Raw genomic sequence first — 115,343 nt, forward strand, 5'->3', positions numbered from 1 at the left:
TAGTTATTGATTTACGTAAAAAGGCTGGCCAAATACAAAGTGAAAAAGCCTCTATTATAGCCGGAGCTATTTTAATTGTTTTCTTGTTTCTTGGAAAAAGCATTTTAAATCTTATTGGCATCGATGTAAATTCATTTGCTGTGGCTGGTGCATTTATATTATTTTTTATTGCTTTAGAAATGATTTTAGGAATAACCCTTTACAAACAAGAAGAACAGTCTTCTACGACAGCAACCGTTTTCCCGCTTGCATTCCCATTAATTGCTGGACCTGGAAGCTTAACCACCTTGTTATCGCTTCGCGCTGAATTTAGAACAGAAAACATTATTGTAGCTGTAATATTAAATGTTATTATTATTTTTATAGTTTTAAAAACATCGGCAAAAATTGAACGCATTTTAGGTGCAAATGGCATAAATATTATTAGAAAAGTATTTGGTGTTATTTTATTAGCTATTGCCGTTAAACTTTTCACCCACAATATTAAAGCCTTATTTGATATTGTTTAAATATTTAAAATGAAGATTTTTACATACATAATTAGTGTTATTGCTTTAGGGCTTATTATTTTTAATAGCACCAAAATAAATACTGATACCCCTTTTACTGGCGAAAGTATGATAGCATTAATAACAATAATTGCAGGACTTTGTGTTATTTTATTAATGACTATTTTAAGAGTATCCAAACAAATAGAGAAAAAGGTAAAAGAAAAAAGCTAATATGTTCGATGCGGTTATAATTGGCGCTGGCGCTGCTGGCATGTCTTGTGCTTTGGTTTTAGGATCTGGTTTACAAAAACCATTCGCTAAAGGCAAAAAAGTAGCTCTTATTGCCCACCAAAAATCCTCACATTTACAAACAGCATTATTCAATAATGTTTTAGGATTAGCACCTGGCACAACAGGCGAATCTATTTTAGAAAACGGCAAAACGCAACTAAAAACGCTTTATCCCGCTATTGAACAAATTGAAAATGAAAAGGTTTTAGAAGTTAGCAAATCAAATAATCATTTTACTATTACAACCAACAAAAACACCTATACTAGTAAAATAGTAGTTGTAGCTGTTGGTTACACCAATTTGTTTACCATCGAAGGCTTAAATAAATATATTGAAGCTCATCCAAGAGCTGCAACCCAAAAAAATAGAATCTGGTTAAAAAACACCGACCACCTTGTTGAAGAAAATCTTTATGTTGCAGGTACATTAGCAGGATGGCGTAGTCAGTTTGCAATCGCTTCGGGAAGCGGTGCTCATGTTGCCACCGATATTTTAACTTTATGGAATAAAGGAAAACACATTAAAGTACATGATAAAATAGACGAGGCTTAATTTTAAATCAATTCGTGCTTTAAATAATCAAACAAAAAATGGTGAAATTTAAAATTTCACCATTTTTGTTTTTATAGAATCTATATTTTACAAAACCTAAAACGCATAGCGTTGTGGACCGCCACGACGAATTTCTTCACTACAAAAAGCTTCGTATTTTTTAAAGTTTTCTCTAAATGCATTGGTTAATTTAAAGGCCATAGTGTAATAGGCTTGGTCGTCGTTCCAGGTTTGTCTTGGACTTAATACACTTGTTGGAACACCCGGACAAGATCTTGGTTGCGCCACACCAAAAACCGAGTGAATGTGGTAATTATCGTAGTTATACAATCCCAAATCGCCATTTAAAACAGCGTTTATCATGGCCCGCGTATACTTTAATTCCATGCGCTTACCAACACCATAAGGCCCACCAGTCCAACCTGTATTTACCAACCAAACATTAACTCCAGCTTCCACCATTTTTTTGCTTAACATTTCTGCATATTTCGATGGATGTAAAGGCATAAAAGGCGCTCCAAAACAGGCCGAAAACGAGGGCACAGGCTCTACCACACCCGCTTCGGTTCCAGCAACTTTTGCCGTATAGCCCGAAATAAAGTGATATGCCGCTTGGCTTGGTGTTAGCTTAGATATTGGTGGAATTACCCCAAAAGCATCGGCCGTTAAAAAGAAAATATTCTTAGGGTTTTCACCAATAGAAGGTGTTTTTATATTCTCAATATGATAAATGGGATAACTTACCCTTGTATTTTGAGTTATTGATGTATTAGCAAAATCTACTGCACCAGCATCATCAAGAATAACATTTTCAAGAATTGCTCCTTTTTTAATGGCGTTAAAAATTTCAGGCTCTTTTTCTTTCGATAAGTTAATTACTTTAGCGTAACAACCACCTTCAAAATTAAACACCGTATTTTCTTTGGTCCAACCATGCTCGTCGTCGCCAATTAAACTTCTATTTGGGTCGGTAGATAATGTTGTTTTTCCAGTACCAGATAAACCAAAAAATATAGCGGTATCACCATCTTTACCAACATTAGCACTACAATGCATTGGCAAGGTTTCTTTAAAAACTGGGAGAATAAAATTTAAAGCCGAAAAAATACCTTTTTTAATTTCACCTGTATAACCCGTACCACCTATTAAAGCAATTTTTTTAGTAAAATTTAAAATCGCAAAATTATGTTGTCGTGTATGGTCAACTTCTGGAGTTGCCATAAAACCCGGCGCATTAACAATGGTCCATTCTGGTGTAAAACCTTCAAGCTCATCATCCTCTATACGTAAAAACATATTGCTTGCAAACATGTTGCTCCATGGATACTCGTTAATAACACGAATATTTAGTTTATAATTCTCATCGGCGCAAGCGTAACAATCGCGAACAAACAATTCTTTTTCAGAGAGATAATCAACAACTTTATCGTATAATTTATCAAAATGAACACTTTCAAAAGGAATATTAACATTGCCCCACCAAATTTTGTCGTCGGTAATAGCATCTTTTACAATAAAACGATCTTTTGGAGAGCGTCCCGTAAATTCACCAGTATTTACTGCTAAAGCCCCAGAACTAGCTTCCAGCCCATTGTACTTTTTAATGGTTATATCGTGCAATGCATCGGGAGGTAATTGATAATTTACATTGGCATTTTTAATACCATATCCTTCTAACGAAATCGTTTTCGTAATTTGTTTGTAATTCTCCATAATGTAGCTGTAAATTAAATTATAAATACAAAACTAAAATAATTAGTCAATTATTTTAGCTAAATTTTCAGTTTTTATGAGAATTTTTCAAAAAACTAAGCAATAACATGCTCCAAGCCAATATTAAAAATAAACCACCAATAGGCGTTATAAAACCAATGGTTTTAAAATTAAAAACCGACAAACTATTTGTTGCTAAACCGTAAATAGAACCCGAAAAGAAAATAACTCCAAATACAACCAGATAAAAAATAATACGTTTCGTTTTTTCTGAAATAGAATGCGTATGTGCCACAAACAATAAAAAAAGCGCATGATACATTTGGTATTTTACACCCGTTTCAAAGGTTTGAATAGCTTCTGCAGAAATCAGTCGTTTTAGTCCATGAGCGCCAAAAGCACCTAAAACAATACTTATTAAACCTAATAACGACGCTGTAATTAAAATTTTTCTAGTCATTTTTATAAATTATTTTTAACAAAACCTTATTTTTATTGATACATCCGAAATAATAATTTCGAACATAGCGTACACAAAATTACTCAACTAAACCCGAAATGCGAAAGATTTTAATTATAGGTTCTGGGAAATCTACAGCTTATCTGCAAAAATATTTGTTAGATAAATCGGATGCTGAAAATCTATTTATTACTATTGGAGATATAGATTTAAAATCGGCTCAAAAAGCCGTTCAAAATCATAAAAACGCGAAAGCCATAGCATTAAATGTTTTCGATAACCAATCGAGAACCCAAGCTATAAAACATGCCGATATTGTAGTATCCATGCTTCCGGCGCACTATCATATTGAAGTTGCTAAAGATTGTGTTACCTATGCCAAACCCATGGTAACCGCATCGTATGTAAGCCCAGAAATGCAAGCTTTACACCACGCTGCCGTAGAACAAAACATTATTTTACTTAACGAAATTGGTGTCGATCCTGGTATAGACCACATGAGCGCTATGCAAGTTCTAGATCGTATTCGCGATACCGGTGGCAAGGTTATACTTTTCGAATCGTTTACTGGAGGTTTAGTGGCACCCGAAAACGACAACAACTTATGGAACTACAAATTTACTTGGAATCCCAGAAATGTGGTGCTTGCTGGACAAGGTGGCGCTGCCAAATTTTTACAAGAAGGCACTTATAAATACATTCCGTATAACCGCTTATTTAGGCGCACCGAATTTTTAGAAATCGATAATTTTGGGCGATTCGAGGTTTATGCTAATCGCGACTCCTTAAAATATCAAGAAGCTTACGGCTTGCAAAATGTAAAAACACTGTACCGTGGCACCATGCGTCGTGTTGGTTTTAGTCGTGCATGGAACATTTTCGTAACCTTAGGAATGACCGACGATAGTTACACCATCGACAATAGCGAATATATGAGTTATCGCGATTTTACCAACTTATTTTTACCCTACAGCCCAACCGATTCGGTAGAACTTAAACTGCGGCATCAACTAAAAATAGATCAAGACGATATTGTTTGGGATAAATTAGTAGAGCTCGATATTTTTAGCGCAACCAAAAAAGTAGGCCTCAAAAATGCCACACCGGCACAAATACTTCAAAATATACTAACCCAAAGTTGGTCCTTAGCCGAAAATGATAAAGACATGATTGTGATGTATCACAAATTTGGCTACGAAAAAAATAGCAAAAACCACCAAATAGATGCCACCATGGTTGTTTTAGGCGAAGACCAAACCTATACCGCAATGGCGAAAACCGTTGGATTACCAGTTGCCATGGCTACACTTGCCATTTTAAATAAAAAAATTACAGCCACGGGTGTACAAATACCCATTTCTAAAAACATTTACACGCCCATTTTAAGCGAGTTAGCCACATTTGGCATTGTATTTAACGAAAAAGAAGTGCCTTATTTAGGATACAATCCTTTAAATATTTAGCCATTATTAGGCGTTACCCACAAGGGGTCGGGCTTTTCGTTATAATCTTTTTACGAAACAGTTCGAACTCGTTTTGCAAGCCTTCAACTAAAACAAACTTAAAAGCATATTAAATTATTAGGTTTCAAATATTCGTAAAAAGGATTTCCACTGCAATCCCTAACGCAATTTTAGTTTCAAATTAAAACAAAACACTTATATTTATGTTTTAGTTTCAAACCATTATGAAAAAAACAAAAACCATAACCATCGACGGCATCGATAAAAAAATACTACGTGCTTTAATGCAAGATGCCCGAACACCAATTTTAGAAATTGCTCGTAATGTAGGAATATCGGGAGCAGCCATTCACCAACGCCTACGTAAATTAGAAAAATCGCAGTTACTAGCAGGCTCAAAATTTATAATCGATCCTAAAATATTAGGGTTTTCAACCTTGGCTTTTGTTGGTATTTATTTAGACAAAGCTGCCGATAGCGATAGCGTTATTAATGCCTTAAAAAAAATTCCCGAAGTTGTAGAATGCCATTACACAACTGGTAATTACAACTTATTTATTAAAGTGTTAAGTTTAGACAACAACCATTTAATGCATATACTTAACAAAGAAATTCAACCAATAACCGGCGTTTCTAGAACCGAATCGTTAATTTCTTTAGAACAGCAAATTGATAGACAAATAAAGGTTTAAAAACAAAACCCCGAGTATTTTTACTCGGGGTTTTGTTTATTAAAAAATTTCCTGCTCTCGCCGAAATCGTATTATTTCATTTTCATGAGCCAGTTACGTACATCAACATCTTGTTTTATAATGTTACGTAAATCTTCAATTTTAACACGCTCTTGCTCCATAGAATCTCTAAATCGAAGGGTAACTGTGTTATCTTCTAGAGTATCATGGTCTACCGTTATACAAAATGGTGTTCCGTTAGCATCTTGTCTTCTGTAACGACGCCCAACAGCATCTTTTTCGTCGTAAATTACGTTGAAATCCCATTTTAAGTCTTCAACTATTTTACGAGCAACATCTGGCAAGCCATCTTTTTTAACCAATGGTAAAATAGCTGCTTTTACTGGAGCTAAAACACTAGGTAATTTTAAAACGGTTCTGGTTGTACCATTTTCTAGGGCTTCCTCTTCTAACGAATTAGAGAATACTGCTAAAAACATTCGATCTAAACCAATTGAGGTTTCTAATACGTAAGGCACATAACTTTTATTTTCTTCGTGATCGAAATACTGTAATTTTTTACCAGAGAATTTTTCGTGCTGACTTAAATCGAAATCGGTACGCGAGTGTATACCTTCTAATTCTTTAAATCCGAAAGGGAATTTAAATTCAATATCGGCAGCCGCATCGGCGTAGTGTGCTAATTTTTCATGATCGTGAAAACGATAGTTGTCTGCACCCATACCTAAACTTAAATGCCATTTTAAACGCGTTTCTTTCCAGTGTTCGTACCATTCCTTTTGAGTACCTGGTTTAATAAAAAACTGCATTTCCATTTGTTCGAACTCACGCATTCTAAAAATAAATTGTCTAGCAACAATTTCATTTCTAAAGGCTTTACCTGTTTGCGCGATACCAAACGGGATTTTCATACGTCCCGTTTTTTGCACATTTAAAAAGTTAACAAAAATACCTTGAGCGGTTTCTGGGCGCAAGTATAAATCCATCGCACTTTCGGCAGAAGCACCTAACTTAGTACCAAACATAAGATTAAACTGCTTAACGTCGGTCCAGTTTTTACTTCCGGTTAACGGATCTGCAATTTCTAACTCTTCAATTAAAGCTTTAACATCGGCTAAATCTTCATTTTCTAAAGATTTACCCATGCGCGCAAGTATGGTATTAATTTTTTCTTGGTATCCTAAAACACGGCCGTTAGTGCTTAAAAACTCTTCTTTATTAAAAGCATCACCAAAACGTTTTTCGGCTTTTTTAACCTCTTTTTCAATTTTAGTTTCAATTTTAGCACAATAATCTTCAATTAAAACATCGGCACGGTATCTTTTTTTCGAATCTTTATTGTCAATTAACGGGTCGTTAAACGCATCGACATGGCCCGAAGCTTTCCACGTGGTTGGATGCATAAAAATTGCAGCATCGATACCCACAATATTCTCATTCATTTGCACCATGGCTTTCCACCAGTAGTCGCGTATGTTTTTCTTTAATTCTGCACCATTTTGTGCGTAGTCGTAAACGGCGCTTAAACCGTCGTAAATTTCGCTGCTTTGAAACACATAACCGTATTCCTTTGCATGCGATATAACCTTCTTAAATTGATCGTCTTGATTTGCCATTCTGCAAAAATATAAAACCCGAATAAACTATTGCTGTTCTTTATTAAAATTTGATGCAAAATCATTAATTATTATTTATATTAGGAAACGAAAGCCATAATCTTTTTTAAAAATTTGAAAAGTATCGCCAAAGCGCATTAGGGATTGTAGTGAAAATCCTTTTGCCTAAGCAAAAGATTGCAACGAAAAGCCCCACCACGCCAAAGCGGGGTAATGCCCAAAAATTATGATTAGAAACGTTGTAAACCTATTTTTTCCTGAAATTTGTTATGCTTGCCAAAACTTACTTAACGATAACGAAGCTAGTATTTGCACATCGTGTCGGCACGATTTACCGGTTACGAATTTTCATTTTAATAATAGCGATGCTATAAAAAAAGTACTTTATGGTAGAGCAAAAATTGAACATGGCACCGCACTTTTTAGGTTCGAAAAAAAAGGTTTAGTGCAACAACTTATTCATGGATTAAAATACAAAGGTTACGAAAATATTGGTTTTGTTTTAGGCAATTGGTTAGGTGGCGAACTTAAACAAATTAAGGACTACCAAACCATTGATGCTGTAATACCTGTGCCTTTGCATAAAAACAAGCTTAAAAAACGCGGCTATAACCAAGTGGCTAAATTTGGTGAGCAACTTGCCTTAGCTTTAAACGCGCAATATAACGATAAGATTTTATTAAAAATCACGAATAACAAATCGCAAACTACAAAAGAAAGAATTTTACGTTGGAACGAAAACCAACAACTTTTTGCTTTAAACCCTGAAATACAAATTAAAAACAAACACATACTATTAGTAGACGATATAATAACTACAGGCGCTACCTTGGAAGCTTGCATAAATGTAATTACCAAAACCGAAAATGTAAAAATAAGTGTAGCTACCATGGCAATAGCATAATGTTGTTTAACGTTATAACCTTAAAATTATGTAGGTTTGTAAAAATTTATAATTGTTTGATGAATAAAACGCTTCGCGACTTAATTTTAGCTTTTAGTTTTGGTTTAATTTTAGTTAACTGTGCTAATCGTGGCTCGCCAGATGGTGGCCCTAAAGACGAAACACCTCCTGAAATTGTAAAGTCTTCGCCCGAAAATTTTACCACTAATTTTAAAGGTAACGAAATTGAAATTGAATTTGACGAATACATTAAAGTTAAAAACATAGACAAGCAGCTTATTATTTCACCACCAATGAAGTATAAACCAGACATCTTACCACAAGGGGCGGCTAGCAAAAAAATTACCATTAAAATTAAGGATACTTTACCACCAAACACCACCTACGCTTTTAATTTTGGTAATAGTATTGTTGATAATAACGAAGGTAATGCTTACCCGTATTACCGTTTTGTGTTTTCTACTGGAAATTATATTGATTCCTTAAAAGTAAAAGGTAAAATTATTGATGCCTTACAAACAAAGCCAGAATCTTTTGTTAATGTGGCTTTATATGAAGTGGACTCGGCTTATACCGATTCGATTATATACAAAGAAGTACCAAAATACATTACCAATACTTTAGATAGTTTAACCGCTTTTTCTATTGAAAATATTAGAGCTGGGAAGTATTTACTCATGGCTTTAAAAGACAATAATGGCGACAATAAATTTCAGCAAAAAACAGATGCCGTAGCGTTTCATAAAGAATTTATTACCGTACCAACCGATAGTAGTTACACTTTAAAACTTTTTAAAGAAGCCCTGGATTTTAAAGCGATTAGACCGCGTTTATTTGCGGGCGAAAAAATTGCTTTTGGTTACGAAGGAAGCCATAAAAACATGAAAATTAATATGGTTTCTGAAACTCCTGAAGATTTCACTTACCGAATTACCAAAGACGAGTTAGCCGATACACTTTACTACTGGTACAAACCAAGATTAAAAATAGATTCACTTCTTTTTAAAGTAACCAACAAAGACTACGAAAAAGATTTTACTGCTAGGATAAGCGAACAAAAACGCGACTCGTTAACTTTAAAAAATGCACCAACAGGAAGCATTGGTTTAGACGAAGATTTTAAAATATTTGGGAGTATTCCTTTTGTAAATTTAGACGCAACAAAAGTGTCTATGATGGATAAGGATTCGGCAAATGTAGATTTTAAAACCAGTTTTGATAGTTTAACGAATGCATACGCTTTTAGTTTCGATAAAACTTACGAGAATAAATATAGCATCTCTATTTTACCTGAAGCATTTACCGATTTTTTTGATAATAAAAACGATACTTTACAATTCTCGATTAGCACGAAAAAGGAATCGGATTTTGGTTTTGCTCGATTTTCTTTAGTTAACGCTAAATTTCCGCTAATTTTTCAATTAACTGATAATAAAGGGGAAGTAAAATTTGAACGATATGCTGCTACCCAAGGTGAAGTCGAGTTTTTAAGTTTAACACCTGGCAAATATTTAATTCGCGTTATTTACGATACCAATGGTAATAAACAATACGATCCTGGAGTTTTCTTAAAAAAGATACAACCCGAGCAAGTTTATCATTTTAACGAAGTTGAAATTAGAGCCGATTGGGGTATTACAGAATCGCTCACTTTTCCTTAATAACAAAGCCGTCCATATCGTTTAAAAACTGAAATCGCTTTCGGTTTTCGTCAATATGGTTTTTGTTTAGCGTCACTATTTTTACCCCAGATTCGTTGGGTTTAAAAGTGTCTATTGGGTTTCCTAAAACATCGTACACAGCCGAATGACCGCAATAGTTATTATTAAGTGCATCGACACCTACTCGATTTACGCCAATGCAATAACTCATGTTTTCTATGGCACGTGCCTTTAACAGGCTATCCCAAGCTGCTATTCGTGATTGCGGCCAATTAGCAACATATAACAATACGTCGTAATTTTGAGTGTTTCTTGCCCAAACGGGGAAACGTAAATCGTAACAAACTAAGGGATATAATTTCCAGCCTTTGTAATTAACAATAAGCTTTGTATTTCCCGCGGTATATATTTTGTCTTCACCTGCAAAAGTGAAGGTATGGCGTTTATTGTAATAGGATAAATTACCGTTTGGTTCTACAAAAACTAATCGATTATAATAGTTATCATTTTCGGTAATAACAAGGCTTCCAGATATGGCTATATGCTGTTTAGCAGCCAGCTCTTGCAACCACGTTATGGTTTTACCTTGCATGGTTTCGGCTACTTTTTTGGCATGCATGGTGAAACCAGTGGAAAACATTTCGGGAAGTAAAACTACATCGACAGTTTCAGGAAGATTTTCAATGTAGTGCGTAAAGTGAATTCGGTTTTGCTCAGGATTTTCCCAAACTAAATCCGATTGAATTAACGCTATTTCGAGTTTTTCTTGCATAGTACAAATTACTCAAAATAGCGCTAACTAATAATATTTTAAGAAGGAATTATTTTATCTTCTTTTTAGCTTTTGCCGTTTTTTCTTCCAGCGTTTTTATTTTTTTATCCCATTTAACTTCATCAACTGGCGATAATTTTCCTTTTTCTTTAAGCTTTAAGCGCTTATCCTGAGCTTTTTCTAAATTACTTTTAGCCTTATCGAAATTAGATTGGGCTTTTTGTTTTTTAGCTAATTCTTTTTCGGCTTTTTTACGTTTATTTTCAGCAGCTTTTTCCTTTTTCTCTACTTTTTTAGCTTCTTTTTTAGCTTTTTCGGCCTGTTTAGCAACTTCTTCATCTTTTTGAATTTGAATCGCTTTTTTAATATCGGCTTTTCTCTCTAATGTTAATGTTTCAGTAACATCGGCACCATCTTTAAATATTCGCTCTCCTTTTACTTCAAAATTTTGCTTATCTACTTTTACTTTTTGAGCATTTACTGCAAAACTTAAGCCTAAACAAAGGGCTAACATAACATATTTCATAATTAAATTTTATTGTTTCAGTTAAGACACGTAGCTTTTTTAAAAGTTACTCTTTTAACAAAATTTTATATTCCTAAGAGTTTTAAAAGCTTCTGCTTATACGTTCTTCCAATAGGAATTTTTTCTTGATTAATATAAACTAGATTTCCTGAAATTTTATCGACAAATTTACGGTTTATTATAAAGCTTTTATGCACTTGAAAAAACTGATTTTCAGGCAATTTTTCTACCCAGTTTTTAAGCGAATCTACATAAGTTAGTTTTTGGTTTTGAGTAACCACAGTAATATAATTACGATGCGATTCGATATACAAAATAGAGTTTACAGTTATTTTATGAAGCGTTTTATCGACATTTAAAAAAAAGCCTTCCTTATTTAAATCCTCGGTTTCTGTAAGCGGCTGCAATCTGGTTTTGGCTTTATTAACGGCTTTTAAAAACCTGTTAAACGAAAATGGTTTCACCAAATAATCGACAATAGTATCGAGCTCGAAACTGGGTACAGCGTACTCCGGATATGCCGTTGTTATAATAATTTCTGGCGGATTTTTAACCGTTTTTATAAAATCTAAACCAGGCATATCGGGTAAATTAATATCCAGAAAAACCACATCGACAGTGTTGATGTTTAAAAACGCATTGGCTTCAATAGCAGCTTTAAACACGCCTTTTATTTCAACATTGGGTAATTTCTCAATGTAATTTTTTATAATGTTTTGCGCTGGTATTTCGTCTTCAATTATTATACAATTCATTGTAAATTAATTAGCAATGTTACGTTAAAGGTTTCGGTTTTATTTACTAGCAATTCGAAATTGTTTTTATAGAGCAAGTTTAAACGCTTTTGTAAATTATTTAAACCTATTTTTTGTTGAGAAGTACTATTTTTTTGGGTATCGAAATCATTTTTACAAACTAATTTTAACTGGGCTTTTTCTACCGTAATAGTGATACAAATCTCACTATTTAAAACACTATGCTTAAAAGCGTTTTCAACGATAGTTATTAGCAATAAAGGTGCAATACGATGTTGAAACGTATCAATTTGCTTTGTGTATTTTATGGTTTTAACACCTTCGGTTCTTAGTTTTTGAAACTTTATATAATTATCGATAAACTCTATTTCCTTTTCTAAAGCCACCATAGTTTCATTGCTTTCGTACAACACATGTTTTAAATTGTTGGATAGCATTAAAATAAGTTCGGGCGTTTCGGCTGGTTTTTCTAAAGCGTACGAATAAATGGTGTTTAAATTATTAAATAATACATGCGGGTTTATTTGGGTTTTAAGAAACTTTAATTCCATTTCGGCATGTTCTTTTTTAACTTTTTCCACCTCTTGTTGTTCGTCTATAAAACGATACAACATCCAAACAAACGAAAAGAAAATTAAGGGCACTAAAGTTTGCCATAAATAATCGCTTAAACATTTATACAAACTACAACCGCATTGCGCAAAGGCATAACAATATAATTGGGTTGCAAAAAAAGAAATGGCTGCAAACACAAATATGTAAAACGCGTACAACTTCTTTTTTACAAAAAATGGCAGCAATAAAAAATTGTTTAAATAAACAATAACTACTAATAAAACCAAGTATTGTAAAAACGGATTCTCTTTCCAATAAAAATTAGAGAACAAAAACAGCGACACAAACACAAATAGCAACCAAAATAGAAGATGTACTAATATTTGAGAAATATTTTTTTTTACAATAACCATTCATTAAAAATAGGCAGAAATAAAAAAGCATCAAACAATTGTGTACAAACGGTCTCTTTAATTACACCAACGTTTACAATTTACATATTGTACCAACAAAATAACCGTTAAAACTATTATGCTTACCTGCTGTACATTTTAATTGAAACCTTCAATTTAATACGCTAGTTTTGAGAAACATCAATCTTACTTTTACATGATACGAGCAGTTATTTATCTATTTTTAATTTGTGTTCAAATTAATTTTTCTCAAAATCTAAATCAATTAACCATTAACAATGAAGGCAAAGAGGTTTTACTAGGTGAAATTAACAAAACGGGGCTTACACAAAATAGTTTTAGTACCTGGTTTAACAAAAACCATAACGATTATGTAGTTAACAAAGACCTTGTTAAACAACTAAAAGATAGCCTAAACACCTACCACATTAAAGTATTTTTAGGCACTTGGTGCGGCGACAGTAAACGCGAAGTACCTCGATTTTATAAGGTTTTAGAGCACGCCAAATTTCCAGAAAGTCAGTTACAAGTTTTTGCTGTTAACAATACCAAAGACGCCTATAAACAAAGCCCTAACCACGACGAAAAAGGGCTGAACATTCACCGTGTGCCAACTTTTATTTTTTATAAAAACGGTAAAGAAGTTAATAGAATTGTAGAATTTCCTGTTGAAACTTTTGAACGGGACATTTACAATATTTGTGTTTCAAACAAATATCACCCAAATTACGTCGTCGCAAATTATATGCACCATTTAATAAACACAAAAAGTATAGATAGCCTAACCATTGAAACTCCTATTTTAATACCGCGATTAGCCGAATTTTCCAAAGGCAGCAGAGAACTTAACACTTATGGCTATTCCCTTTTACGATCAGGCGAAACAGAAAAAGCTTTATTTGTTTTTAAGTTAAACTCCCAAATATACCCTTATAAATACAATGTTTACGATAGTTTAGGTGAAGCCTATTTCAACACTGAAAATTACTCCGAAGCATTAAAAAATTACTACAAAGTACTAAGTTTAAAACCAGATGATAAAAATGCTAGCGAAATGCTTAAGAAAATAAAATTTAATAAGTTAAACTACCTTCGTTAGGTTTTAATAAAGGTGAAATTTCATCTTGAATTTTTAATTTAATCTCTTGAATTTTGTATAAATTATAAGCACAGTAGTTATTACATTTATTTTTTGAAACTAAAGGACAATTATCACAATTATTAAAATTTTCAAACTTGTTTATAAAATCTAAAGTTTTAAATTTTCGAGTAATTTTGAAATCTTTAGCATTAATATTTAAGCTATTATTTGTGTTCGGTACATTTAATTTTGACTGATGTTTCAGTGATTTAAAAGCTTTATAAGCAAATACTAAACTAACCAAAGCATATATAATAATTAAAACCGAAATAACATAATAAGTTGTCATAATAAGAGGGCATTAGATTAATTTTTTGACAAAAATAACCTAACCACCTTCTATCTTTTTTTATCTTTCGTTAAATGGAAAATATGTGTCGACTAAATTTAATTAACTTTAGATTAGCACGTTATACTATATTCATTTTTTGCAATAAAAAGGAAGCATTCATATTTTGGCAAATACCTTGTTTTAATTTATAATCAAAAAAGAGTTCGTTGTTAACTATTTCGGCATCGAAATAGTAGTTTTTAATTTCTGGAAGCTCATTTTCCAATTCGCATAAACTTAAATCGTGAGTCGCGATAATACCAGTTGCGTTTGATGCTACTAATTTTTCAACAAACTTGCGCGAACCAATGGCCTTATCGGTACTATTTGTTCCTTTTAAAATTTCATCGAGAATAATAAAATACGGCTCTTTTTTTATAGCTTCAACAATGTATTTTAAACGGGTTAATTCTGAAAAGAAATACGAACTATCATCGGTTAACGAATCGCTAGTTCGCATACTTGTAATAAGTTTTACAGGCGCATATTGGCTAGTTTTGGCACAAACCGGCAAACCAACATTCGCCATTACAATATGCAAGGAAACAGTTCGTAAAAAGGTACTTTTACCAGCCATATTTGCACCGGTCACTATAAAAAACTGTTCGTTATTTAATATTAAATCACTATCAACTCGCTTATTTTTATCGAGTAACGGATGCCCTAAACCATTGGCTTTTATAACCGCATTAGACGTAACAATTTCTGGAAACACAAATTCGGCGTGATTAAACACATAGTTTCCTAAACTGTTGTACGCATCAAAAAACGAAACCACTTCGAACCAATCTTCCACTTTTGTAGCATTTGCTTTTATCCATTGCTCGATTCTATAAGCGTTTTTTAAATCGTTTAAAAAGAGACCATTTCCAAAAATGGCACCAATTAAATTATTGCGATTATCGAGCGCATCCAAAGCCTTTGAAAAACTTTTAAACACTTGTGATGCTTTCTGGTTATTCGATTTTATTTTTTGTTGTTTTTCCTGAAGTAATTCAGAATTAAATGCAGCATCTTCAATTAATTTAAGCAAGGTTGCATATTGCCTAAAGGTGTCTCTAACTTTATCGGTATGACTTGCTAAAACACCAATTTTCTTTAAATAAACGCCAGTTATACCTAAACCAAAAACCAACCAATAGCCAATAAAACCCAAACTAGAAACCACACCAAATATGGTTAACCCAAAAATTAATAAAGACAAAACCGTAAACACTAATGGCAGCCATTTTATAAATGTCGTTGTAAAAGGCTTATACTGTTTTAACCAATTAATTATGTTATGAGCAGGTGTTTCAACAGCCACCAAACTAGAGGTTGCACTGTATAATTGACGCCATTCTGGTTGTTCGCTAAGCGCTTTAATAGCTGTTTGTCTTTCAGAAATATTAACAATATTATTCGATTTTAAAGCATTTGCAAGTGCTTCGCCACCTTCGGCAATAGTTGTTCTATTTATAAACTGAAAAAAAGAGCCTCGACCAAACAAATCGATATCTAAACTATAAAAATGGGTTGGGTCTTGAAACTGTAAACCATCATTACGATTATAAAAGTCGCCCGCAGCAATTTTTAGTTCTTCTTCATTAATATTTACCAGACTTTTATTAATGGCTTTTTTGGTTTTTAAGTCGGTGTATTTTGAAAGCAAAAACCCAAATACAGCCAAACCTACAACCGCAATTACAACCGCCACTTGCCAATGTAAACGCATGGCGTAAACACCAAAAGCCGTTAAAGCAAAAACCGAAAGCCGCAACAAACTAAACCAACGTAGTTTACTTGAAATTTGTTTCGTTTTTACAGCATAAACTTCACTATACTTTTTATAATAATCTAATGGATTTTGCATGAAAATAGTTGCTATTTAAAAAAAAGAAAAGCCCTGAAAAACTTCAGAGCTTTAATGTAATTTCTTAATTCATTAATCGCGACCACCAAAAACTTGCATGGCCCAATATAATAATGAAGCCAACGCACCAATAGCAGCAACTAAATAGGTTCTAGCAGCCCACTTTAAGGCATCTTCCGATCCTTTATATTCTTCTGGAGTAACTATATTTTTATTTTTTAACCAAGCCAAAGCGCGGTTACTTGCATCGTATTCAACAGGCAAGGTAATAAAGCTAAATAAGGTTGCAGCTCCCATAAAAACAAGACCTAAAACAGCCACTAAAAACCCAATACTAGATCCCGATGCTGCTCCTAAAACCAAACCACCAATAACAAGCCATTGCGACATTCCCGAAGTTACAGAAACCACAGGTACTAAAGTAGAACGCATTTTTAAAGCACTATACGCTTGTGCATGCTGTACCGCATGGCCACACTCATGTGCCGCCACAGCCGCTGCAGCCGCATTGCGTTGGTTATAAACCGCCTGACTTAAATTTACTGTTTTATTTTTCGGATTGTAGTGGTCGGTTAAACGCCCAGGCGTAGAAATAACCTCAACATCGTAAATGCCATGATCTGCCAACATTTTTTCCGCAATTTCAGCGCCACTCATACCATTACGTAACGGCGTTTTCGAGTATTTATCGAATTTTCGTTTTAAAGTATTGCTTACTAACCAACTTACTAGTGCAATAGCTCCAATTAATATATAATATCCAATCATCTTTTTTATTTTTTATATTGATATAATAAATATAACAAAAATAAAGCCAAATTTTTAGCGTGAAAGTTTGTCAGTTTCTAAACTCGCTATAACTTTTAACATTCCATTTTACTTAACACTGTAATCTCGCAATAAAACCGCTACCAAGTAAAATTTAAAACGCACCAAACACTTTAGCGTTTAGCGTACTTCAACTTAAAATAAACCAACATAAATGCCGAAACCACGGTAATACTATTCGCTGCAATCATCGATGGGCTATCAATACTAATACCGTAAATTAACCACAGCACAATACCCACAAAAAACATGCTTAGCATAGGCATAGATAAACTTGAAACATCCTTTGTTTTCCAAGTTTGATAAACCTGAGGCAAAAACGCTGCCGTAGTTAAAAATGCTGCTACAAAACCTACAATTTCCATAATAAAAATGGTATAAATTATATAATAATTTAGGCGTTACACCTCCTAAGGTCGGCGTCGGGCTTTACGCTATATCTTTTTTGAGAAAAACAAAAAAGGATGCCGCTACAATCCCTAACGCAACACCATAAATCGAACATATATGGTTAACGATTAAACCTAAATTTAACCTACAATATTTACAATTTTTCCTGGTACTACAATTACTTTCTTAGGTGTTCTTCCTGCTAATTGCTCCTGCGTTTTTTCGTGCGCCATTACCGTTTTTTCAATATCATCTTTACTCATATCCATTGGTAATTCAAGCGTAAAACGCATTTTACCATTAAACGAAATGGGGTAATTTTTACTGCTTTCTACCAAATGGCTGGCATCGAACTCTGGGAACGACGCTGTTGAAATACCTTTAAAATCGACTGGTAATTGGCTAACTTCAATCATTTTATTAAACTGAACACAAGCATATAAATGCTCTGAAATATGTGGCGCATACGGCGAAATTAAAACCAATAAAGGCTCTAAAATAGCTTTGCTTGTACATTTTTGCTGGGTTAACTCATTAACAGCAATCATAAATGTAGACACCGAAGTATTAAAAGAAAAATTCTCAATATCTTCCTGTACCTTTTTTATGGTTTTATGTAATGTTTTTAAGTTGTCTTTGGTTGGTTCTGCCTCGGTAACTTTTAGTCCGTTATCGTCTGCATATAACTTCCAAAGTTTCTTTAAGAAATTGTGCACACCTGTAATACCAGCGGTATTCCAAGGTTTGTATTGCTCTAAAGGTCCTAAAAACATTTCGTATAAACGTAAACTATCGGCACCATAATCGGTAACAATATCGTCTGGGTTTACAACATTATATTTTGATTTCGACATTTTTTCGACGTCTCTATATGTTTTAAAAATATTGTTATTCCCTACAATTAATTTAGCTTCACTATATTCTGATCGCCATTTTCTAAACCCATCAACGTTTAACTCATCGGTATATTTAAAATTAACACCGTCCTTTACCACTTCTAACAACTGAATATCAGTATGATATGGATTAATAGTTAAGGTAATATTTTCGTCAAAACCCAATCGAACGAACTCATTCTTCAATGGCTCAATTTCTTTAACTTTGACAAATACCGGAAATTTCTTAAACTGCTGTTTAAAAGCATCTTCCAAGTAATCAAACGAAATAAAAGTGTTAGAAAATGACTTATTAAGATTATTTATTATTTTCTGTCTTTCTTTAAGATCTTCAAGACTAATTTCAATTGTGTTTTCTTTAATTTCAACATCTTCACCATATGTCAAAGCAAAATCTGTTATTTTACAAACAAAAGCACTAGTTCCCAAAATCATACCTTGGTTAATTAGTTTTTTTGCAAACTCATCAACTGGCACAAATCCTTTATCGAATAAAAACTTTTGCCAAAAACGTGCGTATAATAAATGGCCAGTGGCATGCTCGCTTCCGCCAATGTATAAATCGACTTCTTTCCAATAATTTAAAGCTTCTTTACTTGCAAAAGCTTCGGTGTTGCCAGCATCCATATATCGGTTAAAATACCATGAACTTCCTGCCCAACCTGGCATAGTATTAAGCTCTAAAGGAAACACCGTTGTGTTATTTATCTTGCTATTTTCTACAACCGAATTGGTTTCTGTACACCAAGCCCAAACGTTGGCATTTCCTAATGGTGGCTCGCCTGTTTCGGTTGGTAAATATTTTTCAACTTCTGGTAATTGTATTGGTAAATGTTTGGCATCAATCATTTGCGGCATACCATCTACATAATACACCGGGAATGGCTCGCCCCAATAACGCTGACGACTAAAAACAGCATCGCGCAAGCGGTAATTGGTTTTTCCTTTACCATGCTCAATTTGCTCTAGTTCGTAAATGGCGCGTTTTGTTGCTTTTTTATAGTTCATTCCGTTAAGGAAATCGCTATTAGCAATTTTTACATTGTCTTTAGATGCGTAAGCTTCTTCGCTTATATCTACACCATCAAAAATATTTATAATGTCAATATTAAAATGCTTTGCAAAATCGTAATCGCGTTGGTCGCCACAAGGCACTGCCATAACGGCGCCTGTACCGTAACCGGCAAGTACGTAATCGCCAATCCAGATTGGAATAGGCTCTTTGGTAAACGGATGCTCTGCATAAGCCCCAGTAAAAGCGCCCGAAATGGTTTTAACATCTGCCATACGTTCGCGCTCGCTACGTTTTGCAGTAGCTTCAATATAGGCTTCAACCTCAGCTTTTTGTTCTGGTGTTGTAATTTGTAATACTAAATCGTGTTCTGGTGCTAATGTCATGAAACTTACACCAAAAATGGTATCGGGACGCGTGGTGAAGACTTCTATATTAGCATCAAAATCTTTCACATTAAACGTTACCGATGCACCAACCGATTTACCAATCCAGTTGCGTTGACTTTCTTTAAGCGAATCTGTCCAATCAATAGTTTCTAAACCTTGTAATAAACGTTCGGCATAAGCAGAAATACGCATGCTCCATTGGGTCATTTTTTTACGCACCACAGGATGCCCACCACGTTCTGAAACGCCGTTTACAATCTCGTCGTTGGCTAAAACGGTTCCTAAAGCCGGACACCAGTTTACTTCGGTTTCAGCTAAATACGTTAAGCGATATCCTAGTAAAATTTCTTGTTGTTTTTTGCTTGAAAAAGCGTTCCACTCTTCAGCAGAAAAAACAGCTATATCTTCATCGGCAACAGCTTTAACATTGGCGTTACCTTCGTTTTCAAAAACTTTAATTAATTCTGAAATGTCTTCAGCTTTATTAGCATCTACATTATACCATGAATTAAATAATTGTATAAAAATCCACTGTGTCCACTTGTAATATTCTGGATTACTGGTGCGCACTTCTCTACTCCAATCAAAAGAAAACCCGATTTGATCTAGTTGGCGGCGGTATGTTTTTATATTGGCTTCGGTAGTTAATGCTGGGTGTTGACCTGTTTGAATAGCATACTGTTCTGCAGGCAAACCAAACGAGTCGTACCCTTGCGGATGTAAAACATTAAAACCTTGGTGGCGTTTGTAACGTGCATAAATATCGGATGCAATATAACCCAACGGATGCCCAACATGTAAACCTGCACCACTTGGGTAAGGAAACATATCTAACACATAATATTTTGGTTTATCGCTATTGTTTTCAGCTTTAAACGTTTGGTTTTCGGCCCAATATTTTTGCCATTTGGCTTCAATGTCGTTGAAATTGTATTTCATCCTGTTTATTTCTACATTTTTTGAAAGCGCAAATTTACGTTTTAAAACGAAAAAGAGCCAATTAATACGAACACATTTACATTAACCTATTTTTAATGATATAAAACCAATTCCATAAAAATGCAATTTGTAATTTCGTAACCTAAAGTTATTTTTAATTTGACAAACAAAACAACACAAGCGCATTTAGCACTTATTGGCGCCAATGCTATTTACGGCGCCAACTACATTATTGCCAAAGGTATTATGCCCGAAAAAATCACTCCAACCGCTTTTGTTTTTATTCGGTTAGCTGGGTGTACTTTTTTATTTTGGCTCGTTAAATTACTCTTTGTAAAAGAACGTGTAGATAAAAAAGACTTTACTCGGCTATTACTTTGCGGATTGTTTGGTGGTGCATTAAACCAAATGCTCTTTTTTCACGGAATTAATTTAACATCGCCTATCGATGCCTCTATAATACAAACTGCAACACCTGTTTTAGTGTTAATTTTTAGCTTTTTAATACTAAAAGAAAAAATTACAATGAACAAAGTTTTAGGTATTACCATTGCCGGTATTGGTGCGGTTGTATTAATTCTTTACGGTAATAAAGCCCAAGGCACGAGCTCATTTTTGGGTAATTTATTCATTTTTCTTAATGCTTGTAGTTACGGATTATACTTAGTAATTGTACGAACCATAATGCAAAAATATCATGCTGTAACAGTGGCAAGTTGGATATTTTTATTCGGATTTATTTTTGCATTACCATTTAACTATCAAGATTTTATAAACACAAATTTTAGAGCTTTTACTACAAATACCTATTTAACCATTGGTTACGTGGTGCTGTTCACCACCTTTTTCGCTTACCTTTTTAATATTTTTGCTTTAAAACATTTAGCGCCATCAATTACAAGTAGTTATATATATTTACAACCTGTAGTAAGTTTTATTTTGGTAAGTATTTTGGCTTACATTTTTATGCAAAGTGAATATGCTAAAGATATTAATATGATTAAAATTTTTAGTTGTATTCTAGTTGCGGCCGGAGTTTATATTGTGAGTCGTAGTAAAAAAGCGAAATCCAGTAAAACAATTTAACATGGCTATCGTTTATTTTAAAAGCATTATTTTACTGCAATGATGTTATTAAGTTTTATATTTTTACACGATTAATTTGTTCATTTTATGAGTTCACCATTCGAAAAACACCAAAAACGTCGTTTAATTTCATCTTACTTTTCGGTAATATTAAGTATTGCTTTGGTATTATTTTTAGTAGGATTATTAGGCTTATTGGTATTGAATGCTAAAAAAGTATCCGATCATTTTAAAGAACAAGTGGTTGTTACTATTTACTTAAAAGATAACGCCAAAGAAGTTGAGACCAAACAACTTGAAAAAAGTTTGGCTATGGCCGATTATGTAAAAAACACCGAATACGTTTCGAAGGAGCAAGCGGCCGAATTTATGAAAGCCCAAAACGGTGAAGATTTCATGGATTTTGTTGGATATAATCCATTACAAAACTCTATCGATGTACATTTAAAAGCCGATTTTGTAACTACCGAACACTTAGAAAAAATTTCGACCGAAGCGTTAAACAAAAATTTTGTCGACGAAGTAAGCTACGATAACGACTTGGTTCAACTAATGAATAATAACGTTAAAAAAATTAGTTTTTGGGTGCTTTTGGTAAGTGGCATTTTTACTGTTATTGCGGTTTTACTAATAAACAGCTCCATTAGATTATCGGTTTACTCAAAACGATTTACAATAAAAACCATGCAAATGGTAGGTGCAACAAAACAATTTATTCGAAGACCGTTTATTTGGAAAAGCATTCGCTTAGGCATGATTGGAGCACTTTTAGCTTTATTAGGAATGGCTGTAGTTTTATACTATTTAAATCAAACATTTGCAGAACTAAACTTGCTAAGTAATCCAATTTTGGTAGGCCTATTATTTGTATTTATTTTTGCTTTAGGTGTTATTATAACTTGGATAAGCACACATTTTGCTACACAACGTTTTTTAAACTTAAAAACCGACCAACTATACTACTAAATAATAATTGCTTTTATTTGTATAAAATTTAAAAACTATGGGAGAACAAAAACGAAAAGAAAGCGCAAAACCGGCTTTTGTTTTTGGTAAAAAAAACTATAAATTCATGTTTATTGGGTTAGCCATAATTGCTCTAGGGTTTATTTTAATGTCTGGTGGTGGCAGCGACGATCCAAGTGTTTTTAACCCTAACATTTTTAGCTGGAGACGTATACGTTTAGCGCCTATGTTGGTACTTTTAGGTTTTGGAATAGAAGTATATGCTATTTTATTAAACCCAGAAAAGAACTCATGAACATCATCGACGCTATTATTTTAGGAATTATACAAGGACTCACTGAGTTTCTCCCCGTTTCATCTAGCGGACATTTAGAATTAGGTAAAGCTATTTTAGGAGATAATTCTGTTCCTGAAGAAAGTTTACTTTTTACCGTTGTTTTACACTTTGCAACCGCTTTAAGCACCATTGTTATTTTTAGAAAAGATATTTTAGAGTTAATAAAAGGTGCACTAAAATTTCAATGGAACGACGATTTACAATTCATTTTTAAAATTGGAGTTTCTATGATTCCGGCAGTTGTTGTTGGTTTATTTTTTGAAGAACAACTTGAAGCCTTATTTGGCGGCAATATTTTACTTGTTGGATGTATGCTAATTGTAACAGCCTTATTACTCTTTTTAGCAGATAAAGCCAAAGACACAAATAAAAAAGTAACATTCTCTAACGCTTTTATAATTGGTATTTCGCAAGCCATTGCTATGTTACCAGGTATTTCACGTTCGGGCGCCACAATTTCAACTTCGGTGTTGTTAGGAAACGACAAAACCAAAGCAGCACGCTTTTCGTTTTTAATGGTTGTGCCTTTAATTTTTGGAAAAATTGCTAAAGATATTTTAAGTGGTGATATTTCTATGGAAAGTCAAAACTTTACGGCACTTTCTATTGGTTTCGTTGCTGCTTTTGTAGCCGGATTATTTGCTTGTACTTGGATGATTGCTTTAGTGAAAAAAAGTAAATTATCGTACTTCGCTATTTACTGTGTTGTTGTTGGTGTTATAGCTATTGCTGTAGCTTTAATGAGTTAATATGAAAACAGCCGAAGATTACCTTGCAGGACAAGTTTTACTTATAGATAAACCATTAAATTGGACATCATTTCAAGCGGTTAACAAACTACGTTGGGAAATACGGCAAGCTTTCAACATAAAAAAAATAAAAGTGGGTCATGCTGGAACCCTCGATCCTTTAGCTACTGGTTTACTAATTATATGTACTGGTAAAAAAACCAAAGAAATAAATACATTTCAAGCCCAAGTTAAAGAATATACAGGCACCATTGTTTTAGGAAGCACAACGCCGTCCTTCGATTTAGAAACCGAAATAAATGAAACCTTTCCAACAGAGCATATTACAAAAGAATTAATACACGACACTACCAAACAGTTTATTGGAGAAATTGAACAATATCCACCAGTGTTTTCGGCAGTAAAAAAAGATGGTAAACGTTTGTATGAATTTGCTCGAGCAGGCCAAGAAGTAGAAATTAAACCAAGAACCATTCATATTTCCGAATTCGAAATCACTTCCATAAATAACCTTAAGGTTAACTTTAGAGTTGTTTGCAGTAAAGGCACTTACATACGTTCTTTAGCCAACGATTTTGGAAAAGCCTTAAATTCTGGCGGGCATTTATCGGCCTTACGACGAACCAAAATTGGAGATTTTAAAGTAGAAAATGGCGTAAGTATCGAGGGCTTCCTTAATGAGCTAAACCATAAATAAAATCTATTTATCAAAATTTTACGTATATTAGGTTGAACCCGTGTAAAACATTTTTTTAAGATTTGAACCTAACAAATCAACATAAGGCTTTAATAATTACCTTTTTGTGTGCTATTACAGTACTTACTTTAGTCTTTAATATAGGTTTAGAAAAACATGAAATCTTCTTAAATGAAAGTTATTACGAGCTTGAACCAGAAAAAAAACGCATTCCCGAAGAGCAAAAAGTTCAACAATCTCCAGATAAACTTCGTAAAGCACAAACCAATAATGCTTCAAACGAAAACAAAGATAATAGGCATTTTGCGCAAGCCTATAAAACCATAGAACCGCCAAAAGATTATGTTCCTAAACTCAGCGGTCATCAAGATGGACCTAACACAGCAAAACATACAATTAAAGGTAATGATGATGCTAAACTGAAACAAGAGGAGCTTGAAAAGTTTAACAAAGTTAACGAACTACTTAAAAAACAAAAATCAGGAAAGGACAACTCTAAAAGCACCATAAGTTATTCGTTATTAAAAAGGACAAAAGTACATATTCCTATTCCTATTTATTTATGTGAAGAGGACGGTAAAATTATTATAAATATTACTGTAAATGATAAAGGTAATGTAATTGACGCTGACGTAAACACCTCGTCGAATTCTGCCAACCAATGCCTAAAAGAGCGGGCTTTAGAATATGCCAAACAATCAATTTTTAGTGCAGATCCCACCAAAAAATCTCAAATTGGAACAATTACTTTTAATTTTATTGGGAAGTAACTGGTTCTAATTTATTTAAAATTTCTGTAAAATCTTCAATTATATTTTGCCCTTTATTTTTGTTATACCAATGCTGTAAATCTTCCTTAAATTCAGGCGTTAAAGCTCCATATTTAGCTTTGAATCGATTAACTAAATTAGTGGCTTCTGTAGGCCTTGGACCATAAGTATGTAACACTTCTCCAGTCTTAGTGTCGATAAATAAAATTTTTGGAATAGATCTACTTCCATGAGTTAAATAAGCATCCATGAGTTCTAAGTTCTCATCTCGAAGTACCAATTTTAAATCTATGTTATCATTTAATTCTGCAACCTTGTTTATTGCTGGTAATACATGAGCTGCATCACCACACCAGCTCTCTGTAATTGCAAGCAATGTAAGGGGTTTAGTAACACTAGCTATAACACGTTTGTTAATATTAGTAACTTTTACAGTTTTATCCCAACGCTTCATGCGTCGATCATTAAGTTTCGTATAGTTAATTAATGCCTCTGTTTGTTCAGGCCCTGTAGTTTCCCCATTCAAGGCTAAATCTTTAATTAACTCACGGTAAACATAATAACTAACAGCTTTATTTAAACTTTTTTTAATAAACGGTTTCATAATTTCTTCTTATTTAAACAAAAATACCGAAGCAAATTTAGCCCATCAATATTTTAATTAGGATGATATTTGTCATACTTTTACTTTAAACCTTACAACTAAATTATGGAAGGAAAATACAGATGTGGATGGTGTAAAGGTGATGCACTTTACGAAGCCTACCACGACCAAGAATGGGGTGTTCCTGTTTATGATGATGAAACCTTATTTGAATTTTTAGTTTTAGAAACGTTTCAAGCTGGTTTAAGCTGGATTACTATTTTAAGAAAACGTGAAAATTTCAGGATTGCATTCGAGGATTTTAACTACAAAGAGATTGCAAGCTATAACCAAAATAAAATTAATGAGTTATTACAGAACCAAGGTATAATTAGAAATAAATTAAAAATAAAAGCTACAGTTACTAATGCCCAAGCCTTTATAAAAATTCAAGAAGAGTTTGGCACATTTAGTAAATATATTTGGACATTTGTTGATGGGAAACCAATAAACAACCATATAAACAACTACAAAGATGCGCCAGCTAATACCTCTTTAAGCGATGCTTTAAGTAAAGATTTAAAAAAACGTGGCTTTAAATTTGTAGGTTCTACTGTTGTTTACGCCTTTATGCAAGCCATCGGAATGGTTAACGATCACGAAATTAATTGTTTTAGATATCATGAAGTTTAACATTATAATCTTATTATTTTGGTCCTGTATACTTTCAGCTCAATCGAAAAATGAAAAAGAAGAACGTATTACCCTATCTCAATTTCCCAATCTAGCACACCAATCATTATTAAGTACAGAAAAACCATTAAAGAAATTAAAGTTTTTTAAAGAAATTGATGGTAGTCGTAAAAGTTACGAAGCTAAATTTAAGTATAACAAATTGCAGTATAGCGTTGAGTTTGACACCTTAGGTAAACTTGAAGATATTGAAATTATTATAAAACAAAAACACATTCCTGAAGGTGCTTTACAACAGATTACAACTTACTTTAAAACAAATTTTGACAAATATAGCTTTATAAAAATACAAGAACAATACATTAACAAAAAGGATAAAACGGATACAGATTTTATTAATTATATTCTTGAAAATCCGATTGGAAAACACACCCATTTTGAAATTATTGCAGAAATAAAATCTAAGAAAGACCGCTTATTCAAAGAATTTACCTTTAAATTTACCGGCGAATTTGAAAAATCAAGACCGATATCTTCATCGTCGTACGAGCATGCGTTATTTTAAACCTTTATTATTTCTTTTACTTTTCTATTGTTTATCGGTTTCTAGCCAAAACAATTTAACCTTAATGGGCGAATCGTCTATTTCTGTCAATCATAAAGCAACAAAAAACTATAGCGTTAATTTCGCTGCACGTTCACGCTATTTTTTAAATCCGGATAATAGTTTTGGATACAAACAGCAGCAAATAGATTTGTATCATTTTTCAACTTTTAAATTAAACATTAATCACGATTTAAGTTTAGGAATTTATTACCGAAATAGAGATTTATTTAACACAGGAATTGGCGAAGTTAGATTTACCCAACAATTTAACTACAAAAAACAAAAGCACAGTTTTAGATTTGGCCACAGAGTTAGAGCTGAACAGCGCATTTTAGATACAAAAACTATTTTTAGACAACGCTATAGGTTTGCGATTGATTTTCCATTAAATGGTGAAAAACTAGATATTGGTGAACCTTATTTATTCTTTGCTTTAGAAGGGCTTTGGAGTTTTAGTAAGAAAGACACTCCAGAATTTGACGAACGTACTATAACGCAAATTGGATGGCAAATTTCTGAAACTTTAAAACTTCAAACAGGTTTAGAATACAGACTAGAAGCTTTTAATATAATAGCTAAACATAGTTTATATTTACTAACTTCAGCTGTTTTAAAGCTTTAAATTTCTATTGTATTATATCATTATTTTATAGGTTTCAATCCTATTGTCGTATTTCATTTTTAATATTATAATACCTTGATCTAACATTTTAAGCGGAATATAATAATTTATACTTGTTTTAGTTGTTTTGTACAATGTTTGTCCTAATATATTATATACGACCATACCTTTTATGGGTAGATCATTATTATGGCTTAAAACAATTAAATTTTCATCTTTTTTTTTAACCGAAAGCGTTCCGTTTTGGTTTATCCAATATGAGTATTTTAAATCCTCGAATAAATTTTCAGAAGCAACTATCCATGGTGATTTAGCTATTTCCGTTTCCCAATTTTGTTTTATTGAAGCGACTTCTTGTAATCGTGAATCTCCCCAGCCTTCACCAACCCACATCGACTGGCTATCCCAATCTGTATTTATGTAGGCAAGTGCTTTAATGTTATCGTTACCATAAATGCTTGCAAATAGTGGTGCATACCATGAGTTCCAGTGCGACCCCGAATCTCCCTGTTTTAAATCTAATTTTGGCGTAGCTTCGGCAATCATTATTGGTTTGCTATGAGCTTCAGCAAAATCTCGAATAGATTGTCCCATATTACTTCCGTTAAAATGAGAATAACCTAACCAATTTACATAATCATCTCCTGGATACCATAAATCTATATTAGGATGATTACCTCCAGAAGATTGCCAAACGTAAGCTACATTTTTAACCTCCAATTCATCAAAAATATGAACAATGTGTTTCCATGCGGTTTTAAATTCATCGGGATTATAATTATTCCAAGAACCGTCAAATTCGTAACCAATTCTTAAATAGATCGGTCGATTTTTAGATTTTATCCATTGTGCTAACTCTGTAATTTTAGAATCGAGATAACCATCATTTATATACGGTAAAACATCTACTAAATATAAACCAATTACGAGAAACGAATTATTAAAGGTAGTATCGTTAAAATAAGCCTCAGCATGAACATCACCAGCCCCCCAATTACTTAATATTTTTAATCCTTTTAATTCTACCAAATCGGTATAAGTTGTAATTCCTGCTGGAATTTTTAAAAAGGCATCTACATAACCATTTTGATGTGAGGACAACCCTCCTACAGCTCCTAAATCTTGTCCCATTATTAAAAGTTTATCACCATTATTTGGTGCAAACTTAGCGGCTCCATAATGTGCACTTATCTGGGCAAAAGAAGTACTAAAATAAAGACTTAAAATAAAGCTAAAAACTAAATTAGTTTTCATAAAAACGTATTGTTTTTCAATTATAATTAAAAACCTCTTATGTAAAGAATTAACTAAAAGTATTAATTAATATAATTGTAAGCTAATGGTTTAACAAAAATTCGGTTTATTTATTAATTAACTAATTTAAATTGGTACTAATTATGGATGTCAATTAAAAGTATTTTTTCTTTAACCAGAACGATACCTTTACTAGCAATATTAAAGCAGGGACTTCTACTAATGGTCCTATAACCCCGGCAAAGGCCTGCCCCGAATTAAGTCCAAAAACGGCTATTGCAACTGCAATGGCTAACTCAAAATTATTACCTGCAGCTGTAAATGCTACGGCAGCAGTTTTATCGTATTCCGCACCCATAGCTTTTGTAAAGAAAAACCCAACAATAAACATTAATCCAAAATAAATTAAGAGGGGTACAGCAATTATTAAAACATCCATTGGTATCTCAACTATTAATTCGCCTTTAAGAGAAAACATGATAATAATTGTAAATAGTAAAGATATTAAAGTTAGTGGCGAAATGGTTGGTATAAATTTATGTGTATACCAATCTTCTCCTTTAAGCTTCACCAAAATTAATCGACTTAATATTCCTAATAAAAATGGAAGTCCTAAATAAATAGCGACACTTTCTGCAATAGTACCTATGGAAATATCCACAATAGCTCCTTCAAAACCAAAAAGAGGTGGTAATTTGGTAATAAATAACCATGCGTAAAAGCTATAACCAAATACTTGAAAAATACTATTTAACGCTACCAAACCTGCTCCATATTCACTGCTTCCATCTGCTAAATCGTTCCAAACTAAAACCATTGCGATACATCGTGCAAGCCCTATTAAAATAAGACCAACCATATATTCCGGATAATCCTTTAAAAAGGTTATGGCTAAAACAAACATTAGTATAGGACCAACAATCCAATTTAAAATAAGTGAAATGGAAAGTATTTTTGTATTACGGAACACCTTTGGTAACAAAGCATAGTTAACTTTGGCAAGCGGTGGATACATCATTAAAATTAAACCTATAGCAATAGGAATGTTGGTTGTACCTTGATTAAAAGAGTTAATAAAATTTGGAAAGGTTGGAAAGAAATACCCAATTCCCACTCCAATCGCCATGGCTATAAATATCCATAAGGTTAAATTTTTATCTAGAAAACTTAATTTTTTCATACCTGCTTAAAGTTTATTATTTTAATATTGCAATATTACGATGTTAAAATATATTATCAAACTGAAAATTCAAATAAATTTAATTTAAGAATTAAACTATAACATATTAAAAAATGTCTTTCCAGAAACGTGCTTCGCTCCTAAACTTTCTAAATGTTTGGTGTGAACTTGACAATCTATTAGTGCGTAATTTGAATTTTTAATGAAAGTAACGAACCCTACTTTACTCGCATTACTCACTTTTGTAAACATACTTTCACCGTAAAAAATACCATTTTTTATATCGACACCATATAAACCACCAACTAAAACATTGTTTTGCCAAACCTCAATCGATTTTGCATAACCTAGTTCATGTAGTTTAGTATATGCTTCAATCATTCTTTTAGTAATCCATGTTCCATCTTGATTTTTTCTATTCGTTAAAGCGCATTGGGTTATCACCGATTTAAAATCTTTATTTACAGTTACATTAAAATTGCCATTTCGAAGTACTTGCCGCATACTTTTAGAAATTTTAAGTTCCTGCGGATATAAAACAAAACGCGGGTTTGGTGCCCACCACAAAATAGGCTCTACATCATACCATGGAAAAATCCCCATTTTGTACGCCAACAGTAAACGCGGTACAGTTAAATCGCCTCCTATTGCCAATAAACCATCGCTATGAGCTTCGTCTGGATCTGGAAACCAAAGGTCTTCTGTGAGTTGATACATTTTGTAAAAATAAAAAACCTTTCAATAGCTTATTGAAAGGTTAAATGTTATATACGATTCTGAAAATAAATCAGAATACTAATTAAAACGGTAAATCATCGTGATCGTCTTCGTTTAAATCGCCAGCTGGTTCAAACGCATCTGCTGGAGGAACTGGAGGTAAATTTTCGCCACCGGCTTCAGCTTGTACAGCCTCTATTCTCCAACCTTGAATAGAGTTAAAGTATTTTGTTTCGCCTTGCGGGTTTACCCATTCTCTACCACGTAAGTTAATATTTATTTTTACTGGTTGCCCAACTTTGTAGCTGTTTAGTAAATCGGTTTTGTCTTGTACAAATTCAACCATAATATGTTGCGGGTACTGCTCTTCTGTAGTTACCACTATTTCTCTTTTTCTAAACCCATTATTACCAAAAGTTTGGGTTTCGCCAATCACTTTAATTCTTCCTTGAACTTCCATCTAATCAAATTATTTATTACTATTTATTTATCTTATTTTTTTATTTATCCTTTGGCTACAAAGGTCTATTTAATTTTTAAGTTAACAATATTTTCCAAGCACTATCTACATCGCCAAAACTTAAATAATTATGCGCCAACTCATGCTTTTGTATTTGGCTAAAATTTGTTATTTCTGGTTTTTTAACTGCTAAGTTTTTTAAAAAATCGGCTACTTCTTCTGGTGTTGGTAAAGCCTCAACATTTCCCAAAACACCTAAATCGTTACCAGTTAAAACGCTACTGTTTTTTATATCCTCCGGAAAACCATCAACACCAATTCCAAGTGTATTTAAAGGTTTTGCTATTTCAAAAAAACCGGTTTTTGCTCTGCTATAAAAACTTCCTCCGGCTCGTGCAACCAAATCTATTTTATGTTGGTCAATTTTACCGTCTTCATTTAAAACAGCCTCGTCAATATGCAATTTTACGACTTCGCAAATTACTAAATTTCCAGCACCGCCTTCGTTACCTAATTTTACAATATTGGTAACTTTACACTCCATTTGCACCGGTGATTCGGCAACTCTAAACGGCTTAACTAAATCCGATTTTAACATGGTTAAACCGGCCTTTTCAAACTCGTTAACACCTTTAGCATACTCGGTACTGCTTAACGACATTTGCTGAACCAACCCAAAATTAACCACATTAATTACAACTTCTTTTACCGCCTCTACGTTTTCTAACGTGTGTTTTATTGTATTATTCTTAACTCGTCTTGACGGCGAAAAAATTAACACTGGCGGATTAGCGCTAAATACATTAAAAAAACTAAAGGGCGATAAGTTTGCTTGTCCTTCGGCATCAATTGTACTTGCAAAAGCAATAGGTCTTGGTGCCACAGCACTCAACAAATAACCATGTAACTGGCTAGTTGATATGGATTTAGGATCTATGGACAACATCGCAAATTTATTTCAACAAAGGTAACTATTCTAGTCTGCATCTAAAAACCGATTTACTAACAACTTAAACAATAATATTAACAGAATTGCATTATATTACCGAACAAATCCCTTTGTTAATGATTTTAAGCAAGCATAGCAATTTATTTCGTTGGATAATTATTACCGCTTCTTTTACCATTGTTTCTCTTATTTTATGGAAAACATTCGAGTTTTTTCAGCATTTTAAAGAAGAAGAACGTATAAAAATGGAAAATTGGTCGTTTGCACAAACCGACTTATTAAAAACCACAAATTTAGATATCGATCTTGGTAATTTACCTCTTAAAGTAATTACCAGTAATAAAACCACACCCATGATTATGGTTACCGAAGATGGTAACTACGATTTTAATAACATTGATGAAAGCAAGTTAACAGACTCCATTGCCGTACAAAAATTAATTGCAAAATTTCAAGAAGAAAACAACCCCATAAAAGTAAAGTTAGATGGTAGAATTATTAGCACTATTTACTACGGCAACTCACCGCTTTTAAACAAACTAAAGTACTATCCGTTAGCCTTATTTTTAATTATATTTTTGTTTGCCGCGGTAATTTATTTCTTTTATCGAAGCAGTAAAATTGCAACGCAAAACAAACTTTGGTCTGGTATGGCAAAGGAAACAGCGCATCAAATTGGCACACCGCTGTCCTCGTTAATTGGTTGGACCGAAATTTTAAAAACCGAAAACGTTAATCCGGATTACATAGTAGAAATTGAAAAAGATATTGACCGCTTACAAACCATAACCGAACGTTTTAGTAAAATAGGCTCGGTGCCTGTTTTGGAAACCCTCGATATTGTTTCAGAAACTATTCATAGTTTCGATTACTTAAAGGCACGTGCGTCTAAACTGGTTGAATTTGAAATAACAACGCCGAGTTTAGAAATTCCTGTAAATCTCAACAAACAATTATATAGCTGGGTTATCGAAAATTTAGTAAAAAATGCCATTGACGCCATGAAAGGTCGTGGCAAATTAATAATTGAAATTTTACAGTTAGAAAACGATGTAATGGTAAAAGTAACCGATAGCGGAAAAGGTATTGCTAAGAAAGATTTTAATAGAATTTTTGAGCCCGGGTTTACTACTAAAAAACGTGGTTGGGGCTTAGGTTTATCGTTAACTAAGCGAATTATTGAAGATTTTCATAACGGAAAAATAAAGGTTCTACATTCCGAAATTGGCAAAGGCACGACCATTCAAATTAATTTAAAACAAGCAAGTTAAAACAAGGTGAAAATTACAATGCAGCTTTAATAGCATCTGCCACCGCTTGAAATTCTTCTGGAGTTAAACTTTCTTTTTTACCAAACTTAGCATCTTCCATAGCATTTAACGGAATTAAGTGTACATGTGCATGTGGCACCTCTAAACCAATTACAGTTAAGCCAACTCGGTTACATGGAATGGCAATTTCTATAGCTTTAGCAATCTGCCGTGAAAACTGCATTAATCCATTATAAGTGGCTTCATCTAAATCGAATAATTTATCAACCTCTTGTTTTGGTATACACAACGTATGCCCTTTGGCATTGGGGTTTATATCAAGAAAGGCAAAAAACTCATCGGTTTCAGCTATTTTATAACAGGGTATTTCATCATTTATAATTTTTGTGAAAATAGAAGCCATAATTAAGGATTTTTGTAAATATAAAAGATTCCTCATCACATCATTCTCGAAAAGGAATCTTTTTAAAATACACTACATCGAAATATTATCTAGAAATTTCAACAATATCAAATTTCATAACACCGCTTGGTACTTTAATTTCGGCGACATCGCCAACCGATTTACCTAATAATCCTTTACCTATTGGTGAATTTACCGAAATTTTTCCTGAAGCTAAATCTGCTTCACTTTCTGCCACCAAAGTATAATTCATTTCCATACCATTGGTTTGGTTTTTAATTTTCACTTTACTTAGCACTAATACCTTTGAGGTATCTAATTGCGACTCGTCAATAATACGCGCATTAGCCAAAGTTTCTTCTAATTTAGAAATTTTCATTTCTAACATGCCTTGAGCTTCTTTAGCAGCATCGTATTCTGCATTTTCACTTAAATCGCCTTTATCTCTTGCGTCTGCAATTGCTTGTGATGCTTTTGGGCGTTCTATATCTTTAAGCTGGTTAAGCTCGTCTCTTAATTTTTTTAATCCTTCTGGTGTATAGTATGATACTTTACTCATAACTTCATCGTTTTACTTAATAAAAGATGCTGAATTAAATTCAGCATACAAAAAAATCTCGTATAAACGAGATTGTATAACAAAAATACAAAATTTTTAATTCACTCGGTTAATTTTACGTTTATAAAGTACTAAAACAGATTACTTTTGTTGTAATTTTGCCAAAATTTATTTTCTCCTATGAAGTCTCTCTTTGTCCTAATGTTTACCCTATTGTTTTTAGGTTGCAGCAGCAATACCGTAAGAAACGAAAACTGTAATTTTTTGCTTGATATTAACGTGAATATAAACATTAATTTAAGTCTTCCGCAATACAGCACTCTAGGCTTTGTAGGAAACTCTATTTACATTTCTGGAGTTGGAAACAATGGTGTTATTGTTGCTAATACCGGCTCGAGCTTTATGGCTTGGGATGCTAGCGACCCTAATTATGTTCCTGGTTCGTGTTCTGCACTAGTGCCAAATGGCTTGTTTGGAACTAACGATTGTGGTAACGGAAATACTTATAATTTTGTAACAGGTGAAATTAGCGATAATGACGACCCAACTTTAGTTTGCGCTTTAAAAAACTATCGCGTACAGCAAAACGGAAATTCTTTAACTATCTACAATTAAAAAAGCGCAGTCAACTTAAATGTTAACTACGCTTCTAACTTCAAAAATAAATTTCTAAACCTAATTTAGAACTTTAAGGTAACACCCATTAAAAAGTTAATAGTAGCTTGCGGATAATAGCCCTCATAACTCAATGTTGTAGTTTCTCCTGGTACAGACCATGTATCGTCGTAAACTCCAAAATATCCATTAGACACATACTCGTTACTAAAAATATTATTGACTAACCCGGTTAGAATAATAGATTTAAATATTTTATTAGGATTGATAATATAGTTTACATTAAAGTCGCTAATAAAATAAGCATCTAATTTCGACGATTCCCAATCAATATTACCCATATATTGTTCACCAACGTATTTGTTTAATAAAGATAATTGCAAGCTTTTAGTTGGGTAAAAATTAAACGCATTACCAATAACCACGTTTGGTGAAAATGAAATATTAGTGTTTCCTAAGTTTACCAATTCACCATCAATAGACGATGTAAAGTCTACATTTTTATTGGTACTTAAGGCGACGTTTGTTGTGGTGTTAAAAAAATTGGTAAACTTAATAGTGGCATCGACCTCTAAACCTAGGCGGTAACTTTTACCACTGGTTGCTCGAATTGGGCTTCCTACATCGTCTAACTCGCCCGTTAACACCAACTGATTTTGATAAAACATGTAATACAAGTTTGTACTTACTGCAATATTTTCGGTGTTGTGTCTCCAACCTAATTCAATATCGTTTAAAGTTTCGTTTTCTGTTACGCCTGCCTCAAAATCGTCACGATTTGGTTCGCGGTTTGCTCTAGCATAAGACAAGTAATAGTTATTATTTACGTTTGGTTTATAAGTTAAACCCAGTTTAGGATTGAAAAAACTAAAACTAGCATCGGTAACAAACTCTACTCTGTCGGAATTTAAACCATCGGTTTCATAATTTACAAAACGACCTTGTAAGTCTACAAAACCAGTAAGTGTTTCAGCTAACTTAAATGTGGCTTTCGAGAAGATACTAAAATCGCTTTTCTTGGCATCGCCAAAGTAATAATGATCTCTTATTTGTGTGCCATCTGCTAAATCGCTTCCCCAAATAACTTCACCAAAATGATCACCGGAGTAGGTATTGTAAGACCCTCCAGAAATTAACTCTAGGCCAGAGTTTTTATACGTTACGTTGGCATTTATTACGTAAAAATGATTATCTAACCAACGACGGACAATAACATCGGAACCTTCTTCAATTAAATTAGCAAAATCTTCTGCCGATTCTTCTGGTTTATATTGCTCAAAATAACCTTCGCCTTTCGTGTAGTTTAAACCAATATTTGTAGACCAGTTGTTATTTATACGCTCGTTCCAGTGTAATTGGTAATGGTTTTGCCAATAATTATCGGTTTCGTTATCGTAAGTGTACGGATTTTGACGGCGATCTTCAGCTAACTCATCGGCGGTTAAACCATACCAAGCTTGATACGTGTATTCTTTATTCCCAAAAGTTAAAGCTTTTATTAAAGTATTATCATCTTTATAAATACCTTGTAAGAAATATGATTTTAAATCGGTAAACGCGCGATCTACATAACCATCGGAATAAATTTTTGAGAAACGTCCAGAAATTTCGAAATGATCGTTTAATAAGCCAGTGCTTAATTTTACCGTGTGTTTTCTGGTATTATAACTACCGAAACTGTTGGCAATTTCACCTGAAGCTTCTTCGGAAAAAGCATCGGTAAGCAAGTTTAAACTCGCACCAAAAGCACCTGCCCCATTAGTTGATGTACCAACACCACGCTGCAACTGCAAACTCTGCGTTGAAGAAGCAAAATCACCTAAATTTACCCAAAATGTACCTTGACTTTCTGGATCGTTATAAGGAATCCCGTTAATGGTTACGTTTACACGAGTTCCATCCGTACCACGAACACGAATACCACTGTAACCTACACCCGCACCAGCATCGCTAGTAGTTACTACCGAAGGCAAATAGTTTAACAACGTAGGAATATCTTGTCCTAAATTACGCTTTTCTAAATCCGCTTTGCTTACATCGGAGTGTGTAATTGGTGAATCGGCATCAACACGTACGGCTCTTACCAAAACTTCGTCGAGTTTTTGTGTTGTTGTAGAATCTTTTTGGGTTTGATTTTGTTGGGCATTTAAGCCGACTGATAACACTAAAAGCGTTAAAAAAAGAAAAATGTTTTTCATCTCGATTAAATAAAAATTAATCGAATAAAAAGAGGTAATTATTCTTTATTGTTAGTAATAAATGATTTGTTGAACGTAAAAACACTTAGTGGAAATTTAGCTTTAACAATAGCATCATGAAAGATGAACTAATCGCACTCACTAAAAATGTCTACTAGACATTTTTTTAACGTTCGCTTCCCTAAACAGCATTACCTGTTCTAGGTTCATTGGGTATGATCTCAGCCTGAATCTAGTTTACAGTCGCAGTAAAAAGTTAACAGACTACTGAAAACTGCTACTGCTTTCTGAGGACTAGAAATAGCACCCCTTTATGAGAACGGCGCAAAGATAATTACGAAATGTTAAATTTTCATAATTTATTTGCTCTTTTTTTCATTTAAGATGATTTTATTTGAAATCTAACACATTACACATCTGGCTTCTTACGATTGGCTTTTTTTTCGGCATTGCGTTTTTTGTTGTTTAAACGTTTTTTAATAACCGATTTTGGCACTTTGGTTTTAATACGTTTTTTACGAACTACTAATGACGCTTTTATTAATTCTAAAAAACGTTGCGTTATTATGGCTTTGTTTTTATGCTGACTTCTAGTTTCGCCGCATTGCAATATTAAAACACCATCGTTGGTTAGTCTGTTTTTAAGCTTTTCTTCGATGCGTAATTTTTGAAGCTCAGTTAAAGCTTGCGACTCTCGTAAATTAAAGGCCAATTCAATTTTTGAAGACACCTTATTTACATGTTGCCCACCACTACCAGAGCTACGAATAGCTTTAAAAGTGAGTTCTTGTATTAAGGTGTCTTCATTAATTGCCACTATACTTGGTGTACTGGTTTTAGTAAATCGTTTACTGTTTTAACTGGGTTAAAAGTTTCAACAGGAACCTCAACAAAAATAGAGTTCCAATACGCCATACTACCATTCCAAAGCCCTGGTAATTCTAAGGCTTGAATATCGATACCGTTTTGCGTTTTCATAGTAATAAAAGCTGCCTCAGGATCAACGTATTGCATTAAATCGAACTTTTCGCCTTTGTAGTTTTTAACACCACAAACTAAATCGGTTGGATTAAAATGTGTTGCGTTTTGCACAATATCGTTTTGTTGCGAATTTTTCTCATCAATTTGAGCAAATTCCACAACTTGTAACGAGGTATTTCCATCTTTATCTTTAACCCAAAATGGTCCGCCACCTGGCTCACCTTCATTTTTAACCATTCCGCAAACTCTTATTGGTCGGTTTAAGCGATCTTTTAAATAAGTTACTTTTTCAGCTTTAGAAAAATCGTCAAAGTCATCATCTAAAACGACATTAAGTTTACTTTTTATAAACGCAGCAATTTCAAGAAGTTTGGCTTCATCAATAGCTTCACTATCTAAATCGTTTAAATATGCAAAACCTTGTTCTTGCGCTTCTAAAAGAACGGCAGCAAGTACTTTTTTATAGTTTGAAATGTCTTTATTCATTTCTAAAACCACGATATTATCAATGTTTTTAATGAAAATAATATCGCTATCTAATTCATTTAAATTCTCTAATAACGCGCCATGACCTGCTGGTCTGAATAAAATAGAACCGTCTTCTTTTCTAAAAATTTCGTTTTTTGTAGTTAAAGCTAAGGTTTCGGTTGCTTGATTTTGATATGAATAAGTTACATTAAAACTAATCCCTGTTTCTGCTTCTAATGCTGTTTTTACAGCTTCGAATTCAGCCTTAAAGTATTCGTGATGCTTTTCTGAAACGGTAAAATGTAAATTAGCTTTTCCGTTTGAAGACGCATATATTTTAGATTCCATTAAATGTTCCTGAAACGGTGTTTTTGCACCTGCTTCATATTTGTGAAACGGCAATAATCCTTTAGGTAAAAAACTATAATTTAAGCCTTCTTCGCTTAAAACTGTTTCAACAATTTTATAGCTAGCTTCACTTTCGCTTAAGGCATCAAAATTAGGATTTAATGCTTTAGCTTTTGCCATTACGGTCTCGTAAAATGGAAAGCCTTCTAACCCATCAAAAAAAGCTTTAATTAGCTTATCGTTATTAGCTTCGGCGTAAGCTTCAACCGTATCGGTTTCTGGATTAAATTTATTTAAAAACTGAAACAAAAATTTAAACATACGTGTTGCTGCACCAGAAGCTGGAACAAACTTTAAAATATCTAAACTATCTTGTTTTGCATGATAACTTTCAATTAATTTTTGCATGTCGTTGTCGTTGTATTTTTCAATACCATGACCAATAGTAGCAGCCGATATTAAATTAGAATACGACATACCATTCTTAATTCGAGATACTTGAGCTTCAACCTGCTCTAGCGAAATGCCTTTGTTTTTAATTTGATTGAGATCTTTTTCTGTAAACATTAGTTTGTAATTTTTAGAATTTTGTTAATGTGCTTTACTGCTATTTCTAATCGTTCTGTTTTACTACCTTTTAATAATACGTAAGGGCGATTGTATTTAATTAATGCATCTTGGAATGCCTTAAACATTTTCTCTCGACGTTCTGGTTTATCGCGCAAATCGTCACCTTCCCAAGGCGTATCAATATAAGTTAAAAAATATAAATTGTAGGTGTTTTGAAGCGCGTATTTTTCTAAAATAGGGTCGCAACTTCCTACATAATACGCATCAGAATACACTTTAGTTTCCAATAAGTCTGTATCACAAATTAAAACTGAATTGGTTTTTTTAGCCAGTTCGTTTTCAAGTTCCATTTGTCCGTAAGCAATGGGTAACAAATCGTCTGCCTCACAGGTTTTTCGTTCGTTATTCCATTTATTTTGCAAATACTCGCGCGCATATTCGGGTACCCAAATAGAGTTGTAATGTCTGGCTAATTGCCTAGACAAAGTTGTTTTTCCAGTGCTTTCGGGCCCAAATAAAACTACTTTTATGCAGTTTGCGGGTTGTTGTTTAAGTTTTTCTTCCATGCTTTATAGCCATAAACAGCTATTATTGTAAACACTAAATATTGTAAACTGGTTAAAGTAAAGCCTTTGTAAAAATACAAGGGCACCGAAATAACATCGCCAATAATCCAGAATATCCAGTTTTCTAATTTTCGTTTAGCCATTAACCACATGCCAACAAAAAATATAGCTGTAGTTAAAGTATCTATATAAGCCACCCAACTGGTCCATTTATTAAAGGCTGTATAAACTAAATAAACAAAAATCAAAGTTGCGAAAAATATAGTTAAACCTATTTTTTTTTCGTTAAATGTAGTTGTAGAAATTGGAGTAACATGTTCAGCATCAATTTTTTTCGTCCAAATGTACCAACCATAAGCGCTCATTATAAAATAGTAAGCATTAATCATCATATCTCCCAACAAGCCCCATTTAGAAAGCAAGTACACAAAAATTACGGTACTAATCATTCCTGTTGGAAACACTAAAACACTATTTTTTTTAGAGTATAAAACCGATAAAAACCCAAATACAATAGCAATCGCTTCTAAAACTACATCAATGGTTTCATATTCTGCGTATTGTCCAAACAGGTAATCGAAAATACTAAGCATGTGTTTATTTTTTTATTTGATTGAAGAAGGCTTCATCTTCCTCAAAAGCAGTTCCAATTACAACCAAATCTGCTCCTGCAAGATAAGCACTTTCTAATTCATTTTTACTACGAATACCGCCACCAACAATTAAGGGAATGTTAAGATTTGCCTTTACTGTTTTTATAATTTCTTGTGACACTGGATATTTCGCTCCACTACCTGCCTCTAAGTACACCAATTGCATTCCTAAAAGTTCGGCTGCTTTGGCGGTATTTGTAATTTGATTAATTGAATTTTGTGAAATAGGCTGAGTGTTTGTTACCCGTTGTACCGCAGTTTCTTTACCGCTTTCAATTAAAATATATCCGGTGGGAATAACTTCTAAATTGGTGTTTTTTAATTTTGAAACCGCTTCAATATGTTTTCCTATTAAATATTCGGGGTTTCTGCCTGAAATTAAACTTAAAAATAAAAGTCCGTCTGCTTCTTTAGTTATTTGCGTAACATCACCAGGAAATAAAACGACTGGTAATTTTGTGTGTGTTTTAATCTCCTTAACTAAAACTTGAGTTGCGTGAATCTCTACAGTGCTGCCTCCTACAAAAATATGAGTAGCAATTGAAGCGTTTACTTTTGCAATAAAACGAGCGGTGTTTTCAATTAAAAACTTATCAGGATCAATTAAAATTGCAAGTAGTTTGTCTTCTTTAAAAATTGAAGATTTAATGCCGCTTAATATGTTTTTGTTTTCTACCAAAAATTTGTGAATATCTCTTTAAAATAAGCATTACTGTATGGCATAGGCAAAGGTAAATCCTTCAAACTCTAAACACGCTACGTTATAACGGTGTTTTTTATTTTTATAATCTATCCAAGCAATGGTATCGTCTGTATCCGATGAAAAAGGAATAACCAAACAATGCTGTTTAAAACTTAAACCTGGTGTAGCAAACAATTTATATAACGACTCTTTTACGCACCAAATTTTGGTTAAATATTGCACGTAATCGTTAGCCGCTTCATTTAAATAATTAATCTCATAATCCACAAATTTATGCGCAATTACTTTTATTTTTTCACGTTGTTTTTCAATATCTATACCTACAATACCATCACTAATAACTACTGCCGAAAATATAAACGAGTGCGTAATAGAAATTTGTTTACCATCTTTTAAATGTGGCTTTCCGTGCTGGTCGTAAAACAAATCGGCATCGGTGTAACCAAAAGCTTTTAGCAAATGGCGCACGCTTAAAAAACCACGTTGGTGCAATTCGCTTTTCATACCTAAAACACGCTTTAAAGTTTCTGGTTTTAGCTCTAAATCTTGTATTAAAAAATCGTACGATTCGGTAATCTTCCAAATTTTAACGGTAGTTTGTGAATTAGGGCTAATGGTTTTATAAACTGGCATGTAAAATTGTAAAACTTATTGATTATCTTTGCACTGCCTATGGCATTTTTAGCATTTTTTGCAAGCGAATTTAACCAAATTAAGTGCTAAATCCCAAAGGCAAATCAATTAAAAAAATTAGAAAGAAAAAATATGAGTACTAAAACAATTCCGTACGTAGCAAACAAAGTAAAAGATATTACTTTGGCAGAATGGGGCCGAAAAGAAATTGAATTAGCCGAAGCAGAAATGCCAGGTTTAATGAGCTTACGCGAAGAGTACAAAAACGAACAACCTTTAAAAGGTGCGCGTATTGCAGGTTGCTTACACATGACCATACAAACCGCTGTTTTAATTGAAACTTTACAAGCTCTTGGTGCCGAGGTTACTTGGAGTTCTTGTAACATTTTCTCTACCCAAGACCAAGCTGCCGCTGCTATTGCCGCTGCTGGAACTGCCGTTTACGCATGGAAAGATATGACCGAAGAAGAATTCGATTGGTGTATCGAGCAAACCTTATTTTTTGGCGAAGACCGCAAACCACTTAACATGATTCTTGACGATGGAGGCGATTTAACCAATATGGTTTTAGATAAATACCCAGAATTAGCTCCAGGAATTAAAGGATTAAGCGAAGAAACCACTACAGGAGTTCACCGTTTATACGAGCGTGTTAAAAACGGAACATTACCAATGCCTGCTATTAACGTAAACGATTCGGTTACAAAATCTAAATTCGATAACAAATACGGATGTCGCGAAAGTGCTGTAGACGCTATTCGTCGTGCTACCGATGTTATGTTAGCCGGAAAACGCGTAGTAGTTTGTGGTTATGGCGATGTTGGTAAAGGTACTGCTGCTTCTTTTAAAGGCGCTGGAAGTATTGTTACCGTTACAGAAATAGACCCAATTTGTGCTTTACAAGCTGCAATGGATGGATTTGAAGTTAAAAAACTAGAAACCGTTGTAGGTAATGCCGATATTGTAATTACTACAACAGGAAATAAAGATATAGTTCGTGCAGAACACTTTAAAGCCATGAAAGATAAAACCATAGTTTGTAACATTGGGCATTTCGATAACGAAATACAAATGGCTTGGTTAAACGAAAACTACGGAAACACTAAAAACACCATTAAGCCACAAGTAGATAAATATACCATTGATGGTAACGATATAATTGTACTTGCCGAAGGTCGTTTAGTAAACTTAGGTTGTGCTACTGGCCACCCAAGTTTTGTAATGAGTAACTCGTTTACCAACCAAACCCTAGCACAAATCGAGCTTTGGAATTATAGCGACAAATACGAGAACGATGTGTATATGCTACCAAAACACCTAGATGAAAAAGTAGCAAAATTACACCTAGAAAAAATTGGCGTAGAGCTTACCGAACTTAAGCAAGACCAAGCCGAATACATTGGTGTAACTGTAGAAGGTCCATACAAACCAGAACACTACAGATATTAAAAGTATCAAGCTGAATAATGTCACACTGAGCGCAGTCGAAGTGTTTTTCAGTATCTAAAAAAACAAAATCCCAAGCTACATTTAGTTCGGGATTTTTTTTATTCTTTTTTTGGCGTTACCCCCGAAACTTCGGGGTCGGGCTTTCCGCTATATCTTTTTCTCGTGCCTCAAAAAAGGATGTCGCTGCAATCCCTAACGCGGTAAAGCTTCTCGATACAATTTTTCGTGCCTCGAAATTACTCGAAGTGACGTAACTAATAAAAAATATAGTTTCATTACTAAAATACCTTTATTGCAATAATAACTCCTGTAGACCAATTCATTTTGGTAAGATTAAAATCTGCTCTACTTTCCAAATAATCAATTAAAGCATCAACATTTTTTTGGTGTCCTTCAGGCCAATTAGTCTGCGGTAACATGTCATCAATAATATACATGCCACCTACATTTATTAAATCTAGTATTTCATCTATTTCACTATATTTCCCAGGCCATGCATCAGCAAAAACTAAATCAAAAAGCTCTCCTTTATAGTTTTTAATCCATTCCGAACCATCTGTACAGATAAGTTCTAATCGCTTATCGTCTTCAAAATAATATTTAGCAATTTCAATAAGTTTAGAATCGTTATCAACACTTATAAGTTTAGATGCCAAATCCATGCCTTCTAACATCCATGAAAGCGACAAACCAATTCCTGTTCCTAACTCTAAAAAATTAGAATTAGGCTTCGATGTTATCATTGTTTTTAGTAACGTACCAATATAAATATCGGAAGGCATTGAGAAACCAATTTCTTTACATTTATCTTCTAATTCCGAATATCGTTTCGGTACATCTAGGATGTTTAAATCATTCATAAGACTTTATTTAAAGTCTATAAATATATTAATCCTGCTCGAAATACCACCACAAACTGGAATCTATACTCGATTTCATTTTATTAATATCGACTTCATCTTTTAAAAAAATAGTCAAGTTTTCGTTGGCACGGTTACGACCTATACTTTCTCTTATCTCAATGGTTTCAATTTCGTTAAAATGCTCTAAATGATTTTTTATTCTAGCATCTAGCGATTCATCGCCTAAAAAAATCTTGATGGTAGGTTGCGTTGGGGAATTTCTAATTTCAGATCTAAACGGAAGCATAATCTCATCAATTTAAGTTAAACAATCTTGGTTTTAGTTGGTATTTACTAAAGTTACGAATTTATTTAATATCTTTTTCTAAATTAAAATGTAAATGAGCAACAAGCAACTAGACTTAATAAACCAGCAATTAGTAAAAATTGAAAACCATATACCTCAAATTAATTTAATTAAAACCAAAGCATCAAAAGCATCAATTGGCTGGCATTTAGACCACAGTTTAAAAGTTTTTAATGCCGTTTGCACTGCAACAATACAATCTAACCCCAAAGATTATAAATGGGCATTGAATTTCTGGCGTACGCTTTTGTTTAAGTTAAATTATATACCACGAGGCAAAGCCAAAGCGCCAAAATACGTTTTACCACCAGAAAACATAAAAGAAAACGACATTCGTAATCAGTTAAAAACTGCAAAATCAAACTTAAGTGCGTTACAAAATTTACCTAAAACAAGTTTTTTTAAGCATTTTATATTTGGCAAATTAAACAAGAAACAAACGCTGCGTTTTTTACGAATGCACACACATCATCATTTAAAAATTATTGCCAAAATAGAATAAAAGAAAAACCCTTTCTACGAATAGAAAGGGCTCAAAAAATTAATTTCAAAAAAAATTAATCTAAATCTAAAAGCGCTAAATCGTGAAAAAAGAAGTTTTTCTCGTCGTTCATAGACACGAATAAGCCATTAGGAAACTTATTACCTAAAGCCACGGTTGTAACATCGCAACCATCAGTTTCTATAGTTCCTAAATTTATTTCTTTAATAAAAGCATCGGTTTTTAAATCGAATATATTAAACGAGTGCGCTTGTTGGTTCGATACTATTAAAAAACCTTTGTTTTTGTATTTTGCTATGGCAATACCTTCAATATCATCAGTGAAATATTCGCTACCAAAACAACCTAATTCTTCGTTGCCCATACTTGGTTCGGCATAATATTTTCGAACACATTGTCCTTCATCAGAATAATAAACAACACCATTTTCGTTATCTACAGCAATGGCTTCAATTTCTTTTTTACCGCTAAAATTGCCAAACTTTCTAACCAAATTAGCGTGAACGCCTAAACTATCAGTCACCAATTCGTATTGATATAAATAGCCTGTTTTTGGTCCTGCTTTTCTGCCAACAATAGCATAAATAGTTTCTGTTTTTGGCGATTTATACAACGCAATTCCCATAGGTGCGTTGTGTTCCAATTCGGTAGCATCGGTAAACACTTTAAAACCTCCACCATCTAATGGTTTCATGTCTGGCACAGAAAACACACGAATTTGTTGTTTTTCTCTTTCGGTAAACGCAATAATATCTGTTGCTGTAGAATCGTTTAACTTAAAACCGTATTCTAAATCGACATTATTAGGGCGTTGGATGTTTTTTATGCTTTTTTCATGGATAATTTTTCCATCTAAATCAAAGGCATAAATACCTCCATTTGTTTTTTTATCGGTGCCAAAAACTATACTTTTTGAGGCATCGTTTGGGTTTACCCATATTGCCGGATCGTCTGTATCGTTTGGTGTTTTTTCGGTAATAACCGTTGGTTTAATTACCGGCAACTGTTTTTTACATGAAGAAACAATTGCCAGTAAGCTAAACCCAAATAAGAGTTTTTTCATTTTTATTTTTTAAATAAATCGTATTTTAAACCAATTGTAAAACGTTGCCCGTAATACTCACGTTGCATAGTACGACTGCTAACGCCTTGGTAAAAACGTAATGGTTGATTGGTAATATTGTTTAAGCTTGTGTATGCGCTTAAACCGTTACCAAATGCATATGTTGCATTAAAATCTAAGAAAAATTGTTTGTCGTAGTAACGATCTTCAAAAGCATTTCCCCCAATTTCATCGATATAAGAATCTGAGAAGTTACTTGATAAACGCACGCTTAACTTGTTGTTTGCATAACCTAAAGAAGCATTAAACATGTTTGGCGCTGTGTTTGGTAAACCTAAATCGTCGCGCTCATCGCCATCTTCATTTCTAATACCATTAGCATCAGATGTTAAATGCGTATAGTTTAAATATACACTAAAATCTTTAGCAAAACCTGGTAAGAAATCTAGTTTTCTTTGGAAAGCAAATTCGAAACCTAAAACCGAAGCATCGTCGCCGTTTAATGGTTGGTACACTTCGTAACCCGTCGTGTCGTCGCCATAAGTATCATCGGTAGTTTCGGTTTGGTATGTGTAAATAAAATCGTTTATTTTTTTGTAGAAAACACCACCAGATAAAATACCAACAGATTTAAAATAATGTTCTGCCATAACATCAAAGTTCATTGATGTTGTTGGATCTAAATCTGGGTTACCTAATACCACTTCGCTGTCTTCGTTAATAATTTCTGCTCTTGGAATTAAATCGGCATAATTAGGACGCGCCAAAGTGTTTGTCCATGCAAAACGGAAAACAGTGTTGTCGTTTAAATCGTATTTTAAATGTAAACCTGGTAAAATATTAACATAAGAGTTTGTTTCGCTTACTGCTTCAACAATAATTTCTTCGTCGATACCAGCATCTTCATCTTCTTCAATAAATGTTAATCTGTAACCTTCAGAATCTAAGTTTGTACTTTCAATTCTAACACCAGCTAAAACACTTAATTTGCTCGTTAATTGCTGACTTGTCATGATGTAACCTGCAAAAACATTTTCGTTTACATCGAAGTTTCCGCTTTGGTATTCATCAACTAAATCTTCACCTTCAAATTGTGTAGCATCGGTTAAATTTAAAGCTCCAACAAATTCTGGCGTTGCAAAGCTTCCTATTTGGTATTGGCTTCCAGCTAAAAAGTCTGAATCTGTATAATCTCTGGTTGGTAAGGTTCCCAATAAATCGAAGGCTGAATCTTCTGGAGAATATTCGGTAAAATCGTTATCTCTGTTTTTGTTTTTAAAACGTCCGCGAACACCAAACTTTAAAAATCCGTCTTCACTATTAAGCAAGTTTAATGGTAATTTAAAGTTTACAAATACATTCATATCTGTTTCTTCGGTGTATTGGTTTTCTTCTGTTAACTCACCAAACTCAAAGTTGTTATAAGCGGCATCGGTAGCATCAACTGGTGAATATAGTGGAAATTGAGAATCGTTATTGTAGTTAATAGCATATTCGCTTTCGTGAACTAAATAACGTTCGTTTAAACGCTCTTCTGACGCTTTTGCATAAGACGCCATCCAATCTATTTGTAAACTATTAGCCAAGTGATTTCCACCTAAACTAAAGTTAAACATACGTTGGTCTTCTAAACGTGTGTTTTTGTTTCGATTGTTATCTATACCTGCTTTTGTTTCGCGTTTTGCTTCAACAGGAAACATGGTTAAGTTTCCATTACCATCCACAGTAAAATCTCCAGCTTCAATATCTTCACCATCAAGAATTTCGTGCTCTAAAACAAAACGGTTTTCGCGATCGTCTCTCCAGTTATAAATAGATTTAAAATAAATACTGTTATTATCGTTGAATTTGTAATCTAAATTCGCCGAGAAACTTCTACGAATACGTTGCACTAAATATTGTCTAATTTCAAAAACGTTGGTGTATGGATTAACATCAACTTCTTCTAAATTATCTTCGTCGCCGTTGTTGTATTCGAACTCATCTGTCCATTCTGCTTCAAAGTTATCACTTCCAAAATCATTATCGTTGATAGATGCAGAAACCATCCAACCAAATTTTCCGTTATCGCTTCTATCACCTAATAAAAACTGACCGTTTAAAATACGTTTTCCGGTAATTGAATTTACACCAGAACCAGCTGTTGCAGATAAGCGAAAGCCTTGAGGCGAAGTACGTGTAATTAAATTTACAGAACCACCAAGTGCATCGGCATCCATATCTGGCGTTACTGCTTTATTAACTTCAATAGTTTGAATCATGTCCGATGGAATTAAATCCATTTGAACTTCTCTATTATCGCCTTCGGCAGATGGAATTCTACTTCCGTTTAAAGTTACCGAGTTTAACTGCGGCGCTAAACCACGAATAACAATGTTTCTAGCTTCACCTTGATCTACTTTCATTGTAATTCCAGGAATACGTTTTACAGCATCACCAATGTTAGCATCTGGAAATTTACCAATTTGATCTGTAGATACAATATTGGTAATGTTTGTTTTGTTTTTTTGCGTGTTTAATGCTCTAGCTTGCCCGCCAATAGAATAGCTTGTAATTTCAACCGCATCAAGTTCTGTGTTTTCTGATGATAAGTGAATATCTACAGATATTGTTTGTCCTGCAGTTACAGAAACGTTTTCGTTATAATCGGCGTAACCTAAATACTTAATTAATAATGTATAATCGCCTTCAGGAATATCTACCAAAGTAAATGTACCATCGAAATCTGATACTGCTCCTTTTTTTAATTGTTCTATTACTACTGTAGCACCTGGCACAGTAATACCATTATTATCTGTAATTACACCTTGAATGTTTCCGTTTTGTGAAAACATAAAAGAAGTTAATAACAGTGCTAAAAATGATAAAAAATGATTTTTTCTCATGTTGTTGTTTGATTAATTTTAGTTGATGCAAAGCTATATTGACAACATTGCTTTTAGCTAAAATTGATGTTAACAAACGGTAATTTACAAGTGAAATTCACCTATAAATGATAGCAACATTAACACTGCAATAACATTGGATTGATATTTATTTAAAAACCACTAAAGGTTTAAAATATAAGCTTGTAGATCGTCTTTTGATGATAGCGGAAGCTTCTTACGCATTCTATATCGGGCTATACGAACACTATCGGGCGTAATATTTAAAATAGAAGCAATGGCTTTAGACGATAAGTTTAAACGAAGCAACATGCATAAACGCATTTCAGAGGATGTTAACTCTTCGTGAACTTGAGTTTTTAAATTTTTAAAAAAGCTAGGATTTATTTGACTAAAATATGCCATGAGTTCTGTCCACTCATTTTCTTTTGATAAATCAGAATTAATAGTATTTACAATATCTATAAGTTTCGTTTTTACTAACTCTGGGTTTCTGCTTTTTAAATTATTTAGTGTTCTAGAAATATCGGCCAGCAATTTATTTTTGTGCGCTAAGTTTAAACTGTAATTAGTTAAAGCAGAAATTTTAATATCTATTTCTCTTTTTAACCCAGCTTCTTCGGCAGTTTTAATATCTAGATCTGCTTGTAATAATTGCTGCTTGTATGTTAATAGTTTCTGCTCTTGCTTTTTTCGCTTTTTTAAATGCATTACACCAATAAAAAACACTAAAATCACCGCTAAACTTATAATTATAATGGCTAGTTGCCGTGTTTTATTTATTTGATTTTGCTTGTTTAATATAGCTACTTGCGCTTCATTTTCTTTTACATTGTAAAGCACTTCCATAGCGCTTACCAATTGTGTGTTCTGGTTTATAAGCTGCTGTTCGCTAATTAAGTTTTGCCTATTTAGGTATTCGTATGCTTTCTTAAAATCTTGAAGTTCTGCATAGGTTCTAGCTAAATCTTTAAGTGCGCTTTCTTCTTGTTGTTTATTATTTTGTGCTTTGGCTAAGTTTAAAGCTTTTTCTGTTAATTTAAGAGCTTGGTTATATTGCTTTTGTTTTCTGTAAACATCTGCAAGATTATTAATTATATTAATTTTTAAATCTGACGTTTTTGCTGATTCAAAACTATATGCTTTATTAAAATAGTTTCTAGCTAAATCGTACTGCTCTAAATCTTCATAAATGCTTCCTATGTTTTCGTTTGTTAATGCAATTCCCGTGCTATCATTTAAGCTCTCAAATAATTGTAAACTCTCGTTTTGAAAGCCTAAAGCTGCATTATAATTGCTTTGTTTTTCGTAAACACTTCCTAAAATAGCATTTGCTGTAGCTAAACCTGTTTTATAGTTAATTGATTTTGCTATTGAAACACTACTCTCGGAATATTGTGAAGCCTCAGCATATTGTTTTAAGTGTAAATGGATAAACGCAATTTTGTTATTAGCATAAACAAAAAGCGTGTCTTTTTTTAAATGAATCTGTTGTGCGTTGTGGTAATTTTCAATGGCTTCACTGTCTAACCCTAAATTTTTGTAGAAATTAGCTAAATAAATGAAGTTTTTTGCGATGCCTAAGGTATCATTTTCATGTTTTGCTAAATTAAGAGCACCCTTAATTGTATTAATTTTAGAGATAGCATTTTTTGATACTAAATCTTGAGCACTTAAAAGCTTAACGCCAAAAACAACAATCAGTAAAAAATAAAATGTTTTAGTAGAACTCACAATTGGTTAGTGTAAAATTCTCAAAGAAAGAACTCGCACTTTACTCAAATGTAGTTACAATATTAATTTACCATTAATAATGCAAAAAACCCTTCCTGAATAAACAGAAAGGGTTTTTTATAAAAATTTCTTAAGAAAAAGTTTCTTAAGCCTCGAAAGGCTCGATAGAAACGTAAGATTTGTTATCTTTTTTCTTAGTAAACTTTACAACACCATCTACATAGGCGTGTAATGTATGATCTTTTGAAGAATATACGTTTTCACCTGGGTGATGTGTATTTCCTCTTTGTCTTACGATAATGTTACCAGCTTTAGCAGCTTGACCACCAAAAATCTTAACACCTAAGCGTTTCGATTCTGATTCTCTACCGTTCTTAGAACTACCTACTCCTTTTTTATGAGCCATTGTTTTAAGGTTTTATTGTTATACTTAAGTGGTTTGGCAATTAAGCTTTACCACCATCTAATTCGTCTTGCCATTTCTTTAACTCATCCCACTTACCATCTGCAGCTAATTGAGCTTGTGCTGGCCAAGTATCAGTTACGTGGTTACCACGAACACCAGAGATAATTTCAGAAATTTTAGCAGCATCGGTTTTTGCTAATTGAGCGAAAGTTGTAATTCCAGCTTCTGCTAAAGTTTCAGCAATTTTAGGTCCAATACCTTCTACTTTCTTCAAATCATCACCTTTAGATGATTTTTTAGGAGCTGCCTTTTTAGCTTCAGCTTTTGGAGCTGCTGCTTTTGGTTCAGCTTTCTTAGTTTCTTTTTTTGGAGCAGCTTTTTTAGCTCCAGAAGCTACAATGCTTTCAATAACAATTTCAGATAAAGATTGTCTGTGTCCGTTTTTTACACGGTAACCTTTACGTCTTTTCTTTTTGAAAACTATAACTTTATCACCTTTAAGGTGCTTTAAGACTTTTGCTCCTACTTGAGCTCCGTCTATAGCTGGGGCGCCTACAGTTACATTGTCACCATCACCTAAAAGAAGAACATTGTCGAAAGATACTTTCTTACCTTCTTCTGTTTGTAGACGGTTAACATAAACTTTTTGGTCTTTTTCAACTTTAAATTGTTGCCCTGCTATCTCTACAATTGCGTACATAGCGTAACGTTTATATTAATTAATATTATTAAATAAATACGCCTAAACCTTAATTTAAGCGGGTGCAAATATACTGCTAATTAATTAATCTACAAACGTTTTAATGGTTTTCAACTAAATTTTTCGATTTTTTAAACAATTGCATCACGGTAAAGGTCGAAACAAGGGTAGTAGCAAACCCCATAACTGCAACAATAAAGGTTACCATACCAACACTAGTGTTAAATGCATCGCCATGAATATTTTTAAATAATTCGGGTAAAAAACTACTGTTAATTTCCGTACTGTAAACCAAAAAGAAAACGGTAAATATTGCCGTTGCAATAAATCCTGTTATTAATCCTGTTTTAAACCCTTCACCATAGGTAAAAGTAGCATGTTCTTCTAGTTTTTTAAACCTTATAGTTTCGTAAATTCCGCAAGCTGTAATGAAGGCATTAAAAAAACTAAATGCAGGGTTGGTGTGTTTGTCCACCATCGCTAATACCAAAAAATAAGCTATTAAAATGGCACTAGTTACTAACCCAAACCGTAGTGATAGTGATAAATTTTTCATAAAATGTCCTGTTTAGTTCTTTTAAATTTCGTGAAAATTTATCAGATTAAATAATTTTTAACCACTTTTAAACATAATAACAATGCTATTTTCTGTAATTTTGTGACAACCTAATTTAAAATTTCATATAAAATGAAACACATAAAATTTATCCTAATAGTAGTTTTAACAGCCACGTTTTTTACTAGCTGTAAAAACGAAACTAAGCAACCTGAAGTAAAAACAGTTGAAGTTGCTGCATCGGAAAATAAAAAAACATTAGATCCAAACGCCACATATGCAAAAGCTGAATTTACCATTGATGGAATGACCTGCCAAATTGGTTGTGCCGCAACAATACAGAAGAAAATATCGAAAATGGATGGCGTAAAATCGGCTAAGGTGGATTTTGACAAAAAATTAGCTATGGTTGAGTATGACGAAGCTAAGGTAAACCCAGAAAAGTTAACAACCACTGTAACTAGTGTTGCAGACATATATAAGGTTAGTAACATGAAAACAGTTGATGCATTTTCATCTGAAAAAAAATGTGGCGACGATTGTAAAAAAGGGTGCTGCACAAAAACCGAAGGTGAAAAAATGGCCTGCAAAGCAGATTGCAAAATGGCATGTTGCGAGAAAAAAGCATAATTTTATAAAACCTAAACTGCTCCTTTTGAAGCAGTTTTTTTACGCGTAACAATTAGTACTTTTACCAAAATTTAAATTAAAGAAAATCTATGTATTCAGTTTTACAATCAGTTCATTCCTATTGGGCATTTTTAGCATTAATTGTATTAGCTATTGCCTCTATTAACGCAATAATAAAAAGTTTTGGAGATAAAACATACGAACCTAACGATTTTAGAAAAGCGCTGTTTACCTTAATTGTAACGCACATTCAATTATTAATTGGATTAATATTATATTTTGTTTCTCCAAGATTACAACTGTTTTCCGAATTAGGTATGGGTGGCGTTATGAAAGATGCTGTAAACCGTTTATATTTAGTAGAACATCCGTTTGTAAACATTTTGGCTATTGCTTTAATTACTATTGGATACTCTAAACACAAAAAGAAATTAACCTCGCAAGGAAAGTTTAAACTCATCGCTATTTTTTATACGCTTGGCCTTGTTTTATTACTATCCAGAATACCTTGGAGCACTTGGTTAGGTTAAAAAAAGTTAAACCGACTAATTAAGTCGTTTTTTTTATGTTTTCATTTTAACTTCTTTAATTAAAAACACATAAACTGGAAAATGGTCGCTAAAACCATTGGTGAACCCGTTACTCCAGCTTTTAAATGGGTAGCCTTTATATTTACCTGAATTCTGTATAATATATCGCTTATTGTAAATGCCTGCTTTGTAAAATTTAAATGAGCTATAATCTTTCTCGAGTAGTGGTTTAGTTAGTAAAATTTGGTCGAATAAACTCCACGAGTCTCGGTAGGCTGTCGTTCCTAAACCTTTTTTAAAAAACGTTTCAAAAGGATTATAAATGCCTTTCATAGCTATTTTCTCACGATTATTTTTTGTTTTTAAAACCTTTTTAAAACTCGCATTATTTGGGTTATCGTTAAAATCGCCCATAATTAAAACACGTGCATAAGGGTCTATTATTTGAAGCGAATCTACCAAATGCTTGGTTAATTTTGCAGCTGCCATGCGCTTGGCTCTACTTTTAGCTTCACCACCTCTACGCGATGGCCAATGGTTTACTATAACATGTATTTTATCGTCTTCAAGCATACCAGAAACTAACAGTTGATCTCGTGTGTAAATGCGTTTCTGTGTTTTATTGTCGTAAATTTTTAAAACATGTGAGCTTGTATGTGTAGGAGTAAACAAGGCTTTTTGATAAAGCATAGCCACATCAATTCCGCGAGCATCAGGGGAGTTAAAATGAATAATCTCATAATCTCTATCTACAAGAAGCGAATCTGAAATCACATCTTCTATAACCTTTTTATTCTCAACTTCCGATAATCCTATAATTACAGGTGAATTTCGAGTTTCATCTTTTCCAATATCTGCTAAAACCCGAGCCATATTATTAATTTTTTGAAAGTATACAGAACTTCTTTCGGTTTTTAGTTCCATCATCGGGCTGTATTCGTCCAATTTACTAGGGTCGTTAATGGTATCAAATAAATTTTCCAAATTATAAAAAGCTGCGGTATGTATTTTATAATTCTTCTTTTGACCAAAGACTGAAAATGAATGCATCAGTAAAAAACACCATACCAAAACACTGCTATTTTTATATAAAAGTTTCAAATTCATAAAAACTATATTACAAAATTTGAATGAATTTATTTCAATTAATAATCTTTTTTCTTACATTTAAGATAATTATATGCCAACAAAAAAACTAACACTCTTGTTCCTTTTCGGAATTATCTCGTTTACAGCATATTGCCAAAAAACTATGGTTAAAGGTTCTGTACTCGATGGTTTTTCATACCAACCCATTGAAGATGTGACTGCTACAATTAAAAACACATTGCTTTTTCAATTAACAAACAATGAAGGTGTTTTTATAATAAATGAAAATTTGCCGCTAGGTGAACAAACGTTACTCATATCGAAAACGGGTTATTTAAGTAAACGTTTATCAATTGTCATAAACGAAGGAAAAACCGTAGATATCTCTGGCATAACCTTGGAGAAAGACACTTCTCAAACAACCGATTTATTCACCATTTCACTTACCGATGATGAATTAAATGATGATTTTTCTGGAGCCGACAATATTTCTGGCTTACTAGCATCATCTCTCGACATATTTCAACGCACAGCGGCTTTCGAGTTTAGCGCTTCCTTTTTTCGCATTCGCGGATTAGATTCTAACAACAGTTCTGTTTTAATTAACGGTATTGAAATGAACAAAACTTTTAACGGTAGGCCACAGTGGAGTAATTGGGGCGGTATAAATGATGTAATAAGAAACCAAGAATTAAGCGCAGGCTTAACACCTTCAAATTATACTTTTGGTGGTGTTTTAGGAAGCACAAATATTAATATTCGCCCTTCTGAAGCGCGACCAGGAAGCCGATTAACTTACTCATCTTCTAACCGAAGTTACACCAACAGGATTATGGCTACTAATGCTTCTGGTTTACTAAAAAACAATTGGGCTTATACTATTTCTGTTGGTAGGCGATGGGGAAACGAAGGTTATCAAGACGCTACAAACTATAGCGCCAATTCGTTTTTTGCTTCTGTAGAAAAGCAATTCAACACCAAACACAGTTTAAATTTAGCAGCTATTTACACGCCTAACCGAAGAGGAAAATCTTCACCCAACACACAAGAAGTTTACGATTTAAAAGACATTAAATACAACGAATATTGGGGTTGGCAAAATGGCGAAAAGCGAAATTCAAGAATTAAAGAGGTAAACGAACCCATTTTTATTTTAAGTCATTATTGGAAAGTAAATAGCAAAACCACCCTAAACACCAATATTGGTTACCAATTTGGTAAATTAAGTAATAGCCGTTTAGACTATAACGGAACCGATTTAGTTAACAACTTTCCGCAAGGTGGCGGCAGTAACCCAAGCCCAACGTATTACCAAAAGCTACCAAGTTATTTTGAACGTAATTTTCCCGATAATTTAGAGCATGCGTATTTAGCTTTAAACGAATTTCAAGATATCGGACAAATAGATTGGAATGCCCTTTATAATGCTAATATTACAAACACAGCAAATGGCGGGAATGCTATTTACGCCTTATATGAAGACCGAGTTGATGACACGCAAATCAACATAAATTCAATCTTAAACAAAGCGTTAAACGAACATATTACTTTAAACGCTGGTTTAAACTTTAAATCGTTAAAATCTGAAAACTTTGCTAACGCTCTAGATTTATTAGGCGCAAAAACGTATTTAGATGTTGATGCCTACGCGACTACAATTAATGAGGCTCAAAATGATTTACAAAACCCCAATAAACTAGTAAGCGAAGGCGACAAGTTTAAATACCATTATAATATTTCATCAAAGGAAATAGGTGGTTTTGTACAAGCACAATTCAGTTATAACAAAGTAGATTTTTATACTGCTTTACATACCAAAAGCACCAACTACCAAAGAGAAGGCTTATACCAAAATGGTGGTTTTCCAGATAATTCTTTGGGCAACGGCGAAATGCTTAACTTTTTTGGTTTTGGATTAAAAGCCGGTTTAACCTATAAACTTTCTGGCAAACATGTTTTCGATGTCAATACTGGCTATATAACCAAAGCCCCAACCATACAAAACACTTACACAAACTCTCGAGAAAACCGTAATACAGTGCCTAATATTTCGGAAGAACAGATTTCCTCTGTGGATGTGAGTTATATTTTCAGGTCGCCCATTGCAAAAGCTAAACTTACTGGTTACTATACAAATATTAATAATGCCAACGAAATTTCATTCTATTTTGCCGATGGTATTGGTGGCGATAATGCGGTTTTTGTTCAAGAAATTCTTCAAGGCATTAATAAAAAACATTTAGGTTTAGAGTTTGGTGTTGAAGCCCAAGTTACGTCAACCATCAAATTAAAAGGTGTTGCTTCGGCTGGTCAATTCACCTATAACAACAACCCTAATTTATATCTTTCTACAGAACCAGATGAAGATGCCGAAAACGCCGGTTTTATTAACGGATTTAAAGATTTTGGAAAGGCCTATTTAAAAAATTACAGATTAGCTTCTGGCCCACAACAAGCTTTCTCTGCTGGTTTTGAGTATCGCGACCCCAATTATTGGTGGTTTGGCGCATCTGCAAACTTTTTCAATAACATATTTATTGATGTAAGTCCGTTAACCAGAACTTCAAATTTCAACACAGATTTTGATGGCAATGTATTTAACGATTACAATGAAACCATAGCGAGAGAACTTTTAAAACAAGAACAATTTGATGACTATATGGTGGTGAATTTAGTTGGTGGGAAATCATGGAAAATCAACAAGTATTACATTGGCTTATTTGCTAGCATTAACAATGTTTTAAACGAAATTTATAAAACAGGTGGTTTTGAACAAGGTAGAAATGCCAATTACAGAGAACTTAGAGACGATAAAGCACTTGATACGCCTGTTTTTGGATCGAAATATTGGTATGGTCGTGGCACCACCTACTTTTTAAACTTAAATGTTAGCTTTTAGTCAATAATTGACAATAGATAAATGATAAATTCAATGTCAACCTGAATTTGTTTCAGATGAAATGAGATGCTGAAACGAGTTCAGCATGACATCAAAATATATTAAAACAGATGAAAAAAATAATCCCCGCAATACTATTAACTTTTCTGTTTTCCTGTGTGAATAATGAAGATTTTAGTATTCCAGACATTTCTACAGAAGACCCTATAATTCCCGAAAGCAACATCACCACATTTTCGGCTATAAAATCGCTTTACGAACAAGCGGTAAATAACGGAAATTCAACCGCAAAAATTTATAGCGATACCGATTTATATATTGAAGGCTATGTAATTTCAACCGATAAATATGGTAATTTTTTCGAAGAACTCATCATTCAAAATAAAACAGACGACAGCAACCCAGATAACGACCCAAGACTAGGGTTTTCAATTAGTATAAACGCCAGCAACTTAAGTGACACCTACCAAATAGGACAAAAAATTTATGTAAAAATGAATGATTTAACCCTTGGAGAATCTAATGGTATTATAACAATTGGCAAAGGTAATGCTGCTGAAGTAGAACAAATTCAAGCATCAGAATATCAAGATATCATTTTAAGAACTAACGAAATCGCAGATATTTTACCAAAAATAGCAGGTTTTGAAACCTTAACCAGTGCCGATTTAAATACGCTTATTCAATTAGAAAATATGCAACTTAATCGGTATGAAATGGGAAGAACTTTTTCTGCTGAATCGTTCGATGAGTTTGACGGTTTTAGGTTACTAGAAAGCTGTGAAACTGGTGTATCTGTCTTTTTACAAACCAGCACATTTGCCGATTTTAATGCGTTAGTCATACCGCAAGGTCAAGGACATATCACAGGGGTTTTTTCTAGAGATTATGGTGATGATTTTAATGTGCTTATTGTAAATTCTTCTGAAGACATTAATTTTGAAAACACTAATAGATGCGACCCTGCAGAATGGGAATGCGGATTAGCTGAAACTTTAGGCGCTAACAATTTATTATACCAAGATTTTGAAGACCAAAGTAACAACCGCTTTGTTGAAATTGAAGGTTGGACCAACTACATTGAAACCGGAACCGAAGCTTGGGAAGGCTACTCATCAACCTCATCAAACGCCTCTTTGGGGCGTTCTTGCAGATTTCAATGTGCCAGTTCTGGCGATGTTAGCAACATAGGTTGGTTAATTACACCACCTATAAATTTAGATGAACACGATGGCGAAACACTTCGCTTTAAAACTTCAAATAGTTTAGCCGATAGTAGTTTTATGGAAGTGTTATATTCGCAAGATTGGGATGGCAACGAAGCTACAATTACCACTGCAAATTGGGGTGTGTTTGCTCATGCATACATTGTACAAGACACCGATTCTTTTGCGACTTGGTTTAATTCCGGAACCATAGATTTATCCTGTCAAACCGGAACACTATACGTTGCCTTTAAATTTACTGGCGGCGGTATTGATTCGTTTGATGGTATTTATGAGTTAGATGAAATTAGTGTTGATTACGTAGAGTAAAAATTGAGCTAGCAGTTAAGTGGTTTAACTGCTAGCTTTTATATTGGTTGCATTAGGGTTATTTTACCCTTTGTTATTCAGTTGTTTTTCTAATTGCTCAGCTTTTTCTTTATACTTCTGCATGGCTTTTTTTAGCTGACCCACTTTTTTTAAAACTTCTTCATTTTGTAAAGCTTCATAAATCGTATGTCCATCTTTTTCTTTTATTTTTGATTTGCCTCCGCAAGTTGGGCAATTCGCTATTTTGCTCATCTTAATTCGTTTTTAAATGATCAATAACTCCGGTCATAAAAACCGTTTTTAATGTTCTTTCGGGCTTATTTTCGTAACCGATAATAATGGAACTGTGCACTATCATTTTATCAAAATCAAAAACTAGGGTTAAATAATCTTTGATACCAGTTTCATGCCAATTTACTATATAAAGATTGTCGCCAATTTTACGGGAACGATAAGGAATGTCTGAATTTCCTCTTCCTTTTCCAGGACCAACAACCCATTCGTAGTTAGCTTCTCCATTGTTAAATTCCATATGTATAGCTTTACCATCTTGATATTGGAAATTTAATGAATACCCATCTAAATGATGTTCAGCTTCTCCAAATTGAAATTTGTTTGTATCGTTGGTTTTGGTTTGCGAAAATCCTAAGCCGAATGTTATTAGGCTAATTAAAGTGATAAGTTGCAGTTTCATTTTATTGTTTTTAAAAGTTAAATTTACCATTGGTATTTTTTCGGTCAGCTTCTGGTAAAATGGTTTCAATAGTATCCCAATGTTCTGCTATTTTTCCGTTTTCAATTCTGAATAAATCATAGAATGAAGTTGGATTTCCTGCAAATGTTCCTTCGGTTACCGATAGTACAAAATTACCTTCTCCTAAAATGATATGACTCTTTTCAAAAACCATGGTAATGCCTTGTTTTGCCATTGCTTCAACTGCTTTTCCAAATCCTGAAAGTCCATCACCAATCATTGAATTATGCTGAATGTAGTTGTCTCCATCAAAATAATTTGGCAATTTATTGAACTCCCCTTTTATCAAAACCGTGTTTACAAAATCTTTAATTAAGGCTTTATTTTCTTCGGTTTTGTCTAAATCTGTAATGGTTGATGCTCCATCGGTTTGTGTATGTCCGCTTGGATTTACTTTTGACAAATCAGAGAAATTATCCCAATGTTCTACAATTTGTCCGTCATTAAATTTAAAAATATCGAATCCTACTTTTGGTCCAAAAAAGTCATATTCGGTATGTGTAATGGCGTAATCTCCGTCTTGAAAAAAACGCACTACGTTTGCTTTAAAACCACCTTCTGGTGCGTGGTGTAAAACTGCTCCAAAACCTTCCAATCCATCAGCTACAGCAAGATTGTGCTGTTTGTAGTTTGTAGGATTAATGTATGCAATGGTAGATTTGTCGCCCGTTTCTAAACTTGTGATTAATGCTGCTGCTTTTTCTTTGTTTGATAATGCTGTTTTTGTTTCCATTTTTTCTAAATTTTTAATGTTATTATTTGTGTTTTGTGCATTGCTAGCTGTAATTAATAACACAGCTGCAACTGTTGTAATTATTTGTTTCATTTTGTTTGTTTTTAATTATGGTACAAAGATGAAGCAACTACAAGTTGTAGAAAAGATGAAAACGAGTGTTAAAATGGTTAAAGTTGAACCATTAGTCTTTTAATAGTGATTTTAAGAATGATTTTGGGGTTAAACCTGTATTTTTCTTAAAATATTTGGTGAAGTTTGTAGGGTCTTCAAACCCTAATTTATAAGCCAATTCAGAACTATTTATTTTTGAATTGATTAAATTTCTTTTGGCTTGAAGAATTACGAAATCATCAATTACGTTTTTGGCAGTTTTATGCATCAACTCCTTGCAAATGGTATTTAAATGCTTGTAGCTTATAGCCAGTTCTTTGGCATAAAAATTAGCACTTCTGCTTTTTCTAAGGTTCTTCTCAACAAGAGAAACAAACTCCTGATAAACAGCAACTTTTGAAGTATCTGAAATATGAAAAGTGATGTTTTGCTTTAAATTCTCTGCTTTAGAAATGAGGATAGTTAATAGCGAATTGATAATGTTTTTATGATTAAAAGCTGCTGAATTTTTGTATTCCTTTAGCAATAAATTAAAATAAGTTACAAATTCAGAATTTTCAGGAATTTGAAGAATAGGTGAAAACAATTCTGGGTTAAAAAGTCGAAATACAAAGTCGTCAGATAAATTAGAAAAACTATTTACAAAATATTCTTCGGTAAATATGATGCAATAGCCTTTTAGTTCTTCTGAAAACTCAAAAGCATTCACTTGGTCTTTGGTTAGATATACCAAACTATTTTCTTGCACCGGAAACCATTTAAAATCAATAAAATGTCTTCCAGAACCTTGTGTGAAAAAAATTAAGTTGTAAAATTTTAACTGGTGTGGTAATTCAGGATCGTGTTTGTGTTCGGTTTTATCTTTAGCGATTTTTTCAATCGGGACAATTTCAAAACCAAAATTGTCAGTGGTTGCAGGGTTAAATGTTATATGTGGTATATCATTAGCCATAATACCGATTACTTCTTAAAAACCGCATAAACAGGAAAATGATCGCTATAACCACCATTGTATTTTTTACCAACATAAGTTCTAAAAGGCGAACCTTTGTAACGACCACTAAAGGTTTTTAAAAAATCTTCATCAAAAATATTTGCTTTAAAAAATTCAAATTCATTATTCGAGTTTTTAAAGTAATTGGTTGTAAACATAATTTGATCGAACAAATTCCATTTTCTATGATGATATGTTGTACCGCGACTAAAAGAACGTAAAGTTTCCATAGGGTTATAAAGTCCGCAATTATCGACTAAATTTTTAATGCTTTTATTATCGGGTTCATCGTTAAAATCGCCCATAACTATGATTTTAGCATCTTCATTCTCTTGTTTTAACTTGGCTATAATTTCTACCACCTTATTTGATGATACCATGCGTTTAAACTCGGTTTCCTTCTGTCCTTCGCGTCTAGACGACCAATGCGTTACAATAATATGTACTTTTTCTTCATCTAATTTCCCAGAAACTAAAAGGATATCTCTGGTATAATCTGGCGAACCATCGTCACCTCTAAGTAAAACGCTATACGTTTCAGAATGTAAAACTTCAAAACTGGCTTTATCGTAAATTAAGGCAACATCAATACCGCGTTCGTCCGGCGAATCGTAATGCACAAATCCGTAATTATAATTTTCTAGATGTTTATAATTCAGTAAATCTTGAATAACTGTAGCGTTTTCAACTTCAGCCAAACCAACAATAGCAGGGTTTTTACCGGTTTCGCGTTTCCCTATATTAGAAATGGCATAACTTAATTTCCTAAGTTTATTATCGTAGCGCTTTGGGGTCCATCGTTTTACAGAGGTTGGTAAAAAATCGTTATCATGAGTATTTCTATCTTTATGGATATCAAATAAATTTTCAAGGTTATAAAATGCAATAGTTTGCAAATCGTTTCTCACCGGGATATCATCAAAAATGTCGCTCATCAATAAAAATTTAACTTCAAAAATATAAAAATATAAGTGCTAACAATTGATTAACTTTGTTTATATTTTACATATATGATAGAGAAAAAAGATATTACTTTAGAAAAAGCTGTTTTAATTGGAATTATTACTAAAGACCAAGATGAAACTAAACTTAAAGAATATTTAGATGAATTAGAATTCTTAACCTTTACCGCTGGTGGTTATGCCGTAAAACGCTTTACGCAAAAAATGGACATGCCAAACTCGAAAACTTTTATTGGTAGTGGTAAAATGGAAGATGTGCGCCAGTTTATAGAAGACAACGATGTAGGAACCGCTATTTTCGACGACGAATTATCTGCCGCCCAAGAACGAAATATTAGTAAAATTCTTAATGTAAAAGTTCTAGACCGAACTAATTTAATTCTAGATATTTTTGCCCAACGTGCGCAAACGAGTTATGCTCGTACTCAAGTAGAGTTGGCGCAATGCGAATATTTATTGCCACGTTTACGAGGTATGTGGACACACCTTGAGCGCCAAAAAGGTGGTATTGGAATGCGCGGTCCGGGTGAAACCGAAATTGAAACCGACAGACGTATTGTTCGTGATAAAATAGCTTTACTCAAAGCTAAAATAAAAACCATCGATAAGCAAATGGCCGTACAACGTGGAAACCGAGGCAAAATGGTTCGCGTGGCGCTAGTTGGTTACACCAACGTTGGTAAATCTACACTTATGAACGTTATTAGTAAAAGTGAAGTATTTGCCGAAAACAAACTTTTTGCAACGCTCGATACCACGGTTCGTAAAGTGGTAATACAAAATTTACCTTTTTTATTAAGTGATACGGTAGGATTTATTCGTAAACTACCAACCCAACTTGTAGATAGTTTTAAAAGTACTTTAGATGAAGTTCGTGAAGCTGATTTATTGTTACATGTGGTTGATATTTCACACCCTAATTTTGAAGAACACATTGAGTCTGTAAACAAAATTTTAGGCGAAATTGAAAGTAGCGATAAACCAACCATTATGGTTTTTAATAAAATTGATGCTTACCAAGCCGAACCGCTCGATGAGGACGATTTAGAAACCGAACGCACCGAAAAGCATTACAGTCTAGAAGAATGGAAAAGCACCTGGATGAACAAAATTGGAAACAATGCTTTGTTTATTTCTGCGTTAAATAAAAAGAATCTTGACGATTTTAAAAAACGAGTTTACGATGAAGTTAGAGAAATTCACGTAACACGTTTTCCGTACAATCACTTTTTATATCCAGACTACGACGAATTAGATGCAGACGACGCCTAAAAACCACATAACAATACCCTTTAAAACTAAACTAACTACTTTTTTAAAAAAGAAGTGGGTAAAGTTTAGTTTTATAGGTATTGGAGTAATTATTTTATTTTTTATTGGGCTTTACTTTAGCATTTATTTGGGCGCATTTGGTAAACTACCTACCAAAGAAGACCTAAGTTCTATTAAACAAGAAGAAGCTACACAAGTTCTAGATTCTAACAAAAAACTTATAGGCAAATATTACATTTACGATAGGCAACCTCTAGAATTTGAAGATTTTCCAGAACATTTAATCCAAGCTTTAGTTGCCACCGAAGATGCCAGGTTTTACGAACATGACGGTGTAGATAATGTAAGTTTAGGACGCGTGTTTATAAAAAGTATTCTGCTTCGCGATAAATCGGCTGGCGGTGGTAGTACCATAACATTACAATTAGCGAAAAACCTGTTTGGGCGCAAGCATTACCCAATTGTGGGCATAATAGTTAATAAATTTAAGGAAGCTATAATTGCCAAACGTATTGAAGATATTTACTCTAAAAACGATATTTTAACACTGTATTTTAATACCGTTCCGTTTCCTGATAATACGTACGGCATAGAAAGTGCAGCACAAAAGTTTTTCAACAAATCGGCTAAAAAACTAACAAAAAACGAAGCCGCATTGCTGGTTGGCACACTAAAAGCCAATAATTATTACAACCCAAGATTACATGAAGAGCGTTGTAAAGAACGCCGAAATGTTGTGCTTAACCAAATGGTGAAATACAATTATTTACCGCAAGATTCTCTAAACGTTTTAAGTAAACACGATGTAAATTTAAGCTACCATTCTTTTAACCACGACGTTGGTATTGCTCCATATTTTAGAGAACAAGTTAAGCAAGAGCTTACTCAAATTTTAGACTCCATTAATAAAGCTGATGATACCGAATACAACTTATATAAAGATGGATTAAAAGTTTACACCACTTTAAATTCTGATATGCAGCGTTTAGCTGAAGAAGCTATGGCATCGCATTTAACCAAATTACAAACTGCTTTTGAAGCTTCCTATGGAAAAAATTCGCCTTGGAAAAAAAATTCAGCTTTACTTGAAGCCACAATAAAAAAGCATAAAACCTATAAAATTTTAAAAGAAAAAGGTTTATCCCATCAACAAATAATAGATTCTTTATCGGTTAAACGCGATATAGAAGTTTTTAATTGGGAAGGCGACACCATTCAAAACATATCGACTATTGATAGTTTACAGCATTATTTGAAGCTTTTAAATACCGGCATGCTAGCAATTGAACCAAAAACTGGTGCCATTAAAACCTATATTGGCGGCATTGATTATCGGTATTTTAAATACGACCATGTATCGCAAAGCGAAAGGCAAGTTGGCTCTACATTTAAACCTTTTGTTTATACCGCAGCCATTGAAAACGGCATGAAACCATGCACTTATTTTTCACTTTCTGAGGTTACTTATAAAAATTACGATAATTGGACGCCTAGTAATTCTGGTAGCAAAGAAGAAGATCCGTACATAAACTACACCCTAGAAAAAGCCTTAAGCAACTCTATAAACACAATTGCCGTTAAAGTTTTTAACGAAGTTGGTATTCCTAAAGTTATTAATCAAGTTAAAAAATTAGGCATTACTAAAACGCTTCCAGAAGAACCTTCGTTAGCGCTTGGCGTTGCCGAAATTAATTTAAAAGAATTAACCGGAGCTTACGCTAGTTATTTAAACAACGGACACAGTGTTAAACCCTATGCCATAACCAGAATTGAAGATAAACATGGTAATTTAATTGCTGAGTTTAAACCAGAAATTAATAAAAGTGAAGCTTTTAGCGACTACACAAAAGAAGTCATGTTAGAAATAATGAAAGCTACAGTAAACTCTGGAACTGCATCGCGATTACGAAACACTTATGGTTTAACAAACGATATTGCTGGTAAGACAGGAACTACACAAAACAATAAAGATGGTTGGTTTGTTGGCTTAACACCTAATTTGGTTACTGTAACTTGGGTTGGAAACGACAACCATAGCATTGGTTTTAAAAGTACAGGCTTAGGTCAAGGCGCTAATTCGGCCTTACCAATTTTTGCAAAATTCTATCAAAAATTAAATGCAAATACCGAATTTAATTCTATTACTAAAAGTAGATTTAATAAACCAGATTCTAAAGTTATAGAAGATTTAAACTGCGAACCAGAAAAACGAGATGGCTTTTTAAAACGATTATTTGGTAAGAAAAATAAAATTAAGAATTTTAAAGTAGAATAAAAAAAGACTCATCAGGTATTGAAACCTAATGAGTCTAAATTACATACTATCTATATTATAATTAGAATTTATAGCTTAATCCTAAAGTCCAATACGTCTGTAAATCATTATCAACATCATCAAAACCAGTTGCAGTTGCAGGGTCTTGGGCTAAGGCATAGTTTAAAGCCTCTTGTTTATTGCTGCGTAAACCAAAATCGAAACCAACGCCAATCATTTTCCATAAGGTATAGCTAAATGAGTTAGTCCAAGTTAAGTTCGATAAATCACTCGATTTATAACTTTGAAACATCGACAGGTTTGTTTTAAATCCAATAGCACCAAGTTGTCTTGTATAATCTGCTACAATTTTAGCACCCATAGACGACTCAAAAACGGCATCGTTATCGGCAAAAACAAAGTTGTAGTTTAACGGATGCACAACAACAATTAAGTTTGTAATTGGAGTCCAAGTAGCACCAATACCAAGATCTAAATATCCAGGATCGTTAAAATTGTTTAATATCGTTGTCCTATATTCCATTAAAGCTGAGGCTGCTATTTTTTTTGTTAAGTTTCTACCGTATAATGAGGTTATATTAAATACATCGGTAGTTGGCTCAAAACTATCATCTGCATCGGTACCGTTATCTTTATCATCTAACTTTACCCAACTTAAATTTGTATTTAAAGAGTTTCTCCAGAAAAACTTATCTTCAATTAAATTAGCAAAAGCATTAAACGTAAACCCAATATTACCAGAATTATTGTTTGGTTTATCTTGAGCATACCAGTTATTAAAGCTAGAAAGTGATCCTCCAATTGTACCAAAAGCACCTATTTTCCATCCTGGTAAGGCATCTATTTGGGCTTGAATAGCATTAGCTTCGCCTTGAGCTTTATCTGCTATGGCTTGTTTCTCTGCTTTTTGCGCTTGTAACTCTTCTTTAGTTTGTGCGTTTAATGAGACAACTCCTAATAAAAGAAGTGCTAGTAAAAGTGTTTTTTTCATTTTTAATTATTTATTTTTTCTTTTGCAAATATACGGTTATGACCCTGTGTTTAGTTTAGAGTCACTAAATTTTAGGACTTTTTTTTGAAAAGTGGCACCGAAGAACATGCTTCGCCATACATTATAGACTTAGCTACTATTTTTACTTTATTGGCAAGCATTATGTAAGCGTTTTGCGGCACTGGCTTTTTAGAACAACCTTTAATAATTACAGGTTTACCTACACATTCCGAAACATCTAAATCGTTTATAATGTCTTGGTAAATTGAAGTTTCTAAAACTTCTAAATCGCCTACAATTGTTTTTTTTGCGTAAGACTCTAAGTTCAAACTTAACAACATATATGCCCAACCAGGAATTATAGCATCGCTACTACAAGTAAGCGCCACATAATTACCTTGGTATTGCGCCCAATTGTGTTCGCTTACCTGTGTTCTAAAATCTTTTTCTCGAAGCACAAAACCTTCAAAAAGCCAATCTTTTATATCGAAAAGAACACGTTTTCCTTCAGGATAAAAATCCTCTAAATCTAGTGTAACCAGTTTACTATTCGCAACGCGATTTATAATTTCATCTGCCATAATATGCATTATTTTTTGTTATTGATAACCTTCTGCCTGAAGGGAAAAGAGCTCAGAATATAACGTTTTGTTCTGCATTAACTCTTCGTGAGTTCCAATTTCTAAAACTTTACCGTCTTGTAAAACCAAAATTCTATCGGCTTGTCTTACGGTACTAAATCTATGTGAAATAATAATACTTGTTTTACTTTCTGTAAGCCCAATAAATCGCCCAAACACTTCACTTTCGGCTTTCGCATCTAGCGCCGATGTTGGTTCGTCTAAAATAATAACTTCGGCATCTTTCATGTAAGCTCGCGCCAAAGCCACCTTTTGCCATTGCCCGCCAGAAAGCTCTTGCCCATTAGAAAAACGTTTACCTAAACGTTGGTTGTATCCATATTTTAATTCGCTAACAACACCACTCGCCAAACTTAATTCGGCCGCATTTTCAATTTTTAATTGATTTTCTAATTCTGTAATACTTCCAATGGCTATATTTTCTTTTACAGTAAATTCATACTTAAAAAAGTCTTGAAAAATCACTCCAAAAAAAGCTTGATATTCCGATTTTTTGTAACGATTTATATTGATGCCGTCTAATAAAATTTCTCCTGAAGTTGGCTCGTAAAAACGCAACAACAACTTTGTTAATGTTGTTTTTCCAGCTCCGTTTTGGCCAACAAAAGCCATTTTTTCGCCTGCTTTAAGTGTGAAATTAATCCCTTTTAAAATATCTTTTTCAGATTCGGGATAATGAAAATAAACATCTTTAAACTCGAAACCTTGTTTAATCTCTTTTGGCAAAGACAAATCTTCATTAGTTTCTGGTTTCACCGAAATATCTACAAAATCGAAATAATCTTTTAAATAAAGTGCGCTTTCTGCTATGCGTGTAAATTTGGAGAAGAACTCTTGTAAATTCTTCATTAGTCGATTAAACGACCCCGATAAAAAAGTTAATTCACCTAAAGTTATTGCTCCCGAAAGCACACGGTAAATTATAAAAACATAAGCACCATAATAACTTAACGAACCTAATACGTTAAACAGAAAACCTAATGCCGATCGTTTTACGGCTAATTTTTTATTGAGTTCAAAATATTCTTCCGAAAGATTTTTAAAACGATTTACAACAAAGTCGGTTAAATTAAAAAGCTTGATTTCTTTAGCCGTTTTATCGTTAGCTCCAATAAAACGCAGATAATCTAGTTCGCGTCGTTCTGATGTCCAACTTCTAGCCAAAGAATATTGCTGTTGGCTAAAACGAATTTCGTTAATAAACGAAGGAATTATACTTAAAACCAGTAAAATAATTAAATAAGGATCGAAAATTACTAAACCAGCAACTAATGTTGCTATAGAAATGGCGCTTTGTAATTGCCCCAAAACGTTCGACATTAAACCTACACGCCCCGTAGTTTGGGTTCTGGCTCGTTCTAGCTTATCGTAAAACTCGGCGTCTTCTAATAAACTAATATTTATTTGGTTGGTTTTTCGAATAATAGTTACCGAAGTAGCAATATTGTATTGGTCGCCCAATAAACCGTCTGTAAGTGATACGGCTCTACTTATTAAATCGGAAAGAATTACTAGCCCAAACTCTAAACCAACATAGGTCCAAAGCTGGGTATAGTCTGTAACTTCCAAGGAAACTTGGTAAATAATTTCATCAATAATTAATTTACCAACCCATAAAATAATAACAGGTAATAACGCGGCTATTAGCCTGCAAAATGCGGTAAGCAAAAATAGGGTTTTATTAACGTTCCAGATTTCTTTAAAAAAACGTGGAATGTAAAATAAGGCGTTAAAAGATGTTTTTAAATCAACCTGTTTTCTTTTACTATCTTTAAACGACTTTGGCCTGCGATTTACCATGCCTTAAATTTTAAAGCATCCCTAAGCCTAATTTGGCTTCTTCGCTCATAAGCTCTTGAGTCCATGGCGGGTCGAAAGTTATTTCTACCTCGGCATTGTTAACTGCATTTATCGATTTTACTTTCTCTTCAACCTCAAGCGGAAGCGTTTCTGCAACAGGACAGTTTGGCGTTGTTAAGGTCATTAAAATTTTTACATCACGATCTTCATTTACAAATACATCGTAAATTAAGCCTAATTCATAAATATCTACAGGTATTTCTGGATCGAAAATGGTTTTTAAAACGGCTACTATTTTTTCACCTAATTCTTCAGTATTTATTGTTGAATCACTCATTTTTTTGTGTTTAAAAATCTACTATTTAATTAAAAATAATAAAATTGTTATTAAAAAAATCCTGTTTTGGCAGGAATAACAAACTGTTTTTACAGTTGTGTTTGGTATGCAATAGCATACATTTTTAATTGTTTTACCATACTAACCAAACCATTGGCGCGGGTTGGCGACAAGTGTTCTTTAAGTCCAATTTTATCAATAAAATCGGTATTGGCTTCAATAATATCTTTTGGGTGTTGGCTTGAAAACACTCGAATTAAAATAGCAATAATACCTTTGGTTATAATGGCATCGCTATCGGCTGTAAAAACTACTTTATCGGTGTCCATTTCGGCATGAACCCAAACTTTACTTTGGCATCCTTTTATAATATTATCATCGGTTTTATACTGGTCGTCAATTAAGGGTAAATCTTTCCCTAAATCAATCATATATTGGTAACGTTCTTCCCAATCTTCAAACATTGAGAACTCGTCTATTATTTCGTTTTGAATATCTTCTATCGTCACTATTTCAATTGTTTTAATAGTTGAATTTTTTATCAAGTCTTGATAATGAAAAGCTTCGGTTGGCGCTCAACCTAACAACATAAATTTATATACAAAAGTACAATAAGAATTATTGCTATTCAATGTTTTCTGAAAGAGATAAGATTTCTTTAACAAGATTAGCAATTTCTTTAGGCGGATTACCATGATCGAAGGCTGAAGACTCGTAAGTTTTACCGTTTTTAGTAATTGTTAATTGAGCCAGAGCTGCACCATCGAAAGCATACTTTTTACTGGGTGCATTAATTTCTGAAAGCTCATTTAATTGAAGCTGATTTAGCAAAGTCTCTACCTGCTGCCAAGTAGCTTTGTCACACGCTTTTTTTATGGCTGTCCCGCCACGTTTTTGTACGGTTGCAATTTGATTTTCATCTACAATTACTTCTTTAAAAAAACCTCTAGATGATGCTGTGTATGCGATTGTAAGTTTAGCGTCGTTTACTGCCGATAATAATAAATCACTACCACTAAACACAGAAAAACCAGTAGCTGTAAATGTTATCGCATCGGCGTTATTTAATGCTTTTAACAACGCATTTTCGGTAGCTACCAAAGCTGGACGACACATGCGTTTTGTTGATGCCATTTTACCAAATTTTAAGGTCGATTCATTTAAACTAAACGTACCAAAAAAACGATTACAACCCGAAAAACCGAATACTTTTTGCGTTTCTTTATCAAAATTAATTTTTAGATTAAAACTTGAAACATCGTCGCCGTGAAGCCTATTAATAGTATAATCGCCGTGTAATTCAGGATTTATTGAGGCATTTTGGTTTTCATTAATTTGCATCGTTTTTGGGTTTGTAACATCGCCACCGCATTTAAGTAAAACCAGAGCGAAAGCAAGTAATATACTTTTCATAATTTTTTATTATTTATTCTGAAATACTTAATACAAAAAGAAAGCCAAACTTAATTTAGCTCAACATCATTTTTGCTTTTTTAACGCCTTCAACCAAAACATCGATTTCGGCTTTTGTGTTGTAGAATGCAAATGATGCACGCACGGTTCCAGGAATTTTAAAATAATCCATTATGGGTTGAGCGCAGTGGTGACCAGTACGAACGGCAACCCCTAATTTATCGAGAATAGTACCAACATCGTATGGATGAATACCTTCTAAATTAAATGAAATCACCGATGTTTTACGTTCTGAAGTACCGTATATTTTTAAACCTTCTATTTCTAAAAGTTTTTCTGTAGCATATTCTAAAAGTTCATGCTCGTATGAAGCAATGGCATCGAAACCTACGGCATTCATATAATCGATGGCTGTACCAAAGGCTATGCCACCACAAATATTTGGTGTTCCTGCTTCAAACTTATGTGGTAAAGCTGCATAGGTAGTTTTTTCGAACGTGACTTCGGCAATCATTTCTCCTCCACCTTGATATGGTGGCAATTTGTTAAGCCATTCTTCTTTACCATACAATACGCCAACACCTGTTGGGCCACACATTTTGTGGGCTGAAACTACATAAAAATCGACATCTAACGCTTGAACATCTGGTTTAATATGTGGGCTAGATTGTGCGCCATCAACTAAAACAGCTGCCCCAACCTCGTGTGCTTTTTTTATAATATGTTCTATAGGATTTATTGTTCCTAAAGCATTTGAAATATGATTTACAAAAACAAGTTTTGTATTCTGGTTTAATAACGTTTCGAACAACTTAATTTCCAACTCACCATTTTGGTTCATTGGTATTACTTTTAAACTGGCTCCTGTACGCTCGCAAAGCATTTGCCAAGGTACTATATTACTATGATGCTCTAAAGCTGACACTATAATTTCGTCGCCCTTTTTTAAGAGTGCAGAAAACCCGTTGGCTACTAAATTTATACCATGTGTAGTTCCTGAAGTATAAATTATTTCGTGGGCATGCTTAGCGTTAAAATGTGCTTGTATTTTATATCGTGCTTGCTCGTATAAATCGGTTGCTTCTTGGCTTAAAGCATGCACACCACGATGTATATTAGCATTGTAGTTTGAGTAATAATCTACAATTACATCTATAACTTGCTGTGGCGTTTGCGATGTTGCTGCATTATCGAAATACACCAAAGGTTTACCGTTTACTTGTCTGGACAGTATTGGGAAATCTTTTCGTATATTTTCTACTTTAAACATGATGTTGTGTTTAGCCCCGATTGAGGCATTTGTTGAAGCTCGCCCGATAGGGAAGCGACTGCCGAAAGCGAGATTAGCTTCAAAAAAAATTAAATACTAAAAATGCTTTTAAGACTATAAATCGAAACCTAAACTTACTCCTAATTTATCGGCTATAATTTTTGTAATGCGTTGTTTTAATTCTGGTATTTTTACCGAGCTTAATACATCGTTACTAAATGCAAACATTAATAATGCTTTGGCTTCTTTTTTAGGAATACCGCGCGATTGCATGTAAAACATAGCACTTTCGTCTAACTGACCAATAGTACAACCGTGTGAACATTTTACATCGTCTGCAAAAATTTCTAGTTGTGGCTTGGTATTAATAGTAGCTTTATCGCTTACTAAAATGTTATTGTTGGCTTGAAATGCATTTGTTTTTTGCGCTTCTTTTTCTACAACAACTTTACCGTTAAAAACACCTGTTGAGTTTTCGTTAAAAATACCTTTATAGTCTTGATGACTTTCGCAATTTGGCTCGATATGATGCACTAGCGTATTATGGTCTACATGTTGTTTGTTTCCAATAATAGTTACACCTTTTAGTGTAGAATCGATACCCTCTCCATTTTGATAAAAATTAAGGTTGTTACGTGTTAACTTACCTCCAAAAGAGAATGTGTGTACAGATGCTAAACTACTTTGCTTTTGCTTAATAAACGTATTGTCTATTAACGATGCATTGGTGTTATCGTTTTGTATTTTGTAATAATCTACAATAGCACGTTTTGCTGCAAAAATTTCTGTTACGCTATTAGTTAATATCGGATTATTGGTTAAACTTTGGTGACGTTCTATAATTTGAACATGCGAATTCTCGTCTACAACAATTAAATTACGAGGTTGCAACATAATTGCTGCTTCGTTACCTGTTGAGAAGTGTATTATTTGAATTGGTTTTTCTACCAATTTATTTTTTGGAATATGGATGTATGCGCCTTCACTTGAAAATGCCGTGTTTAAAGCTGATAAGCTATCGCTTTCTGCGGCTTTATTAAAATAATTTTCTATAACCAAACGATATTTTGGTTTACATAATGCTGACGACATTAGGCAAACATCGATACCTTCGTGTGTGGTTTGTGATAGGTGCGATGAATATTTACCATCTATAAATACAATTTTATAAGTATCTATATCGTGAATAAAATATTTTTTTACATCGTTATATTCTAAAGCGGTTTCTTGTTTTGGAAAAACGCAATAGTCTTCGCTTAAAACTTTGTTTAAAGAGGTGTATTTCCAGGCTTCATCTTTTTTACTAGGAAAGCCTTTTTCTTGAAATACTTTTATAGCATCGTTTCGTAAATTATTCACATATGATCCCATATCTGAACGGTCTTCGAATACTAAATGCGATGATAGTAATTTGTCTTTTAAATCCATTTTTTTTATTGTTTCAAGTTTCTTGTTTAAGGTTTTAAGTTTATCACTCTTGCCCTAAACATTATCTGAACTTGTTCCCCTTAAAATCTTTTTTATTTAGATAAGATATGAACGCCGATATTCGTTTGCTGAGTTGTTCATATTCATTCACTAAATTTTCTAGTTTTTCTTCTGAAATATATTCAGAATCAAAAACACGATATAATTGCGATCTGGTTTCTCCAGCCGAACCTTTTGCTATAGATAGAAATTGTCTAAATTCTAAATTTCCATCACGCTCAAAACCTTCGGCAATGTTATCCATTACGGAACCAGAAGAACCTTTTATTTGATCTTTAAGTTTAAAGTCATTTTTTAAATCTGAATTTTTAGAAATGGTAATTATTACTTTAGAAAGACGTCTAGCTTCTTTCCATATTTCTAAATCTTCAAAATGCGTTATAGTCGCCATTAACTTTAAACCTTGAACTTTAAACTACAATAATTGGCTAAACCAATTCTTGTTTAATCCAATCGTAACCTTTAGCTTCAAGTTCGTGAGCTAACTCTTTAGTACCTGATTTTACAATTTTACCTTTGTAAAGTACGTGTACGTAATCTGGAACAATATAATCTAACAAACGTTGGTAGTGCGTAATTACAATTACAGAATTGTCTTTACTTTTTAGTTTGTTTACACCATTTGCTACAATACGAAGTGCATCGATATCTAGACCAGAATCGGTTTCATCAAGAATTGCCAATTTTGGATCTAACATAGCCATTTGGAAAATTTCGTTACGTTTTTTCTCACCTCCCGAAAAACCTTCGTTTAAAGAACGTGATAAGAAATTACGATCTATCTCTAATAAATCGGCTTTTTCACGAATTAGTTTTAGCATGTCTTTAGCAGGCATTTCTTCTAAACCTTGTGCTTTACGCGATTCGTTTATAGCTGTTTTTATAAAGTTAGTTACTGAAACTCCAGGAATTTCTACTGGATATTGAAACGATAAAAAGATACCTTTGTGAGCACGCTCTTCAGCATCTAACTCTTCAATAGCTTCTCCATTAAAAGAAATTGATCCTTTCTGTACTTCATAATCTTCTTTTCCAGCAATTACTGAAGCTAACGTACTTTTACCAGAACCATTTGGCCCCATAATAGCGTGAACTTCTCCTGGTTTTACTTCAAGGTTTATGCCTTTTAAAATATCCTTGTCTTCAACACTTGCGTGTAAATCGTTAATTTTTAACATCCTATTGTTCTAATTTTACAACGTTGCTACTTTCCTTTGGTTTAGAAACATTAATTATCTCAACAATTTCAACTTTATTTTCCCAAAGAATTTTATCGTCTTTTTTATTTGTAATTTTTCCTCTAATTATAACATCAACCATATCGGTTGGCTGCCTTTTATATTGTTTTGCCTTTGCATCGAGCTCTAGCATTTTATCGGTAACATAAACTCCATAAATTTCGTTATGTGTTTGCAATACTGCTGCATCTCCAAAATAAACAAATTCCCCTTTTAACAAGGTTAAACCATCGCTTTGCTTTTCTGTAGGCTCACTACTTGTATCGGTAGCTACTGGCACATCTTCTGGTTTAGTTTTTGTGTCGTTTTTACAATTTGTAAAAGCGATGAGCACAAATAATAAATAAATGATTTTTTTCATTTTGAAAACTTAATTCCACAAACACTTCGACTTTACAAAGCGTATATTTAAAATTTATCCTACGCTACCTTCTAAACTTATTTCTAATAATTTTTGTGCTTCTACTGCAAATTCCATTGGTAATTTATTTAACACCTCTTTACTAAACCCGTTTACAATTAATGCAATAGCTTTTTCGGTATCTATACCACGTTGGTTACAGTAAAAAATTTGATCTTCACCAATTTTACTTGTTGTTGCTTCGTGTTCTATTTTAGCTGTTTTATTTTTTACCTCGATGTAAGGGAATGTATGCGCACCACATTCGTTACCCATTAATAAACTATCGCATTGTGAAAAGTTACGTGCGTTTTCTGCTCTAGAATTTACTTGAACTAAACCACGGTAACTATTTTGCGATTTTCCTGCCGAAATACCTTTTGATATAATGGTTGATTTAGTGTTTTTACCTAAATGAATCATTTTTGTACCGGTATCGGCTTGCTGGTAGTTATTTGTAACCGCTATTGAGTAAAACTCACCTACCGAATTATCGCCTTTTAATACACAACTCGGATATTTCCAGGTTACGGCAGAACCAGTTTCAACTTGCGTCCATGAAATTTTTGCGTTTTTCTCACATAAACCACGCTTTGTTACAAAATTGAAAACACCACCTTTACCTTCGGCATTTCCTGGAAACCAGTTTTGAACAGTTGAGTATTTTATCTCAGCATCATCTAAAGCTATTAACTCTACAACAGCCGCGTGCAACTGGTTTTCATCACGACTTGGTGCTGTACAACCTTCCAAGTAACTTACATAACTGCCTTCGTCTGCAATTACTAAAGTTCTTTCGAACTGACCAGTTCCGGCTTGGTTAATACGGAAATATGTAGATAGCTCCATTGGGCACCTTACGCCTTTTGGTATGTAACAAAAACTACCATCGCTAAAAACAGCAGAGTTTAAAGCGGCGTAAAAATTATCTTTTTGAGGCACAACCGTACCAATATATTTTTTTACAAGTTCTGGATGCTCTTTTATAGCTTCAGAAATACTCATGAAAATAATTCCTTTTTCTCCTAAAGTCTTTTTAAAGGTTGTAGCCACAGAAACAGAATCTACCACAACATCCATAGCTACTCCGGCTAATTTTTTCTGCTCGTCTAGAGAAATTCCTAACTTCTCGAAAGTTGCTAATAACTCGGGATCGACCTCATCTATACTATCGTATTTTGGCTTGCTATTTGGTGCAGAATAGTACGAAATAGCTTGAAAATCTGGCTTCTGGTAATTAACATTCGCCCACTCTGGCTCTTCCATGTTTTGCCAAACTCTAAAAGCTTCTAAGCGCCATTCGGTCATCCATTCTGGTTCTTCTTTCTTCTTAGAAATAGCGCGAACAATATCTTCGTTTAACCCAATAGGAAATGTTTCAGATTCTATATCTGTATAAAAACCATATTCGTATTCTTTGGTTTTTAATTCTTCTCTTAAATCATCCTCGGTATATTTCGACATAATGCTTTCTTAATTATTATAATGAAAACGACTCCCCGCAACCACAAGTGCGGTTGGCGTTTGGATTATTAAACACAAATCCAGTTCCGTTTAAACCTCCTGAATATTCTAAAGTTGTACCTATAAGATACAAAAAGCTTTTTTTATCAACAATAATTTTGACACCATTATCTTCAAAAACTTTATCATCGTCATTGCTTTCTTTGTCGAACTTTAAATCGTACGACAACCCAGAACAACCACCGCTTTTTACGCCCACACGCACATAGTCTGTACTTGGGTTAAAGCCGTCATCGTTCATAAGCTCAATAACTTTCTTTTTTGCTGTTTCAGAAACTTTTATCATATTATTTTTTATTGAGTGCAAATATACAATTTAAGACGTGTATTTCAACATAACCTAACATTATATTACTATATAGTTTTATAGCTTTTTCTTATGGATTTACTCTTGCTGAGTTACCATATTCTTAAATTTAGCAGGTTTTAATAGCTGTGGCGTGTTATTTATAGCCAAACCTAGGAAATTTTAACCTATTTAACACGTCATGAGAATGTTACGCTATTCACAAGCATCACCAATACCGTTATTATTTTCATCTTCTTGTAACGGATTTGCTGTAGTTGGACAGTTATCGAAGCTATCATTAATACCATCTTCGTCGGAATCAATAAACTCACCTAGCCCTAAAACCTCCATATTACAAGATTGTATAGCCACAAGAGGAAATCAAACAAGAAATTTAGCAAATAGGTGTTTTGTTCTCATTTGAAATTAGTTTAGTATATTTTAGTTTTAGCATAAATTTACTAAAAAACGAAAATAGCTTCTTATTTTTGCAGCATGATTGAAGATAAAAACCAACAGCGTACCCAATTAAGTGATTTAGGTGAATTCGGATTAATTGACCACCTTACTAAAAACTTTAAAATTAAGCACAGTACCACCATAAAAGGCATTGGTGATGATGCAGCTGTTTTAGATTTTAAAAAGCAAATCGTTGTTACAACCGATTTATTGGTTGAAGGCGTACATTTCGATTTAAGCTATATGCCGTTAAAACATTTAGGATACAAATCTGTAATTGTAAACCTATCGGATGTTTATGCAATGAATGCAAAAGCTACGCAAGTAACAATTTCGATCGCGGTATCAAACCGATTTCCTATAGAAGCACTAGAAGCTATTTATGCCGGCATTGAAACCGCTGCAAAAATTTACAATATCGATGTTATTGGTGGTGACACCACATCATCGAACACAGGTTTATTAATTTCGGTTACCGCTATTGGCGAAGTTGAAGCCGACCAAGTGGTTTATCGTAACGGTGCTAAACCAAACGACTTATTGGTTGTAAGTGGGGATTTAGGCGCCGCCTACATGGGTTTACAGGTTTTAGAACGCGAAAAAGAAGTTTTTAAAGTTAACCCAAACAACCAGCCCGATTTAGAACCTTACACCTACATAGTTGAGCGACAATTAAAACCCGAAGCTCGAAAAGATATAATTAAATTACTAAGTGAGCTTGAAGTTAAACCAACTGCAATGATTGATATTAGCGATGGATTATCTTCTGAAATCATGCATTTGTGTAAACAAAGCAAGGTTGGATGCGATTTATATGAAAATAAAATACCTTTAGATCCTCAAGTTATTTCAACTTGCGAAGAATTTAACATAGACAGCACAACCGTTGCTTTAAACGGTGGTGAAGATTACGAATTACTTTTCACTATTACGCAGCAAGATTTTCCTAAAATAAAAGCCAACCCAAATTTAAGTGTTATTGGTTTTATTAAAGAAGAAAAAGAAGGATTGCATTTAATTACTAGAGCCGACACAAAAATTCCTTTAAAAGCACAAGGCTGGAAAAATTTTAATGACTAAAGCTAATTAGATTTCCTACAATAAGTGGTGGTGTGGTTGTTTCGGTTGTAGTTGGAATATGGCCGTGACGTTTTATAAACATCGATGCTAACACATCATTAATTTCTTTGTATTTTGGTGTTAGCTCAACAAGATAGCCGTTGCTATTTGTGGTTAGTTCTTTACCGCAATTTTTGCAGGTGTATTCTTTTACGTGACAAGTAACATCTCTAGACACTTGGTAATGATGCCCAAAGATTTTACATTGAAGGTTTTTCATTTACTTTCCAAATCTTTTTAATTAGTTAATTAGAGACTTTTAAACTAAGTAAAAAGTTAGAAAAAATTAAACGATTTGATGCCTAATCGACGAAGTGATAGATTTATCCTGTAAACGCTTATTTCGGACTGAATGAATTTTCTCTAAAACCTCATTAATCTCTTTAAATTTAGGTGTTAAGGCAGTTAAATCACCATTGCCGTTGGTGGTTAATTCCTTTTTACAATGACTGCATCGATACTCTTTTACATGTCGTGTAACTTTTTTTGTTACGTGATAGTCATGCCCAAAAATATTACAGTAAATTCGGGGCAATAACGCTGCTTTAAAGGTTGAATTATTTTCCATGATTGTTAGATTTGGTACCTAAACTTAGAGAAAAAAAATTAAAACACGACGAAAAGTTATTTTTTTTCGATGAAATGCATTATTTCAATTAAAAATTCGGTCGAATTTTCGATATGACTCATGTGACCATCTGGAAATGAAACTATTGGTGTATTAGTTCTTTCCGCTTGACGAGCTATAGATTTATATAAAAGTACTGGATCTTTTTTACCAGCAATTATTAAAGTTTTAAAACTACTATTTTTTAAAACACCTTGTCTATCTGCTCTTATTTTCATTCCCTCCAATGCAGCAATAATACCTTGTAGTGGTGTTTTTAAAGCTTCAATAACTGTTTTTTGTATTTGCTCTGCATAAATCGTACGGTTTTTGAGTCTAAATAAATTAGCAATGGCCATTCTTATAAAAAGTTCATGATTTTTCTTTACTGCTTCAATAGCGCGATCTCGATTTTGTTTTCGTTCAATAGAATCTTGCTCCGAGGTTGAATTCATTAAACACAAACCCGATAGCATTTCTGGCCACTTTTCAGCGAAAGCCAAACTCACATATCCCCCCATGGAATGCCCAACTAAATAAGTCTTAAAAATTTTTAAATGATTTAAAACTGCATGAACTGTTTCGGCCATAAGCTCCATTGTATGAACATAACCTAAACAACCGGTTTGCCCATGCCCCAATAAATCTATACAAATTACTCGATGTGTTTTTGTTAATTCTGGAATAAAGGCTTCCCACATGCCGCCATGTTCTAAAAAACCATGTAATAAAACTAAAGTTTCACCCTTTCCATAATCTGTATAAAAAACAGAAGTTTCCTTATAGTTTATAACCATAAAAACTAAGCCTTAACTTTTTTAATAGCGGTAAAAGCTTTGTCTACGTATTCATCTTCCACTAAAATGGTAAACTCATTGGTGGTAGATATAACCTCGTACAACACCACACCTTCCCAAGCTAAACGTTTAAAAAAATGATAATATAAACCAGCTATTTTAGAATTGTCTTTAGGCAAGTTTATACTAATTGCAGTTAAGCCATCTTGAACAGCTAAGAATGTTTCGTTTGATAATTGGTTTTCAATAAAACCTTTTAAACTACTAGAAATAATAATGTTGCTTTCATGAATACCACGTGTAAACGTATAAAACAACTTCGATTCCTGATTTATACGTTCAAGAATTTTAGCGTGATTATCAATTATCGTATCCGAATTTCTAACCGTAAAATCAGTTAAGTTAGAACGTACCGTAATATCTCCTAGATTTTGAATTACCCGTTTCATTTTTATAGAATTTGATAATGCAACGGGCGGGTTATACCTTCTTAAAGCCATCATTATAGCTCCTGGTTTAACCTCTTTTTTTAACATTTGACTTATAGGCTCAGTTAACTCTATTGCCAAAGCACTAAAGTTAATAATGTTTCTTGAAAGCGCTTCTTCTAGATACGGTTGCGATATTAAAATATCTTCTACACAATTGGATACTGTTTTCATGTTAATTATTTAACAATTTGTGTAAAAATAATTTTTTTTTATTAAAAACATAGTAAATTCTAAAACTAGTTATAATTTAGCATCAAATTATTTGAAAATGAAGGTATTGAAATTTGGAGGAACCTCGGTAGGTTCGGTAAAAAACATGAGCAATGTTAAAAGCATAATTAACGATGGTAATAAAAAGGTTGTAGTATTATCTGCTATGTCTGGCACAACCAACGCTTTAGTTGGAATTGCTCAACAAATAAAAGAAAAGAACCCTCATGACGCATTAGAGAACATTAATGCACTTCATGAAAAATATACAGAAACTATTAACCAGTTATTACAGGAAAAAACGTTAAACTATAATGTAAAAAGTTATGTTAACGATGTATTCAACTTTTTAATAGAATGTACTTATAAGTTACACACACCAGCACTTGAAAACAAAATTTTAGCGCAGGGCGAATTGCTTTCAACATACATGTTTAATAGCTATTTAGCTCAAGAAGGTATTAGCGCTGCTTTACTTCCTGCATTAGATTTTATGCGTATTGATGAGCATAAAGAGCCTAATTTTAATTACATAGAAGAAAAATTTGCCGAAGTAATAAAAAAGGCCGGTGATGCAGAAATTTATATTACACAAGGTTTTATATGTTTGGATGTGCAAGACAAAATTTCTAACCTGCAACGTGGTGGAAGCGACTATACAGCAACCATTATTGGTGCTGCTATTAAAGCTGAAGAAGTACAAATTTGGACAGATATTGATGGCATGCACAACAACGACCCGCGACATGTTGAAAACACCAGACCAATTTCTAACCTGTCGTTTGATGAGGCTGCAGAATTAGCTTATTTTGGAGCAAAAATTTTACATCCACAAACTATTTCTCCTGTCAGAAAAGATCAAATTCCAGTACGCTTAAAAAACACTATGGACCCTGAAGCTTATGGCACATTAATATCTGAAGAAACTTCAGAAAACGGTGTTAAAGCTATAGCTGCAAAAGATAACATTACTGCTATAAAAATTAAATCGGGCAGAATGTTACAAGCCCATGGTTTTTTGAAACGTGTTTTTGAAATTTTTGAAGTTTATGAAACTGCAATCGATATGATTACTACCTCTGAAGTTGCGGTTTCTCTAACTATAGACGACGATAAAAACCTAGCTAAAATAATAAGTGAACTTGAAAAGTTCTCGACTGTTGAAGTTGATAAAAACCAAAGTATTGTTTGCCTAGTTGGACATGCCGTTGTAAACCATCAAGACACCTTTAAGTTATTCCAAATACTGCAAGATGTTAAAATAAGAATGATTTCTTACGGCGGAAGCAATAATAACATTTCTTTATTAATTGACACCAACAATAAAATTACCACACTACAAAAGCTAAACAATTATTTATTTGAATTAGTCACTCTGTAAATGCTATGTTAGCGTGGAAAAAGGGATTGCTTTTGCAATCCCTTTTATTTTTTCTATGAATTCATAATGTCTTCAATTTCATCAGCTTCAATAGGAATATTTTTCATTAAATTTATAGGTTCTCCTTGTTCTTGAATTACCACATCGTCCTCTAATCGAATACCAAAACCTTCATCAGGAATATAAATTCCAGGCTCTACAGTAAATACCATATTTGGCACCATTGGATCGGTTAAAATTCCGTAATCATGCGTATCTAAACCTATATGATGAGACGTTCCGTGCATAAAATACTTTTTGTAAGCAGGCCAATCAGGATCTTCATTTTGCACATCAGCTTTATCTAGTAAACCTAAACCTAAAAGTTCAGAAGTCATTATTTTACCAACCTCAACATGATAATCTTCCCAAATAGTACCAGGAATTAACATTTTTGTTGCTTCTTTTTTAACATTGTTTACTGCGTTATAAACATCTTTTTGTCGTTTAGTAAACGTACCAGAAACCGGAATGGTTCTAGTTAAATCGCTAGAATAATTCGCATACTCTGCAGCTGTATCAAGCAAAACTAATTCACCGGCTTTACATTGTTTATTATTTTCTAAATAATGCAATACATTAGCATTTTTTCCAGAACCAATTATTGGAGAGTATGCAAAACCTTTAGATCGGTTTTTAATAAATTCATGCAATAACTCTGCCTCAATTTCATATTCCCAAACTCCGGGTTTTACAAAATTTAACAACCGTCTAAATCCTTTTTCAGTAATATCACAAGCTTGCTGCATTAAAGCAATTTCTTGTGGCTCTTTTACCGAGCGTAATCGTTGTAAAATAGTTGCACTTTTGGCAACGCTATGAGCTGGGTATTTTTGCTTTAACCATTTAGAAAATCGATCTTCACGGGTTTCAGTTTCTACACTAGCACGATAATGTTCGTTTGTATTTATGTATACGGTATCACATTGAGTCATTAATTCAAACATTACCTTTTCCATATCCTGTAACCAATATACCATTTTTACACCACTGGTTTTGTAAGCCGCTTCTTTGTCTAGTTTTGCCCCCTCCCACACAGCAATGTGCTCGTTAGTTTCTCGCAGAAATAAAATTTCACGATGTTTTTCTTTTGGACAATCTGGAAATATTACTAAAATACTCTCCTCTTGATCTACGCCACTTAAGTAAAAAATATCGCGATGTTGCTGAAATGGCAGGGTACTATCTGCACTAATTGGGTATATATCGTTCGAGTTAAAAACAGCCAAACTATTAGGCTTCATATTAGCTGCAAACTTTTTTCTGTTTTTCACAAACAACTCATTATCAATAGGTAAATATTTCATAATAAAAATAGAAATTAAATTTTGTAATTACACAAAGCTACAAAAAGCTATTTGCCTTACTAAGCTTTTAACATAATGTAAATTTTTAAGGGTATAATCTTCTTTAAAATGATTCTAAATACACAGTAAAATGCCATTTAATGCTTGTTAAAAATAGCTTTGAGCCTTACATTTGTTATATATAAATAAACTAACAAAATAATGGGCGGATTTTTTAAATCTTCGATAGGAAGAAAGGTTGCCATGGCACTTTCGGCATTCTTCCTTATGGTATTCTTACTACAACACTTCGCAATTAATTTACTTTCGGTTTTTAATCCCGATCTTTTTAACGAAGTTTCACATTTTATGGGAACTAACCCTCTTGTTCAATTTGCATTACAACCAGTTTTAATTTTTGGTGTAGTGTTTCATTTCATCATGGGATTTGTTCTTGAAATAAAAAACAAAAAAGCACAAGGTGTTGCTTATGTGAAAAATAATGGTGCCGCAAATTCAACTTGGATGAGTAGAAATATGATTTGGAGTGGCGCAGCTATTTTAGCTTTTATCGTGCTTCACTTTATCGATTTCTGGATTCCTGAAATTAACACAAAATACATTCAAGGCGATTGGTCTGGAACGCTAGAAGGCGTTGAAGGGTTTCGTTACTACGAAGAGCTTACTCACAAATTTGTAAGCCCTATTCGTGTTGGTGCTTATGTATTGGCTTTTGTGTTTTTAGCTTTACACTTACTACACGGGTTTACTTCGGCATTCCAATCTGTGGGAGCAACGGCTGGAAGAAAAAAAACTTTGCAAAACATTGGTAAAGCTTATTCTATAATAATTCCTTTAGGATTTATTTTTATAGCACTTTACCATCATTTTAACCATTAATCTTAAAAATATGGCTTTAAATTCAAAAGTACCTCAAGGTCCAATTAAAGATAAATGGACAACTTATAAAGACAAAATTGATTTAGTAAACCCTGCAAACAAACGTCTTATCGATGTTATTGTTGTAGGTACTGGTTTAGCTGGAGGTTCTGCAGCTGCAACTCTTGCCGAATTAGGATATAACGTAAAAGCATTTTGTTATCAAGATTCACCTCGTCGCGCACACTCAATTGCGGCACAAGGTGGTATAAATGCTGCCAAAAACTATCAAGGTGATGGCGATTCAACATATAGATTATTTTACGACACCGTAAAAGGTGGCGATTACCGTTCGCGTGAAGCTAACGTATACCGTTTAGCTGAAGTATCGGCAAATATAATTGACCAATGTGTGGCTCAAGGCGTTCCTTTTGCTCGTGATTATGGTGGCCTTTTAGATAACCGTTCTTTTGGTGGTGTACTTGTTTCTAGAACATTTTACGCTAAAGGACAAACTGGTCAGCAATTATTATTAGGCGCTTATTCTGCTATGAATAGACAGATTGCTCGTGGTAAAATTGAAATGTTTAACCGTCACGAAATGCTAGATGTTGTAAAAGTAGACGGAAAAGCTCGTGGTATTATTGCGCGTAACTTAATTACAGGAGAAATTGAGCGTCATTCTGCTCATGCTGTAGTTATTGCTTCTGGTGGTTACGGAAATGTTTATTTCTTATCTACTAATGCTATGGGTTCTAATGCTACTGCAGCATGGAAAATTCATAAAAAAGGAGCTTATTTTGCAAACCCTTGCTATACACAAATTCACCCAACTTGTATTCCTCGTTCTGGTGATTACCAATCTAAATTAACGTTAATGTCGGAATCGTTACGTAACGACGGACGTATTTGGGTGCCAAAAAACATGGAAGACGTTATTGCTATTCGTGAAGGCAAGAAAAAACCAACCGATTTATCGGAAGATGAAAGAGATTACTACTTAGAGCGTCGTTACCCTGCATTTGGTAACTTAGTGCCTCGTGATGTTGCATCGCGTGCCGCTAAAGAGCGTTGTGATGCTGGTTATGGTGTTAACGCTACTGGTGAAGCTGTATATTTAGATTTTGCTTCGGCTATTGAAAGATATGGTAAAGAGCAAGCTAAAATTCATAATATTGAAAACCCTTCAAAACAAAAAATATACGATTTAGGTAAAGCTATTGTTGAAGCTAAATACGGAAACTTATTCCAAATGTACGAGAAAATCGTAGATGAGAATCCGTACGAAACCCCTATGATGATTTATCCTGCAACACACTATACTATGGGTGGTGTTTGGGTTGATTATAACCTAATGACCACAGTTGATGGTTTATACTGTATTGGTGAAGCTAACTTCTCCGATCATGGTGCTAACCGCTTAGGTGCCTCTGCATTAATGCAAGGTTTAGCCGATGGATACTTTGTTTTACCTTATACAATTGGTGATTATTTAGCTGATGAAATTCGTACCGGAAAAATTCCAACCAATACACCTGAGTTTGATGAAGCTGAAAAAGAAGTAAAAGATAGAATCGATTTCTTTGTTAACAACCAAGGAACTAATTCTGTAGATTATTACCACAAAAAATTAGGAAAAATAATGTGGGATAAATGCGGTATGTCTAGAAACGAGCAAGGATTAAAAGAAGCCATGGCCGAAATTAAAGCCCTTCGTGAAGACTTCTGGAAAAACGTAAAGGTACCAGGTACTGCAAACGAAATGAACCCAGAACTTGAAAAAGCTGGAAGAGTGGCAGATTTCTTAGAACTTGGTGAACTTTTTGCTAAAGATGCCTTAAGCAGAAATGAATCTTGTGGCGGACACTTTAGGGAAGAATCTGTAGAACTTGATGGTGAACAAAAAGGTGAGGCTAAACGTAACGATAAAGAATACGCTTATGTAGCTGCTTGGGAATACAAAGGCGAACCTGCCGATGCTGTATTGCATAAAGAGGAATTAGAATTTAACGATATAGAACTGAAACAACGTTCATACAAATAAGAAAGGTTATGTCAGAAAAAGGAATGAATTTAACATTAAGAATCTGGAGACAGAAAGACTCAAACGCTAAGGGTCAAATGGTAGATTATAAAGTTACCGAAATTTCAGAACACATGTCTTTCTTAGAAATGATGGATGTTCTTAACGAACAATTAGTAGCTAAAGGTGAAGAACCTGTTGCTTTCGATCATGACTGTCGTGAAGGTATTTGTGGTATGTGTTCTATGTATATAAATGGTGAAGCTCACGGCCCAGATCGTGGTGTAACAACCTGTCAATTACACATGCGTATGTTTAAAGATGGCGATACTATTACTATCGAGCCATTTAGAGCCGCTGCTTTCCCGGTAATTAAAGATTTAGTTGTAGATAGAACATCTTTTGATAGAATACAACATGCTGGTGGTTACATTTCTGTAAACACTTCTGGAAACACACAAGATGCAAACGCTTTACCAATTTCTAAACATGCTGCAGATGAAGCTATGGATGCTGCAACATGTATTGGTTGTGGTGCTTGTGTTGCAACATGTAAAAACTCGTCTGCTATGTTGTTTGTTGGTGCTAAAGTATCGCAATATGCACTTTTACCTCAAGGGCAAGTTGAAGCTGCAGACCGTGTAAAAAACATGGTAGCTCAAATGGATTTAGAAGGTTTTGGTAACTGTACAAACACAGGAGCTTGCGAAATTGAATGTCCTAAAGGAATTTCTTTAGAAAACATCGCAAGAATGAACCGTGAATTAATGAAAGCTAATATATAAGTTAACTCACACTAAAACATAAATTAAAAAGCCTAAGTAAAGTTTACTTAGGCTTTTTTTATCTACTTTTATTTTTTAAACAAAACCAACTACCTAGTAATAAGTGAAAAACTCAAAACCTAAAAAACTATTTGCCTCAAGTTTTAAAGAAATGAAGAATCATTCCCACATATTCACTCTATTATTTTTCATAAGTTGCTTTTCTTACTCACAAACCGAATTACAGCAAAACTGGTTTAATGAAAACGACTTACTTAAACATGTAAAAACACTCTCTTCTGATGCTTTTGAAGGCAGAAGAACTGGTACAGCAGGCGCAGAAAAAACTAAAAAGTATATTATTAATCAATTTTATTCGCATGGCGTAAAACCATTAACCAATAAATATAGCCAGAATTTCACATTTTCAAAAGGTGTAAAACAATACCAAGCTACAAACATTTTAGGCTATATAAAAGGCACATCGAAACAAAAAAAATATATTGTAATTACCGCACATTTCGATCATGAAGGTATTAAACGTAACGAAATTTATAACGGTGCCGACGATAATGCTTCGGGCATTGGCGCACTTTTTAGCTTTGCCGAGTACTTTAAAAACAACCCACCAAAACATACTGTAATTTTAGCTGCTTTAGATGGCGAAGAACTCGGTTTAAAAGGGTCGTACTATTTTACAAAAAACCCATTAATTCCGCTTAAAAATATTATAGTAAACATAAATCTTGATATGGTAAGCCGAAGCGATAAAAACGAATTATTCGTTGTAGGAACAGACACCCATAATAGCTTTAAAAACATTGTTAACAATTATAAAAACAGTGAACAATTTAAACTAGTTATAGGACATGATGCTAACGACGATTTAGAAAACTGGACTTACTCATCCGATCATGCTAACTTTTACAAACAAGGCGTTCCGTTTTTATATTTTGGAGTTGAAGACCATGAAGATTACCACGAACCTACAGACGACTTCGAAAATATTCACCCTGAGTTTTACATTAAAGCGGTACATTCAATTATATCTGTTTTTAAAGATATTGATACACAACTTTAAAAATAAGCCTTTAACTGAATATTGCCAGTATGAATAACACGACTTGTTTCTGTTTTTCTACCAAAATAACTAAAGTTTAAATCGAGATATTTAGTCAATTTTTTTTGAGCTAAAAGCGTCCATGTAAAATTAGTTCCTGGTTGTAATCCTTCTAACATTTGGTAAGCCACTGGTGTGTTAGCATCGCCCTTAAAAGCATTCGAAAAATAATTAAACTCACCATTTAACGCACTTTTTGCACTACTAGCAAAACTAAAGGATGCTCCATATTTTTGTTGTTCTAAGCGCTCCAAATCGTCAATAATATTATTCTTATTTGAGTACTGATAAAACAAATCGAAACTAGAATTACCACCAAACAAGTATGATATTTTTGGATTAATTCTAAACTGATTTATATTAAAATTTTTACTAGAATAATTTTCGCTTTCACTTTTATTTTTGTCGTGTGCAGATAAAAAGTTAATTAACCAACTTTCCATAATTTTATGGTTAAAGTTTAATTGATGGCTTCGTATACGACTTGATAATGACCCAACGGAAAGATAACTTTGAGTGGTGTTTTCTAAAAACGTATACGAGGTGGTGTAACGCTGTTTACCTCGATTAAAAAAGAACACATTTCTAAAATTAAGCTGTAACCCTCTTTGGTTTTCTTCATCTTTTTCAAAAGGATTCAACCTAAATGAGTTTCCAAATCGCAGGTTTTTTCTATCGATTAAATAGCTGGTTTGATTATAAAAATGAGACAAAAACTTTTTAAATTTATTTTTACTAACCGACCAAGTTGCCGGATTTAATGATAGTGTACCACTAAACTTATTTTGGTGAGTTTTAAGATAAACTTGGTTAGGTAAAAGCACGCGAATATAAGTACCTTGATCGGTAAACGGTGCTACTTCAAATTCTTCAAGTTCTTGAATGCCATTATTATTATAATCGAGCCAAGTGTAACTACCTTGTCCTGGTTCGACCTCAACATATGTAAAATATTGTTCTGCTATCCTACCAGAATTAGTTTCGTAGTTTATATTTAGTTGTACCATTTGCTTAAAAAGTCTCTGGCTAAATTGCATGCGCGAGTTTACAGAATTTTCATCCTCAAAAGCATCATCATCATAATCCAGCTTTCGGTAATTAGCAAATAACACTAAATTAGTGTGTTTATTTTCGATTAATTTAGAGTTTAAATAATAAGTATTCGATGTATTTACCCGTTGCAAACTGTTATTTTTAATACTATCGTTTACACGATTTTTGTATCCTATTTCGGCAAAAACCTTAGTACTATCTCCCACTCCAAAATAGACATTGTAGGATTTATAACGCTGACTTAAATCGGTTAAATTTTGATTTTCTTGGTCGCGTTGTTGGTTATCTTCAACCGAAAATTTTGTTCCTAACCAACTTTTCTTCATACTATAAGTTAGCTGATTGTAAGAACGCAAAAACTTCGATTCGTTAACAGTAAAAGTCGCATTTAAATAACTCGAGTTTGAGGTTACTAAAAACTTATTAAACTTAACCTGTGCGTTTACCAAATGCCGATTACCATTAAACCCGTTTGAAAAACTTAAATGTTGAAATTCGTAATTAGCAATACCGTTTTTACGATGCAACATATTTACACCTGCATTCATTAATATTTGGTTACCCAAACCAAACCCTATTCCAGTTATATTATTGATATCTAAATTCCAATCGCGATTAAATTCGGGAGAATATAAACCTTCAATATTTCTAAAATTATCCGAAATGTAATCGGCATCAACAAAGGCATCGACATTTAAAACACTATCTCTTTCAACAACCGTTTGGTTGATTGCAACCTTTCCTGCGAAACCATTATTATCACCATCATTTAAATTAGAAAATAAGTTTAAATCGTTTTTACTAGCCGAAGCTTCAAAATTAATTTGTGTTTTTTCGGTTGGCGTATAACTACCGTTTACAACAGCTATTTGTAGTTTTGTAGGTGCGACAAGCTTTGTAATTGGTGCATAACCACCTAAATTTTCGCCTAAATATTCGAAAATACTATTAATAGCATTGCTACTTTTTATGCCATAATCGCCTTGGTTTTCGCCAACATAACTAAAGGTTACTAAATACAGTTCGTCTTCAGGATTGGTAGAAAACACAAAGGTTTCCGTACCATCAACAATTTCTTTGGTGTATAAAATGCGATTTTCGTCGTATTCTTGACGACTTTCCGATGGTGCTACCATTAAACTAGCATCGTCACCTGCATTGGCAAGAATAGCCACTTGTTCTTCAGATAAATTTTGTTGTAAGGGTTGATTTTTAGAATCGTTTTCTGAATACACCGAAACGCCTAATTGCAATTTTTCGCTGGTGTAATTCGTTCCGCCGTAGGCAACAAATCGAGAATAATTTCGATCACTAAATTGGTAATCGACCGTAATTCGCATTTCGGAAGTTATAGGAAAAGTAGAATTAAAAATTATTTCACCTGCGTTGTAATCAATAATATAATCTTCGCTTTCCCCACGTTTAAGCGCCATACCGTTTACATAAACCGTTTCACTGCCCGACACTACCAAAACATACAATTCCCCATTTTGACCTTGCAATTTATATGGGCCTTGGTTACCTTCTTCTGCTACAAATTGGCTGGTGGTAAATTGACCACGAACCACCGCTCCCGCCGCAAAAATATTAGTTTCATTATCAGAATCACCTAAATCAACATTAATATTTAAACCTTGCACACGTTTAGAAAAATTAGCAAAATACGAGTTGTTATTTACCAAATCTATATCGCCAGCACGTACCCGCCAACGCTCGCTAAACAACTCGATAAAAACTTGGTCGAACTCATCTAAACGTTGGCTATAGCCACTTTCTTGTAATGGTACATTAGCATCTTGTATTGAAGCTCGCAACGACACTTTATCGTTTAATTTACCCGTTATTTGTAAATCTAACTCGCTATTTAAAACAGAATTTTGGTTATTACCAATGGTTACTCCTCGGGCAATGCTTCCTGAAGTTGTTAAACCATTAAAAGGCACAAAGGTGTTTTCCTTATTACTTTGCGTAAACTTATAAAGTTGATTTTGCGCATCGTTATTTTCGGCAATTATACTTTCATCGAGTTGCTGGTATGTTTTAGTTAAAAACTTGGGAAACTTTAAATATTCAATAATTACAGAGTCGGTTTCAACTGGTTGTTTAAACCTTAAAAGTGCCTTTTGAAAATTAACCGAATACAACGAGGTATCCAATAAAACTTCAGCTTTAGTTTTTACAAAAAAGTAATTAGAATTAATACTAACGCTATCAATTAAAATAGTATCATTAACTGCAACTTTTTTAATTCTGTAATTCGATGAGCTATTCTGTGAAAACCCACAAAACCCCAACAAAAACAATAAAAAAGCAACGGTTAATTTCATTAGTTATTAAAACTAAAAATAAATATGAATATTTTATTTGTATTTAAGAAGAAGACATTTAAAAAGTAACACATAAACACCTATAATTTAAATAATTACCAAAAATACCATCAAACTAAAGCTAGAAAAAACTTTAAAATCTCTTTAAATTTAATAGTGTAAAAGTAACGTATTATTTATTTTAGCAGAAACATTAAACTTTTAAAATAAAACGCCCATTTATCCTTTGGATTGTTTACAAACACCACAATTATGAAGATTATTTCCTATAACGTTAACGGTATTCGCGCGGCATTAAACAAAGGCTTTATTACCTGGTTAGAAGCTGCGAACCCAGATGTTATTTGTTTACAAGAAATTAAAGCCCTTAAAGAACAACTCGATTTAGATGTTTTTACCAATGCCGGTTACACTTACCAATATTGGTTTAGCGCACAAAAAAAAGGCTATAGCGGTGTTGCTGTTTTAAGTAAAATTGAACCCAAACATGTCGAGTATGGCACGGGAATTGAGTCAATGGACTTCGAAGGTAGAAATCTGCGTGTAGATTTTGATGATTGCTCGGTAATGAGTCTGTATTTACCATCAGGAACTAATGATGCGCGTTTAAGCCATAAATTTAAATATATGGATATGTTTCATGAATACATCAATAATTTAAAACAAAGCATACCAAACTTGGTTATTTGTGGCGATTATAATATTTGTCACGAAGAAATCGATATTCACAACCCAAAAATGAAAGGTGTATCTGGTTTTTTACCCGAAGAACGCGAATGGTTAGGCAACTTTATCGATAGTGGTTTTATCGATTCGTATCGATTTTTAAATCCCGAAAAGCAAGAATTTAGCTGGTGGAGTTACCGTGCTAATTCTAGAGCAAACAACAAAGGTTGGCGATTAGATTACGCCATGGTTTCACAACCCTTACAAGAAAACATTAAAAGAGCCGTTATACTCACAGACGCAGTGCATAGCGACCACTGTCCAATTTTAGTAGAAATAAATCAATAAAACATCAAAAAACAACTTAATTTTATTTTTCATGCTTAAAAAAATCTCCATTTTGTTACTTCTTGCGGTAGTTTTAACCGCATGTGTCTCGCCAAAAATTTATAAAGAACTCGAAGACAAATACAATACCTTAAAAAAAGAAAATCGAGACCTTTCTACCGACAACGAAATGTTACAAAGTTCAAAAAACATTACTGAAAACGAATTAAAACAGCTAAAATCAGCTTATAACGACGCCGTAACCGAGCGTGACAAATTAAGAGCCGATTACGCGGCAACCAAAGCAAATCTAGATGCCTTAAAAGCATCGTACGAAGCTTTAGAAAAAAACAGTTCGGCAGCTATTACCAAAAATTCAGAAAAAAACAGAGAACTTCTAGCACAACTTGAAGCAAAAGAAGATGCCTTAGCCGCAGAAAGTGCGCGTTTAGAAAATTTAAAAAATGCATTAGCAGAACGCTCTAACCGTGTTGCCGAATTAGAAAAAGTAATTGCCGATAAAGATGCCGCAATGAGTGCACTTAAAGATGCCATTTCGCATGCCTTAACCGATTTTGAAGGCAAAGGTTTAACCGTAGAACAACGCGACGGTAAAGTGTATGTCTCAATGGAAAACAAATTGCTTTTCGGTTCAGGAAGTTGGGCTGTAGGTACCGAAGGTCGTCGTGCCGTACAACAATTAGGAAATGTTTTAGGCGACAACTCAGACATAGCCGTTTTAATTGAAGGCCATACCGATAACGTACCATATTCTGGCAACGGGCCACTAACAAGCAATTGGGATTTATCTACCAAACGCGCCACAGCTATTGTAAATATTTTACGCGAAAATCCGCAAATTACACCAGAGAATTTAACCGCAGCAGGTCGTGGTGAGTTTGCACCAGTAGCAACAAATAGTACGCCAGAAGGCAGAGCTAAAAACCGTAGAATCGAAGTTATTTTAACACCAAAATTAGACGAGCTTTCGCAACTATTAAACGAATAATATAATTAGGGCGTTACCACAAGGGTCGGGCTTTACGCTATATCTTCTTTGTGCCTTTATGCACAAAAAAGGATGCCGCTGCAATCCCTAACGCAAACCTTAACACAGTTTTAAACCTTTCAGTTAAACAACAACTGAAAGGTTTTTTATCTTTATCGTTTAGTAACAATAAATAGTTGTCATTCCACACTACGTTACGAAATCCATTAACAACTAAAAGTTTCAATTAATAAGATGCTGAATCAAGTTCAGCATGACAAAAGGAGTAAAATGAAATACACAACCCTACCAAATACCAATATAAAAGTTAGCAAATTATGTTTAGGCACCATGACATTTGGTAACCAAAACACCGAAGCAGAAGGTCACGAACAACTAGATTATGCCATAGATAAAGGCATTAATTTTATAGACACTGCCGAGTTATACCCAGTACCGGCCACTGCAGAAACTAGCGGTCGTACAAGCGAAATTGTAGGAACTTGGTTAAAAAAATCTGGAAAAAGAGAGCAAGTGGTTTTAGCCTCAAAAATTGCTGGAACAGGCGATTATACTGCACATATTCGCACCAATGGTTTTAGTAAAGCTGCCATAAACGAAGCCATAGATTTAGAATTAAAACGTTTACAAACCGATTATATAGATTTATACCAATTACACTGGCCAGAGCGCGAAACTAATCGCTTTGGAGTTAGAACTTATACACTAGACACCCAATGGGAAGACAATTTTAACGACATATTAAACAGTTTAGATGCTTTAGTGAAACAAGGTAAAATTAAACATATTGGTATTTCAAACGAAAACTCTTGGGGAACCATGCGTTATTTGCAAGAATCTAAGACTCATAATTTACCACGAATAAAAACCATACAAAATGCATATTCGCTATTAACTCGAAGCTTTGAAACCGATTTAGCAGAAGTATCTTTAAGAGAACATGTAGGTTTATTAGCTTACTCACCAATGGCTTTTGGTGTACTATCAGGCAAATACATAAAAGGCACAGCCGAAGATAATGCGCGCTTAAAACTATTCCCAAGATTTTCACGCTATAGTGGTGTTAATGCCACAAAAGCAGCTACACAATACTTAAAAATAGCCGAAGAGCACGGGTTAACTTTAGCACAATTAAGTTTAGCATTTGTTACCCAACAACCCTTTGTAACTAGTACTATTATTGGAGCAACAACAATGAATCAATTAAAAGAAAATATTGAAAGTATAGAGGTTACTTTAAACGATGATATTTTAAAACAAATAAACGCCGTACACAACGATATACCAAACCCTGCTGTTTAAATTAAATATTATTTAACCATAGCAATGCTGCTTCTCGAGTAGAAAACACCTTGTACTTATATTTTTCGTTATTTGCAATAGCACCATAAATAGTACTCAGGGCAGCACCTATTGGGTTATTAATTACAACTGCCGAAGCCACAGTAGTATATTGTTGTAAAGACTGATTTTTAACATCATTAAAATCTTTTAAATCTTTAACCGAAAATTTAAATTTTACCCGGTTACCGGTTACAAGCGTTTTTAGTTTTCTCGGGAGAGCTTTATTAGATTTAAACTCATTTAAATACAATAAAACATCAACCGCATCTACTTCACCATTAAGTTCGGTTTCTAAAATATTAGTTTGTTCGTTAAATTCTGAAGTTATCATTTTAAAAGAAACTCTAAGTTACAAACTTAAATTTATATTATATATTTAAGTACATCAATTAATTTTTAAACATATAATAACAAAAAACCCGCTAACTATAAAGTTGCGGGTTTTAGTTTATTTAATTTGTTTACCATTTTTATCAAAAAAATGATATTCCAGGTATGTGTAAGCATCTCTTGGTAAAATTTTCACCCATTTTTTGTGTTCTAAAAACCATTTAGAACGTTCAGATGGAAAGCCTTTGGTTAAAAAGGCTGCTATAAAAGGATGTGTGTTTAAGGTTACCTTATTATAGTCTTTTTTAAATAGTTTTTCAAGATCTTGCGTTATTTTTTGTACTACACCAATAGGTGCTTCAATTTCGGCACCATTAATACCGTTAGGATTTTCTTCACGGGTTTTAATGTCTAATTCTGGGCGTACGCGCTGTCTTGTTATTTGTATCAATCCAAATTTACTTGGAGGCAATATTTTATGTTTAGCCCGATCGTCTTTCATTTCATCACGAAGGCGATTAAACAATTTTTGCCTGTTTTCAGCATGTGTCATATCGATAAAATCTACTACAATAATGCCTCCCATATCACGTAAACGTAATTGGCGCGCAATTTCGGTAGCAGCTATCAAATTAACTTCTAGTGCTGTTTCCTCTTGATTATTGGCTTTATTAGATCGGTTTCCGCTATTTACATCCACAACATGTAAGGCTTCGGTGTGTTCAATTACCAAATATGCGCCTTTTGCCATAGAAACGGTTTTACCAAATGAGGTTTTTATTTGACGTTCGATACCAAACTTCTCGAAAATAGGAATGTTAGATTGATATAATTTAACTATTGATTCTTTTTTAGGTGCAATTTCTTGCAAATAATCTTTAATTTGATAATAAAGCTCTTCATCATCAACTGTGATTCCTGTAAAGGTGTCGTTGAATATGTCTCGCAAAATAGACGAGGCTTTATTCATTTCACCTAATACTTTTGTAGGATGATGTGCTCTATGTAGCTTTTTACTCATTGCCGTCCATCGACTAAGCAAGTTTTGTAAATCTTTATCTAGTTCGGCTACTTTTTTGCCTTGTGCTACGGTACGCACAATAACCCCAAAACCTTGAGGTGTAATACTTTTGACCAGTCGTTTTAGTCGATCTTTTTCATCTTTGTCTTCAATTTTTTGAGAAATAGAAATACGATTAGAAAAAGGAACTAAAACAATATATCTACCAGCTATAGATAGCTCAGAGCTAATTCTAGGACCTTTGGTAGATATTGGTTCTTTTACAATTTGTACCAATAGCGATTGATTTGATTTTAAGACGTCTACAATTTTGCCGCCTTTATCAATATCTTTTTCAAATGGGAAATTTTTTAAAGAAAAATCTTTTAGTTTACCTGTGCTTACACGTTTTATGAATTTTAAAAGGGAAGGTAATTTAGGGCCTAAATCGTGATAATGCAAAAATGCATCTTTCTCGTAACCAACATTAACAAATGCGGCATTTAACCCCGGAACAGTTTTTCTAATTTTGGCTATAAACACATCACCAACAGAAAACTTGTTCTCGCCTTCGTCCTTTTGTAATTCAATAAGTTTTCCATCTTTTAATAAGGCAAAATCAACATCGTCGGAACTAGATCGAATAATCAATTCTTTATCCATGTTGTTAATTTTAATCCATTACACCTATAGCGTAACAGATGGATTATACAATATTTTTCACAGGTCCCAATCTCGACAATTTCATCGAGTATATTGGGAATTATCCGTGGAGTTCAATAACACACTTTATTTAAAAAGCGCTAAAAACAAATGAACTCATTTCAAAGAACTTAGTTTTTTAAAAACCAAAAAAGTAGTCAATCACTAACTACTTTTCCGATTTATTTTTTCTTTTTATGACGGTTAGCGCGTCTACGTTTTTTACGTTTGTGCGTAGCTACCTTATGTCTTTTACGTTTTTTACCACTTGGCATAAATAGTGTCTTTTTATAAATTAATAATTATTTTAAAAACTATATTCTGCTACTTACAGAATACAGCATGTTATTTTACTTTACGTCTACATTTGTTTTAACACCTTCTACGAAAACTTTTGCAGGTTTAAACGCAGGAATATTATGAGCAGGTATTTTAATAGTAGTGTTTTTAGAAATGTTTCTACCTGTTTTCTCTGCTCTAGTTTTAATAATAAAACTTCCAAAACCTCTTAAATAAACATTATCTCCACTTTCTAAAGATGTTTTTACTTCATCCATAAAAGATTCAACTGTTGCTTGTACATCTCCTTTTTCAATTCCTAATTTTTCAGAAATTTTTGCTACTAAATCAGCCTTAGTCATACTTAATTTTTTTTATTTGGGTTACTATTAATTTTTAAAGGGATGCAAATATAGGAATTAAATATTCAATATTTCAAACCTAATTCACTAAAATTTAATATCATAAACGTTTATTTTTGTTTACCCGTTATAAAATAGCACATGAATTTTACAAGAACAATAATACATTGGTACTCAATTAATAAGCGAAGCTTACCTTGGAGAGAAACTCAAAACCCCTATAAAATATGGCTTTCTGAAATTATTTTACAGCAAACGCAAGTAAAACAAGGGTTACCATATTATGAAGCTTTTGTAAGCAAATACCCAACTATTTTTAAATTAGCTAATGCACCTGAAAGCGAGGTTTTAAAACTTTGGCAAGGGCTAGGTTATTATTCTAGAGCTAGAAATTTACATACTACTGCTAAATATATTGTTAACGAATTGCAAGGCGAATTCCCAAATACTTATAAGGACATTATAAAACTAAAAGGTGTTGGCGATTATACTGCAAGTGCAATTGCTTCTATTTGTTTTAACGAAGTCACCGCTGTAGTAGATGGCAACGTTTACCGTGCCCTGTCAAGGTATTTTAATATAAATACACCTATAAACTCTACCAAAGGAGCAAAAGAGTTTAAAATACTTGCCCAGGAACTAATTGACAAAACCCAACCAGCTACATTTAACCAAGCCATTATGGAATTTGGTGCCAAACAGTGTAAGCCCAAAAACCCAAATTGCCAAAATTGTCCGCTAAATACAAGTTGCCTAGCTCTAAGCAAACAAAAAATTGACCAACTACCAGTAAAATTAAAGACCGCTAAAGCTCAAAAAAAGCATTTTAACTTTTTAGTCTTTATTAGTAACGATGGTAAAACTCTACTAGAAAAAAGAGAAGGCAAAGGTATTTGGCAAAACCTCTATCAATTCCCGTTAATTGAAACCGAAAAAAGCACCAATGAAAAAATATTAAGAAACACACTTAAAAACAACGTCTTATTAAATAATTTAAAATTTGAACTTACACTTTATAATAGTAAACCTATAGTGCATAAACTCTCTCACCAACATTTATATACTAAATTCTGGATTATTACAGTCGAAAATATTAATGCAGAATCTATAAGTATAAAAGATATTAATCACTACCCCGTTCCTATACTCATAGAAAATTTTATTGAATCATTTAATTTTGATTTAGTTTAACACCAACAATCATATTTTTTTATTAATTTTAAAAATGACACACAAATAACTACATTTGTTGTCTTTAACTTATAAAATTATGTCTGGAACCTTAAATAAAGTAATGCTAATTGGGCATTTGGGAGATGAAGTGAAAATGCACTATTTTGAAGGTGGTGGTTGTGTAGGTCGATTTCCGTTGGCAACCAACGAAACCTACACCAATAAGCAAACTAACGAGCGTGTTACCAATACCGAATGGCATAATATTGTAGTTAGAAATAAAGGCGCCGAAATTTGTGAAAAATATTTAAATAAAGGTGATAAAGTCTATATTGAAGGTCGTTTAAAAACCCGAAAATGGCAAGACGAAAAAGGCAATGATAGGTATTCTACCGAAATACAATGCACAGACTTTACCTTTCTTACAGCAAAAAATGAAAGTGAAAATGCGTCAAGCATGGCAACACAACAAGCCAATACAGCTCAAACAAAACCTATTGAGCAAGTTGAAGCTGATGATGATGATCTTCCTTTTTAAGTTTAACTAAATTAACCCTAATTGGATCCCGACCCTGCCAGTTTAAAACTCACCTTTTTAGCAATTGATTTTTCAATTGTACTTGGTTTTGCATTATTATTTTTGCTTTTACTCTGTTCTGCATTAATTTCTGGTGCCGAAGTGGCCTTGTTCTCCTTAAGTAAGTCTGATTTAGAAGAACAAACCACAAATAAACCAAAACATATTGACATAATTTTAAATCTTCTAGATCGCCCAAAAAAATTACTCGCTACCATTTTGGTTGCCAATAATTTTATAAATATTGCCGTAGTTATTTTATTTGCCTTTTTAGGAGATTTTATGTTTGGTAGTGTAACTAATTTACAACTAAAATTTATTTTAGAAGTGGTTGTGGTTACCTTTTTAATATTACTATTTGGAGAAATTTTACCTAAAATTTATGCTAGCCGTAATAACCTAAAATTTGCCGCTTTTATGGCGTATCCGCTTCGCTTTTTAGATGTGATTTTATCACCAATAAGCTTACCTATGCGCAGTGTCACCATTGCTATACATAACAAATTAGGTAAGCAAAAATCTAATCTAAGCGTAGATCAACTATCACAAGCCCTAGAACTCACTAGTGAAGAAGACACCACTAAAGAAGAACACAAAATTTTACAAGGCATTGTGTCTTTTGGTAATACAGACACTAAACAAGTTATGAGACCACGTATAGATATTTTTGCTCTAAATATTGAACAAAAATACAATGATATTATGCCAGAAATTATAGAAAATGGTTATTCTAGAATTCCGGTTTACAAAGATAATATCGATACAATACAAGGCATACTTTATGTGAAAGATTTACTTCCTTATATTGATAAAAAACAATTTGATTGGACCACCTTATTACGTGAACCATTTTTTGTACCAGAAAACAAAAAACTCGACGATTTAATGACCGAATTCCAAGATAAAAAAGTACATTTAGCAGTTGTAGTTGATGAATATGGCGGAACATCAGGACTTATTTCTTTGGAAGATATTATTGAAGAGATTGTAGGTGACATAAGCGACGAATTCGACGATGAAGATTTAACCTATTCTAAACTAGACGAAAACAACTATGTTTTTGAAGGCAAAACTGCTTTAAAAGATTTTTATAAAATAATTAAACTTGAAGATGATACTCTGTTTGAAGAAAATAAAGGTGAAGCCGAAACCATAGCTGGTTTTGTTTTAGAGATTTCCCGAATTTTTCCTAAACTAAACAGTAAAATAAATTTTGAAAACTACGTTTTTACTATTGAAGCTATGGATAAAAAACGTATAAAACTTGTAAAGTTCACCATTTTGTAATGAATCGATTCGCCTACCTAATTATTTTCATAATTTATTTTTCTTGTAACGAAGATTATAAACCAAAGCCAAAGGCTCAACTACGTTTAGAGTATCCTGAACCTAAATACACGCCCGACAATTTAAAACTACCTTTTACCTTCGATAAAAATGTTTTAGCAAAAAAAACAACACTAAAATCAATACCATCAACCACTGATAGCTACGGAATTAATTTAGAGTATCCAGAATTAAAAGGCACCATTTTTTTAACGTATAAAGCGATTGAAAACAATTCAAAAAACTTAAGCGATTTTTTAAAAGATGCTCAAAAATTTACTTTAGAGCACACTCAAAAAGCCGCTGAAATTCCAAAGTATCCTTACGAAAACAATAAAAGAAAAGTTTACGGCATGCTGTCCGAGGTTAGAGGCAATGTAGCGTCGCCAGCACAGTTTTATGTTACCGATAGTGTACAACACTTCCTTACTGGTTCTATATACTTTTATGCTAAACCCAACTATGATTCTATTTATCCTGCAGCTCAATATTTACAAAACGATATTAAACGCATTATGGAATCGTTATATTGGCAATAAAAAAACGCAACTCAAAATTAATCGAGCTGCGTTTTTTCAAACTAACTAACCAACCAAATAGCTTATGAAACTAAATGTTCTTTTAACTTTTCACTATTAATAGCTGCCTGAATTGCGTTTTTTTGATTAAACAACATTGCATCAATACTAGGCGGCAGCGTTCTGTCTTTTAATATATCGTTATATTCTTTTAAACTTGCTTCTTCTCCTCTAATAGCCTCTTCTAAAATAGCCTCTTCATCATTATTAGAAATAAGTGATTTTAAGCTCATCCAATTACGGTGCATAGTTCCTTTAAAACTTCCAGATTCCTTTGGTTCTTCACCATAATTTAAAATTTCGCTGCGTATTTGTTTAGCGAACTCACTACGTTCTGTAGCTCGTCGTCTAAAAAATATTTTTAAATTGGTATCTTCAACATGATTAGCTGCATTTAAATACCCTTTTTCAGCATCGTAATTTTTTACTAAAAGTTCGTTTAACTTGTTAGAAATTTCTTCTGTGTACTTCATAATTCTATCTATTCATTTTAAATTTCTTGTGTTTGATTTTTGAAAAAGTGTAACTATTATTAAACACAATTAAATATTAATTACACCTTGAATTTTTACAACCAAGCTTATAGCACTTCGTTTTAAATTCATAGTAAAGATACTTAATAAGCAATGCTATGTCAAGGCATTTAACAAGGTTTATAATACCTTTAAGAGCACATTAACAAATTGATTTAAAAATATTAAATTTGAAAAAACGCGTTACTATGAAAAACATTTGGCTCTCTATTTTTGTTTTAATTCTATACTCTTGTAAAACAAAATCAACACATGTAACTTTAAAAAAAACGAATATTCCTTTATATGTAGGTACATTTACAGACGAGGATAGTAATGGCATTTATCATTTTTTATTTAACCTAGAAACAGGTGAATTAACTAATCAAACTTTGGCAGCAGAAACTAGTAGCCCTAATTTTATGGTATATTCAAAAAACAGAAAATACTTGTATACTGCCAACCGATCTACCAACCCTAATCTACCAGATTATGTTTCAGCATTTAAAATAAATAAAAATGGTACACTTACTTTAATTAACACTCAAAATAGCGAAGGAAAATCGCCATGTCATGTTGCAATAAACGAAGAAGGCACTATAATTTCTAACACCAATTATCATGGTGGCACAGTATCGTTATACCAAATTAATAAAGATGGAGGTTTATCTAAAGCTATACAAGTATTTAATCACAATACCGAAAACCAAACATCACATGCTCATTCCTCTAAATTTTATAAAAATGAATTATTTGTGGCCGATTTGGGAAGGAATGCTATTTATCAATACACCTTAAATGAAGGCAAATACAACTTAAAATCTGAAGCCATTACAAATACACCTGGTAATCCGGGTCCAAGGCATTTTACTATATCAAACAACGGAACATTTATTTATGTAATTAATGAATACGGAAACTCAATAACCAGTATAAAAAGAGATAACTCAAATTTTAAAACTATAGATTTTGACAGCACATTAAGCAATAATTCAACTGGAAAAAACTTTAGTGCGGACATTCAACTATCTAAAAACGAGCAATTTTTATATGGTACAAATCGAGGCGAAAATACCGTTGCAGTATTTAAACGTGAAGCAGAAACTGGAACCATAGAGAAAATCCAGAACATTTCGGTTGAAGGTAACTGGCCACGTAATTTCACAATAGACCCCACAGGAACATTTTTACTTGTAGCCAACCGCCGCAGTAATAACATTTCGGTTTTTAAAATAAACCAAAACAATGGCAAACTCACCTTTTTACATGACGTAAAAACACCATCGCCAGTTTGCCTATTATTTTAGTTAAATACTTGAAAATTAAAAATATTAGAGTATATTTGCGCCCTCATTAATAACCCGAGGTCGAGAACCTCAATTAATTAATTATTATGCCTGTAAAAATTAGATTACAAAGACACGGTAAAAAAGGAAAACCTTATTACTGGATTGTTGCCGCCGATGCACGCGCAAAAAGAGATGGTAAATACCTAGAAAAACTAGGTGCTTACAACCCTAACACAAATCCTGCAACAGTAGAGTTAGATGTTGATGGTGCTGTAAAGTGGTTACAAAATGGTGCACAACCTACCGATACTGCTAAAGCTATTTTATCTTATAAAGGAGCTTTACTTAAAAAGCATTTAGCTGGTGGTGTTGCAAAAGGTGCCTTAACCGAAGAGCAAGCTGAAGAAAAATTCAACGCTTGGTTACAAGAAAAAGAAGCTAAAGTACAAGCTAAAACCGACGGTTTAAGCGAAGCTGAAACTAAAGCTAAAGCCGAAGCACTAGCTGCAGAAAAAGCTGTAAACGAAGCTAGAATTGCTGCCGCTGCTCCTGTAGTTGAAGAAGAAGTAAGCGAAGAAGCTACTGAAACTGAAGCTTCAAACGAAGAAGAATAAAAAACATTTAGTTTTTATACTTTTAAACTCCGATACGTTGTATCGGAGTTTTTTATAAATAAATATGTCATTTTTGAAATACTGTCCAGACATTTATTAGTCATATATTAGTAAATTTTAAATTGAGGCTCTGACACAAGTTCGGGGTGACAAATCGATTAATTTGTCATGAAAAAAGAAGATTGTTTTTACTTAGGAAAAATTGTTAAAAAATACAGTTTTAAAGGCGAAGTTTTAGCCAAACTAGATACCGACGAACCCGAGATTTACCAAAACTTGGACGCTGTATTTTTAGAGCTTAAAAACAACTTAATACCATTTTTTGTAGAACATTCACAATTGCACAAAACAGAACTACTTCGCTTAAAATTTGAAGATGTAAATTCTGAAGCTGATGCCGATTCAATTTTAAAATGCGACTTATATCTACCCTTAGATTTACTTCCAAAATTAGACGAAGACAAATTTTATTTTCATGAAATTATTGGCTTTACTGTTACCGATAAAAACTTTGGTCAAGTTGGAATTATTAAAGCTGTTAACGACTCTACAGCTCAATCACTTTTTGAAATTGACAGAAACGGCAAAGAAATTTTAATACCAATGAACGATGAGTTCATTGTAAAAGTTGATAAAAAACAAAAAACCATCGAAGTAAGCACTCCCGATGGTTTAATAGATTTGTATTTGTAATTACAGTTTACACTGCAACTCTATTTCTTGAGCAAGAATCTTTATACACATTAATAGCGTATAATGTCATCACCAATTTCTCTTTTTGGCTTTTTAATATACTTTCCAATTTTTCAGATAAATCGAACTTATTAATAACAGCTTGATATCTTTCTATATCCATCATTTGAATTTTTCCAATTTCGCTAAAAATATATACATCATCATTCGATGATTTAATATTTTTTAAAATTTCATTCAACCCGTAACCAATCATTAATGGCGACGTTACTTCCGGATATTCAGGAATACCATTTTGAGTTCTAATAGCAGCATCTAATGCTTTTATAAACTGACTTCTGTCGTGGCTAATTAATCTTAAAAATTTAGATACCGATTCACTTTCAATCGCTTCAGAAGTGTTTATAAAAGCTTTTTCAGTATTAAAATTTAAAGCAAGTAACTTGTTAAGATGTGCTGTAATTTCCGGAGAATTTTTCATATTAAGCAGATTTAAATTTGGGGTTAATAAAGTTGACAAATTAGATTTGGTACAAGCTAAATTAGCAAAACCAGTCAATTAACAACTAAATAGACCTAAAAATTTGATGAATTTTGGCCACAAAATACCAAAATCATCGATAAAGTGTAAAATTAGTTATGAAAGGGTTATTTGTCTTGCAAATAAATCTTTATGGACTTCAATACCATATAAAGAATTAACGATAGTATTTTTTTGATTTCTTAAAGCCGCTTCTAGTTGTTCTGGTAAATCTACATTATTAAGCACTTTTTGATATTTCTCAATATCAACAACTTGCATTCTACCAATTTCGGTTAAAATTTTAAGTTTGTTCTTTTTAGCTATTATTTGTCTTAATTTAGAACTTTTTTTATTCGGCTTTGGCAAAGTGTGGTCTGGGTAAGTTGGTACACCACCTTTTTCTCGAATAGCTAGGTCTATTGCTTTTATAAACTGTTTTCGTTCGTATCCTGAAACTCGCAAAAAGTTTTTAATTACAGTACTCTCTACATTTTCTATAACATCTAAGAAAGCTTTTTCGGCCTTAAAATTAATAGTGAGTAAACGGTTTAATTGCTTATTAATCTGTTCTGATTTCATGGTTTAGTTGATTTTTAAAATGCCTAAGCATTTATGGTTCTTATTCAATAAGGAGATTTCTAAATTAAGAAAAAACACTTTAAACTAAAAACAGTATAAAAAAATTCATGAATATTAATTTATACCGTTCGTTTTATCTTATACTTAAATTATTTGTTAAAGAATAGGCGTTTTTTTAAATAAAAAAGCAAAATTTAAGCAGAATTTATATCATTATTTTATAAACAATTCGAAACTTAAACACTACTATTTATGCAACAACGGCGTATTCACGTTTTAAAACACGCAAAGTTGCTTGAATACTATCGCGTTGTTTCACCAATATTTTACATAATTTTAAAGGTAAATGTGGCTGCATTAACACTTCGTTATACTTATTTATACTATCTTGTTTTAAATTAAACACTTCATCTATCAAATCATTTTCATTATCAACAATAGTTAAATTTTTAAATTTAGATTTTAACCTATAAAAGTTTTTACTTAATGCACCTATGCGTTCTGGTGTTTGCCCTAACGCCTCAATTTCTAAGTTTATACGCTTACTAAATTCATTTCTTTCAATAGCTCGCTCTCTAAAAAAATCACGTAGCGTATCATCGTTTACGTCATCTATCATTTCACTATAAACCTTTTCTACTTCAAAATTAACTAACAATAAATCGTTAAGTTTTCCCAATATCCTATTTACATATCTCATAGCCTCTAATTTTCTAGTTTGCGGTATTAATATTTTATATACGCTCTTATAACTCTTTTTGGATTATACAATTATATTTTTTAACATTTTTTTACTTTTTTAACTTAATTTTACCGAAAAAACTATGTCAGACGCACCTTTTGTATTTAAGCAATTCACAGTTAACCAAGATAAATGTGCTATGAAAGTAGGTACTGATAGTGTTTTACTAGGTGCATGGACTAATATAGGACATCAACCATTTTCTATTTTAGATATTGGAGCCGGAACAGGTATTTTAGCTTTAATGTTGGCGCAACGATATTTTGCTCAAGTTATTGATGCTTTAGAAATTGATGCTGATGCATACGAACAATGTGTAAATAACTTTGAACAATCGCCTTGGGGGGACCGCCTCTTTTGCTACCATGCTTCGCTAGAAGAATTTGCAACCGAGATTGAGGACAAGTATGATTTGATAATATGCAATCCACCATTTTATACCGATTGTTTTAAAAGCAACGATCTATCTCGAGATTTAGCTCGTTTTCAGGACGCCATGCCTTTTCACCATTTATTAGAAAGTGTGGCCATTTTACTTTCCGAAAACAGTATATTCTCGGTTATAATACCAAAAAAGGAAGAAGCGCCTTTTATTGAGCTTGCATCTAATTACCAACTTTCGCCTGTTAGAATATGCCATGTTAAGGGCAATCCGACTTCCGATATAAAAAGAAGCTTAATAGAATTTTCGTTTACAGAATCAGACATTAAAACCGAAACTTTAATTATTGAAACCGAAAGACACGTGTATACCCCAGAATATATTGCATTAACTAAAGATTTTTATTTAAAAATGTAATTTCTCAAAAAAACAATACCAAAACTCCAGCAACCAGCAACCAGCAACCAGCAACCAGCAACCAGCAACCAGCAACCAGCAACCAGCAACCAGCAACCAAATTAAACATTTCACAAAACAAGCTCCTTTCTATTAAATATTTTAAATAAATTTGTTAGAAACCTGAATAATTTGAAAAATTATGAAACCAGATTTGTTTGAAGCACCCGATTATTATAACCTAGACGAATTACTAACCGAAGAACATAAACTCGTAAGACAAGCTGCTCGAGACTGGGTAAAACGTGATGTTTCTCCAATAATTGAAACCTACGCGCAAAAGGCAAAATTTCCTGAGCAAATAATATCTGGATTAGCCGAAATAGGAGCTTTTGGCCCATATATCCCTTTAAAATATGGCGGGGCAGGCTTAGATCAAATTAGTTATGGCTTAATTATGCAAGAAATAGAGCGCGGCGATTCTGGTGTACGATCGACTGCGTCGGTACAATCATCTTTAGTTATGTACCCTATCTGGAAATATGGTAACGAAACGCAACGTAAAAAATACTTACCTAAACTTGCTAGTGGTGAATGGATGGGCTGTTTTGGTTTAACCGAGCCCGATTATGGCAGCAATCCAGGAGGAATGACTACCAACTTTAAAGACATGGGCGATTACTACCTTTTAAACGGAGCTAAAATGTGGATTAGTAATGCGCCCTTTGCACAAATTGCTGTAGTTTGGGCTAAAAATGAAACGGGAAGAGTTCACGGACTTATTGTTGAACGCGGTATGGAAGGATTTTCTACTCCAGAGACACATAACAAATGGTCGTTACGAGCTAGTGCTACAGGTGAACTTATTTTCGATAATGTAAAAGTCCCTAAGGAAAACTTATTACCTAATAAATCGGGTTTAGGTGCGCCTTTAGGGTGTTTAGATTCTGCTAGATATGGTATAGCTTGGGGTGCTATTGGTGCCGCTATGGATTGCTACGACACCGCACTTCGGTACAGTAAAGAACGTATACAATTTGGTAAACCTATTGGCCAGTTTCAACTACAACAAAAAAAACTAGCAGAAATGATTACTGAAATTACCAAAGCGCAACTTTTAACATGGCGTTTGGGTGTTTTACGAAACCAAGACAAAGCAACCTCTGCTCAAATATCTATGGCTAAACGCAATAATGTAGATATGGCGTTAAACATAGCCAGAGAAGCGCGCCAAATGTTAGGGGCCATGGGAATATCTGGAGAGTACAGTATTATGAGGCATATGATGAATTTAGAAAGTGTAATTACCTACGAAGGCACACACGATATTCATTTGCTTATTACCGGTTTAGATATTACAGGTTATAATGCATTTAAATAATAGAACTTAAAAAACATTATTAGCATATTTAATAAAACGTTTGTATGAAATTTGTTTACACCCTAATTTATTTGGTTACACTTTATGGTTTTAGTCAAACGCCAGCAGAACAATTCCATAATAAATCGCAAGAGAACAACAAATTAATTAAAGCCTCTGGTAGTGAAAACACAAATCAAAAATCATATAAAATATTAGCTTTAGGAGACAGTTACACCATAGGTGAAAGTGTTTGCAATACTTGTAGGTTTCCCGAACAACTAAAGGATAGTTTAAACACTAGATTTAAACCTCAAAACTCTATAGAACTAAAAGTTATAGCTACAACTGGCTGGACAACAACTAATTTAATTAATGGAATTACTGAACAACATTTAGACAATAATTTTGATTTAGTAACACTACTTATTGGAGTAAATAATCAATACCAAAATCTAAATTTTTCAATTTATGAAAAAGAATTTCCAGAACTAGTAAAAACAGCTATTAAACATGGTAAGGGCAACAAAGCGAACCTTATTGTAATTTCTATTCCAGATTATGCATATACACCCTTTGGTAAAGGCAATAAAGTTATTTCTGAAGCTATAGATAAATATAATGCCTTTGCAGAACAATATTGTATTTTAAACAATATTACTTTTATTAATATTACAGACATTACGCGTAAAGGCTTAAACAACACAGAACTTGTAGCATCAGACAAACTTCATCCTTCAACTGCAGCATATACACAATTTGTAAAACGCCTTTTACCTTGGGCTAAAAAAAAGCTTGAAAACTAAGCTTTTAACTCAAACGTTTTCTTAAAAAAATACATGTTTAACTGATTTTTGTCAGCTTTTTTCAGCGATACTAAATATAAATTTGTTTCAAGGATTTCCAGAAAACGGAAATAATAACTACTAAAGAAACAAATTATGGAAGACACACGAAAAGACATTGTTCAATTTATAAATTTACAATTAGCAACTTTAGGTCAGCCCATTTATAAAGATAAACCAGGTAGTAAAGAAGTACTTTGCGACTCAGATTTTGAAAAAACAACAAGACCATTAATAATGAGTCTTAGAGAAAAATCGAGGTTATTAGCAGAACACCTTTCGCCTGCAGATTCGCGTATCCAAAGTTTTATAGACGATTATTTAAAAGATACTGGTTTTAAAAAGTCATATAAACTACCAAATAACACTCTAATTTTGTCTAAAAAAGGACAGGCAAGAGAAGCCAGTTTACCTCCAGACGGAAACTCATTTGAGAGTAATTTAGTTACATCTAAACGCTTAAAGCAAGGCGTGTTAAATAATCCTTTGCACGACAAACGTACTACTAAAGGCACATTTCATATAGTTGAAGGTCCTCTTCCTGTACCTTTAGATAAAAAAGAAGTTCCAAAAATTGTTTTTGCTCACTTTTTAAACGAAGCATTTAAACCATCAGACGAGTTAAACACTTTGCCGTTTACTTCCAACCAAGAAAACCAAGCTAAAACAATGGTTTCAATGTTACTTCGCCCAGTAGTTTGCCCAGAAGTAAAAGGTATTATTGCAGAAAAATCTTTAGAAGTTCGTTTTTATGCACCAGGTTCTTTAGTTAGTAATTTAGATTTTGTTGAAAACATTTTTGGCAACGCAGGCAATCCAAATTTAGCACATAACGATGCTGCTCTAGATCCGGAACATTGGACAGGACACACCGGTTGTATAATTCTAGCTCCACAATTATTAAAACTTAAGAAAAAAGATGTTGGTCTACCACATTTTGATGATGCTACCGAGCGCCAGAAAAAAGATGGCATGTGCTGGAAAAACGAAAACGAACTTTATAACGATGGTGGTGCTTTTAAAATTACCTGTAGAGACGATCGCGGTGTTGTAGTTACCATTATTGCAGACAATTATTATGGATATTCTAAAAAAGAAATTAAAACACAAATTAGTTATTCTGCCAACCTATTTGGTTTAGCCGAAGAAGAACATGCAGGTGGAGCCATTGCTTATGCCAGACGTGTTATGGGAGATACAGTAAACTGTTCAGACTACCAAAAATATTATGGATTAGATCAAACTTTTGAGGATGTTAAAACCTTACTAGCAGATAGAATTGAAGTAAAACCAGAAAATTATGCAGTAGATAAAAATTACCCAAATATTATTTACATTCCTGAAGCTTCATATTTCGATACTAATAAAAATTGTATTACCTGGATGCATAATGGTAAAGAGCAAAAATTAACCTTGTCTCCTTTTAAGACCTATATTCATCCGTCAGGAAATAAATTACGATTAGAAAAGCACAAATCAATCAATTTGTGGCGCATGGTTGAAACTTATCCAGAGGGTGTATTTTGCCATAAGCCGTGTACAGTGTCTGGTGGCGGTAAATCAGAAATTTCAAAATCTATGCAAAACGCTATTACTTATAGCCGTTTTAATATCCATGATATTGAAGAAGATTTTAAAAAAGCCGATGAAATTATTGAATTTGATTACTCAACACGCTGGAAAGTTAAAGACCCCAACAGACCTAAATCTAGATCTTTATTAAGCGAAGATAGAACTTTAGGCTCTGTTGTAAAACTGCTAACACCTTCAGAAGAAAACTCAGATGAGTTTAACGCATTCTTAAAAAGTATTCCTGTTCATGTACGCACATTAGTGTTATTTGTAAAACGCCTTTTTAGACAAGCACATGGTGGCAACCTTAACTGGAAAGACATGATGTCTGTTGAAATAATTAACGGTGTAAAAGGCACATCGTTACTTTACAACAACACACCTGTAGTTGGTAGTTATGTACGTATTGGTTTTAATCAAGAAGGTAGTTGGATGCTTAATAAATTACGCTCAGATTTTGCAGCGAGCGAAAAAATTCAAACAGAAGACGATATTACTGCATCTATAACATTTCCTAAAAATCAGTTTAAAAATTTAAATGAAGAATATGGCAACCAAAGTGTAAAAATAGCAACTAACTGTGAGGCTCATTTATTTCAACGTCCAGACGAAGCCATTGTACGTGGTTACGATAAAGGTGCAGAGTTAGACATTATTACAAACGGAAGGTTTTTAACCAACTACGAAATGCTAACCAAAGCAGACGCTATTGAAATTTATGAAGACACCATAAACTACGACAAATACACGCAGCCAGTAAAAGATTTTATAAAAGAAATAATTGATTCTGAAGATGAGGACACCCAATTTGTACTACCATCACATCCAAGAATTGTAGATGGAGAGCCCACTAAAAACCCACGTTATTTAGAACCAAACAAATTTTATAACGAAACGGAAGCCTCTTACATTTCAGATGTTGGGGTTCGGTTAAAACGAAAAATAAAACCTGAAAACCCTGTAATTCATGCTGTAAATGCTGTATTACCCGGTAGAAGAAATAATCCAGCCGATAGAGATGCCGGAATAAGACCTTTGGCGGTATATAACCCAATACACTATCAAGAAACACCAGAATTATTCATGGATTTTGTTTGTAGTTTAACAGGTAAATCTCCATCTACAACCGGAGCTGGATCTGAAGGTGCCTTAACAAAAGCACCATTTAATATGCTAACACCAACAACCGATTTAAATAATGCATTATTATCGCATATTTTAACCGAATCTAACGGATTTAGCACAGCCGCTGGTTATATTGGTGTAGAAAATAAAATAGATCATGATGTTAGTCTTCTAATTCCAGAAATTTGGGCTAGAATGGCTCCAGAAGATCGAGATCCTAAAAACCTAATTACCTATGGCGCTTTAGAAAAATTAGAAGATTTTGAACACAATGGAGAAAAGATTTTGGCAAGCCGTTTGGGGTATAGAATTACAAAAAAATTCGCTTTAAGATGTTTAAATAGAATTTTTGATGAACCCACTGCTGTTTTTAACGAAAAAATGCTTAAACCAGAATTACAAAATTTAGAAGATTACGTTGATGGTATAAATAACATTGTTGAAGCACAACAAAAAGTAGCATTAAATTACTTTGAAGACGGTAGTATAAATGCCGCTATTCCGCCATTAAAAATCTTGCTTAATATTATGGCATACGGTCATTATGAAGGCAAAGCAATAAGCGATACTGAATTACGCAAATTCTTCACAAGAGATTATGTAATTAATAGCGACTGGTATAAAGAACGTTTATTATTAAAACAACAAAAAGACATAGCTTATTATAGCAAAGAAATAGAATATTTAGAAGCGTTTATAAACAACCCTACTAATAGTCTTTTAGTTGAAGAAATGCAACTTACAGAACGTTTAAAAATTACTAAAAACTTGTACAATAAAGTAAAATCGCCAGAATATTTAGAAGAATTAGTAGGTACAATTGGAGCAGACCCTTTATATTATAATAATTAAGATTAATAGCTTTCTTAAAGGCCCACATAAAGTTACATTCTGTTCTTATGTGGGCTTTTTTATACTGTGCATTAACCGCTTTTTATCCAAAAACATAAAAAAAGCATTAAGAAAAGAAACGCTTTTTTTACATTTACTACATGTTTTCATCCAAAAAAAGATTAGATAACGCTTATAAAAATGCTAAAGTTGTAGAGTTCGACGACACTAGTAAATTTATTCTTTTTAGTGATTGCCACCGTGGCGACAATAGTTTTGCAGACGATTTTGCAAACAACCGTAACATTTATTTTCATGCTCTAAAATATTATTACGCCGAAGGCTTTAATTATTGCGAACTTGGTGATGGGGACGAGCTATGGGAAAACCTCTCTTTCAGTTCCATTTTAAATGCTCATAAAAATGTGTATATGCTTATGAAACAATTTCATGAAGAGCAAAAATTACACATGATTTGGGGTAACCACGATATGGTTTATAGAAATGAAAACTATGTAAAAAAGAATTTATCTACTTTTTTCGACCCTAAAATTGGAGAGGATGTACCACTTTTTGGACATATAAAATATAACGAAGCCATTATATTAAAACATTGTAGAACTGGACAAGAGCTTTTTTTAACTCATGGGCATCAAGCCGATTGGTGGAATTTTTTATTCTGGAAATGGAGCCGATTTTTAGTACGTATTTTATGGAAGCCATTAAACGTTATGGGAATTGCAGACCCAACAAGTCCGGCAAAAAACTACACAGAGCTTATAAAAGTTGAAAAACGAACCAAAAAATGGATTGCAGCCAACAATAATTTACTAACTATTGTTGGACATACGCACAGACCACGATTTCCCGAACCTGGCGATATCGCATTTTTTAACGACGGCAGCTGCGTGCACCCAAGAAGTATTACTGGTATTGAAATTGAAAACGGAGAAATTTCGCTTATAAAATGGCAAATTGCAACTAAAGACGATGGCACTTTGCAAATAGTTAGAGTATTACTTGAAGGCCCTAGAAAATTAGAAGCATACAAACCCTCATAACTAGTTATGTTCCAAAAACATTACAAAGGCTTTTTAAGCACACCAACACTTTGGGAAAGTAATACTGTTTTTAATTTACAACAGTTTAACATAAAACAATACGATTCAAAATTAAATATTAATATTGATGATAATCTTCGATTAGGCAAGTATGTTGAACGGCTTGTATCGTTTCAATTAAATCAGGAACAAAACATATTGATTTTAGCTGAAAATATTCAAATTCAAAATGATAAACTTACTTTAGGCGAACTAGATTGCTTGTTACTAAAAAACGAAAAGCCAATTCATTTAGAAATTATATATAAATTTTATTTGTATGATGCGTCTGTTGGTAACAGTGAAATTCATCATTTTATAGGTCCAAATAGAAAAGATTCTCTAATTGAAAAGTTAGACAAATTAAAAAACAAACAATTGCCTCTACTACATTCGCCCTATTGCCAACCCTATTTAAAAGCTCTCGGTTTAAAAGCTAAAACTATTGCACAGCAAGTTTATTTTAAAGCGCAATTATTTATACCATTTAATAAAACCATCATTTTAAAAACCTTAAATAACGACTGTATTGTTGGCTATTACATTTCAAAATTAGATTTAAAAAATCTCACAGATTGTAGATTTTATA

The 115,343-nt window shown here is 33.3% G+C and carries 116 protein-coding genes (2 of these 116 cut by a window edge); 49 read left to right on the forward strand and 67 right to left on the reverse strand.

Annotated elements, in window-relative coordinates:
• The 3 genes in view from PW52_RS11045 to PW52_RS11055 are tightly spaced (at most 9 nt apart) and all read left to right on the forward strand, a layout consistent with a single transcriptional unit that may run on beyond the window.
• Nucleotides 1-509 carry the 3' portion of a MarC family protein gene (locus PW52_RS11045; protein ID WP_044633011.1) on the forward strand. Its footprint begins 79 nt before the window's first position, so the window shows 509 of its 588 coding nt (coding positions 80-588); its start codon lies beyond the left edge, outside the window; it ends in the stop codon at nucleotides 507-509.
• Nucleotides 510-518: 9 nt separating this feature from the next.
• Nucleotides 519-722, forward strand: coding sequence for a hypothetical protein (locus tag PW52_RS11050; protein ID WP_044633012.1), 204 nt, complete (start codon nucleotides 519-521; stop codon nucleotides 720-722).
• Nucleotide 723: 1 nt separating this feature from the next.
• Entirely contained in the window at nucleotides 724-1,335 is a 612-nt protein-coding gene (locus tag PW52_RS11055; RefSeq protein ID WP_044633013.1) for an FAD-dependent oxidoreductase, read from the forward strand.
• Nucleotides 1,336-1,431: 96 nt separating this feature from the next.
• Here PW52_RS11055 and pckA read toward each other — a convergent pair whose 3' ends face one another.
• Both pckA and PW52_RS11065 read right to left on the reverse strand, forming a co-directional pair.
• Nucleotides 1,432-3,048, reverse strand: coding sequence for a phosphoenolpyruvate carboxykinase (ATP) (gene pckA / locus PW52_RS11060; RefSeq protein ID WP_044633014.1), 1,617 nt, complete (start codon nucleotides 3,046-3,048; stop codon nucleotides 1,432-1,434).
• A 67-nt stretch (nucleotides 3,049-3,115) separates the two neighbouring features.
• Entirely contained in the window at nucleotides 3,116-3,508 is a 393-nt protein-coding gene (locus tag PW52_RS11065; protein ID WP_044633015.1) for a DUF423 domain-containing protein, read from the reverse strand.
• A 98-nt stretch (nucleotides 3,509-3,606) separates the two neighbouring features.
• Between PW52_RS11065 and PW52_RS11070 the strand changes: the two genes are divergently transcribed.
• On the forward strand, nucleotides 3,607-4,971 hold the full coding sequence (locus tag PW52_RS11070) for a saccharopine dehydrogenase family protein (RefSeq protein ID WP_044633016.1): 1,365 nt from the start codon (nucleotides 3,607-3,609) through the stop codon (nucleotides 4,969-4,971).
• A 224-nt stretch (nucleotides 4,972-5,195) separates the two neighbouring features.
• Nucleotides 5,196-5,663 carry an Lrp/AsnC ligand binding domain-containing protein gene (locus PW52_RS11075; RefSeq protein ID WP_044633017.1) on the forward strand — a complete coding sequence of 156 codons (468 nt, stop codon included), beginning with the start codon at nucleotides 5,196-5,198 and terminating at the stop codon, nucleotides 5,661-5,663.
• Between the two features lie 71 nt (nucleotides 5,664-5,734).
• Here PW52_RS11075 and PW52_RS11080 read toward each other — a convergent pair whose 3' ends face one another.
• A complete protein-coding gene (locus PW52_RS11080; protein ID WP_044633018.1) occupies nucleotides 5,735-7,279 on the reverse strand; it encodes a glycine--tRNA ligase in 1,545 nt (514 codons plus the stop codon).
• A 226-nt stretch (nucleotides 7,280-7,505) separates the two neighbouring features.
• Between PW52_RS11080 and PW52_RS11085 the strand changes: the two genes are divergently transcribed.
• Nucleotides 7,506-8,183 carry a ComF family protein gene (locus PW52_RS11085; protein ID WP_044633019.1) on the forward strand — a complete coding sequence of 226 codons (678 nt, stop codon included), beginning with the start codon at nucleotides 7,506-7,508 and terminating at the stop codon, nucleotides 8,181-8,183.
• Nucleotides 8,184-8,242: 59 nt separating this feature from the next.
• Complete coding sequence (locus PW52_RS11090) at nucleotides 8,243-9,844, forward strand: Ig-like domain-containing protein (protein ID WP_044633020.1); 1,602 nt, start codon at nucleotides 8,243-8,245, stop codon at nucleotides 9,842-9,844.
• On the opposite strand, the gene PW52_RS11095 is transcribed toward PW52_RS11090, so the two are convergent.
• The 4 genes from PW52_RS11095 to PW52_RS11110 all read right to left on the reverse strand — a co-directional run bounded on the left by PW52_RS11095 (nucleotide 9,831) and on the right by PW52_RS11110 (nucleotide 12,865).
• Nucleotides 9,831-10,616, reverse strand: coding sequence for a nitrilase family protein (locus PW52_RS11095; protein ID WP_044633021.1), 786 nt, complete (start codon nucleotides 10,614-10,616; stop codon nucleotides 9,831-9,833). The genes PW52_RS11090 and PW52_RS11095 overlap by 14 nt on opposite strands.
• A 49-nt stretch (nucleotides 10,617-10,665) precedes the next feature.
• Complete coding sequence (locus tag PW52_RS17175; protein ID WP_052823461.1) at nucleotides 10,666-11,142, reverse strand: hypothetical protein; 477 nt, start codon at nucleotides 11,140-11,142, stop codon at nucleotides 10,666-10,668.
• Nucleotides 11,143-11,207: 65 nt separating this feature from the next.
• Entirely contained in the window at nucleotides 11,208-11,897 is a 690-nt protein-coding gene (locus PW52_RS11105; protein WP_044633022.1) for a LytR/AlgR family response regulator transcription factor, read from the reverse strand.
• On the reverse strand, nucleotides 11,894-12,865 hold the full coding sequence (locus tag PW52_RS11110) for a sensor histidine kinase (protein ID WP_044633023.1): 972 nt from the start codon (nucleotides 12,863-12,865) through the stop codon (nucleotides 11,894-11,896). The genes PW52_RS11105 and PW52_RS11110 overlap by 4 nt, the downstream gene beginning before the upstream one ends.
• A 196-nt stretch (nucleotides 12,866-13,061) precedes the next feature.
• On the opposite strand from PW52_RS11110, the gene PW52_RS11115 reads away from it, so the two are divergent.
• Nucleotides 13,062-13,964, forward strand: coding sequence for a thioredoxin domain-containing protein (locus PW52_RS11115; protein ID WP_052823462.1), 903 nt, complete (start codon nucleotides 13,062-13,064; stop codon nucleotides 13,962-13,964).
• A gap of 452 nt (nucleotides 13,965-14,416) precedes the next feature.
• Here the strand turns inward: PW52_RS11115 and PW52_RS11125 are convergent, their stop codons facing one another.
• From PW52_RS11125 to PW52_RS11140, 4 genes are all read right to left on the reverse strand, one after another.
• Nucleotides 14,417-16,189 carry a MutS-related protein gene (locus tag PW52_RS11125; RefSeq protein ID WP_044633025.1) on the reverse strand — a complete coding sequence of 591 codons (1,773 nt, stop codon included), beginning with the start codon at nucleotides 16,187-16,189 and terminating at the stop codon, nucleotides 14,417-14,419.
• A gap of 72 nt (nucleotides 16,190-16,261) precedes the next feature.
• Entirely contained in the window at nucleotides 16,262-16,957 is a 696-nt protein-coding gene (locus PW52_RS11130) for a zinc metallopeptidase (protein ID WP_044633026.1), read from the reverse strand.
• A gap of 173 nt (nucleotides 16,958-17,130) precedes the next feature.
• A complete protein-coding gene (locus PW52_RS11135; RefSeq protein ID WP_044633027.1) occupies nucleotides 17,131-17,382 on the reverse strand; it encodes a SemiSWEET family sugar transporter in 252 nt (83 codons plus the stop codon).
• Nucleotides 17,383-17,547: 165 nt separating this feature from the next.
• Entirely contained in the window at nucleotides 17,548-20,643 is a 3,096-nt protein-coding gene (locus tag PW52_RS11140; RefSeq protein WP_044633028.1) for a leucine--tRNA ligase, read from the reverse strand.
• Nucleotides 20,644-20,802: 159 nt separating this feature from the next.
• Between PW52_RS11140 and PW52_RS11145 the strand changes: the two genes are divergently transcribed.
• The 6 genes from PW52_RS11145 to PW52_RS11170 all read left to right on the forward strand — a co-directional run bounded on the left by PW52_RS11145 (nucleotide 20,803) and on the right by PW52_RS11170 (nucleotide 25,248).
• Entirely contained in the window at nucleotides 20,803-21,729 is a 927-nt protein-coding gene (locus PW52_RS11145; RefSeq protein ID WP_044633029.1) for a DMT family transporter, read from the forward strand.
• Nucleotides 21,730-21,816: 87 nt separating this feature from the next.
• The gene (locus tag PW52_RS11150) at nucleotides 21,817-22,695 is read left to right on the forward strand and encodes a cell division protein FtsX (RefSeq protein WP_044633030.1); all 879 of its coding nucleotides are present in this window, start codon (nucleotides 21,817-21,819) and stop codon (nucleotides 22,693-22,695) included.
• Between the two features lie 37 nt (nucleotides 22,696-22,732).
• Complete coding sequence (locus PW52_RS11155; protein WP_044633031.1) at nucleotides 22,733-22,990, forward strand: DUF3098 domain-containing protein; 258 nt, start codon at nucleotides 22,733-22,735, stop codon at nucleotides 22,988-22,990.
• Nucleotides 22,987-23,781, forward strand: coding sequence for an undecaprenyl-diphosphate phosphatase (locus tag PW52_RS11160; protein ID WP_044633032.1), 795 nt, complete (start codon nucleotides 22,987-22,989; stop codon nucleotides 23,779-23,781). The genes PW52_RS11155 and PW52_RS11160 overlap by 4 nt, the downstream gene beginning before the upstream one ends.
• Nucleotide 23,782: 1 nt before the next feature.
• The gene (gene truB / locus PW52_RS11165; protein ID WP_044633033.1) at nucleotides 23,783-24,478 is read left to right on the forward strand and encodes a tRNA pseudouridine(55) synthase TruB; all 696 of its coding nucleotides are present in this window, start codon (nucleotides 23,783-23,785) and stop codon (nucleotides 24,476-24,478) included.
• A gap of 62 nt (nucleotides 24,479-24,540) precedes the next feature.
• Entirely contained in the window at nucleotides 24,541-25,248 is a 708-nt protein-coding gene (locus PW52_RS11170; protein ID WP_052823463.1) for a hypothetical protein, read from the forward strand.
• On the opposite strand, the gene PW52_RS11175 is transcribed toward PW52_RS11170, so the two are convergent.
• Entirely contained in the window at nucleotides 25,235-25,852 is a 618-nt protein-coding gene (locus PW52_RS11175) for a thioredoxin family protein (RefSeq protein ID WP_044633034.1), read from the reverse strand. The genes PW52_RS11170 and PW52_RS11175 overlap by 14 nt on opposite strands.
• A 105-nt stretch (nucleotides 25,853-25,957) precedes the next feature.
• Between PW52_RS11175 and PW52_RS11180 the strand changes: the two genes are divergently transcribed.
• Genes PW52_RS11180 through PW52_RS11190 form a run of 3 tightly spaced genes read left to right on the forward strand, consistent with a single transcriptional unit; the run spans nucleotide 25,958 to nucleotide 27,753 of the window.
• Nucleotides 25,958-26,524: a DNA-3-methyladenine glycosylase I gene (locus PW52_RS11180; protein ID WP_044633035.1), complete on the forward strand. Its 567-nt coding sequence runs from the start codon at nucleotides 25,958-25,960 to the stop codon at nucleotides 26,522-26,524.
• Entirely contained in the window at nucleotides 26,514-27,089 is a 576-nt protein-coding gene (locus PW52_RS11185; protein ID WP_052823464.1) for a hypothetical protein, read from the forward strand. Before PW52_RS11180 ends, PW52_RS11185 begins: the two co-directional genes overlap by 11 nt.
• Nucleotides 27,037-27,753: a DUF2490 domain-containing protein gene (locus PW52_RS11190; RefSeq protein ID WP_131453997.1), complete on the forward strand. Its 717-nt coding sequence runs from the start codon at nucleotides 27,037-27,039 to the stop codon at nucleotides 27,751-27,753. The genes PW52_RS11185 and PW52_RS11190 overlap by 53 nt, the downstream gene beginning before the upstream one ends.
• Before the next feature lie 12 nt (nucleotides 27,754-27,765).
• Here the strand turns inward: PW52_RS11190 and PW52_RS11195 are convergent, their stop codons facing one another.
• From PW52_RS11195 to PW52_RS11215, 5 genes are all read right to left on the reverse strand, one after another.
• Complete coding sequence (locus tag PW52_RS11195; RefSeq protein ID WP_052823465.1) at nucleotides 27,766-29,007, reverse strand: glycosyl hydrolase; 1,242 nt, start codon at nucleotides 29,005-29,007, stop codon at nucleotides 27,766-27,768.
• A 154-nt stretch (nucleotides 29,008-29,161) separates the two neighbouring features.
• Nucleotides 29,162-30,187, reverse strand: coding sequence for an ACR3 family arsenite efflux transporter (arsB, locus tag PW52_RS11200; RefSeq protein ID WP_044633037.1), 1,026 nt, complete (start codon nucleotides 30,185-30,187; stop codon nucleotides 29,162-29,164).
• Between the two features lie 96 nt (nucleotides 30,188-30,283).
• The gene (gene aat / locus PW52_RS11205; protein ID WP_044633038.1) at nucleotides 30,284-30,904 is read right to left on the reverse strand and encodes a leucyl/phenylalanyl-tRNA--protein transferase; all 621 of its coding nucleotides are present in this window, start codon (nucleotides 30,902-30,904) and stop codon (nucleotides 30,284-30,286) included.
• 82 nt (nucleotides 30,905-30,986) lie between these two features.
• Entirely contained in the window at nucleotides 30,987-31,364 is a 378-nt protein-coding gene (locus PW52_RS11210) for a DUF3127 domain-containing protein (RefSeq protein WP_044633039.1), read from the reverse strand.
• Nucleotides 31,365-31,440: 76 nt separating this feature from the next.
• Nucleotides 31,441-32,310 carry a flavin reductase family protein gene (locus PW52_RS11215; protein ID WP_044633040.1) on the reverse strand — a complete coding sequence of 290 codons (870 nt, stop codon included), beginning with the start codon at nucleotides 32,308-32,310 and terminating at the stop codon, nucleotides 31,441-31,443.
• A gap of 119 nt (nucleotides 32,311-32,429) precedes the next feature.
• On the opposite strand from PW52_RS11215, the gene PW52_RS11220 reads away from it, so the two are divergent.
• Nucleotides 32,430-33,584: a sensor histidine kinase gene (locus PW52_RS11220; RefSeq protein ID WP_044633041.1), complete on the forward strand. Its 1,155-nt coding sequence runs from the start codon at nucleotides 32,430-32,432 to the stop codon at nucleotides 33,582-33,584.
• 13 nt (nucleotides 33,585-33,597) lie between these two features.
• Here PW52_RS11220 and PW52_RS11225 read toward each other — a convergent pair whose 3' ends face one another.
• Together PW52_RS11225 and greA are read right to left on the reverse strand one after the other, a co-directional pair.
• Nucleotides 33,598-33,987, reverse strand: a complete 390-nt coding sequence (locus PW52_RS11225; RefSeq protein ID WP_044633042.1) for an HIT family protein — start codon at nucleotides 33,985-33,987, stop codon at nucleotides 33,598-33,600.
• Between the two features lie 85 nt (nucleotides 33,988-34,072).
• Nucleotides 34,073-34,546, reverse strand: a complete 474-nt coding sequence (greA, locus tag PW52_RS11230; RefSeq protein ID WP_044633043.1) for a transcription elongation factor GreA — start codon at nucleotides 34,544-34,546, stop codon at nucleotides 34,073-34,075.
• 180 nt (nucleotides 34,547-34,726) lie between these two features.
• Here greA and PW52_RS11235 point away from each other — a divergent pair, with 180 nt between their 5' ends.
• Nucleotides 34,727-35,161: a hypothetical protein gene (locus tag PW52_RS11235; RefSeq protein ID WP_044633044.1), complete on the forward strand. Its 435-nt coding sequence runs from the start codon at nucleotides 34,727-34,729 to the stop codon at nucleotides 35,159-35,161.
• A 65-nt stretch (nucleotides 35,162-35,226) separates the two neighbouring features.
• On the opposite strand, the gene PW52_RS11240 is transcribed toward PW52_RS11235, so the two are convergent.
• The 7 genes from PW52_RS11240 to PW52_RS11270 form a co-directional block, all read right to left on the reverse strand.
• Nucleotides 35,227-37,359 carry a TonB-dependent receptor gene (locus tag PW52_RS11240; RefSeq protein ID WP_044633045.1) on the reverse strand — a complete coding sequence of 711 codons (2,133 nt, stop codon included), beginning with the start codon at nucleotides 37,357-37,359 and terminating at the stop codon, nucleotides 35,227-35,229.
• A gap of 409 nt (nucleotides 37,360-37,768) precedes the next feature.
• Nucleotides 37,769-38,176, reverse strand: coding sequence for an alternative ribosome rescue aminoacyl-tRNA hydrolase ArfB (arfB, locus tag PW52_RS11245; protein WP_316930142.1), 408 nt, complete (start codon nucleotides 38,174-38,176; stop codon nucleotides 37,769-37,771).
• Complete coding sequence (locus tag PW52_RS11250) at nucleotides 38,176-39,723, reverse strand: DUF4301 family protein (protein WP_044633046.1); 1,548 nt, start codon at nucleotides 39,721-39,723, stop codon at nucleotides 38,176-38,178. The genes arfB and PW52_RS11250 overlap by 1 nt, the downstream gene beginning before the upstream one ends.
• Complete coding sequence (locus tag PW52_RS11255) at nucleotides 39,723-40,292, reverse strand: AAA family ATPase (protein WP_044633047.1); 570 nt, start codon at nucleotides 40,290-40,292, stop codon at nucleotides 39,723-39,725. The genes PW52_RS11250 and PW52_RS11255 overlap by 1 nt, the downstream gene beginning before the upstream one ends.
• Nucleotides 40,253-40,885, reverse strand: a complete 633-nt coding sequence (gene pnuC, locus PW52_RS11260) for a nicotinamide riboside transporter PnuC (protein WP_044633048.1) — start codon at nucleotides 40,883-40,885, stop codon at nucleotides 40,253-40,255. The genes PW52_RS11255 and pnuC overlap by 40 nt, the downstream gene beginning before the upstream one ends.
• Nucleotides 40,886-40,889: 4 nt before the next feature.
• Entirely contained in the window at nucleotides 40,890-41,624 is a 735-nt protein-coding gene (locus tag PW52_RS11265) for a geranylgeranylglyceryl/heptaprenylglyceryl phosphate synthase (protein WP_082050899.1), read from the reverse strand.
• Nucleotides 41,625-41,654: 30 nt separating this feature from the next.
• Nucleotides 41,655-42,281: a 4'-phosphopantetheinyl transferase family protein gene (locus tag PW52_RS11270; RefSeq protein WP_044633049.1), complete on the reverse strand. Its 627-nt coding sequence runs from the start codon at nucleotides 42,279-42,281 to the stop codon at nucleotides 41,655-41,657.
• Nucleotides 42,282-42,413: 132 nt separating this feature from the next.
• On the opposite strand from PW52_RS11270, the gene ahcY reads away from it, so the two are divergent.
• Nucleotides 42,414-43,730, forward strand: coding sequence for an adenosylhomocysteinase (ahcY, locus tag PW52_RS11275; RefSeq protein WP_044633050.1), 1,317 nt, complete (start codon nucleotides 42,414-42,416; stop codon nucleotides 43,728-43,730).
• A 278-nt stretch (nucleotides 43,731-44,008) separates the two neighbouring features.
• On the opposite strand, the gene PW52_RS11280 is transcribed toward ahcY, so the two are convergent.
• Both PW52_RS11280 and PW52_RS11285 read right to left on the reverse strand, forming a co-directional pair.
• Entirely contained in the window at nucleotides 44,009-44,590 is a 582-nt protein-coding gene (locus PW52_RS11280; RefSeq protein WP_044633051.1) for an O-methyltransferase, read from the reverse strand.
• 28 nt (nucleotides 44,591-44,618) lie between these two features.
• Nucleotides 44,619-44,879, reverse strand: a complete 261-nt coding sequence (locus tag PW52_RS11285) for an RNA-binding protein (RefSeq protein WP_044633052.1) — start codon at nucleotides 44,877-44,879, stop codon at nucleotides 44,619-44,621.
• Between the two features lie 94 nt (nucleotides 44,880-44,973).
• Here PW52_RS11285 and PW52_RS11290 point away from each other — a divergent pair, with 94 nt between their 5' ends.
• Nucleotides 44,974-45,441 carry a DUF1569 domain-containing protein gene (locus PW52_RS11290; RefSeq protein ID WP_044633053.1) on the forward strand — a complete coding sequence of 156 codons (468 nt, stop codon included), beginning with the start codon at nucleotides 44,974-44,976 and terminating at the stop codon, nucleotides 45,439-45,441.
• A gap of 55 nt (nucleotides 45,442-45,496) precedes the next feature.
• Here the strand turns inward: PW52_RS11290 and PW52_RS11295 are convergent, their stop codons facing one another.
• From PW52_RS11295 to PW52_RS11320, 6 genes are all read right to left on the reverse strand, one after another.
• The gene (locus PW52_RS11295) at nucleotides 45,497-46,504 is read right to left on the reverse strand and encodes a phytase (protein WP_044633054.1); all 1,008 of its coding nucleotides are present in this window, start codon (nucleotides 46,502-46,504) and stop codon (nucleotides 45,497-45,499) included.
• 2 nt (nucleotides 46,505-46,506) lie between these two features.
• Nucleotides 46,507-49,389, reverse strand: coding sequence for a TonB-dependent receptor (locus tag PW52_RS11300; protein WP_044633055.1), 2,883 nt, complete (start codon nucleotides 49,387-49,389; stop codon nucleotides 46,507-46,509).
• A gap of 162 nt (nucleotides 49,390-49,551) precedes the next feature.
• Entirely contained in the window at nucleotides 49,552-51,123 is a 1,572-nt protein-coding gene (locus PW52_RS11305) for a tetratricopeptide repeat protein (protein WP_044633056.1), read from the reverse strand.
• A 145-nt stretch (nucleotides 51,124-51,268) separates the two neighbouring features.
• Nucleotides 51,269-51,529, reverse strand: coding sequence for a 50S ribosomal protein L27 (gene rpmA, locus PW52_RS11310; protein WP_044633057.1), 261 nt, complete (start codon nucleotides 51,527-51,529; stop codon nucleotides 51,269-51,271).
• Between the two features lie 40 nt (nucleotides 51,530-51,569).
• Entirely contained in the window at nucleotides 51,570-52,229 is a 660-nt protein-coding gene (gene rplU, locus PW52_RS11315) for a 50S ribosomal protein L21 (protein ID WP_044633058.1), read from the reverse strand.
• A 100-nt stretch (nucleotides 52,230-52,329) separates the two neighbouring features.
• Complete coding sequence (locus PW52_RS11320) at nucleotides 52,330-52,785, reverse strand: DUF4199 domain-containing protein (RefSeq protein WP_044633059.1); 456 nt, start codon at nucleotides 52,783-52,785, stop codon at nucleotides 52,330-52,332.
• Between the two features lie 132 nt (nucleotides 52,786-52,917).
• Here PW52_RS11320 and PW52_RS11325 point away from each other — a divergent pair, with 132 nt between their 5' ends.
• Nucleotides 52,918-53,415, forward strand: a complete 498-nt coding sequence (locus tag PW52_RS11325) for a heavy-metal-associated domain-containing protein (protein ID WP_044633060.1) — start codon at nucleotides 52,918-52,920, stop codon at nucleotides 53,413-53,415.
• An 89-nt stretch (nucleotides 53,416-53,504) separates the two neighbouring features.
• Nucleotides 53,505-53,945, forward strand: a complete 441-nt coding sequence (locus tag PW52_RS11330) for a hypothetical protein (RefSeq protein ID WP_044633061.1) — start codon at nucleotides 53,505-53,507, stop codon at nucleotides 53,943-53,945.
• A gap of 33 nt (nucleotides 53,946-53,978) precedes the next feature.
• On the opposite strand, the gene PW52_RS11335 is transcribed toward PW52_RS11330, so the two are convergent.
• Nucleotides 53,979-55,052 carry an endonuclease/exonuclease/phosphatase family protein gene (locus PW52_RS11335; protein ID WP_044633062.1) on the reverse strand — a complete coding sequence of 358 codons (1,074 nt, stop codon included), beginning with the start codon at nucleotides 55,050-55,052 and terminating at the stop codon, nucleotides 53,979-53,981.
• 145 nt (nucleotides 55,053-55,197) lie between these two features.
• Here PW52_RS11335 and PW52_RS11340 point away from each other — a divergent pair, with 145 nt between their 5' ends.
• Both PW52_RS11340 and PW52_RS11345 read left to right on the forward strand, forming a co-directional pair.
• A complete protein-coding gene (locus PW52_RS11340) occupies nucleotides 55,198-57,933 on the forward strand; it encodes a TonB-dependent receptor (RefSeq protein ID WP_240475181.1) in 2,736 nt (911 codons plus the stop codon).
• Nucleotides 57,934-58,043: 110 nt separating this feature from the next.
• Nucleotides 58,044-59,468 carry a DUF5689 domain-containing protein gene (locus PW52_RS11345; protein WP_044633063.1) on the forward strand — a complete coding sequence of 475 codons (1,425 nt, stop codon included), beginning with the start codon at nucleotides 58,044-58,046 and terminating at the stop codon, nucleotides 59,466-59,468.
• 63 nt (nucleotides 59,469-59,531) lie between these two features.
• On the opposite strand, the gene PW52_RS11350 is transcribed toward PW52_RS11345, so the two are convergent.
• The 5 genes from PW52_RS11350 to PW52_RS11370 all read right to left on the reverse strand — a co-directional run bounded on the left by PW52_RS11350 (nucleotide 59,532) and on the right by PW52_RS11370 (nucleotide 62,998).
• The gene (locus tag PW52_RS11350; RefSeq protein WP_044633064.1) at nucleotides 59,532-59,720 is read right to left on the reverse strand and encodes a hypothetical protein; all 189 of its coding nucleotides are present in this window, start codon (nucleotides 59,718-59,720) and stop codon (nucleotides 59,532-59,534) included.
• 1 nt (nucleotide 59,721) lies between these two features.
• Nucleotides 59,722-60,162, reverse strand: coding sequence for a MoaF-related domain-containing protein (locus tag PW52_RS11355; RefSeq protein ID WP_131453998.1), 441 nt, complete (start codon nucleotides 60,160-60,162; stop codon nucleotides 59,722-59,724).
• Nucleotides 60,163-60,172: 10 nt separating this feature from the next.
• On the reverse strand, nucleotides 60,173-61,048 hold the full coding sequence (locus tag PW52_RS11360; protein ID WP_044633066.1) for a nuclear transport factor 2 family protein: 876 nt from the start codon (nucleotides 61,046-61,048) through the stop codon (nucleotides 60,173-60,175).
• A 91-nt stretch (nucleotides 61,049-61,139) separates the two neighbouring features.
• Nucleotides 61,140-62,021: an AraC family transcriptional regulator gene (locus PW52_RS11365; protein ID WP_044633067.1), complete on the reverse strand. Its 882-nt coding sequence runs from the start codon at nucleotides 62,019-62,021 to the stop codon at nucleotides 61,140-61,142.
• 8 nt (nucleotides 62,022-62,029) lie between these two features.
• Nucleotides 62,030-62,998, reverse strand: a complete 969-nt coding sequence (locus tag PW52_RS11370) for an endonuclease/exonuclease/phosphatase family protein (RefSeq protein WP_044633068.1) — start codon at nucleotides 62,996-62,998, stop codon at nucleotides 62,030-62,032.
• Nucleotides 62,999-63,073: 75 nt separating this feature from the next.
• Here PW52_RS11370 and hflX point away from each other — a divergent pair, with 75 nt between their 5' ends.
• Both hflX and PW52_RS11380 read left to right on the forward strand, forming a co-directional pair.
• Nucleotides 63,074-64,297: a GTPase HflX gene (gene hflX, locus PW52_RS11375; RefSeq protein ID WP_044633069.1), complete on the forward strand. Its 1,224-nt coding sequence runs from the start codon at nucleotides 63,074-63,076 to the stop codon at nucleotides 64,295-64,297.
• Nucleotides 64,281-66,572: a transglycosylase domain-containing protein gene (locus PW52_RS11380; protein WP_052823468.1), complete on the forward strand. Its 2,292-nt coding sequence runs from the start codon at nucleotides 64,281-64,283 to the stop codon at nucleotides 66,570-66,572. The genes hflX and PW52_RS11380 overlap by 17 nt, the downstream gene beginning before the upstream one ends.
• 61 nt (nucleotides 66,573-66,633) lie before the next feature.
• Here the strand turns inward: PW52_RS11380 and PW52_RS11385 are convergent, their stop codons facing one another.
• The 14 genes from PW52_RS11385 to PW52_RS17390 all read right to left on the reverse strand — a co-directional run bounded on the left by PW52_RS11385 (nucleotide 66,634) and on the right by PW52_RS17390 (nucleotide 78,314).
• Nucleotides 66,634-67,563, reverse strand: a complete 930-nt coding sequence (locus PW52_RS11385; RefSeq protein WP_044633070.1) for a DUF3078 domain-containing protein — start codon at nucleotides 67,561-67,563, stop codon at nucleotides 66,634-66,636.
• Between the two features lie 71 nt (nucleotides 67,564-67,634).
• Nucleotides 67,635-68,144, reverse strand: a complete 510-nt coding sequence (locus tag PW52_RS11390) for a DUF2480 family protein (RefSeq protein ID WP_044633147.1) — start codon at nucleotides 68,142-68,144, stop codon at nucleotides 67,635-67,637.
• Between the two features lie 18 nt (nucleotides 68,145-68,162).
• Nucleotides 68,163-70,004 carry an ABC transporter ATP-binding protein gene (locus PW52_RS11395; protein WP_044633071.1) on the reverse strand — a complete coding sequence of 614 codons (1,842 nt, stop codon included), beginning with the start codon at nucleotides 70,002-70,004 and terminating at the stop codon, nucleotides 68,163-68,165.
• 10 nt (nucleotides 70,005-70,014) lie between these two features.
• Nucleotides 70,015-70,341, reverse strand: a complete 327-nt coding sequence (locus tag PW52_RS11400) for an SUF system Fe-S cluster assembly protein (RefSeq protein ID WP_044633072.1) — start codon at nucleotides 70,339-70,341, stop codon at nucleotides 70,015-70,017.
• Nucleotides 70,342-70,430: 89 nt separating this feature from the next.
• On the reverse strand, nucleotides 70,431-70,850 hold the full coding sequence (locus PW52_RS11405) for a SufE family protein (RefSeq protein ID WP_044633148.1): 420 nt from the start codon (nucleotides 70,848-70,850) through the stop codon (nucleotides 70,431-70,433).
• A 115-nt stretch (nucleotides 70,851-70,965) separates the two neighbouring features.
• A complete protein-coding gene (locus PW52_RS17180; RefSeq protein WP_052823469.1) occupies nucleotides 70,966-71,754 on the reverse strand; it encodes an META domain-containing protein in 789 nt (262 codons plus the stop codon).
• A gap of 55 nt (nucleotides 71,755-71,809) precedes the next feature.
• Nucleotides 71,810-73,024: an aminotransferase class V-fold PLP-dependent enzyme gene (locus tag PW52_RS11415; RefSeq protein ID WP_044633073.1), complete on the reverse strand. Its 1,215-nt coding sequence runs from the start codon at nucleotides 73,022-73,024 to the stop codon at nucleotides 71,810-71,812.
• Nucleotides 73,025-73,138: 114 nt separating this feature from the next.
• Nucleotides 73,139-74,452 carry a Fe-S cluster assembly protein SufD gene (gene sufD / locus PW52_RS11420; protein WP_044633074.1) on the reverse strand — a complete coding sequence of 438 codons (1,314 nt, stop codon included), beginning with the start codon at nucleotides 74,450-74,452 and terminating at the stop codon, nucleotides 73,139-73,141.
• 61 nt (nucleotides 74,453-74,513) lie between these two features.
• A complete protein-coding gene (locus PW52_RS11425) occupies nucleotides 74,514-74,903 on the reverse strand; it encodes a four helix bundle protein (protein ID WP_044633075.1) in 390 nt (129 codons plus the stop codon).
• Nucleotides 74,904-74,940: 37 nt separating this feature from the next.
• Complete coding sequence (sufC, locus tag PW52_RS11430; protein ID WP_044633076.1) at nucleotides 74,941-75,690, reverse strand: Fe-S cluster assembly ATPase SufC; 750 nt, start codon at nucleotides 75,688-75,690, stop codon at nucleotides 74,941-74,943.
• Nucleotide 75,691: 1 nt separating this feature from the next.
• A complete protein-coding gene (locus PW52_RS11435) occupies nucleotides 75,692-76,111 on the reverse strand; it encodes a hypothetical protein (protein ID WP_044633077.1) in 420 nt (139 codons plus the stop codon).
• Nucleotides 76,112-76,165: 54 nt separating this feature from the next.
• A complete protein-coding gene (sufB, locus tag PW52_RS11440; protein WP_044633078.1) occupies nucleotides 76,166-77,614 on the reverse strand; it encodes a Fe-S cluster assembly protein SufB in 1,449 nt (482 codons plus the stop codon).
• Between the two features lie 16 nt (nucleotides 77,615-77,630).
• Nucleotides 77,631-77,960, reverse strand: coding sequence for a HesB/IscA family protein (locus PW52_RS11445; protein ID WP_044633079.1), 330 nt, complete (start codon nucleotides 77,958-77,960; stop codon nucleotides 77,631-77,633).
• 216 nt (nucleotides 77,961-78,176) lie between these two features.
• Nucleotides 78,177-78,314, reverse strand: coding sequence for a thrombospondin type 3 repeat-containing protein (locus PW52_RS17390; RefSeq protein WP_082050901.1), 138 nt, complete (start codon nucleotides 78,312-78,314; stop codon nucleotides 78,177-78,179).
• A 144-nt stretch (nucleotides 78,315-78,458) separates the two neighbouring features.
• On the opposite strand from PW52_RS17390, the gene thiL reads away from it, so the two are divergent.
• Nucleotides 78,459-79,502 (forward strand): thiamine-phosphate kinase, encoded by a 1,044-nt coding sequence (gene thiL, locus PW52_RS11450; RefSeq protein WP_044633080.1) that lies wholly within the window; start codon nucleotides 78,459-78,461, stop codon nucleotides 79,500-79,502.
• Here the strand turns inward: thiL and PW52_RS11455 are convergent.
• The 4 genes from PW52_RS11455 to PW52_RS11470 all read right to left on the reverse strand — a co-directional run bounded on the left by PW52_RS11455 (nucleotide 79,492) and on the right by PW52_RS11470 (nucleotide 81,607).
• A complete protein-coding gene (locus PW52_RS11455; RefSeq protein WP_117584374.1) occupies nucleotides 79,492-79,761 on the reverse strand; it encodes a hypothetical protein in 270 nt (89 codons plus the stop codon). The genes thiL and PW52_RS11455 overlap by 11 nt on opposite strands.
• A 66-nt stretch (nucleotides 79,762-79,827) precedes the next feature.
• A complete protein-coding gene (locus PW52_RS11460; RefSeq protein WP_044633081.1) occupies nucleotides 79,828-80,109 on the reverse strand; it encodes a hypothetical protein in 282 nt (93 codons plus the stop codon).
• Between the two features lie 56 nt (nucleotides 80,110-80,165).
• Nucleotides 80,166-80,945 carry an alpha/beta fold hydrolase gene (locus tag PW52_RS11465; protein WP_044633082.1) on the reverse strand — a complete coding sequence of 260 codons (780 nt, stop codon included), beginning with the start codon at nucleotides 80,943-80,945 and terminating at the stop codon, nucleotides 80,166-80,168.
• A 5-nt stretch (nucleotides 80,946-80,950) separates the two neighbouring features.
• Nucleotides 80,951-81,607: a hypothetical protein gene (locus tag PW52_RS11470; RefSeq protein ID WP_044633083.1), complete on the reverse strand. Its 657-nt coding sequence runs from the start codon at nucleotides 81,605-81,607 to the stop codon at nucleotides 80,951-80,953.
• A gap of 97 nt (nucleotides 81,608-81,704) precedes the next feature.
• Between PW52_RS11470 and PW52_RS11475 the strand changes: the two genes are divergently transcribed.
• Nucleotides 81,705-83,027, forward strand: coding sequence for an aspartate kinase (locus PW52_RS11475; RefSeq protein ID WP_044633084.1), 1,323 nt, complete (start codon nucleotides 81,705-81,707; stop codon nucleotides 83,025-83,027).
• A 53-nt stretch (nucleotides 83,028-83,080) separates the two neighbouring features.
• Here PW52_RS11475 and PW52_RS11480 read toward each other — a convergent pair whose 3' ends face one another.
• Entirely contained in the window at nucleotides 83,081-84,373 is a 1,293-nt protein-coding gene (locus PW52_RS11480) for an aminopeptidase P family protein (protein ID WP_044633085.1), read from the reverse strand.
• A 201-nt stretch (nucleotides 84,374-84,574) separates the two neighbouring features.
• Between PW52_RS11480 and PW52_RS11485 the strand changes: the two genes are divergently transcribed.
• The 4 genes from PW52_RS11485 to PW52_RS11500 all read left to right on the forward strand — a co-directional run bounded on the left by PW52_RS11485 (nucleotide 84,575) and on the right by PW52_RS11500 (nucleotide 89,099).
• Nucleotides 84,575-85,252, forward strand: a complete 678-nt coding sequence (locus tag PW52_RS11485) for a succinate dehydrogenase cytochrome b subunit (RefSeq protein WP_044633086.1) — start codon at nucleotides 84,575-84,577, stop codon at nucleotides 85,250-85,252.
• A 10-nt stretch (nucleotides 85,253-85,262) separates the two neighbouring features.
• Nucleotides 85,263-87,275, forward strand: a complete 2,013-nt coding sequence (locus PW52_RS11490; RefSeq protein WP_044633087.1) for a fumarate reductase/succinate dehydrogenase flavoprotein subunit — start codon at nucleotides 85,263-85,265, stop codon at nucleotides 87,273-87,275.
• 23 nt (nucleotides 87,276-87,298) lie between these two features.
• Nucleotides 87,299-88,039: a succinate dehydrogenase/fumarate reductase iron-sulfur subunit gene (locus tag PW52_RS11495; RefSeq protein ID WP_044633151.1), complete on the forward strand. Its 741-nt coding sequence runs from the start codon at nucleotides 87,299-87,301 to the stop codon at nucleotides 88,037-88,039.
• A gap of 151 nt (nucleotides 88,040-88,190) precedes the next feature.
• Nucleotides 88,191-89,099: a M28 family peptidase gene (locus PW52_RS11500; RefSeq protein WP_044633152.1), complete on the forward strand. Its 909-nt coding sequence runs from the start codon at nucleotides 88,191-88,193 to the stop codon at nucleotides 89,097-89,099.
• On the opposite strand, the gene PW52_RS11505 is transcribed toward PW52_RS11500, so the two are convergent.
• Nucleotides 89,096-92,518 carry a hypothetical protein gene (locus PW52_RS11505; RefSeq protein ID WP_044633088.1) on the reverse strand — a complete coding sequence of 1,141 codons (3,423 nt, stop codon included), beginning with the start codon at nucleotides 92,516-92,518 and terminating at the stop codon, nucleotides 89,096-89,098. The two genes, PW52_RS11500 and PW52_RS11505, sit on opposite strands and share 4 nt — an antisense overlap.
• 252 nt (nucleotides 92,519-92,770) lie before the next feature.
• Between PW52_RS11505 and PW52_RS11510 the strand changes: the two genes are divergently transcribed.
• From PW52_RS11510 to PW52_RS11525, 3 genes are all read left to right on the forward strand, one after another.
• On the forward strand, nucleotides 92,771-93,532 hold the full coding sequence (locus tag PW52_RS11510; protein ID WP_044633089.1) for an exodeoxyribonuclease III: 762 nt from the start codon (nucleotides 92,771-92,773) through the stop codon (nucleotides 93,530-93,532).
• 31 nt (nucleotides 93,533-93,563) lie between these two features.
• Nucleotides 93,564-94,520, forward strand: coding sequence for an OmpA/MotB family protein (locus PW52_RS11515; protein WP_044633090.1), 957 nt, complete (start codon nucleotides 93,564-93,566; stop codon nucleotides 94,518-94,520).
• Nucleotides 94,521-94,790: 270 nt separating this feature from the next.
• On the forward strand, nucleotides 94,791-95,822 hold the full coding sequence (locus tag PW52_RS11525) for an NADP(H)-dependent aldo-keto reductase (protein WP_082050902.1): 1,032 nt from the start codon (nucleotides 94,791-94,793) through the stop codon (nucleotides 95,820-95,822).
• 1 nt (nucleotide 95,823) lies between these two features.
• On the opposite strand, the gene PW52_RS11530 is transcribed toward PW52_RS11525, so the two are convergent.
• From PW52_RS11530 to PW52_RS11540, 3 genes are all read right to left on the reverse strand, one after another.
• Nucleotides 95,824-96,195 carry a DUF7793 family protein gene (locus tag PW52_RS11530; RefSeq protein ID WP_044633093.1) on the reverse strand — a complete coding sequence of 124 codons (372 nt, stop codon included), beginning with the start codon at nucleotides 96,193-96,195 and terminating at the stop codon, nucleotides 95,824-95,826.
• A gap of 117 nt (nucleotides 96,196-96,312) precedes the next feature.
• Entirely contained in the window at nucleotides 96,313-97,857 is a 1,545-nt protein-coding gene (locus PW52_RS11535; RefSeq protein WP_044633094.1) for an Rne/Rng family ribonuclease, read from the reverse strand.
• Between the two features lie 389 nt (nucleotides 97,858-98,246).
• Complete coding sequence (locus PW52_RS11540; RefSeq protein WP_044633095.1) at nucleotides 98,247-98,537, reverse strand: HU family DNA-binding protein; 291 nt, start codon at nucleotides 98,535-98,537, stop codon at nucleotides 98,247-98,249.
• A gap of 141 nt (nucleotides 98,538-98,678) precedes the next feature.
• On the opposite strand from PW52_RS11540, the gene mutY reads away from it, so the two are divergent.
• The 4 genes from mutY to gldD all read left to right on the forward strand — a co-directional run bounded on the left by mutY (nucleotide 98,679) and on the right by gldD (nucleotide 102,152).
• Complete coding sequence (gene mutY, locus PW52_RS11545) at nucleotides 98,679-99,728, forward strand: A/G-specific adenine glycosylase (RefSeq protein ID WP_044633096.1); 1,050 nt, start codon at nucleotides 98,679-98,681, stop codon at nucleotides 99,726-99,728.
• A 79-nt stretch (nucleotides 99,729-99,807) separates the two neighbouring features.
• A complete protein-coding gene (locus tag PW52_RS11550) occupies nucleotides 99,808-100,248 on the forward strand; it encodes a single-stranded DNA-binding protein (RefSeq protein ID WP_044633097.1) in 441 nt (146 codons plus the stop codon).
• A gap of 21 nt (nucleotides 100,249-100,269) precedes the next feature.
• Entirely contained in the window at nucleotides 100,270-101,574 is a 1,305-nt protein-coding gene (locus tag PW52_RS11555) for a gliding motility-associated protein GldE (RefSeq protein ID WP_044633098.1), read from the forward strand.
• On the forward strand, nucleotides 101,574-102,152 hold the full coding sequence (gene gldD / locus PW52_RS11560) for a gliding motility lipoprotein GldD (protein ID WP_044633099.1): 579 nt from the start codon (nucleotides 101,574-101,576) through the stop codon (nucleotides 102,150-102,152). Before PW52_RS11555 ends, gldD begins: the two co-directional genes overlap by 1 nt.
• A gap of 62 nt (nucleotides 102,153-102,214) precedes the next feature.
• On the opposite strand, the gene PW52_RS11565 is transcribed toward gldD, so the two are convergent.
• Nucleotides 102,215-102,664 carry a ferritin-like domain-containing protein gene (locus tag PW52_RS11565; RefSeq protein ID WP_044633100.1) on the reverse strand — a complete coding sequence of 150 codons (450 nt, stop codon included), beginning with the start codon at nucleotides 102,662-102,664 and terminating at the stop codon, nucleotides 102,215-102,217.
• A gap of 248 nt (nucleotides 102,665-102,912) precedes the next feature.
• Between PW52_RS11565 and PW52_RS11570 the strand changes: the two genes are divergently transcribed.
• From PW52_RS11570 to rimM, 3 genes are all read left to right on the forward strand, one after another.
• Complete coding sequence (locus PW52_RS11570; RefSeq protein ID WP_044633101.1) at nucleotides 102,913-104,010, forward strand: lactonase family protein; 1,098 nt, start codon at nucleotides 102,913-102,915, stop codon at nucleotides 104,008-104,010.
• A gap of 86 nt (nucleotides 104,011-104,096) precedes the next feature.
• Nucleotides 104,097-104,606 carry a 30S ribosomal protein S16 gene (locus tag PW52_RS11575; protein ID WP_044633102.1) on the forward strand — a complete coding sequence of 170 codons (510 nt, stop codon included), beginning with the start codon at nucleotides 104,097-104,099 and terminating at the stop codon, nucleotides 104,604-104,606.
• A gap of 168 nt (nucleotides 104,607-104,774) precedes the next feature.
• Nucleotides 104,775-105,299 (forward strand): ribosome maturation factor RimM, encoded by a 525-nt coding sequence (gene rimM / locus PW52_RS11580; protein WP_044633103.1) that lies wholly within the window; start codon nucleotides 104,775-104,777, stop codon nucleotides 105,297-105,299.
• 7 nt (nucleotides 105,300-105,306) lie between these two features.
• On the opposite strand, the gene PW52_RS11585 is transcribed toward rimM, so the two are convergent.
• The 3 genes from PW52_RS11585 to PW52_RS11595 form a co-directional block, all read right to left on the reverse strand.
• Nucleotides 105,307-105,780 carry a ferritin family protein gene (locus PW52_RS11585; protein WP_131453999.1) on the reverse strand — a complete coding sequence of 158 codons (474 nt, stop codon included), beginning with the start codon at nucleotides 105,778-105,780 and terminating at the stop codon, nucleotides 105,307-105,309.
• 156 nt (nucleotides 105,781-105,936) lie between these two features.
• Nucleotides 105,937-106,401, reverse strand: a complete 465-nt coding sequence (locus PW52_RS11590) for a DUF2383 domain-containing protein (protein WP_044633105.1) — start codon at nucleotides 106,399-106,401, stop codon at nucleotides 105,937-105,939.
• A 250-nt stretch (nucleotides 106,402-106,651) separates the two neighbouring features.
• Nucleotides 106,652-107,101, reverse strand: coding sequence for a DUF2383 domain-containing protein (locus PW52_RS11595; protein WP_082050903.1), 450 nt, complete (start codon nucleotides 107,099-107,101; stop codon nucleotides 106,652-106,654).
• 124 nt (nucleotides 107,102-107,225) lie between these two features.
• Here PW52_RS11595 and PW52_RS11600 point away from each other — a divergent pair, with 124 nt between their 5' ends.
• The 6 genes from PW52_RS11600 to PW52_RS11625 form a co-directional block, all read left to right on the forward strand.
• On the forward strand, nucleotides 107,226-107,942 hold the full coding sequence (locus tag PW52_RS11600; RefSeq protein WP_044633107.1) for a tRNA1(Val) (adenine(37)-N6)-methyltransferase: 717 nt from the start codon (nucleotides 107,226-107,228) through the stop codon (nucleotides 107,940-107,942).
• Between the two features lie 181 nt (nucleotides 107,943-108,123).
• The gene (locus PW52_RS11605; protein ID WP_044633108.1) at nucleotides 108,124-109,302 is read left to right on the forward strand and encodes an acyl-CoA dehydrogenase family protein; all 1,179 of its coding nucleotides are present in this window, start codon (nucleotides 108,124-108,126) and stop codon (nucleotides 109,300-109,302) included.
• 44 nt (nucleotides 109,303-109,346) lie between these two features.
• On the forward strand, nucleotides 109,347-110,087 hold the full coding sequence (locus PW52_RS11610) for an SGNH/GDSL hydrolase family protein (protein WP_044633109.1): 741 nt from the start codon (nucleotides 109,347-109,349) through the stop codon (nucleotides 110,085-110,087).
• A 135-nt stretch (nucleotides 110,088-110,222) separates the two neighbouring features.
• Nucleotides 110,223-113,675 carry a hypothetical protein gene (locus PW52_RS11615; RefSeq protein WP_044633110.1) on the forward strand — a complete coding sequence of 1,151 codons (3,453 nt, stop codon included), beginning with the start codon at nucleotides 110,223-110,225 and terminating at the stop codon, nucleotides 113,673-113,675.
• 140 nt (nucleotides 113,676-113,815) lie between these two features.
• Nucleotides 113,816-114,715 (forward strand): metallophosphoesterase family protein, encoded by a 900-nt coding sequence (locus PW52_RS11620; RefSeq protein WP_044633111.1) that lies wholly within the window; start codon nucleotides 113,816-113,818, stop codon nucleotides 114,713-114,715.
• 6 nt (nucleotides 114,716-114,721) lie between these two features.
• Nucleotides 114,722-115,343 carry the 5' portion of a DUF1853 family protein gene (locus PW52_RS11625; RefSeq protein ID WP_044633112.1) on the forward strand. The gene runs 176 nt beyond the window's last position, so 622 of the gene's 798 nt are visible here — the first part of the coding sequence; the start codon lies at nucleotides 114,722-114,724; the stop codon falls past the right edge of the window.

The organism is Neotamlana sedimentorum (assembly GCF_000943565.1).
Lineage (GTDB): Bacteria > Bacteroidota > Bacteroidia > Flavobacteriales > Flavobacteriaceae > Neotamlana > Neotamlana sedimentorum.

What these genes read in the sequence shown, in the direction of transcription:
- PW52_RS11330 (WP_044633061.1), top strand. Translation starts at nt 53,505, where the DNA reads ATGTATTCAGTTTTACAATCAGTTCATTCCTATTGGGCATTTTTAGCA.
- PW52_RS11365 (WP_044633067.1), bottom strand. Translation starts at nt 62,021, where the DNA reads ATGGCTAATGATATACCACATATAACATTTAACCCTGCAACCACTGAC.
- PW52_RS11590 (WP_044633105.1), bottom strand. Translation starts at nt 106,401, where the DNA reads ATGAAATCAGAACAGATTAATAAGCAATTAAACCGTTTACTCACTATT.
- PW52_RS11610 (WP_044633109.1), top strand. Translation starts at nt 109,347, where the DNA reads ATGAAATTTGTTTACACCCTAATTTATTTGGTTACACTTTATGGTTTT.
- PW52_RS11095 (WP_044633021.1), bottom strand. Translation starts at nt 10,616, where the DNA reads ATGCAAGAAAAACTCGAAATAGCGTTAATTCAATCGGATTTAGTTTGG.
- aat (WP_044633038.1), bottom strand. Translation starts at nt 30,904, where the DNA reads ATGTATCAACTCACAGAAGACCTTTGGTTTCCAGATCCAGACGAAGCT.
- PW52_RS11595 (WP_082050903.1), bottom strand. Translation starts at nt 107,101, where the DNA reads ATGAGATATGTAAATAGGATATTGGGAAAACTTAACGATTTATTGTTA.
- PW52_RS11215 (WP_044633040.1), bottom strand. Translation starts at nt 32,310, where the DNA reads ATGTTGTCCATAGATCCTAAATCCATATCAACTAGCCAGTTACATGGT.
- PW52_RS11225 (WP_044633042.1), bottom strand. Translation starts at nt 33,987, where the DNA reads ATGGCTTCTATTTTCACAAAAATTATAAATGATGAAATACCCTGTTAT.
- PW52_RS11235 (WP_044633044.1), top strand. Translation starts at nt 34,727, where the DNA reads ATGAAGTCTCTCTTTGTCCTAATGTTTACCCTATTGTTTTTAGGTTGC.
- PW52_RS11155 (WP_044633031.1), top strand. Translation starts at nt 22,733, where the DNA reads ATGGGAGAACAAAAACGAAAAGAAAGCGCAAAACCGGCTTTTGTTTTT.
- PW52_RS11070 (WP_044633016.1), top strand. Translation starts at nt 3,607, where the DNA reads ATGCGAAAGATTTTAATTATAGGTTCTGGGAAATCTACAGCTTATCTG.
- PW52_RS11490 (WP_044633087.1), top strand. Translation starts at nt 85,263, where the DNA reads ATGGCTTTAAATTCAAAAGTACCTCAAGGTCCAATTAAAGATAAATGG.
- PW52_RS11335 (WP_044633062.1), bottom strand. Translation starts at nt 55,052, where the DNA reads ATGAATTTGAAACTTTTATATAAAAATAGCAGTGTTTTGGTATGGTGT.
- PW52_RS11500 (WP_044633152.1), top strand. Translation starts at nt 88,191, where the DNA reads ATGAAGAATCATTCCCACATATTCACTCTATTATTTTTCATAAGTTGC.
- PW52_RS11140 (WP_044633028.1), bottom strand. Translation starts at nt 20,643, where the DNA reads ATGAAATACAATTTCAACGACATTGAAGCCAAATGGCAAAAATATTGG.
- rimM (WP_044633103.1), top strand. Translation starts at nt 104,775, where the DNA reads ATGAAAAAAGAAGATTGTTTTTACTTAGGAAAAATTGTTAAAAAATAC.
- PW52_RS11255 (WP_044633047.1), bottom strand. Translation starts at nt 40,292, where the DNA reads ATGGAAGAAAAACTTAAACAACAACCCGCAAACTGCATAAAAGTAGTT.
- sufB (WP_044633078.1), bottom strand. Translation starts at nt 77,614, where the DNA reads ATGTCGAAATATACCGAGGATGATTTAAGAGAAGAATTAAAAACCAAA.
- PW52_RS11475 (WP_044633084.1), top strand. Translation starts at nt 81,705, where the DNA reads ATGAAGGTATTGAAATTTGGAGGAACCTCGGTAGGTTCGGTAAAAAAC.
- PW52_RS11605 (WP_044633108.1), top strand. Translation starts at nt 108,124, where the DNA reads ATGAAACCAGATTTGTTTGAAGCACCCGATTATTATAACCTAGACGAA.
- rpmA (WP_044633057.1), bottom strand. Translation starts at nt 51,529, where the DNA reads ATGGCTCATAAAAAAGGAGTAGGTAGTTCTAAGAACGGTAGAGAATCA.
- PW52_RS11495 (WP_044633151.1), top strand. Translation starts at nt 87,299, where the DNA reads ATGAATTTAACATTAAGAATCTGGAGACAGAAAGACTCAAACGCTAAG.
- PW52_RS11065 (WP_044633015.1), bottom strand. Translation starts at nt 3,508, where the DNA reads ATGACTAGAAAAATTTTAATTACAGCGTCGTTATTAGGTTTAATAAGT.
- PW52_RS11055 (WP_044633013.1), top strand. Translation starts at nt 724, where the DNA reads ATGTTCGATGCGGTTATAATTGGCGCTGGCGCTGCTGGCATGTCTTGT.
- PW52_RS11340 (WP_240475181.1), top strand. Translation starts at nt 55,198, where the DNA reads ATGGTTAAAGGTTCTGTACTCGATGGTTTTTCATACCAACCCATTGAA.
- PW52_RS11075 (WP_044633017.1), top strand. Translation starts at nt 5,196, where the DNA reads ATGAAAAAAACAAAAACCATAACCATCGACGGCATCGATAAAAAAATA.
- PW52_RS11620 (WP_044633111.1), top strand. Translation starts at nt 113,816, where the DNA reads ATGTTTTCATCCAAAAAAAGATTAGATAACGCTTATAAAAATGCTAAA.
- PW52_RS11390 (WP_044633147.1), bottom strand. Translation starts at nt 68,144, where the DNA reads ATGGCAGATGAAATTATAAATCGCGTTGCGAATAGTAAACTGGTTACA.
- PW52_RS11195 (WP_052823465.1), bottom strand. Translation starts at nt 29,007, where the DNA reads ATGAAAACTAATTTAGTTTTTAGCTTTATTTTAAGTCTTTATTTTAGT.
- PW52_RS17175 (WP_052823461.1), bottom strand. Translation starts at nt 11,142, where the DNA reads ATGAAATATGTTATGTTAGCCCTTTGTTTAGGCTTAAGTTTTGCAGTA.
- PW52_RS11385 (WP_044633070.1), bottom strand. Translation starts at nt 67,563, where the DNA reads ATGAAAAAAACACTTTTACTAGCACTTCTTTTATTAGGAGTTGTCTCA.
- PW52_RS11525 (WP_082050902.1), top strand. Translation starts at nt 94,791, where the DNA reads ATGAAATACACAACCCTACCAAATACCAATATAAAAGTTAGCAAATTA.
- PW52_RS11395 (WP_044633071.1), bottom strand. Translation starts at nt 70,004, where the DNA reads ATGGTAAATCGCAGGCCAAAGTCGTTTAAAGATAGTAAAAGAAAACAG.
- PW52_RS11570 (WP_044633101.1), top strand. Translation starts at nt 102,913, where the DNA reads ATGAAAAACATTTGGCTCTCTATTTTTGTTTTAATTCTATACTCTTGT.
- PW52_RS11535 (WP_044633094.1), bottom strand. Translation starts at nt 97,857, where the DNA reads ATGGATAAAGAATTGATTATTCGATCTAGTTCCGACGATGTTGATTTT.
- PW52_RS11360 (WP_044633066.1), bottom strand. Translation starts at nt 61,048, where the DNA reads ATGAAACAAATAATTACAACAGTTGCAGCTGTGTTATTAATTACAGCT.
- sufD (WP_044633074.1), bottom strand. Translation starts at nt 74,452, where the DNA reads ATGGATTTAAAAGACAAATTACTATCATCGCATTTAGTATTCGAAGAC.
- PW52_RS11325 (WP_044633060.1), top strand. Translation starts at nt 52,918, where the DNA reads ATGAAACACATAAAATTTATCCTAATAGTAGTTTTAACAGCCACGTTT.
- PW52_RS11600 (WP_044633107.1), top strand. Translation starts at nt 107,226, where the DNA reads ATGTCAGACGCACCTTTTGTATTTAAGCAATTCACAGTTAACCAAGAT.
- PW52_RS11285 (WP_044633052.1), bottom strand. Translation starts at nt 44,879, where the DNA reads ATGCTTCCGTTTAGATCTGAAATTAGAAATTCCCCAACGCAACCTACC.
- PW52_RS11515 (WP_044633090.1), top strand. Translation starts at nt 93,564, where the DNA reads ATGCTTAAAAAAATCTCCATTTTGTTACTTCTTGCGGTAGTTTTAACC.
- PW52_RS11415 (WP_044633073.1), bottom strand. Translation starts at nt 73,024, where the DNA reads ATGTTTAAAGTAGAAAATATACGAAAAGATTTCCCAATACTGTCCAGA.
- PW52_RS11370 (WP_044633068.1), bottom strand. Translation starts at nt 62,998, where the DNA reads ATGAGCGACATTTTTGATGATATCCCGGTGAGAAACGATTTGCAAACT.
- PW52_RS11090 (WP_044633020.1), top strand. Translation starts at nt 8,243, where the DNA reads ATGAATAAAACGCTTCGCGACTTAATTTTAGCTTTTAGTTTTGGTTTA.
- PW52_RS11105 (WP_044633022.1), bottom strand. Translation starts at nt 11,897, where the DNA reads ATGAATTGTATAATAATTGAAGACGAAATACCAGCGCAAAACATTATA.
- PW52_RS11550 (WP_044633097.1), top strand. Translation starts at nt 99,808, where the DNA reads ATGTCTGGAACCTTAAATAAAGTAATGCTAATTGGGCATTTGGGAGAT.
- PW52_RS11250 (WP_044633046.1), bottom strand. Translation starts at nt 39,723, where the DNA reads ATGTTTACAGAAAAAGATCTCAATCAAATTAAAAACAAAGGCATTTCG.
- ahcY (WP_044633050.1), top strand. Translation starts at nt 42,414, where the DNA reads ATGAGTACTAAAACAATTCCGTACGTAGCAAACAAAGTAAAAGATATT.
- PW52_RS11160 (WP_044633032.1), top strand. Translation starts at nt 22,987, where the DNA reads ATGAACATCATCGACGCTATTATTTTAGGAATTATACAAGGACTCACT.
- PW52_RS11355 (WP_131453998.1), bottom strand. Translation starts at nt 60,162, where the DNA reads ATGAAACTGCAACTTATCACTTTAATTAGCCTAATAACATTCGGCTTA.
- greA (WP_044633043.1), bottom strand. Translation starts at nt 34,546, where the DNA reads ATGAGTAAAGTATCATACTATACACCAGAAGGATTAAAAAAATTAAGA.
- PW52_RS11470 (WP_044633083.1), bottom strand. Translation starts at nt 81,607, where the DNA reads ATGAAAACAGTATCCAATTGTGTAGAAGATATTTTAATATCGCAACCG.
- PW52_RS11400 (WP_044633072.1), bottom strand. Translation starts at nt 70,341, where the DNA reads ATGAGTGATTCAACAATAAATACTGAAGAATTAGGTGAAAAAATAGTA.
- PW52_RS11530 (WP_044633093.1), bottom strand. Translation starts at nt 96,195, where the DNA reads ATGATAACTTCAGAATTTAACGAACAAACTAATATTTTAGAAACCGAA.
- PW52_RS11175 (WP_044633034.1), bottom strand. Translation starts at nt 25,852, where the DNA reads ATGAAACCGTTTATTAAAAAAAGTTTAAATAAAGCTGTTAGTTATTAT.
- gldD (WP_044633099.1), top strand. Translation starts at nt 101,574, where the DNA reads ATGAATCGATTCGCCTACCTAATTATTTTCATAATTTATTTTTCTTGT.
- PW52_RS11575 (WP_044633102.1), top strand. Translation starts at nt 104,097, where the DNA reads ATGCCTGTAAAAATTAGATTACAAAGACACGGTAAAAAAGGAAAACCT.
- PW52_RS11280 (WP_044633051.1), bottom strand. Translation starts at nt 44,590, where the DNA reads ATGAATGATTTAAACATCCTAGATGTACCGAAACGATATTCGGAATTA.
- pckA (WP_044633014.1), bottom strand. Translation starts at nt 3,048, where the DNA reads ATGGAGAATTACAAACAAATTACGAAAACGATTTCGTTAGAAGGATAT.
- PW52_RS11320 (WP_044633059.1), bottom strand. Translation starts at nt 52,785, where the DNA reads ATGAAAAATTTATCACTATCACTACGGTTTGGGTTAGTAACTAGTGCC.
- PW52_RS11510 (WP_044633089.1), top strand. Translation starts at nt 92,771, where the DNA reads ATGAAGATTATTTCCTATAACGTTAACGGTATTCGCGCGGCATTAAAC.
- PW52_RS11565 (WP_044633100.1), bottom strand. Translation starts at nt 102,664, where the DNA reads ATGAAGTACACAGAAGAAATTTCTAACAAGTTAAACGAACTTTTAGTA.
- PW52_RS11080 (WP_044633018.1), bottom strand. Translation starts at nt 7,279, where the DNA reads ATGGCAAATCAAGACGATCAATTTAAGAAGGTTATATCGCATGCAAAG.
- PW52_RS11295 (WP_044633054.1), bottom strand. Translation starts at nt 46,504, where the DNA reads ATGAAAAAACTCTTATTTGGGTTTAGCTTACTGGCAATTGTTTCTTCA.
- PW52_RS11380 (WP_052823468.1), top strand. Translation starts at nt 64,281, where the DNA reads ATGCAGACGACGCCTAAAAACCACATAACAATACCCTTTAAAACTAAA.
- PW52_RS11445 (WP_044633079.1), bottom strand. Translation starts at nt 77,960, where the DNA reads ATGATAAAAGTTTCTGAAACAGCAAAAAAGAAAGTTATTGAGCTTATG.
- PW52_RS17180 (WP_052823469.1), bottom strand. Translation starts at nt 71,754, where the DNA reads ATGAAAAGTATATTACTTGCTTTCGCTCTGGTTTTACTTAAATGCGGT.
- PW52_RS11300 (WP_044633055.1), bottom strand. Translation starts at nt 49,389, where the DNA reads ATGAGAAAAAATCATTTTTTATCATTTTTAGCACTGTTATTAACTTCT.
- thiL (WP_044633080.1), top strand. Translation starts at nt 78,459, where the DNA reads ATGATTGAAGATAAAAACCAACAGCGTACCCAATTAAGTGATTTAGGT.
- rplU (WP_044633058.1), bottom strand. Translation starts at nt 52,229, where the DNA reads ATGTACGCAATTGTAGAGATAGCAGGGCAACAATTTAAAGTTGAAAAA.
- PW52_RS11210 (WP_044633039.1), bottom strand. Translation starts at nt 31,364, where the DNA reads ATGGAAGTTCAAGGAAGAATTAAAGTGATTGGCGAAACCCAAACTTTT.
- PW52_RS11220 (WP_044633041.1), top strand. Translation starts at nt 32,430, where the DNA reads ATGATTTTAAGCAAGCATAGCAATTTATTTCGTTGGATAATTATTACC.
- mutY (WP_044633096.1), top strand. Translation starts at nt 98,679, where the DNA reads ATGAATTTTACAAGAACAATAATACATTGGTACTCAATTAATAAGCGA.
- truB (WP_044633033.1), top strand. Translation starts at nt 23,783, where the DNA reads ATGAAAACAGCCGAAGATTACCTTGCAGGACAAGTTTTACTTATAGAT.
- PW52_RS11350 (WP_044633064.1), bottom strand. Translation starts at nt 59,720, where the DNA reads ATGAGCAAAATAGCGAATTGCCCAACTTGCGGAGGCAAATCAAAAATA.
- PW52_RS11435 (WP_044633077.1), bottom strand. Translation starts at nt 76,111, where the DNA reads ATGAAAAAAATCATTTATTTATTATTTGTGCTCATCGCTTTTACAAAT.
- arsB (WP_044633037.1), bottom strand. Translation starts at nt 30,187, where the DNA reads ATGAAAAAATTAAGTTTTCTAGATAAAAATTTAACCTTATGGATATTT.
- PW52_RS11465 (WP_044633082.1), bottom strand. Translation starts at nt 80,945, where the DNA reads ATGGTTATAAACTATAAGGAAACTTCTGTTTTTTATACAGATTATGGA.
- PW52_RS11115 (WP_052823462.1), top strand. Translation starts at nt 13,062, where the DNA reads ATGATACGAGCAGTTATTTATCTATTTTTAATTTGTGTTCAAATTAAT.
- PW52_RS11240 (WP_044633045.1), bottom strand. Translation starts at nt 37,359, where the DNA reads ATGAAAAACATTTTTCTTTTTTTAACGCTTTTAGTGTTATCAGTCGGC.
- sufC (WP_044633076.1), bottom strand. Translation starts at nt 75,690, where the DNA reads ATGTTAAAAATTAACGATTTACACGCAAGTGTTGAAGACAAGGATATT.
- PW52_RS11125 (WP_044633025.1), bottom strand. Translation starts at nt 16,189, where the DNA reads ATGCAAAATCCATTAGATTATTATAAAAAGTATAGTGAAGTTTATGCT.
- PW52_RS17390 (WP_082050901.1), bottom strand. Translation starts at nt 78,314, where the DNA reads ATGGAGGTTTTAGGGCTAGGTGAGTTTATTGATTCCGACGAAGATGGT.
- PW52_RS11180 (WP_044633035.1), top strand. Translation starts at nt 25,958, where the DNA reads ATGGAAGGAAAATACAGATGTGGATGGTGTAAAGGTGATGCACTTTAC.
- PW52_RS11270 (WP_044633049.1), bottom strand. Translation starts at nt 42,281, where the DNA reads ATGCCAGTTTATAAAACCATTAGCCCTAATTCACAAACTACCGTTAAA.
- PW52_RS11540 (WP_044633095.1), bottom strand. Translation starts at nt 98,537, where the DNA reads ATGACTAAGGCTGATTTAGTAGCAAAAATTTCTGAAAAATTAGGAATT.
- PW52_RS11290 (WP_044633053.1), top strand. Translation starts at nt 44,974, where the DNA reads ATGAGCAACAAGCAACTAGACTTAATAAACCAGCAATTAGTAAAAATT.
- PW52_RS11050 (WP_044633012.1), top strand. Translation starts at nt 519, where the DNA reads ATGAAGATTTTTACATACATAATTAGTGTTATTGCTTTAGGGCTTATT.
- PW52_RS11135 (WP_044633027.1), bottom strand. Translation starts at nt 17,382, where the DNA reads ATGGAAATTGTAGGTTTTGTAGCAGCATTTTTAACTACGGCAGCGTTT.
- hflX (WP_044633069.1), top strand. Translation starts at nt 63,074, where the DNA reads ATGATAGAGAAAAAAGATATTACTTTAGAAAAAGCTGTTTTAATTGGA.
- PW52_RS11480 (WP_044633085.1), bottom strand. Translation starts at nt 84,373, where the DNA reads ATGAAATATTTACCTATTGATAATGAGTTGTTTGTGAAAAACAGAAAA.
- PW52_RS11130 (WP_044633026.1), bottom strand. Translation starts at nt 16,957, where the DNA reads ATGATTGGATATTATATATTAATTGGAGCTATTGCACTAGTAAGTTGG.
- PW52_RS11425 (WP_044633075.1), bottom strand. Translation starts at nt 74,903, where the DNA reads ATGGCGACTATAACGCATTTTGAAGATTTAGAAATATGGAAAGAAGCT.
- PW52_RS11110 (WP_044633023.1), bottom strand. Translation starts at nt 12,865, where the DNA reads ATGGTTATTGTAAAAAAAAATATTTCTCAAATATTAGTACATCTTCTA.
- PW52_RS11185 (WP_052823464.1), top strand. Translation starts at nt 26,514, where the DNA reads ATGAAGTTTAACATTATAATCTTATTATTTTGGTCCTGTATACTTTCA.
- PW52_RS11345 (WP_044633063.1), top strand. Translation starts at nt 58,044, where the DNA reads ATGAAAAAAATAATCCCCGCAATACTATTAACTTTTCTGTTTTCCTGT.
- PW52_RS11585 (WP_131453999.1), bottom strand. Translation starts at nt 105,780, where the DNA reads ATGAAAAATTCTCCGGAAATTACAGCACATCTTAACAAGTTACTTGCT.
- PW52_RS11615 (WP_044633110.1), top strand. Translation starts at nt 110,223, where the DNA reads ATGGAAGACACACGAAAAGACATTGTTCAATTTATAAATTTACAATTA.
- PW52_RS11505 (WP_044633088.1), bottom strand. Translation starts at nt 92,518, where the DNA reads ATGAAATTAACCGTTGCTTTTTTATTGTTTTTGTTGGGGTTTTGTGGG.
- PW52_RS11455 (WP_117584374.1), bottom strand. Translation starts at nt 79,761, where the DNA reads ATGAAAAACCTTCAATGTAAAATCTTTGGGCATCATTACCAAGTGTCT.
- pnuC (WP_044633048.1), bottom strand. Translation starts at nt 40,885, where the DNA reads ATGCTTAGTATTTTCGATTACCTGTTTGGACAATACGCAGAATATGAA.
- PW52_RS11085 (WP_044633019.1), top strand. Translation starts at nt 7,506, where the DNA reads ATGATTAGAAACGTTGTAAACCTATTTTTTCCTGAAATTTGTTATGCT.
- PW52_RS11460 (WP_044633081.1), bottom strand. Translation starts at nt 80,109, where the DNA reads ATGGAAAATAATTCAACCTTTAAAGCAGCGTTATTGCCCCGAATTTAC.
- PW52_RS11150 (WP_044633030.1), top strand. Translation starts at nt 21,817, where the DNA reads ATGAGTTCACCATTCGAAAAACACCAAAAACGTCGTTTAATTTCATCT.
- PW52_RS11485 (WP_044633086.1), top strand. Translation starts at nt 84,575, where the DNA reads ATGGGCGGATTTTTTAAATCTTCGATAGGAAGAAAGGTTGCCATGGCA.